Origin of the sequence: Lujinxingia sediminis (assembly GCF_004005565.1) — a bacterium.
Lineage (GTDB): Bacteria > Myxococcota_A > Bradymonadia > Bradymonadales > Bradymonadaceae > Lujinxingia > Lujinxingia sediminis.
Genome location: NZ_SADD01000007.1, coordinates 1 through 115343 on the forward strand (window position 1 = coordinate 1; position 115343 = coordinate 115343).

A 115343-nucleotide genomic window follows, 5' to 3' on the forward strand; every position below is an offset into this window, starting at 1 on the left:
TTATCGCAGGCAAATGCCGGATGTTGCGTCGCAGGATACGAAAGTGTGGGGAGAGATGGCAGAACGACGAGCGATACTCAGGTGTGTGCTGCAGACGGGACTGCGAGAAAGGCGCGTGGTTACTGCACTTCAGGCGACCCACGGTCAGTCACCGGAGTGACCCACGGTCACTTTTGTGAGTGTAACCCACGGTAATTTTATCGGGCGATATTGTTCGCACACAACACATGAAGTCCCCGACCGAGCAGCCCTGCACAGAAAGAAAAATGGCCAAACGCCACGACTGCCCACGGAACGAATACCGTTGCCGTCAAGCCAGGAACCCACATTTGCGCCCTTACTATGCACCACCGGAACATTCGCTAAGCCCAGTACGAAATTAGCGCACCGGGCCACCTGCGTACGCCGCTCTACTCCCGGGTTTACTGGACTTCATGTGACCACAGATCACTCCCTGACTCGACGCACGGTCATCTCAACAACCGACCCCGGTCATCTCAACAACCGACCCACGGTCGTCTCAACAACCGACCCACGGTCGTCTCAACAACCGACCCACGGTCATCTCAACAACCGACCCACGGTCGTCTCAACAACCGACCCACGGTCATCTCAACAACCGACCCACGGTCGTCTCAACAACCGACCCACGGTCATCTCAACACCGACCCACGGTCGTCTCAACAACCGACCCACGGTCGTCTCAACAACCGACCCACGGTCATCTCAACGACTGACCCACGGTCGTCTCAACAACCGACCCACAGTCGTCCAAAAAACGCCCCGGGGACAGAGTATTCTGGTCATTCGAAGTCCCGTCATTGCCATCGAAGTTTGGGTCAGGTCGAGCGATTGACGCTCACAATCTCCGCTACGTCCGCAGGCACTGTAGCTTGGAAGCCAACGCCAACATCATCAACTTCTGACCTCGCCAGAGTGTGCTGGTAGTTCATGGCAGGTACTGTAGCTGGGAAGCCAACGCCAACATCATCAACTGGAAGCCAACGCCAACATCATCAACTTCTGACCTCGCCAGAGTGTGCTGGTAGTTCATGCTGTGATCCCGCTGGCAGCCTTCCCTTGCTCGCTCAAAGCCTCAGCAGCGCCGTATTGCTACCACGCCTCACCCTGTTACACTTCCCACGGCCCCTGCCGGCGCCCCGGCGGGCGCACCAATCCTTACCGAACCTCAGGCACCTATGACCTCCCTCCCTCCCCAAACGCGCCCCCTCCTCGGCGTCGCGCTGCTTCTGGGAGGACTCTGCCTCGCAGCCATTCTCGTCCGAAGCCTCTGGATTCAGGGGGATCAGCCCGTCAACATGATGGAAGACGCTCCTCATCACCTGACAGGCCGCGTGCTCTCGGAGGAGGGTCAACCGCTGGAGGGGGCCACGCTCCTTGCAGGCACGCTCACAACCAAAAGCGACGAGCGCGGACACTTCAAACTCAACCGAGACATCCTCACCGCGGCAGCCCACGCCGCTGCCGATGGCACAGTCCTCATCGACGCGATACACCCGGAGTATGTGCGCGGCGGAGTGGGAGAACTCGGAGCGATGAGACTCGACCTGAGTGAGAACTCCGCACAAGACACTGAATCCATTACACTTTTCATGCACCAACCCGCACGCCTGCGCGGACGCGTCACGCTGAATGGAGCGCCGGTTGCCGACGCCTCCATCGGACTCGCCTACACGGAAGCCCGCGGACTGGGGCAGGAGCCTCTCCTTCCACACACCCTCTCCGACCTCGCCCGTACCGACAGCCAGGGCCAATTCGCCCTCAATAACCTCGCAGCCGGTCGCGTCGCTGTCACCGTGGAGACTGACCTCCCCGAGTTTCCCTACGCGGAGAGCGCCGCGCTTCGCCTGACCCCGGGTGAGGACGGCGGGGAGGTGCACATCGAGCTCCGACCCACCACCGCGCTCACAGGTGTCGTCTTCTCCGCTTCGGGTGACCCGCTCCCCGCCTCCGTTACCCTGAGCGGCACCCAGACCTCCCGTCGCGCCGCAACCTCAAGCACAGGCAGCTTCCGCTTCGACGACCTTCCCCCGGGGGACTACACCCTGAGCGCTGACGCCCCCGATCACTACCCTGATACCCTGGGGCCCTTCACCGTAGAGACGGGGACTACCGCCTCCCACGACATTGTCCTGGAGCCGGCCCGGGGGCTCTTCGGGCGAGTTGTAGGGCCTGATGGCCAGCCGCAGCCTGGCTTTGTGATCGCCTCTTCCGCCAATGACACCCGCCGCCTTCGCGTCGGTGACGACGGACTCTTCAACTGGGAGTCCGCTCCCGACATGCCGTGGACGCTTCAGGCAACTTCCTCGGCCTATGCTCCCTCGGCTCGACAAAGCACGCGCCTCGGACAGCCCCTCACCCTGGAGCTTCGCCCCGGCGGGGAGTTGGCCGGAGTCGTCGTCGACAAGCGCGGTCAGCCGATGGCCTCCTACCAGATTGCCATCGCCGCGATGGACGTCCCCCCGCCCCACCCCTATGTCCCCGGCCGTATCAACACCGAGCAGGTTGAAACCTCCACCGGGCGATTTCGCATCGGTCCCCTCGCCCCCGGCTACTACGCGCTGGTGGCCCGCGCGCCGGGGCTCGCCCCGGTTACCTCCGAGCTCTTCGAGGTTCGCCCCGGGCGCACCACCGACCACATTCGTCTGCAACTTCTGGAGGGCGCGTCCATCGCAGGAGTGGTGCGCGACCACGAGAGCAAAGAGCCCATCGCCACAGCCTCGGTTACCCTGGTCGATCCTTCCCAGCGCCTGGCACCGCGCAACGCCATTGCGAACCCCTCCGGGTACTACGGCCTTAGTGAGCTTCCCGACGGACTGGTCACCCTCTACGTACGCGCCAACGGTTATGAGCCCGAACTCGTCGCAGGCATTGAACTTAAGAGTGGTGGGACGCTTACATACGACATCGAGCTCACCCCCACCGAGAACCCCGAACCCGCGCTGGCCTTCTACGGCATCGGTGCCAGCCTTCGCAGCCAGGCCAGCGACATCGTGGTGGTCAATGTTATGCCCGGCTCTTCCTCGGCCGAAGCCGGACTTCAGCCCGGCGACCGCATCCTGGCGGTCGACGAGCTTCCCACCCACCGCCTGAGCCTGCCCGACGTCATTGCGCGTATCCGCGGCCAGGCCGACACCCCGGTCAGCTTAAGCATTGCCCGCCCCGGCGAGGGCGAGTTTGTGGTGGACATTGCCCGCCGCCGCGTGCGAGTGCAGCGCTGATTTTCGTTCGCTTTACAATGACTCGCAGTGCACGCCCGGACATTTTGCGGGCGACTTGAACGGAGCTTCCATGATTCGCCATACCCTCCCCCCCGCCCCTTGCCCGGTCTCGTTGGACGACACACCGCGCCGATGGCTGCCCACCCCGGAGGCCCTGGTCGGCGCACTGGAGAGCAACATGGAGGCCGGTGAGCCCGCCGGCCTGCGCGCGCTGGCACCGCAGATGGGTGCCCCCGAGATCGATCTGACCGTGACCCCTCTGACCGCTCGCGCCACGATGCTGGGCGCGCTCAGCGGACGCGCCTTCTACCACCACGAGCTTCGCCTGCGCCAACCGATGCCCGAGCATCTCGAACCCGAACTCACCGTCTGGCAGGCCGGCACCACCCCCGAGTGGAGCGACGGGGTGCTGGCCGAGCCCAAGTATTTTTCGTTCTTTCAAGATGCCCCCTTTCCGGCGTTTAACCCCAACCACCGGCGCAAGTGGCGCGCTCACGAACTTCTGCACGGGGCTTCGAAGTTCTTCTGGCACCCACAGATGACCCGTTTTGAGCTCTACGTAAGTGCCCGCCTCAATGAGCTTTTGCCGATCATCCACTGGTACGGCTTCGATGAGATCTTTCGTCCGCGCTGCGCAGAGCACCGTGGCAAGCTGCTCTACCGCGAGTTCTGCGCCTCCTGCGAGGCTCTGGCTCGACCCTACTGGGAGCTTGATCTGGCGTCCGAGCCCCAGCAACGCGCCTTAGGGATGGGCGCGGCCCACAACGCGCTGGAGCATCTGGAGAGTGAGTGGAGCGCCATCGTTCAGGAGATCGCCACCGGGCGACTGCACGCCACTCCCCGCGGCCGGCTTGACGCCTCCAGCGACGCGGTCGGCTACATGCGCGCCCACTGGAACCGGGTCACTGCCTGGTCGACCGGCTCCTGGGTGGAGCGCTTTCTGGTCGACGGCATCGACTACTTCAGCACCCTTGACGCTCTTCTTCTCAACGTCGGGCAGGCCACCCAGGATCTCGTCTGCGGCACTCTGGAGGTCGACGAGCCCCTCTACCGCGCCCGCCGCACCCGTCGACAACTCCAGGACATCGCCTCCCGCGTGCTCGTGGCCATGGAATGGCTCGACCCGGAAAGCGCCGAGGGAGAGCGCGCTGAAGACGCGCTTGAACCTCACCTCGATGCGTTGGCCCGGGCGTGCGACGAGCTTCTCGAAGAACCCGACGACATCGACACCTGCGTGACTCCAGCACTGGAGAGCTTTGCCGCCTGCGCAAGGGCCTTCTCGGAGGTAGCGGAGCTCTTTCCCGAACCCATCGCCGAGAGCTTTCTGGGCTTTGGCTACCGCTTTCTCGACGCCGATATCTTTGCCGAGGCCGGTTCCGCCCAGCTTGCTCAGGGCATCGAAGACGGCGCCCCCAAAACCTTTGCGATGCTCACCGACCCCCTCGACAGCGCCGTGGCCCTGACCCAGTGGCAGGGCTTCGATGAGACTGGCCGCCTTAGCGAGCGCGTTCATGGCTGGCTCAGCGCGCAACTTGGTGAGGATCACCCGCTCAGTGAGCAGGCCCGCTTTGAAGCCTTCGCCAACGCCGAGCCCCGCGCCGACCAGGAAGCCACACTCTTTGCCTCCCTTCCCGATGACCCCACCGATCTTCTGGAGGGTGGCGGCCGCCTTCGCCCCCACGCCACCTTGAGACGCTCACGATTCGCAGCCTCTCTCATCACCCACACCATCGGCCAAACGCTCCCCGAAGGCAGCGACGACACCCAACTTCCAGTGGCCGCTGCCCTCGTCGAGGGGCAACTTCGCCTGATGGCTGAATCCGACGAGATCACGCGTATCCTCGACCACCTTCAGGCTGGCGAGGAGCGTTCCTACTGGTTGACCGAGGCGCTCTGCGAGCCGCTCTACGAACTTCTCGAAAACAGCCTGGTCTGCTGGCTGCCCGAGCCGCGGCGCGCCAGCCGCTGAAAAATACCGCACACCTAAACGACCGTGGGTCGCGCGAACGCTACGTTCTATGCGGCCTATTGGCAGGTCATACCAGCACAACAAGGCGACCGTGGGTCACCTCCACTTCGACCCTGGGTCACTTTTTGCCCCCTACGATACGACTCGAAAAAATCGACCCTGGGTCACTTCGAAGGTGACCCTGGGTCACCTCAAACGCACCACAAAAATCGACCCTCGGTCATCTCAAGAGTGACCCTGGGTCGCCTCCAGCTCGACCCAGGGTCACTTTTTTGCCCCCCCGTATCCCCCCTCTTTTCGCCGCGAAAAATCGACCCAGGGTCACTTCAAAGGTGACCCTGGGTCACCTCAAACGCACCACAAAAATCGACCCACGGTCACCTCAAAGGTGACCGTGGGTCGCCTGAGATGCCGCATTTTCGCGCCCATCATACGCCCGCCTCCCCATGTCCCCCGTCCATGGAATCGCGTCCACCACGCCACTCTCCGCCCCATCGCACCTTGCCCGACGGCCCCCCCAACCTTATGCTACGGGCGGAGTTTCGGATTCCCACCGCCCACGCACCTTCCCCGGCCTTCTATGGCAAGCGACGACACGAAAAGCCCCTCCGACTTCTCCGACCTGGTTGACCAGGCCGAGAGTCTCGACCCCTTCGCCTGGGATGACCTGCAAGATCAGGTGATCGATGAAGTCGCGACCATCCCGGTGGTCTGTTTTCGCTGCGGTGAGGATGACTTCGCTATCGACGGACAGTCCGTCCGCGAAATCGTCGGCCAACTGGAGACGACACCCCTTCCCGGTGCTCCCGGGCATATCCGCGGCATCGCTGTGTTGCGTCGCCAGGTCATCGGTGTGCTCGACTTAAGCACCTTTCTGGAGTCACAGAGCGCCGGCCCGGCCCTGGCCAGTCACACACGCCGCACACTCATTGTCGACACGCCGCACTACACCGTGGGCCTGGACGTCGACGAGGTCACCGGGCTTGATGAATGGCCCGAGCATCTGCTGCGCGAAGACGCCCTGCCCACCACCATCAAAGGCAGCACGCGCCGCTACGCCATTGGAGCACACCCCCTGGGAGAGGAGCTCTGCGTGCTCCTCGATATTGAGCGCCTCCTCGACGACGCTGCGGTCCGATGAGCACTGCCTCCCTCGACGCCCTCTTCTTTCGCTGCGGCACCGCCACACTCTGCGTGGAACTGAGATTTGTCAGCAGTGTGCTCGCCCCGGAGAATGTCGCCATGACCGTGCTCGATCCACGACCTCACCTGGGAATGACCCCCACCGAGCACGGTATGGTCGGACTTCTCGACCTTCCCGGACCGCCGGTGGCCCTCTACCTGGGCACCGTGCTCGGCACCTTCCCGCTGGCGCCGCGCGACCTGCTCCCCCTTCCGGGCTGGCTGCGCGGGGCTCTTCCCCCCATCCTGCGCCCCGCCGTCACGCTCCTCGACGGTAAGGTTGTGTGGCTTCTTGATCTCGATACACTCAGCAGCGCCCCTCTCGCTCCCATCTCCGGCGAAAGGGCATATTGAGCTGCGCGCAGCTCTCTCCTACGAAGGTCTACCATGTTGCTGTGGAAAAAAGTCGGCATCTACATCGCCACCCTGACGCTGATCGGCGTGGGCGTGCTGGCGTTTCACGGCCATATCTTTACCGCCGTGCTACTCGTGTTGGCGGGCGTGGCCACCATCGCCTTCACCCGCCGGTCGCTTGCTACCTTAAGCGACATCACCGCGGTGGTGGAGTCGATCGCCGAGGGCAACCTGCGCTCAGCTCACCTTCCTGCTGATCCCCATAGCGAAGTCGGCCGACTGGCCGGCGCCACCAACCGCATGCTCGACGAGCTCAACGCCATCAGCCGCCACGCCGACGAATTGGCTGCCGGCCGTATCGGCATCATCGAACATGAGGCGATGCTCTTGCGCTCGGGCAAACTCTCCGACGTCGATCTTCCCCTGCCCCGCGGTGCGGGCAAGCTCGGCCGAAGCTTTCACAGCCTCACCAATCAGATGCGCCGTCTCACCGTGCAGGCCCGCGTGATCTCCCGCGACCAGCTCACCTCCCCGCTACTCGATGAACGCGTTCCGGGAGAGCTTGGCGAGGCCTTTGGTGCGATGGTCAAAAACCTCCGCCAGCTCTCCGAGCGTGCCCGCCAGATCGCCGACGGTGACCTCACCACCACCACCGCCGAGAGCGAAGGTGACTTGAGTTCGGCCTTTAACCAGATGGTGCTCAGTCTCAATGAGCTCGTGCGCGAGATCGTCTCCACCGCGCTTAACGTCTCCACCGCCGCAGAAGAGATCCTCGTGGTGCTCCGCGACCAGGAGCTCGCCGCCTCTCACCAGGCCAGCGGCGTCGAGGAAACCCAGCGCACCATGGAAACCCTGCTCTCCTCGGCTCGAAAGATCGCTGAGAGCGCGCAGACCGTCTTCAAATCCGCCGAAAAAACCCAGGCCAACAACCGCACCGTCGGCGAGCGCATCGGGGAGCTGAAGTCGCACACGGTGCGCATCACCGAGATTCTGGAGGTGATCAAAGCCATCGCCGACCGCTCCGACCTGCTGGCGCTCAACGCCTCCCTGGAGGGCATGCGCGCCGGTGAGGCCGGTAAGGGCTTTGCTCTGGTGGCCGCTGAGATGCGTCGACTTGCGGAAAACATCAAAGAGTCCGTCAGCGATATCAAACTTCTCGTCAGCGACATCCGCGAGTCCTCGCTGGCAAGCGTCATGGCCACCGAGGAGGGCTCGCGCCTCTCGGAGCGCACCACAGAGACCTCGTTGAAGATCTCGCTGATCACCCAGCAGCAGCAATCGGGCACCGAGCAGGTCACCCAGTCGATGGACGAGCTCTCGCACCTGATCAACCAGGGCGTCGCCGGTACCCGTCAGGTCACCACCGCCGCCCGGGAGCTGCACAACGCCTCGGAGAGTCTCCGCCATATCGTCGAGAAGTTCCGAGTCATGGAAACCGACGCCTCGTCGTCCTCCCAACGCCCCACCCGCAAGCCAACCCGAACCATCCCCGGCCGCGCAACCAGCCCGCTGCCCTCGGTCGACGCCGACGCAGATCTCTCAAACCCCGCTTCGACCGACCGATCCCGCGAGTTCTCGGCCGACCGCTCCTCAGAGCTCTCACACCCCGCTCCGGCCGACCTCTCCCGTGAGCTCCCCGCCGACCGCTCCGCCGAAGGTGACATCGCCCGCGCTCGACCGCTCCGAAAGGCCTCCCGCAACCAGATCGAGACCCCGGTGGGCTTCAACGGAAACCTCTCCGACGTCCCCACCGACCGACAGCCCCGCCGCATCGTCGAGCTCGCTGCAAAAAGCGCCCAGGAGGCACCGACCATCGAGTTCAGTGCTGCCATCGCCGAAGACGACGCCTTCTTCCAGGACCTGCTCAACGCCCGCGAAGACTCCGCCGCACACCCGAAATCTGACGCCGAGGACGGTGCCGACTCCGACCGATCCCGCGAGTTCGATACCATCGCCCGCCAGATCGCCGACGAGGACAGCGAAAGCCAGCCCGAGAGCGACGGCATCCACAACGAGAACACCTCGCCCGTCATCGGCGATGAGGAGTCGGAGCCCTCATGAGCTTTGGCGCCTTGATCGAAAAATTCCGTGCGGTGGCGCTTGAGCGCCTCGAACGCATGAACGCCCTGCTCGTCAACCTGGAGCGCTCCCCCGATGACCCGGAGGCCGTCGAGGAGATCCTGCGCGAGATCCACACCCTCAAAGGCGAAGCCAAGATGATGGGCTTTGCCGACGTCAACCTCGTCGCCCACCAGACTGAGCACCTTCTGCTCGACGAGCCCACCGGCGCCCACATCACCCAACCCGAGCGCGTCGAGCTGATCTTTGAAGGCCTCGATCTGATGCGCGCGCTCATGACCAAATCCGCCGGGAACACAACCCAGCGCCTCGACCTCTCCGGCTTTGTCGATCGCGTCAACGACCTGCGCGACGGTGCTCCCGCAAAGGTCAACCCCCACGATCCGGCCGCGCAACAGGCCGCCTCTCCTCCCGAAAAAGGCAACGAGACGCCGACCCAGGGTCACATATCACCGGCCGAAAACGCCCCCACAGCCGGCACACAACCCCTTGATTCCAAAGAGGAATCCCCCCGCAGCAACACGTCCGCACCGGCTCAGAAACCGGCCGCCGACACCGCCCTCGCCACGCCTCCTGCCCCCTCCACGCCTCCTGTGGCATCGGCGCCCCAGCCCACGCGCGCACGTATCGGCGCCGGCAACGAGCGCGAGCTGGAGTCGGGCGCGCTGCGCATCCAGACCACGACCAACCTGCGCGTCGACGTCGAAAAGCTCGAGCGCCTGGGCGAACTCGCGGGTGAGGCGTTGTTGATGAGCCGACGCGTCGGCTATCGCTTAGGGGAGCTGCACGGCATCCGTCAGGATCTGCGCGCGATGCTCTCCCTGCTTGAGGGCCAGCTGCCCAAAAGCCACACCATGGCGCTGCGCAACCTCAACCACCGTCTCGATGCCTGCGAGACGGCGCTGCGCGAGGAGAGCTACCAGGTCAACGTGCGCGCCTCCCAGATCGACGACCAGACCCGCTACATGCGCCACGTGCCCCTGGCCCAGGTCTTGAGCCACTACCCGCGGGCGGTACGCGATCTGGCACAATCCCAGGGCAAACGCGTGCGCCTGGTCGACACCTTTGGCAACGTCGAAGTCGACCGCGCCATCCTCTCCGCGCTCTCCGAGCCCCTGCTGCACCTGGTGCGCAACGCGGTGGATCACGGCCTGGAACCCCCCGAGGAACGCCAGGCTGCCGGCAAAGAACCCGAAGCCGAGATCGAACTGAGCGCCGAGTACGTCGGCGACTCCATCCGCGTCGTCCTCTCCGACGACGGGCGCGGCATCGATCCACAGATCATCCGTCAAAAGGCCATTGAACGCGGCATGCACACCGCCGAATCCGCCGCGCGCCTCTCCGACCAAGAAGCCATCGCGCTGATCTTCGAAAACGGATTCTCCACCCGCGACTCCGTCAACGATGTCAGCGGACGCGGCATCGGGATGGATGTCGTTCGCCGCCAGATTTCGCGCGTGGGCGGCTTCATCGAAATCGAGAGTGAGGTCGGCCGCGGCACCACCTTCACTCTGCACCTGCCGGTGACCACGGCGGTCAACTCCGTGCTCGTCTTCACCCTGGGCAAGCGGCAATTCGCCCTGACCGCCAAAGATGTCGAGCGGGTCATCGACGTGGGCCGCGACGATCTTCGCCGCGTCCACGGCGCGGTATGCGTGCCGGTCGGCGAGCGCCTGATCCCGCTTTTGGACTGGACCTCCCCGCTGGGGCTTGCCGAGCGCGGACAGCCCCCGGAGCGCTTCAGCGTGCTGCTGATTCGCAAGGGTGCGCGTCGCGTCGCCGTGTGGATCGACCGTGTCCTCGGCGAACGTGAAGCTATCAGCCGCCCCCTGGGCGATTTCCTGGCTGGCGTGCGCCTATGTCGCGGCGTCGCCCTGACCGACTCCGGCGATGTGGTGCCCCTGCTCAACGTCGTCGACCTGATGGAGCGCAGCGAGCACGACTCGCGCTTCGATCTTGATAAACCCCGCCGGCAGCGCTCCTTTACCGCCGTGCAGGGCACCCGAGCGCTGGATATCCGCACCATCCTGGTCGTCGAAGACAGCGAGGTCACCCGCACGCTCGTCACCTCGATCCTCCGCGCTGAGGGCTACCGCGTCCTGGAAGCCGACGACGGCCACTACGGCCTGGAGATGCTCGGCCGCCACCGCGTCGACCTGGTGCTCACCGACATCCAGATGCCCACGATGGACGGCCTGCAGCTCCTCCAGCGCATCCGCGCCTCCGAGGAGCACGCTCGCCTCCCGGTGGTCATTCTCACGACCCTGGGTGAGCCCGCCGACAAGGAGCGCGCTATGCGCCTGGGCGCGAACGGCTACCTGGTCAAACTCGATTTCCAGGAAAAAACACTCCTGGAGACCGTGCGCCGCTTCCTCTGAGCGCAAAAAGGCCGGCGCGAAGTTCGCGCCGGCCTTTACCGCATAACATACTGATATCAAACGACTTTCAGGCGAGCTCGCGCTGGCAAAGCTCCATCGCGCGCGCTACCTCGTCCGACTGCGGCGCGCGGCGCAGGTAGTCAAGCGCCTCGCCATACTCGCTCATCTCAGTGGCACTCACACCGAGAATGATCCACACCCGGTTGAGCATCTTTTCGGGCATCTGCCCCGAGGCGCGCATCTGATGGCAGACCCGGTAAGCCTCTCGCCAGTCCTCATCGGCCAGCGCCGCTTCCGCCTGCGCCAGAAGCTCCTGATGAAAATCGGAAGCAGTCGCCAGACTGCGCCCGCTGCGTCGCCCCACCAGCGACTGCCCCGTCTGCAGCATGCTCATGCAGCTCATGACCACCATCACCGCAAAGATCGCGATGAGGAAACTGCGAAAGATCAAAAAACCCACGATCGCTGCCGGAATCGCCACAAAAATGCTCACGTTGAGCGTGATGCGACGCGCGCTCTCCTCGTCCTTGAAGCGGCGCAGAATCAGGTGAAAGAGCTGTCCTCCATCAAGCGGCCACATCGGGATGAGCAGGTTCACAAGGCTCCAGGCGATGTTCACAAAGAGCAGCGCCCCCACAAAGGTCGCGCTCCAGGTCGAGGCGTAGGCGATCTGCGGGGCAAAGCTCGCCACGAGGTAGACCAATCCCCCAAAGATCAGCCCCGCGGCCGGTCCAGCGAAGACCACCCGGGCGTCCTGACCGTCGGTATCGGCCTCGCGCTCCATCATGCACAGCCCGCCAAACCCGTGCAGCAACACGCTTGGCCTCAGTCCGTAGCGCTGCGCCACCAGCGCGTGACCAAACTCATGGACAAGCAGCGAGATCGTCACCGCCACCACCCAGATCAACCCGGCGAGCATCGAGCCGCCGCTGAGCGCGGGGAAAAAGACGAGCATGGCCATGATCAGGCCGTACCACATCGAGACAGACACCTCGATGTTTCGCCAGGTGAAGATATGCAGTCCGGAACGCTCTAAGAACATCGTGCAAAGACCTCGCAAAGAGGGGGGGAGCAAGTCGGTCAAGCGGAGCGCCGGCGCGTCAATCGCGCGCCCACCCACTCCGGGCTGCCGGCAACATCGGGGGCGATCTTTCGCACCTCCACGCAGACCTCCTCGACCTGACCGTGGCGCTCCAGGACCAACCTCACGACCTCGCCGGCCAATTTCTCGACCAGAAAACGGCTGGGGCCCTGCGCAACTTCCACCACGATCTCGGCGAGGTGGCGGTAATCCAGCGTCTCAGCGAGCGCATCGGACTCAGCCGAGGAGGCGTCACGCAGGGTCACTTCCACATCGACCTCAAAGTGGCGACCGTCGCGGCGCTCCTCTTCATAAACCCCGTGCTTGCCGTCAAAGGCGATGCCGCGGGCAAAGACCTTCATCATGCCGACCTCAATCTGGTGTACGCTCCAAGACATGCGAGCGCCTGGCCTCAGGGATAAAAAAAACCGGCGGCCCTTTCGAGCCGCCGGCGAGTGTGTCGGTGTTACTTAGCTGGCCGCGGCCTCTTTACGCATGCAGCACGACTTGTACTTCTTGCCGCTACCACAGGGGCAGGGATCGTTTCGTCCGACCTGCGGCAGCTCGCGCTTGACGGTGCTTCGATCCTCTTCGGACTCGGCGCTCACACCGGGGCGGTTGAAGACGATCTTACTGGGCACCTGCGGCGCCGGAGCCTGACGCTGTTGCAGCGACTCGGGCTGCTCCACCTCGAACTTCGAGACGAACTCGACCACGTTGGTCTTGATGTTCATCATCAGGTCGACAAAGAGGTTGTAACCCTCCTTCTTATACTCCTGCTTCGGGTCTTTCTGGGCGTAACCACGCATGCCGATGCCGTCGCGAAGCTGCTCCATGGCCTGAAGGTGCTGGCGCCAGTAGCGGTCAATCGCGCGCAGGTAGCGGTTCTGGATCTGCTCTTCAAAGAGCTGACGACCGGTGACCTCGTCGACCTCCGGCTCACTCCAATCCGCGCCGTCGGCGGCTGCGGCGGCCGACTGCTGCTCGCGCTGCTGGGCGCGGCGCTCGTTGACCTTGGCGGCGACCTCATCGAGCATCGCCTCCTTGCCGCTGATCATCTCTTCGATACGCGACCAGACACGGGCCTCAATGGCATCACGACCGGTGATATCATCGAAGGAGATCTCCAGGTCGAAGACCTGTTCAAGGGCCATGGAGAGTCCGGCCAGATCCCAGTCATCGTGGCGCACCTGACGCGAGGCGTAGGTGTCGATGGTGCTCAGCGCAACCTCTTCAAAGAGATCGAGCGACATGGAGAGCAGCCCGCGGCCATCTTCGTCGTAGCCCTGCAGCACGTTGCGACGCATCGTGTAGATGGTCTTACGCTGGGTATCCATCACGTCGTCGTATTCGAGCACGTTTTTACGAATGTCGAAGTTACGGCCCTCGACCTTCTTCTGAGCGTTCTCGATGCTGCGGGTGACCATGCGGTGCTCAATGGGCACACCCTCTTCCATCTTGAGCGTGTCCATGATCTTGCCGATGCGCTCGGCACCGAAGAGACGCAGCAGGTCATCGTCAAGCGAGAGGAAGAAGCGGCTCTCCCCCGGGTCGCCCTGACGGCCGGCGCGGCCGCGAAGCTGGTTATCGATGCGGCGAGATTCGTGGCGCTCGGTGCCGATGATGAAGAGGCCGCCGTTATCGAGAACTTCCTGCTTCTCTTTGGCGCACTGCTCTTTGAAGCGGTTGAGCGCGGCCTTGTACTCCTCGCTGAAGTACTGCTCCCGCTCATTTTCCGGTGTAAATTCAGGCACATCCGGCTCACCGACCAGATCGTCGGCCATGGCATCGGGGTTACCACCGAGCAGAATATCGGTACCACGACCGGCCATGTTGGTGGCGATGGTCACCCGGCCCTTACGGCCGGCCTGAGCCACAATCTCGGCCTCACGTTCGTGGTACTTGGCGTTGAGCACCTCGTGCTTGATGCCCTTGCGGTTGAGCACCTGAGCCAGAGCCTCACTCTTCTCGACCGAGGTCGTACCGACGAGCACCGGCTGGTCGCGCTTGTTGCACTCCACGATCTGCTCGACGATCGCGTTAAACTTCTCCCGGTAGCTGCGGTAGATGACGTCTTCCTGGTCGATACGCTGGATCGGCCGGTTGGTGGGGATCACCACGCAGTCGAGCTTATAGATCTCGTGGAACTCTTCGGCCTCCGTCTCGGCGGTACCGGTCATGCCCGAGAGCTTATCGTACATGCGGAAGTAGTTCTGGAAGGTGACCGTGGCGAGCGTCTGGTTCTCGTCTTTGATCTCGACGCCTTCCTTGGCCTCAACCGCCTGGTGAAGGCCATCGGACCAGCGCCGCCCCTCCATCTTACGACCGGTGAACTCATCGACGATCTTCACCTCGCCGTCCTCCACGATGTACTGCTCACCCTTCTTATAGAGGGTGTGCGCCTGGAGGGCTTTGTTCACGTGGTGGACTGTCTCGATGTGCACCGGGTCGTAGAGGTTGTCGATCTTCAGCCGCTCCTCGACCTTCTCTACGCCGCTGTCAGTGAGCGTGGCGCTGCGGTGCTCCTCGTCGACGAGGTAGTCTTCATCGCGCTTGAGGTAGGGCACGATCTTGTTGATCTCAAAGTACATCTCGGTCGACATGTTGGCCTTACCACTGATGATCAGCGGGGTACGGGCCTCATCGATCAGAATGGAGTCGACCTCATCGACAATCGCGAAACGAAGCGGGCGCTGGACGTAATCTTCCAGGCGGAACTTCATGTTGTCGCGCAGGTAGTCGAAGCCAAACTCGTTGTTGGTGCCGTAGGTGATGTCGGCGGCGTAGGCGCGCTTGCGAGCCGCGTCGCTCATATCGCTGATGATCGTCCCGACGCTCATGCCCATGTAGCTGTAGAGCTTGCCCATCCAGGCGGCGTCACGCTGAGCCAGGTAATCGTTGACCGTGATCAGGTGGGCACCTTTGCCCTCGAGCGCGTTGAGGTAGAGCGCGAGCGTGGCGACCAGGGTTTTACCTTCACCGGTCTTCATCTCGGCGATCTTGCCCTCGTGCATGACCATCGAGCCGATCATCTGCACGTCGTAGTGACGCATGCCCAGGGCGCGCTTACCGGCCTCGCGGGTCACGGCAAAGGAGTCGAAAAGCAGATCGTCGAGCGTGGCTCCCTGCTCCAGACGCTGGCGTAAGACGCCGGTCTGGCCCTTGAGCTCATCCTCGCTCATCGCGGCGTATTTGGCCTCGAGGTTGTTGATCTGCGCGACCTTCGCTCGAGCGTCTTTGATGTAACGCTCGTTGGCCGACCCGAATAGAGATGTCAGTAGCTTCTTCATAGGAATGTGGTTCCGCTGCGCGCGCGCTGCTTTTTCAGTGGCACTTTGTCAGTCCGATGATCGGTGCATGGCATAGCAGACTATGGCCAGCACGCCAACGCCCGCGAGCGTCGCTGTGTGACTCACCGTCGGCCCCGACCTCCTGTGCCGCAACAACAGGCCGATCGCGGGGGGGTATTCCTGCTGGCGCAATGCGCACGATCAGGACGTGGGCGAGGCATGCTGGTGTGGGGAGTGTTGTGCGAAGGAGATGGCGGTTGTGGGGCGGTGATTTGCAGCAGGAGAAGGTGACCGTGGGTCGCCGAAAAGGTGACCGTGGGTCGCCGAAAAGATGACCGTGGGTCGGGGGAAAGGTGACTGTGGGTCGGTGAAACCGGTGACCCTGGGTCGCCGAAAAGTTGACCCAGGGTCGGTGAAAAGTTGACCGTGGGTCGGCGAAACCGGTGACCCTGGGTCGGCGAAACCGGTGACCCTGGGTCGCCGAAAAGGTGACCGTGGGTCGGCGAAAAGTTGACCCTGGGTCGCCGAAAAGTTGACCCAGGGTCGGCGAAACCGGTGACCCTGGGTCGCCGAAAAGTTGACCCAGGGTCGATGGAAACGTGACCCCGCGATGGAAACGTGACCCCGGGTCGCCACATGCATGCCCAAACTCGCGGCCACAATGGTCTGCGCCTGGTGCGTTTTCAGACACCTCGGGCGATCGCCAGACTTTTCCCCATTTTTTTCCACAGGCTTTTTCACAGATCGCTGTGGAAGCCTCCCGGATTGCTATTTCGGAGGGATATGCGCCCTCACCCCATCGTGCGAGCGCAACAAAAAAACCAACAAAATCAACATACTACACACCACACACAGTTCCACCGGCACATTCACACAGGTCGACCGTCGGTTAACCACAACCCTGTGGAAAAGTAGGGGGAAGGCTGTGGGAAACTCCCCCTGAAGCGGTGGAAAACTTAAGGTTGTGGGAAAGAATCCCGGCAGAATTAGCGACGATCACGCAAGCCTGGCGAAAAAGGCGCGACAACAGATCTCGGAGGGCGATGAGGGGGGCCGGTATCAGAGGAGATTTGGGACTGTCAACGGGTGATCTGGCGAGGGTGCATTGAGGGGTCGAGGGGAGGCATATAGCCGCGGTGAGGCGCAGGGAGTGCCCGTGGCGCTGGCGTGCTTCATCGGGGCGAGTGCGCTGAGCTGGTGTGTGGGCATGGCGGGTCCGCCGGTGATGGTGAGCCTGGGCGCGGCGGTGATGCTGCTGGCGGTCGCAGCGTTCTCGGGGATATTGGCCCACGGGGCCGGGGACGGTCAGCGCCTGCGCCGGCGGTGGGGCCTTAGGGTAGCGGTAGCCTGCCTCTCAGGGCTGGTGGTGCTTGGGATGAACGCCCGGGATCGACACAGCTGGGAGGCCGAGCGCGACCTTCGCGCAGCGCTCGGCGAGGAGCGGCGAGAGCTCGAGGTCCGGGTGCACATTGAGAACGGGCCGGTGCCGATGGGACAGGGCTACAGCTACGATGCTCGCCTGATAGGGAGCGACGAGCCTGAACTCAACGCGTTGATAGCGGGGCGCGAGCCAGCGCTGCGTCTCTTTTATGGGGAGGATCAGGGTCAGGCGTGTGACGTACTTCCGATGCCGGGCGATGAGGTGCGTGGATGGGCCAGAGTTGCGCGTTTTGTGCCACGCACAACCCCCTGGCAAAGTTCGGCGCGCGAGTTGATGGAGGCGCGCGGCTATCTGGCCACGGCCACCTTGCGGGAGCGCCCGGAGGTGCACGTGGCGCAGGAGATGAGTCTGTCGCTGAAACTTCGGCGCTGGCTCACCGGCCAACGCCTGGATCTGGAGCGCCGCATCGCCCTTCATCTCGATGGAGACGGGCTAGCGGTGACCTGGGCGATGCTCACGGCCAGCCGGGGGATGATCCGCCCGGAGTTTCGCGAGCCCTTTGACATGACCTCCACAAGCCACGTGCTGGCGATCTCCGGGCTGCATTTTGGCGTGATCGCCGCGTTGATTGCGCTGAGCCTTCGCCTGCTCTTCGATCGGGTTCCGCGCCTGTATTGCTACGTGCCCAGACGGCGGCTGCTTGTGCTGCCTTCGCTGCTCTTGCTGCTGGGCTATCTGGTGGCGATCGGTGCCCCTGTCTCGGCACAGCGGGCGTTCTTGATGGCTGCGCTGGTCAGCCTCTCGCTTCTGATCACGCGGCGAGTCAAGGCGACCTCGGTGTTGTGGACGGTGGGGACGCTGCTTTTGTGGGGGGCACCACGCCTGATATTCGAGATCGGCTTTCAGCTCTCGATGTCGGCCACCGCCGGAATTCTGCTTTTTCATCAGGGGCGCCCCTTGTGGTTACGGCCGCAGGCTACGATGGGCCAGCGCGAGAGCGTGTGGGTGCGGCACCGGCGATCGGTGGGACTCTTTGTGGGCGTCTCGACGGCGGCTTCCGTGGCGACCCTTCCCCCGCTCATCGCCATGAGCGGGGAGCTTCCAGTAAGCGGCTTCTGGACCAACCTGGTGGTGATCCCGGTGGTGGGATCGCTGATCTTCCCTCTGATGGTGGCCGGTGCGCTCCTCACCGGCGTGTGGCCCTGGCTGGCCGGCGTGCTCTTAAGGTGGGGCGCCGGGCTTTTTGTCGAACTCTTCAAACTTCTGGACGTGGTGGCCTACTGGCCTCTCAACGAGCTTCGCCTGGGGTATCCGGATCGCCTGGAGTGGGCGGCGATGTGGGTGGCCTGCTGGCTGGCGGTACGCGGCGGCTTACGCCTTCGTCCCTGCCTGATCGCCCTTTTGATCTGGGGCGTGGGCCTGGTCCCCGGCGCGCTCAGCGAAACGCTCCGGGGCGACGAAGCCCCTCTCAGGGTACATATGATCGACGTCGGCCAGGGCGACGCCACGCTCCTGCAACTCCCCGATGGCACCACCATGCTCATCGATGCCGGTGGCAGTCTCTCCGGCCAGGATCCGGGACTTCGAAAGGTGGCCCCCTACCTGCGCAAGCTCGGCATACGCCGACTTGATGTGCTGCTGCTCACACACGCCGATCTCGACCACTACGGGGGCCTCGATGCGCTCTTGCGCCCCTTTGCCCCCCGCGTCTTTCTGGCACGCAACAATCCCGCCCACGCCCGCACCTACCAGACGGCGCTTAAAGCCCGGGCCCTGGGAGCTCACGTTCCCCGCCTCCCCGAGCGGCTCACCTTAAGCGCCGGCGGCGCGCGCCTCACACTACTCACTCCGCCCGACTCGCTGCCCTCGGAGAACGATCGCAGCATCGTGGTGGTCGTCGACTACGCCGGAGTTGCCATCGCTCTCACCGGCGACCTGGAGGAAGCCGGGGAACGCTGGCTTCTCACCCAGGCCCACCACCTGCCACGGCCAGCTGCTGTCTACAAAGCCGGCCACCACGGCTCACGAACCTCTTCATCGCCCGCACTTCTCAACCTCCTGCAGCCCACCATCGCGCTGGTCTCCGCCGGCCGCCCCAGCCCCTTCGGTCACCCCCACCTTGAGGTGCTGGAGCGCTTTGAGGCCCGCAACATCGACGTTTTCCGCACCGATACGCACGGCAGCACCCGAATTGACGTGGAGGCCGACGGCACCATGCGCGTGATTCCGGCCCGGTGGCCGGAGGGTGAAGAGCCTTAAGGCTGCCGCACACCACACTCTGCTGACACAACGAATGGGGTTTCATCACGGGGCAGCAACGTCTGACGACCTCGAAGTGAAACCTGCTTGAGCGACGCAGACTCAAGGCCTGAACCCGACCGCAGGTCACTTGATCGCAAACATGCCTGCGAATGCGCGTCGGCTTCGAGGAGCTGTGTGCGATCGCTGCCTTCTGCGACCTCTGAGATTAAAAAATCGACCTTAAAAAATCGACCGCGGGTCAGCTGATACATCGACCGTGGGTCGCCTGACCGCCCCCTTCTAGGCGCCTCATCGCACATCAGGCCCAATCCACATGACGCGGTACGAGACGACCGTGGGTCGCCTGATAGACGACCCTGGGTCGCCTGATAGACGACCGTGGGTCACCTGATAAACGACCCTGGGTCGCCTGATAGACGACCGTGGGTCACCTGATAAACGACCCTGGGTCGCCTGATAGACGACCGTGGGTCACCTGATAGACGACCCTGGGTCGCCTGATAAACGACCCTGGGTCGCCTGATAAACGACCCTGGGTCGCCTGACACATCGACCCTGGGTCGCCTGACCGCCTGCTGATAAATCGACCCTGGGTCGCCTGACACATCGACCCTGGGTCACCTGACAAACGACCGTGGGTCACCTGACTGCCAATGTCTATGCGCCTCATCGCACATTATGACACCTCGGCTGTGCACCGCTCCCACGCAGAACCTCCCCTTTTGACTGAACGCGCAGAACCTCCCCTTTTGACTGCACGCACAGTCACCTCCCCGGCCCACCGGCAACACGAAAAATCTGCACTCCGCACCTCCAAGACGAATATTCTGCATACACCTCACTCTGCGCTCCCTGCTTTTAATGACTCAAAACGCAGAGAATGCACACATCACCCGATCTGAAGCGCCCCTTTCTCGCCGCACGGCATACCCGTTGCAAAACCCTCGCGAACCATCGCGTCGATGGCGACGCCGACCAGCATCAACGAGGAGTTTGCGATGACAGAACCTATCCACGTCGACCTGCCACTGATCCGAAAGTACGACGTCCCCGGGCCGCGCTACACCTCCTACCCCACCGCCCCGCACTTTCGCGACGACGTGCCGCCCGAGCAGGTGCTCCAGGCCATCAAAGACAACAACACACAGGCTCGGCCCCTCTCACTCTATGTTCATATCCCCTTCTGCCAGACCCTCTGCTGGTACTGCGGCTGCACCACGGTCATCGGCAAAAACGCTTCGCAAACCGAGCCCTACCTGGCCGCACTCGACGAGGAGATGCGCCGCAAGGCGCGCTGGCTTCACCCGGCGCGAAAAGTCGTGCAAATTCACTTCGGTGGCGGCACTCCAACCTTCCTCACTCCGGCACAGATCCGCTGGCTCGGAGCGCGCATCCGCACCCACTTTACCCTGGCCGAAGATGCCGAGATTGCCATCGAGGTCGATCCTCGTCGCCTCACCATCGAGCAGGTCCAGGCCCTGAAAGACGCAGGCTTTAACCGCGCCTCGCTCGGCGTGCAGGACAACAACCCCCGGGTGCAAAAAGCCATCAACCGCATTCAGCCCTTTGAGATGACCGAGCGCGTGGTCGGATGGCTTCGCGACGCCGGATTTTCGTCCATTAACGTCGACCTGATCTACGGTCTGCCCTACCAGACCACCGATACCTTTGATCAGACCTTAAGCGAAGTTCTCAGCCTCCGCCCCGACCGCTTTGCCATCTACACCTACGCGCACGTGCCCTGGATCAAGCCCGCCCAGAAGCTCCTCGAGCGCCACACTCTCCCCGGCCCCGATGAGAAGCTCGCGATGCAAAAACGCATCATCGAGCGGCTGACCTCCGAGGGCTTCCGCTACATCGGCATGGACCACTACGCGCGCCAGGATGACGAACTCACCCGCGCCTGGCAGGCCGGCACCCTGCGCCGCAACTTCCAGGGCTACTCCACCCTGGCCGGCGTCGACATCTACGGTTTCGGCATGTCCTCCATCTCCCAGATTGACGGGCTCTACCTGCAAAACCCCAGAGAGCTTCCCGACTACCTGGAGCGCATCCTCCAGGACGACTTCCCCATCCACCGTGCCTACCTCTTAAGCGATGACGACCGCATCCGCCGCGCCTGGATCATGGCTCTGATGTGCCAGGCACGCGTCGACTTTACAGACGCCTCCCGGGATCTGGGTGTCGAGGTGGCAGACTACTTTGAGCACGAACTCCGAGAACTCGCGCCCATGGCCGATGATGGCCTGGTCGAACTCGACGCCTCCGGGCTGACCGTAACCCCGCGCGGTCGCCTTCTCCTGCGCAACATCTGCATGCCCTTCGACGCCCATTTGAGCGCCGGGGCACGGCAGTATTCGCGCACGATCTGAGCGGCCTCACGCCGACCGTGGGTCGCCTCTCCTCCCGATAGCTCGCGGCGTTCAGGCGACCCACGGTCATCTTTTGAATGACCCGGGGTCATCTCTCGAGGTCCGAAAAACACCGACCCTGGGTCATCTCTCAAATGACCCACGGTCACCTCTACCCCCCGAAAACACCCGAAAAACACCGACCCTGGGTCATCTCTCAAATGACCCACGGTCACCTCTACCCCCCGAAAACACCCGAAAAACACCGACCCTGGGTCATCTCTCAAATGACCCACGGTCACCTCTACTCCCCTGAGTGCGCTTCTGAGACGACCCCGGGTCCTCTCTTCCCATGCCCCAAAATCATCTCGCCACGACATCAGACGCCCCCCGTCTGCCGCACTTATTCCACCAGCGCGAGATGCACCATGGTGGCCAGCGTCAACGTAAAGACAATCGCCCCCATGGAGATGGCAAAGGTCAGGGCCCAGCGAACAAAGCCCCTCTGCAAACCACGAAAGACAAGCACATTGAGCATGATCGCCATGCTGCCGATGCCGCCCCCAAGGCAGCCTGCGGTGGGGATCAACAGAAAGGGGATGCCGACCCAGGCCCACTCGTACCACTGCAGGGGCGGCGCGATCTCAAAAGGCTCGTTATCGATGAGCAAACGAGGAACAGGATCAAAGAGGTTACTCTTCTGAAGCTCAAAGGGCACCCACTCACCGGCATCATCGGCGACATGGTACTGCACATTCATTTCGGTGAACGTGTCTTCGTCAGCACACAATTTTGGCTTACCGATGAAGGAGCTTGTGATGACGATTCGCTTCGTCTGGAAGCGTGGATGATTGACACGAAACTTCATAAATCTCCTGCGCATGCGTGAGCGCCCAGGGACCCCTCGCGTCGTCGTTGGTATGCGTGAGCACATGCTAGCTCGTCAGGACCATCACGAAAAGACATCTGTCCTTAATCCAGGCGCGATCTCCTGAGTCACCGTCAGGACTGACAACGACCGCCGAAAAACACCGGCCCCGGGTCACCTCTCAAATGACCCACGGTCACCTCTACCCCTCATCTCAAAATGACCCACGGTCGCCTCTCGCCCTTATGGTTCGCGGCGTTCAGACGACCCACGGTCAGCTTTCGCATGACCCACGGTCACCTCTCCCTGACTGACCCACGGTCACCTCTCCCCCTCATCTCAAAATGACCCACGGTCGCCTCTCGCCCTTATGATTCGCGGCGTTCAGACGACCCACGGTCATCGTTCAAATGACCCACGGTCATCTTTCACATGACCTACGGTCACACGCTCCCCCAAAACCAGGGGAGCGCGGCACCCTACCCGGCGACACTCACCGGTGTTCCGGAGCGCTCACATAGAGCGACGTCTTCGGGGACTGGACCTGCGCCTGATAGCGTTCAAACTGAATCAACACATCGGCAATGATCTGTGCCTTCGACATCCCCATGACATCGTAGCCCTGACTGCCGTCGCTGAAGAAGGTTCGCGCTTCGTGCAGCAACTCGCCCTGCACCAGGGTGTCGACCGTGAAGGAGGGGAGGCGCCGGCTGGAGTGCTGAACGCCGTAGATAAAGTCGCGAACCTCATCGGCCGGAACGATCAGGCGAACCCCCGGCTCCTCGTCATCGTCGACAAAGCGCGCGGCGTATCCCTGACTCATAAACTCGTCGGCCAGCTCCCGCAGGGCGACGACAACGGTGTCATAGATATAGCCATCGACCTCTTTGGGGGTCGGCGTCGACAGGAGCCTGCTGAGACGGCGCTGCCAGGTGAGCCCCACCCCGGGAGTGGCCAGGGGGATGTTGCGGGTGCTCTTTTCGCTCGCCAGATCCGCGCTCATGCCTCGGTAGAGCCCCCAGCACAGCAGGATCATCACAATGGCAAAGGGCAAGGCCCCGGCGATCGTTGCGGCCTGCAGCGCGGCGAGCCCCCCGGTGTAGAGCAAGATCGCAGCGATGAGCCCGGCTAAGGCACACCAAAAGATCCGCTGCCCCTTCCAGGTGTTCGTTTCTCCGCCGGCGGCGATCGTATCGACGACCAGCGCTCCGGAGTCCGAGGAGGTCACGAAGAAAACGACGATGAGCGCCACCGCAAGGGTCGCCGTAACCGTGGAAAAGGGCAGGTATTCAAAGAACCGAAACAAACCCACGGAGACGTCTTCCAGCACCGCCCGAGAGAGCGCTCCCTGCGCTTCTGTACGATCGATGAGGATGGCGGAATTGCCAAAGACGGTCATCCACAGAAACGTGAATCCTGCCGGAATGAAGAGAATCGCAAACACGAATTCGCGAACCGTGCGCCCCCGGGACACCCGCGCCAAAAACATCCCGACAAAGGGAGACCAGGAAATCCACCAGGCCCAGTAAAAAAGCGTCCAGGAGTTGATCCACTTCCGGGGTTCATACGCATAGATATTGAGCGATTTGCGCAAAAACTGATCGAGATAAATGCCCAGATTCTGCACAAAGGCATTCATCAGATGAGACGTGGGCCCCAGGGTAAGCACAAAGATCATCAGGCTCACGGCCAGGATCAGGTTGAGCTCACTTAACCGGCGCACTCCCCGACCGAGACCGGTGACCACCGATAGCGTGGCCACCGCTGTGATCGAGGCGATCAGGGCGACCTGGACAAAAATGGATACGGGTATCCCGACCAGAACATGGAGACCGGAGTTGATCTGGAGAACGCCAAATCCCAGGGAGGTCGCGATGCCAAAGAGGGTGCCCACAATCGCAAAAATATCGACCAGATTGCCGATAGCCCCCTCGATGCGCTCTTTAAAGATCGGATAGAGCCCGGAGCGAATGGTCAGCGGGAGATTGTAGCGATAGCTAAAGTAGCCCAGCGAGAGACCGACCACCGCATAGATGGCCCAGGCGTGGATCCCCCAATGAACGAACGTGGCGGTCATCGCTTCCCGCTGCGCGGCCACCGAAAAAGGAGCAGCCTCGGGAGGCAAGGCAAAGTGGGTAAGCGGTTCGCCGACAGCAAAAAACATCAGCCCAATGCCCATCCCGGCGGCAAAGAGCATGGCCACCCAGGACAGAAAAGGAAAATCGGGCACGCTATCGTCAGGCCCCAGCTTGATCTTACCAAAACGACTCAGCCCAAGGTGGAGTACAAACACCAAAAAGAACGTGACGGAAAGGATATAAAACCAGCCAAAGCGGCTCAGGATTTCGGATTGAATGACGTTAAAGGTTCGCTCCGCTGCTTCTGGAGCGACCACACCAATGAGAAGGAACATTGCGATGAGTGCCAGGGAACCTATCGAGACCGGGCGGTTGAGGGTCAGTTTGCTCATAACGACTTTGTTACTCCGAAAAGAAAACGCCAACGCAGGGGCCAGGTCACTGTTCACGCGGGTCTGCCGAGACGACGAAGCGTCGCCGGAATGTTCTCGTAAGTCCCTTCGTCCACGTCGTCAGGCTCGCCCGCACCGCCCCAGGGCCCGAAACCTAAGGGATTATGGGGATTTATCCCAGAAGCAATGTCCGCAGCGGCGAGCCCGGCCCCTCCAGCCCCAAAACCGACCGAACTCTTCCTCCGAAGCAGCCGTCCTCCCCCATCGATCCCCGCTTGCAGGTCAGAATGGGGCCCTCTACGCTCGCCATCCCTTCCCATATCACCGGCCTCCTGCCGGACCCGGGGCTTCTCATTTCGGCGCCAACTCAATCGGCGGATCTGACGTATGCACATGCCAACCTCCCCGACCTCTTCACTCCTCACCCTCCTCACCGCGCTGACCCTCCTCACCGCCTTCGGCTGTGACTCGGGCTGCAAATCCAACTCGGGTGCCGCTAAACTCGCCAGCTACTTTCCGGCCGACACCGAAGCCGCGTTTGTCGTCCCCAACCTCGGCCAGGCGCTCCTCGCCATCGACGCCTCCCTCAACTCCGAGGCCCTCGACGTCCCCACCCGGCGCCGCCAGCAGGTCCGCCTCCAAGAACTCGCGGCCTCCTTCACCGAACACGCCTCCTTCGACCCCACCGACCCCGAGGCCTGGGCCGCCCGCGGCCTCAAGCTCAACGGCGCGCTCGTCGGCGGCGTGGTCCAGGGCGCCCCCATTCTCTGCGCCCCGGTCAGCGACGCCCCGAAATTCGACGTCTTCATGATCGACACCGTCGGCCCCGCCCTCGAGCCCTCCCCCGCCGCCGGCCACCGCGAAGAACGCGTCGCAGATCACACCATCCACGCCTATGGCGAGTCCTTCGCCTGGACGCACCGCAAAGGCTCGGCCTGCGCCACCTCCACCGCCAACCTGGCGGACCCCAACGCCGAGCGCATCCCCACCACCATCCTCGCAAACTTCCTCAAGGGACCCGGCGACGCCCCCCTCTCCAAACTCGCCGCCTACCAACATTTTGAGAAAGAAGCCCTGGCCCAAAGCCTCTTCGGACTCTTTCTCCCGGCCACCCCCGCGCTCGCCAGGAACTCCCTGTGGTCCGCCTTTGTCCCCGAGGAGGGCACCGAGGCCTTCGACGCATTTTTTAAAGAAACGACCGGCATCGGCACCGCACTGAGCATCCAAAACGACATCCTGCGCTGGCGTCTCTGGATAGGCGCCAATACGTCAGCATCTGGTGAAGCCGGCACCTCCCCCCTCTCCGTCGCCGAACACACCCTCCCCTGGGCCCGCTTCGCCACCGACGAGACCCTGCTCGCCGCCCGCACCTCGATGCGCCCCGACGACCTCTGGCGGTACAGCCGCGAAGATCTCACCGAGGAAGACCGCCGGCGCCTCGACGCCCTCTTTGAGTCGGTGCGCGAAATCACCGACTACCACCTCGACATCAAAGAAGACCTCATCGACAACCTCAGCGGCCAGCTGGGCCTTTTTGTCTACCGCAGCGACGAACCCGTCGAGGGTATTCTGGGCTTCATGACCGCCCTCAAAGAGCTGCGCGCCCTGGCCATCATCCAGTTCGTCGACGCCCAAAAACTCGAGGCGCTGCACACCCGCATGCTCCGCCTCATCAGCGAACGCCCCTTCATCAACCTCAAAGAGCGCCCCCTGCGCCAGAGCGACGGCACCGACGCCACCGACATCACCCTCGTCAAACACGCCCTCCTCCCCATCACCATCTACCGCCACGGCCAGCTCCTCATCTTCGCCACCAACGCGCTCAGCGAAAACGAAGTCGCCGCCTACCTCCGAGGCCAACGCGCCGCCCCGCCGCTCTCTGGCGAGAACTCCCCCCTGGGCGCTCCCTTCGCCTCCGCCGACCACCTCAACGCGGTGTTCGCCCGCGGCGAGGTCACGGGCTTTCTGGACCACCTCGCGGACTACCACGATTACATCCCCGGTGACGTCGAGGAGAGCTCCGCCCGCATGGATGCGCTTAAGCACGGCGCCGTGCTCGACCTGAACCTCTACCCGGCCGGCGCCGCGATCCTGGAAGTGGGGGTACGGGCGATGGGGGTGGTGGGGGGCAGTGTGGAGTTTGGGGGGGAGTAGGAGGGAGGTGATGACGAGGTGCGGTGAGCGGCGAGGAAGGGGCGTCTTCCCTCAGTCGAACGTTCAATGCCCGATTCACTTCGGGGGCTCTCGGGAAGCGCAAAAAAACAACGTGAGCATCTTTTCAGCAAAAGCGCCCCCACCCGCATAAACACTGCTCCTGGTCCTTCTCTCGGTCGGTCTTTCTGCCCGACCATCTAACGCAAAAAACAAACCCCAAAGCCTCAAAAACACAACCAAATATAGAGATTTACCATGAACAAAAAAATCGTCAACAAAACACATTACAACAGCGCCCGTACATTTTTTAAAGCACTCCAACCAGACTGCACACTATGGGGAAAAGACCTAGACCACGCAAACTCATGGATATTCCGTGGACATAAGAATGCAGATTGGTCGTTACTCCCAAGCGCACTGCGAGATGAAGACCCAAAAGCCAAATCATTTGGAATGCCCGCGGACACCCATGTCAATCAAATCAAATGCGAAATGCATGCCCTTTGGGAATTTTCATCAGATTGTGATCGCTCGGGTGTTGAAATACCTGGAGACCAGAGTTTATTACGCAGTAGCGAGTCCTTCGATAAAATCCACAAAGAAACCCTTAAAGCATCAAAAAAACCCTGGCCTTTTGGACATTGGATTGAACTTGCAACGCTAGGACAACACCATGGGCTACCTACCCGACTCCTTGACTGGACTCGATCATCTCGAGTTGCTGCATACTTTGCAGCTGAAGGCATATTAAGCGAATTCTCAAACTGCACAATAAACCCAAAAACCATTGCGAAGCTAGAAACCAAAAACATATGTGTATGGGGGTGCAGTCTTTTTATTGTCTTTAGCAATAGCGACACAGAGGGCGTACGTCTCTTTAGCGCTCCCACACACAGTAACAAATTCATCCACGCACAAGAGGGTGTTTTTCTTGTACCCCACGATGTAAACTCCCAATCAGATACGAAAGAATGGAAGCCTGAGCCGTTCGAAGAATGGCTCTCAAAAAGAGTACAAGACACTGCATCGCCAGTGCTTCACCAGTTGACCATGCCTGCAATTCATTCCTTTGAACTTCTCAACCGTCTCCGTCATGACAATATCGACCATGCTACATTATTCCCTGGGGCTTCAGGTGCTGCCGACGCCGCGTATCGTACTCGAACACTTGAACGAATTAGGAGAGATCTTCGCAAACTTCGCCCAGATATTCACTGGTCGAGCGTCCCCGACCTAGACTCAGCAGCCGCACCTCTATGAGTATCTTTCTCTTCACTATCCGCCCCCTAAACCGGTCCCCCACCCATTTTCCTCGCCCTCACCTCCCCCCAAAACCGGTCCTTGTGTGCCAACCTGTCACACTCACCTCCCCCTAAACCGGTCAATGCGTGCCAACCTGTCACACTTACCTCCCCCTAAACCGGTGAACATGTGCCATCCTGTCACACTCACCTCCCCCCCCACGCCGGTCACGGACCGATTTCGCTGAGGGTCGAAGTGCTTTTCCCAAAATCACCGACCCTCCCAGCCGACTCGCTACGCCACCGCAAGCCCCACTCCCCCTGATTAAAAAAATCGCCAGCCACGTCGTCCGGGGGCAGGAACGCGCGTGGCTGGCGAGGTGTCGTCGCTCTGGCGAGGTGTTGTCGCTCTGGCGAGGTGGTCGTGCGCGGGGGATCAGGCCATCGTCGGCTCCGGCTGCGGCTCCACCTCCCCGGCTCCGGGCTCCGCTCCCTCCACAATCTCCTCGCCGGTCTCCGGGTTGACGTCGGTCGGCGATCGGTGACGGCTGTAGGCCTGGGCGACGCGCTCCTGCTGGTCGAGGAGCGGCTCCAGGATCCGCGCACGCAGCGCGGCGCTGGACGCGTCGCCAGCGTCGAGGTGGTAGAGAATGCCGATGAGCACGCTGCAGGTGACCTCATGGAGCTGATGACGCGCAGCCCGCACCTGGTCAAAACTCACGCCGGGATCCCGGTCGCGGTCGAGCTCCGCCTTAAACTCGCCAGTCAGCCGCCGCAGACGCTCCACGGCCCGGCCGAGGCCCAGCGCGTCGACGTGTTGGGAAAAGCGCTCGTCGAGCCTGACGAGCATGGCGTCGATCTGCCCCTCCTGCACCTCGAAGGCCTGCTGAGTGATGGCGGCGACGCCCTGACCAAAGAAGGTGCGATGAAGCTCGCGGGCCATCTCCACCTCCGGAGCCCCCTCATCGCCGACCATCTGGGCCTTGATGCTGCCCTCCAGCGCGGAGAGCTGCGCATCGATCTGGTTGTCGATAAGCGCGGCCTGACCGCGGGCTTTGGTGACGTTGGCCCGGGCCGTGGACCATGACAACTCCAGGGCCAGCGTGTGCTCGGAGAGCTTGAGCGCCTGGTCGAGGCGCTCCTCCAGGCCGGGGAGCGAGGCGTCCTTGACCCGAGCGCGCATCAGGCGCAGCGCGCGGGCGTAGCGCCCCGTCGGCATGCGGCGAAGGTTCATAAAGTCTGCGTTTTCCATGTCGTTTCTCCATGCGTCGACGACAACGGCGCCCTCAAGCTGCCGCGCGTCACATCAATGAATGCCTCGCCAGCGATCTGGCAGGGCGCCCCGGACGAAACGCAGATCCCCCTACGACAATACGACATGGAGCTGACGGATCTGGTGTGCGTGAGCGTTAAGGTAGCCCGGTGAAGCGGTGGGGTGTCAAGGGGGAGGAGGGTTCGGTCAGGCTACTTTTCTGAGCCGATGCGGGGCCCCACACAGAGGCACCGTGGATGTAATTTTCGTGTATGGGGATCTTTCTCGCGCGAGAAAACTTCGTATACACGAAAACATCGTGCCAGGTGAGCGCCTGACAGGAATAAGTAGCTGCTGAACGCTCTTTTTGTTTTCGTATATGTCGCATTTTCTCACGCGAGAAAATCCCTTATATACGAAAATAACATTGCCAGCATCAGATTCAGGTTCTATTTTCGTACATGCCGCATTTTCTCCGCGAAAGATCCCCCCCCAGGGAGCCGACGATGAAAGAACTTCAGTTCCAACAGATTCTCCAAGACACCTGGTCGAACTCCCGCGATATGTACGCGCCACTACGCGTGGAAGACTTTACCTTCGAGCCAACGATAGCTGGCGAGTCCACCGCCGACGTGGTCTTCACCCTTCAATGGCGAGGAAGAACGCTCTCGTTCATGGGAGAGTTGAAGTCATCCGCGACCCCCCGCTCCATGATGCAGGCCATGGAGCGAACTCAGTATCCAGGGGGGGGCGAATCCCCGGAAACCCTACCGGCCCTGCTCCTGCCCTACCTCTCGCCGGGAATCGTCGAGCAGCTTGAGCGCGCGGACGTGAGCGCATTTGACCTCAATGGCAACTTCTTCATCCAGAGCCCGGACTTTGTCGCGATTCGCGTCGATCGGCCCAACGCCTATCCCACGTCTCGCGATATCAAGAAGATTTACACCTACAACAGCTCCATCGTCGGTCGTTTTCTGCTTCGCAAAAATCGCACCTTCGAGCAGGTGAACGAAATCTACGAGAGCATCCAGGAACTTGGCGGTGGCATCAGCCTCTCCACCCTCTCCAAGGTGCTCAAAGGCCTCGCGGACGACATCCTCATCGAGAAAGAATTCGGAGCCATCCGGGTTCTCCAGGCCCAGGAGCTGATGCAGAACCTCATAGACGGATATCGCCCCCCCCGAGTCCGTGAGGAATGGAAGCTCAAGCTGCCCGATGACATCTCCGCTCAGCGCAAAATTTTCAATATGGCGCTCGGCGAGGAGGGGTGGATGTGGAGCGGCGAAAGCTCCGCCCCCGCCTACGTTGCGACCACCTCACCCGCGCCAGGAAAGGTCTTTACCCCCAAGCATCTCTCAACGAACAACCCTTTGCAGGAGTTTGAGAGCCAACGCTTCTACAACGTCATCCTCCAGCAGACCGACGACGCCTACGTCTACTTCGATCGAAGGGACAAACTGGCCTCCCCCATCGAGTCCTGCCTGGCACTCTCTCAACTCGACAAACGAGAGCGCCAGATCGCCGGCCAGATCAAATACTCTATCCTGGAGCGCTTTGATGACCGTTTTTGACGCACTCTTTCAGCAGCTCATCGTCTTGAAACGACACCTTGATCAGGCGGCCGTTCCCTTCATTCTCGGGGGCGGCATGGGCTTGTGGTTAAGAGACACTTTTATGACCGGCCAGCGCTCTCCCCGTTACGAAAGGGTCCTTCCCTCGCGCTCCACCGAGGATCTCGACCTCTTGCTGTCGGCCGAGGTCATCATCGACCCGACTCAAATGAAGGATCTACGCGACATTCTAAAAAGCCTCGGTTTCACCGCAGTCGTGAACTACATGCAGTTCGAACACGAGCTGACCGTGGGAGGTCATCGCCAGACCGTTAAGGTGGATCTTCTCGCTTCGCCCCCGCATGAGGACCGCCTCAATGACGTTAAAATCACCGCCTTTCGAATACGGCCGAAACAAACAAAGAAGATTCACGCGTATTTGACTCGAGAAGCCGCGGGTATCCACATCTCTCCAATAACCCTCGATGTCAGCTCGGGGCTCCAGAGCACCGCTCCTGCTGAAGTCCAGATCCCTTCAAGTCTCAACTATCTGGTTTTGAAACTTCACGCCTTCAAAGACCGGCACGACATCTCCGATACAAATCCAGACGGCGGTCGCCATCACGCCCTGGATATCTTTCGCATCGTTACAGACATGCGCCAGTCGGACTGGAAGTCAGCGCAACACCACACGAGCACAGAAAAGGAGATGGAGTACCTACAAGTCGCCGCCTATCTGCAACGGCGCTTTTTTAGCAATGTGTCTGCGCTCGGTGCCGTTCGGATTCGTGAAAACCAGAGCTATCAGAACGAACGCGCTACCTTTGACACCTACTTGCCCCTGGTCCTTAACGACCTCGACGAGCTCTTTAGCGATGTCGAGAATCCTGCTGAGGACGTGTTCGCGAGATGGGGTTTGCGGCAATGAAAGCCTGAGCGTGTGTCTCTGCGTGCAACGAGCTTTTTAGTGACCCACGGTCACCTCCAAACTGACCCACGGTCACCTCTCAAACTGACCCACGGTCACCTCTCAAACTGACCTACGGTCACCTCTCAAACTGACCCACGGTCACCTCTCAGCCTCTATCTTCGCGCACTTCAGACGACCCACGGTCACCTCCACAACTGACCCACGGTCACCTCCCCCACCCCATTTTGAAACCGACTGCAGGTCTCCTCAATCCTATCCCGCACAACCCGAGCGACATCATTATTCTCATAATGCTACTCTCGCTCGTCTCGACCTACCGACCCTTTTCTCCCGGCCTGAACGTTTTGAAACAGGAGCCCCGATGCTGAAAAAAATCGCCAAAAAAGCCAACGACGCTGTCACCCGAGTCAAATTCGGCAAGCCCCCCGAGGGCCCCGGACCGGCCTCGCTGGAGGAGGCCGAGCTTGTCGGGCTTCACGGTGCCCCCCTGCCGACGGAAGCCTACCGGGGCAAGGTCGTGCTCTTCGTCAACGTCGCCAGCCGCTGCGGACTCACCCCGCAGTACGAGACGCTGGTGGCGATTCGCGAGCGCTTTCATGCCCGGGGATTTGAGATCGTGGGAGCCCCCTGCAACCAGTTTCTGGGCCAGGAGCCCGGCTCGGCCGAGGAGATCGAGAGCTTCTGCGCGGTGACCTACGGCGTGGACTTTCCGCTCCTCAACAAGCAGGAGGTCAACGGCGGCGGGCGCAGCCCCCTCTACCAGTTTCTCATCAACAGCGAGGCCGGCGGCGGCGAGAACATCAGCTGGAATTTTGAAAAATTCATCGTGGATCGGGAGGGGGAGGTGCGCTTTCGCTTCGCCCCCTCGGTCCAGCCGGACGCGCCGGAGGTGATCGCGGCGATTGAGTCGTTGCTCTGAGCCCGACGGACCGAAGCCCGCAGGTCGCGCCGCCCTGACGGCAGACCTTCAGGCGCTTCGGCCTCCCTGGACCACTCAAATCCAGGGATCACCGCCAAACCTCACATCTTGACCTGTCTCAAACACCTTCCCGCACTTGAAACACCCACATCCTGCGCTTCGACACCCCCTCCCTCCCTTAAAACAGGTGCGTCGAACACTTCGAGCCCCCCTCCCGCACCAGCGGAACAGGTGTCGTTCGCCTCGACACGCCTTCCCGCACTTGAAACACACGCGTCGTTTGCTCCGACACACCTCCTTCAGCCGGCGCATACCCCGCCGAACACTTCGACACACCTCCTTCAGCCGGCGCATACCCCGCCGAACACTTCGACACACCTCCTTCAGCCGGCGCATACCCCGCCGAACACTTCGACACAACTCCTTCAGCCGGCGCATACCCCGCCGAACACTTCGACACACCTCCTTCAGCCGGCGCATACCCCGCCGAACACTTCGACACACCTCCTTCAGCCGGCGCATACCCCATCGGGCACTTCGACACATCTCTTTCAATTCAAACGCCCGTGCCGAACACTTCGCCAGCTCTCTTTCAATTTAAAAGTGTGACGTCCAAGCGCATGAACATTGGGGCTTCGGGCATTCGATCGGTCACCGCGTTCATCTCCACCGATGACGAGAACCCGCGCCTCTGAGGTGACCCACGGTCATCTCAAATCTGACCCACGGTCGTTTTCGAGCAGCTGACCCTGGGTCGATCTGGAGCAGGTGACCCACGGTCACGTTTCACCCGCATAAACGCTCGTGCTCAGCCGACCCTCGGCCATCTCGAAGGGGACCCCGGGTCATGTTTCCGGGTCATGTTTCCAATGACCCACGGTCATCTCTCAGGTGACCCTGGGTCGATCTGGAGCAGGTGACCCACGGTCACGTTTCACCCGCATAAACGCTCGCGATCAGCTGACCCTCGGTCATCTCTCAGGTGACCCACGGTCAACTTTCAGGTGACCCACGGTCGTGATTTTCCAGCGATCTCGGGTCAACTTTCAGGTGACCCACGGTCGTGATTTTCCAGCGATCTCGAGCACGAACTCGACCTCGACCTCGACCTCAACCTCGTACTGGTTCTCGACCTCGACCTCGTACTGGTTCTCGTACTCGATCTCGGGCTCGACCTCGATCTCGCCACAACCCGCGCCCCCCCGACCGCCCATTACGAACCTCCCCACTCCGCACACCACCGGCGCCCCACAACCACCCAACCACCCAACCACCTAACCACAACACGCCCCCCACCAGACGCCCATTACGAACCTCCCCACTCCGCACACCACCGGCGCCACACAACCACACAACCACAACCCGCACACCCCCATCCTCCCACACGAACCTCCCCACAACGCAAACCCCCAACACAACCCACACGCATCCCCCCCACCACCCCCCCCCACCACGCACCTTTTGCGCCAAACCGCCCCCACACGCAAAACGTGCACCCCCACCCCCACGCCAACCCGCCACTTCCACGCTCCGACCGCCCCTCGGCGCACCCGACCGCCCCTCGGCACACCCATTGCAGACCACACGCTCGGCACCCTCCCTCCCCGCACACCGAGCTTCCATGGACTCAGCCTCCCCCCAAAACTCGCCGGTTCTGCCTCCCGACCGGCTCCGAGCTGCGCGGCGACTCTTCATCGCCAGCGCGCTGAGCTTCGTGGTGGCCGCCGCCCTCGGAGCCCTCTTCCGCTTCGGCATGCTGCGCGGCGACTTTTTCGGTCTGCAGGCCGGGGACCTTCGTCACGCGCACAGCCACCTGATGCTCATGGGCTGGGCCACCCCGGCGCTCATCGCGCTCATCACCGCCCGCGCCCCCGCGCTGGGCTTGCAGCTTCCTCTACGCGCGACCCTCTCCACCGGTTGGCTGGCGCTTGTGCTGGCTGTGCTGAGCACGCCCGCCTTTGCGCTCTACGGCTACCGCTCGGCGGCCATCGGTGAGGCCAACATCCCGATCGCTGCGGCGCTGAGCGGCGTGGCGATGCTCGTCTGGTACGCCTTTGCCGCCATCTTCCTTTTCGCCCTTCGCCGCGCCCCGAATCCCCACACGCCCAACCCGGCGCGCTCGCTGCTCACGATCGCCACCGGCGCCATGGTCGTCTCGTCGGCGGGGGCCTGGGCGCTGGCCGCGCAGATGATCACAAAGAGCGGCGACGCGTTGAGCCAGCAGCTTGCCGTGCATTTCTTCGTTGACCTCTTTGGCATCGGCTGGCTGCTGGTGGGCGCGCTGGCGCTGCTGCGCGCCGAAACCTCCGCGGCCGCATCGGCCACCGAGAGCCGAGCGCGATGGATGCTCCTCATCGGGCTGCCCCTGGTCTTTCTGGCGGGCATGCCCGCAGCCGACCTCGCTCCCCGGATTCTGCTCATCGGACACCTCGCCGCGGCGCTGAGCGCGGCCGGGTTTATGGCGCTCAGCCTGCCGCTGTGGCGCGCGCTGAAGGGCTGGCGACGGGTAGCTCTGGGCCTGGTGATGGCCAGCGCGCTGATGCTTGCGGCGATCGCGATTCCTCCGGTAGCACAGTGGGGCCAGAGCGCCGGGCTGCGACTGTTCTTTTTGCACACGGCTTTTGCCGGGGCGGTGACGCTCGCGTTGATCAGCGTCGCGGCCCGCACCTTTGGACCCTCTCGAAGTCCGGCGCCCGCAACCTTTGCGCTGGCCATCGCCCTCCTCCTGATCACGCTTCTGCCCCTGACCGGGTTGATGCCCACCGCTCTCTCCGGGCGCTGGGTGCTCGTCTCGGCCCTTGCAGGCGCGCTCGGGGCCACTATGCTGAGCGCGCTTGCCACCCTGCAGGCCCTCCTTCCTCGCACCACCCCCTCCCCAACGCCCTCCCAGGCCCCGAGGCAGCAATGAGCGCCGACGCCATCTCCCCCACCGACGCCCCACTTCGCCCCGACGCCCCACTTCGCCCCGACGCACCGGGGGCCGACGACTGCGCCCCGAGCGATATCGCGCTTAAAAGCTTCTTTCTGGGCCCCCAGGCCGAAAACGCCGAGTGGCTGCGCCAGATCATCAACCAGGTCTTCGAGAGCTACGTGCGCTGGCGCCGCGAGGTCTACCCCGACGACGGCCGCGCCATCTCGCAAAACGACCGCCAGTCCTCGGAGTTTCAGGGGCGCCGCCGCCATTTCGAACGCGAGCTCCTCGACCTGCTGGCCCGCTTCGAGTCGGAAGTCCCCAAGTACAGCCCCCGCTACATCGGGCATATGTTCTCAGAGACCTCGATGCCGGCAATGATCGGCCACGTGCTCACGCTTCTGCATAACCCCAACAACATCTCCGGCGAGTCGTCGCGGGTCGGGGTGAAACTGGAGGCGGAGGCGATTGAGGCGCTGGCGACCATGCTCGGATTTTTCAATCAGGGTGATCAAACTCGCCAGAATAGTCAGGGCAAAGCCTCGCCACGCGGGCATTTCACAAGCGGCGGCACCATCGCAAACTTTGAAGCGATGACCCGCGCGCGAAGCCGCATGCTGCGTTTTATCGCCCGCGGCGCGCAGGCCCGCGAGCGCGGCACCCTCCCGGCGCTCAGCCTCGTGGAGGCCGCGCATCTCGGATGGGCCCGCTACGACGCGTTGCGCCCCGACGCGCCCTCCGACAGTCCAGACGCCGAAAATGACCCGCTCTCGGGCGACCTGCAGGCGATGAACCCCTTTGCCCTGGCCGAACTTCTCGGCCAGCACTTTGCGCAGCCCTACCGCGGCCCGGTGCTGCTCGTCGGCGAACACAAGCATTACTCCTGGGTCAAAGGCGTGGAGCTCCTGGGCCTGGGCAAAGAGGCGTTGTGGCCGGTGCGCTTGAGCGCCGAGGGCACCCTCTGCATCGAGCATCTTGAACAACGCCTCAATGAGGCCGCCGCGGCCGGGCGCCCGGTGCTGATGGTCGTCTCGGTGGCGGGAACCACCGAGCTTGGTGCCTTCGATCCCATCGATGCGGTGCAGGATCTGCTCGATCGTCGCGCCGCCGCCCTCGGGCACCACATCTGGCACCACGTCGACGCGGCCTACGGGGGCTTCTTCGCCGCCAGCGTGGACTCCAACGAGGCCGGCTCTGCGCTGAGCGAGCCGGTCTGCCACGCGCTCAAAGCCATCGGCCGGGTCAACTCTGTGACCCTCGACCCCCATAAGCTCGGCTATGTCCCCTATGCCTCGGGCGCCTTTATCGCCCGCCAGGCCCGCGAGTACCTGGCCCACCGCATCGACGCGCCCTACCTGGTCTTTGACGAAGAGGCCCGCGACCCGGGCCCTCAAACCCTCGAAGGCTCGCGCTCGGCAGCCGGTGCCGTGGCCACCTGGCTGACTGCCCGCACGATCGGTCTGAACAACCAGGGCTACGGCCGAATCCTGCGTCGCACCCTTCAAGCTCGCCAGCGCCTGGAGGCCGCCCTGGGCGAGCTGGCGCATCCGGTGAGGATGTTGCCGGCCTCCTCCAACCTTCTGGGCTTCTGCGTGGGGGCGCCTGGCGAGTCCCTGAGCACCATCAACGCACGCAGCGAGGCGCTCTACACCCGATTTGGGCCCCAGGGCGCCGGCGACTTCTTCGTCTCCAAAACCTCGCTGGGCCTTGAGGCCTACGGCGCTCTGCTGCACCCGCTGCTCACCGACTGGGGGGTGGCGCGTGATGACGCCGACACCACCCACCTCACCGTCCTGCGCTTAAGCGTGATGAACCCCTTTATCGATGCGCGCGAGATGAAGCTCGACCTCTCCCGGGCCTTTGCACAGGCGCTGAGCGAGGCGCTTGATGCCCTCGCTAAAGAGGGCATGTTCAAAGGCGCATAACGTTTTTCCTGACTGAAAAACTCAACGAAGCTGCACCCAGCCCAGCCCGTCGGCGGCCATCGCCACGGTGAGCACCGCCAGGGTGAGGATCAGCACCTGACGCAGCGCCCCGGCCGAAACTTTTGCGCCCAGCCGTGCGCCGAGGTTTGAGCCGATCATTACACCGGCCATCGCCGGAACGGTGACGGCAACGTCGACCACCCCGGCCATCGCCAGAATCAGCGCGCTGACCGAAGCGGTCGTGCCCACCATAAAGGTGCTCGTGGCCGCTGCGGCCCGCAGCGGCACCCGCATCATCGCGCTCATCATCGGCACCTGCACCGCCCCCCCGCCAATGCCCAGCATCCCGGAGCTCAGGCCCGCCAGCCAGCTCAGCGTCACCCCGCGCTTCATGCGCTGAGGCACATAGCTCAAGGGTTTGGCGGTCGTCGGATCGTCAAACTCGGTGGCCATGCCAAAGGGATCGTGCCCGCCCGGAGGCACCACCTCCGCGCCGCGCGGTGCCGCCACCAGCGCGGCGATCACCAGCGCCAGCGTCCCGGCAAAGACCAGCTTCAAGGTCTGCACCGGCGAATACACCACGATGATGCCCCCTAAAATCGCCGCCATCGCCGTCGAGACCTGCAAGAGCAGCGCGAGCTTGATGTGCACCATCCCCCGACGCAGGTACTCCGCGCTGCCGTTGAGCGAGTTGAGCACCACACAAATCGCGCTCGCCGCAATCGCCGCCTTCAGGTCCACGCCCAGCACCAGCGAGAGCACCGGCACGATAAAGACCCCGCCGCCCAGCCCCACCATCGAGCCCAGCCCGCCGGCCAGAAACCCCGTCACAAAGATCGCCACGATGATCATCGCACCCATCACGCCCCCTTCAGCGACATCTTCAGCGGCACCGAGAGCACCACAATCACCAGCACCAGCAACGCCAGCCCCCCCTGCATCCAGCGCCTGGAACCCAGCGCCCGCCAGGCCAGGATCACCAGCCCCGCAGAGGGCCCGGCGATCAACAGCCACACCCCCAGCGTGGTGAGCACCGAGACATCCAGGCTGCGGATCCCCTCCACAAGCTGCGAAGGTGTCCATAACCCCCGGCGAATCACCCCGGTGAGCATAAACTCCAGCGCCACCCCCAGAAGCGCCATCGCCATGCCCACAAGGCTCAGCCATCGATAGAGCACGCCGACGACCAGAGAGTCGTCACGGCTCGCCATACTCACTGCCATATCCAGTCCTTGTGCTCAGAACCAGGCCTCGCCATGGTGGGCCCGACCTGCGGCAACCTGAAAGAAGGAGGCCGTCGGCGTCAACACCGCGATCCTCCTCCTTCGTCCGAACGTGTCTACAATCAGCACGGCCTCGGTCACCCATAACGACGATCACCTGCGGGGGGGAACAACGCCATGCCGAAGACGCCATGGTATCAAGACGCCGTCATCTACGAAGTTCATGTGCGCTCGTTCTTTGATAGCGACGGCGACGGCATCGGCGATCTGCGCGGGCTCACCCAGCGCCTGGACTACCTCGAAGAGCTCGGCGTCACCGCCCTGTGGCTTCTGCCCTTCTACCCCTCGCCACTCAAAGACGATGGCTACGACATCGCCAGCTACACCGAGGTGCACCCGGATTACGGGACGTTGCGCGACTTCCAAACATTCCTGCGCGAAGCCCACCGCCGGGGATTAAAGGTCATCACCGAGCTTGTGCTCAACCACACCTCCGACCAGCACCCCTGGTTTCAGCGGGCCCGCCGCGCCCCGCGCGGCTCGGTGGAGCGCGACTTCTACGTCTGGAGCGACACCCCGGATCGCTACCGCGAGGCGCGCATCATCTTCAGCGACGTCAAACACTCCAACTGGACCTACGATCCGGTGGCCGGGCAGTACTTCTGGCACCGCTTCTATGACCATCAGCCCGACTTAAACTTCGACAACCCTCAGGTGCGCAAAGCCGTCTTCGAGATCGTCGACTTCTGGATGAAGATGGGCATCGACGGGCTGCGCCTGGACGCCATCACCTACCTCTACGAGCGCGAGGGCACGACCTGCGAGGGCCTTCCCGAAACCCACGCCTTTTTGCGCGACCTGCGCGCGCACGTCGATGAGCGCTACGAAGATCGCATGCTCCTGGCCGAGGCCAACCTCTGGCCCGAAGACGCTGTGGCCTTCTTTGGCCAGGGCGACGAATGCCATATGGCCTTTCATTTCCCGCTGATGCCTCGCCTCTTTATGGCCGTGGAAATGGAAGATCGTCAGCCGATTGTCGACATCCTCGATCAGACCCCGGAGCTGCCCGAGGGCTGCCAGTGGGCGCTCTTTTTGCGCAACCACGACGAGCTCACCCTGGAGATGGTCACCGACGAGGAGCGCGACTTTATGTACCGGGCCTTTGCCCCGGAGCTGCGCATGCGGGTCAACCTGGGAATTCGCCGACGCCTCGCACCCATATTGCGCGGCGACGGGCGCAAAATTCGCCTGCTCTACGCCCTGCTGCTCTCCCTGCCCGGCACGCCCATTCTCTACTACGGCGATGAAATCGGCATGGGCGACAACTACCACCTGGGCGATCGCAACGGGGTGCGCACCCCGATGCAATGGAGCGCCGATCGCAACGGAGGCTTCTCTCGCGCCAACCCCCAGAGCCTTTTCCTGCCGGTGATCACCGATCCCGCCTACCACTACATGAGCACCAACGTGGAGACCCAGGAGAACGCCCCGGCCTCGCTTCTGCGCTGGATCAAGCGGCTGATCGCCATCCGCCAGAACAGCCCGGCGCTTAAGCGCGGGGAGCTGACGATGATGCCCTGCACCAACCACCGGGTGCTGGCGATGCGCCGTACCACCGAGGACGATGACGCGCTGCTGGTGCTCAACCTCTCGCACGCAGCGCAACACGTGCATCTGGATTTGAGCGATGCGGCCGAGCGCTGGCCTGTTGAATTATGGGGCCGCACGCAATTTCCCCCGATTCATCCGGAGCGTGCGCGCCGCTACGCCCTCTCGCTGGCGCCCTACGCGTTCTACTGGTTCAACCTCTCCAAACGCCCCCTCGATGAAGCCCAGCTGATGGAGCCCCCCGCCCCGCGCGGCCCCCTGGAGGTGCGCGATGACTGGTCGGCGATCTTTGAGGGCCGCATGCGCGCTCCTTTTCTGCGCCGCCTTACCGAATTCTTGCACCATCAGCCCTGGTTCAACCCCCGCGCCCGACGCCTCGAAACGCTGGAGATTCAAGAACGCATTCGCATGCGCTGGGAGGAAGGCCTCACGCTGATCTGCCTGCTGGAAGCCACCTTTCTCGACGGAGAAAACGAGATCTACATGCTGCCCATCGGCTTCTCCACCGATCAGCGCGCCGATCGCATCCGCGAACAATCCCCTCACGCCATCATCACCAGACTACGCCTGGAGCGCACCGGTGAATCCGGTGAGCTCTACGACGCCTCGGTCAGCCCCGGCTTTGTGAGCGCCCTACTCGGTTACATCCGCAAAAGCTGGACCCTCAACGGGATGGAGGGCAGTTTCCAGGGCCACTGGGTCGAGCACTTCCAGGACCTCACCCCGGAGCGTCTCAGCGCGCTTCCCCTCCACCTGCTCGAGATCAACCACACCCACACCTCGGTGGTCTTCGGCGAAGATCTCGTCGTCAAACTCTTCCGCCGCCTGGAGTCCGGACGCTCGGTCGATGTGGAAGTCGGCCAATTTCTACTGGAAAGCGACTTCCCTGGCGTCGCCCCGCTCACCGGCCACCTCGACTACCACCGCGGTCGATGGGAACCGACAACCCTGGCCACGGTGCACCGCTTTGTGCCCCACCGTGCCGACGGGCTGACCTGGTTTCTCGATCACGCCACCGACCACCTGCAACACCGCCGCCCCGAGGAGATTGAACCACCGGAGCTCCTTGACGGCGTGCGTGCGCAGACGCTGATTCGCCTCAATCCAGACGACTTTGATCTGGCCGACGACGACCGTGTCTTCCTCAACCAGGCTCGCCAGCTCGGCCAGCGCGCCGCCGAGCTGCACACCGCCTTGGCCAGCGGGCCGCCCGAGACCCCCTTTGAGCCCACGCTCTTCTCCACCTCCTATGAGCGCACCCGCTACCACTCCATGCGCACCCTGACTCTTCGCACCATGCGCCTGCTGCGTCGAAGGCTCAGCACGCTGGAGTCCCATCAGGCGATGGCGCGCCTGGTGCTCGACCAGGAGCCGGAGATCCTGGCCCGATTTAAAACCATGGTCGGCCGGGGCCTGGGCGGGATGCGCATCCGCATTCACGGCGACTTCCACCTCGAAGAGGTACTGCGTACCGTCGATGACTTTGTGATCATCGACCTTGAGGGCCACCCCTGGCTTCCCATTGGCGAGAGGCGCATCAAACGCACGCCCCTGCGCGACGTGGCCACCATGCTGCGCTCCTTTCACCACACCAGCATGCTCGCCTGGCAGCGTACCTGTCGCGCCGACCTCCCCCGCGACCTCGATCCAGACGAGCTCCCCGAGGCGCTTGAGATCTTCAAGGCCGCGCAGCGCTGGTACGCACTCTGCGCCAACGCCTTCTTAAGCGGCTACCTTCCCCCGGCCACCTCTGCAGGTTTTCTACCCAACACCCCCGAGGGCATCGCCGAGCTCCTCGACGTGATGCGACTTCAAAAAGCCCTGCGCCAACTTGAGCATGACCTGGAGCGTGGCAAGCCCATCGATCTCTCGCTGATCGCGGTGACCGCCCAGTTGATGGCCCGCTAACCGCCGAATCAACATCAAGCCAGCACTTCGCCCGGCTCGATCCCCATCCCCCCGACCATCCTCTAAAGCTGCGGCGAGATCGGCCCGACCTGCTGACCCACCACCGAGATCTGGGCCGGCGTCGCAAAACCTTCCCCGGGCTGCGGGCCTTCGGTGGCGCGCTCCAGAAATCGCTCGGCCCAGCGGTACACATCGCTCGTTGCGATGATCCGGCGCATCGCGCGCATCCGCGTTCGCCGGCGCGCCTCATCCATCTGCACCGCCCGCGCCATCGCATCGGCGCTCGCCACCCGATCGTAGGGGTTGACCAGCACCGCCCCCTCGCCAAGCTGCGCGGCCGCGCCGGCGAATTCGCTGAGCACCAGCGCCCCGTTCTCATCAACCTGGCAGGCGCAATACTCCTTGGCCACAAGGTTCATCCCGTCGCGCAGGGGCGTGACCAGTGCCACCACCGCCAGCCGGTAGAGCGCGGCAAGCTCCACCGGATTTACCCGGTTATAGAGGTAGCGAATCGGCTGCCAACCCGAGGTGCTAAAGCGCCCGTTGATACGTCCCACCACCCGGTCGAACTCGCGCTTGAGCGACCGATACTCACTCACATTCTCCCGGCTGGGCACCACCAGCTGAAAGAACACCACCTGCTCACGAAGATGAGGATGCCGCTCCAGCATCAACTCAAAGGCGCGCAAGCGATGGATCAACCCCTTGGTATAATCAAGTCGGTCGATGCCCAGAAACATCCGGTAGGCGCCGATCTCGTCTTGCAACGCCCTCACGCGCTCCTCCACCTCTGCGCTTGCCGCACGCTCCGAGAAGGCCTCAAAATCCATGCCGATCGGAAACGCTCCCGCCTCCACCCGCCGCCCGTCTTCGGCCACCAGCAGCGCCTGACCGCCCTCATGGCGGAGCACTCCTCCTACCCCGAAGGTCTCGGCACACCGCACAAAGTTGCGCACATCGCGCGCGGTCTGAAACCCCACCAGATCGTACGCAAGAAGCGCCCTCAGCAGCTCACGCCTCCAGGGCAACTTCGCGTAGTTCTCCATGCCCGGAAACGAAATATGCAAAAAATGCGCAAGCCGCCCCTTATGCCCCAGCTCCCTTAAGCGCTGCCCCACCTCAAAGAGCTGATAGTCATGCACCCACACCAGCCCCTCCCCCCCCACACAGCGCATCGTCGCCTCGGCAAAGCGCTGATTCACGCTGCGATACTGCTCAAAATCGGACGCCTCAAAAGAACAACGATCCGCAAACCCATGAAAGAGCGGCCAGATCACCGAGTTGGAGAACCCCTCATAATACCCCTTATACTGCGCCCTGTTCATCGTCACCGGCTCCAGCGCGTACCCCGCCCGCTCGCCGGCGCGCTGCAGCCCTTCGGCCCACCCTCGCCCGTCTTCCTCAACCACCCCGGGCCATCCCACCCAGCAGCCCCCCTGCCGCTCTAAAATAGGCTGCATCGCCGCCACCAATCCTCCGGCCCCGGGCTCCACCTTCCAGCTCCCGCCCCTCGGACGCATCACCACCGGCAGGCGATTGGACACCACCGTCAACGGCCCTAACGCTGTCATGCTCGCTCCTGGTCTCTTCCCGTTTCCTGCCATGACTTCAGCCCCCCTAAACCCTAGGCACCGCCACCTCGCGACAAGAAATCCCCCCGGCCTCGCCCTCCCTTTAACTTTCCCTTGTCAAACCATCGTGTTAGCGTCTCTCCTCTGGTCGTTCGGGACCAGTTCACGACGTAACACTGCATGAGACGCAAGGAGAACGATGATGTTGAAACGACTGCTGCTGAGCGCCCTGCTTGTCTCGGGTCTCTCTCTGACCACCATGGCCTGCTCCGGCGATAGTGATGATGACAACACCCCCGTGGTCGACGCGGGCAACGACACCGGTAACGTCGAAGAAGACACCGGCGACGTCGAAGAAGACGCCGGCGACGTCGAAGAAGACGCCAGCGACGTCGAAGAAGACGCCAGCGACGTCGAAGAAGACGCCGGCGACGTCAACGAAGGTCCCCAGACCGGCGAGCTCGAGAATCCCGAGATCACCGCCGCGAGCTGTGAAGAAATCGAAGCCACCACCTGCTTCTCCAACGGCGACTGCACCGAAAGCGAAGTCTGCTTCGATGTGAGCCGGGGCGATGGCGTGGCCTGCTGCGTGCCCGGCACCCCCGGCACCTTCGAGCCCGGGGACGACTGCTCTTCTGAAAACGGCCAGCTCGAATGCGCCTCCGGTCTCTGCCTGCAGTTCGATACCGCCGAAGGCGAAATCAGCGTCTGCTCGGCCGACTGCACCGAAGACGCCGAGTGCCCCGAAGTGCTGCCCCACTGCAACGCCTTCTTCGGCGTTTGCTCCCCGCCTCCGGCGGAGTAAGCCTCAAAGAACCTGAAGCCCCTTCCGGGGCTTCAGGTCCCGGTTTTTTGGCCAGGCTCAAAACGCCCGCTGCGCTCGCGCAGCGGGCGTTTTTTATGCGCCGTGCCCACCCCGCCCTGCACCGCTGGCGCTGGCCCCCGGCCGCCTTTCATTGTAGCGTCCCCTCCATACTCAAGCGCCTCGCCACGCCACGCTTTACGCCCGGCACTCGTGACATCTTACGTCCCCAGATCCCCCGGGCCAGCCCCCGCGCTGGCCCGGAAACCACGTCTCTCCCCCCCTTTATGACGACACCACAAACCCATATTCACACCGACAACCACCAGGCCGACAGCGATACAACCTTCGCTTCACGAAATCATGCAACAGCCACACCTATCCAATCACTCCACCAACACTCCCCCACTTACCTTTTAAAGAAAACACAAAACCGATCAAAGCACTACACCCCAAAAAAAAGGACCGCAACAACATGACAAAACATCACCACACCACCATCAAAAACACGCTCCTTTTCGCCCTCTCAACCCTTTTCCTCACAGCAGGTCTCGTGGCCTGCGGAGAGGGGGCAGACGAACCCGATCAAACCAGCAATCAGGAGGACCGTGACCCTTCCGACAACATCGATCCGGATGTCACCGGAACCTCCCGCTGTGAGCTTCTTGAACCCGATGACACCACGATTGAAGGCCCCTTTGTAGCAGAACACGGACGCGTGGACATCAAAACGGATGCGGACCTTCGCCGCTTCCAGCGCATCACTGAAGTCATTGATGGGACACTCTGGATCATTCCCCAAAACATCTCCCTTGACTGTATCGAACTTCCAAACCTCAGACGCGTGGATCGCGAGGTACAGATCGCCAGCAGTTCGCCCACAGTCAAAACGATTAACCTGCCTGTGCTTCAAAAAACGGGCATGATAACGCTCGATGAATCCGGCCACTCCGAATCTGTCATCTCCGAAGTCTATATTGAAAATCTGACTCACCTTGAAAGGCAAGGGTTCATGGGAGGCATCAAGGTCGCCGGCGCAGAAAACCTTACAACCTTCTCCGCACCTCGACTCAGCCATGCTGGCGATGTGTCTTTTACACACTCCCCCCTGCTCTCGAACATCGACGTCTCTTCCCTTAAAGAAGGGGTCACCAGCATGAGATTCGCCAGCCTCCCCTCCCTCTGTTACAGCTACGTTGCCTCCCTGGCCGAACAACTCGGCCTGAGCATCGCAGACTCTCAACAAGTCTGGGTGAGTGACGTCAAGAGCGACTGCTAAACCGCGTCGAAGCCCCCCTTCAACGCGGCACCAAACACCAAAAAAGCCGACCCCTGGGGGGTCGGCTTTTTTAGTCTGACATCGCTGCTGTATCGGCCGTTAAACCCGCAGGCATCGCTCCCCTCCTCCATCGCTCGCGGCGTCATATCCCCACACTATTCGCCCCGGCTCAACTGTGTTAGGACGCCGAAAGCACACCACAATCTCGGAATGCGGCGCTTTCGATGCCATCGACGCTGCTTCCATAAAGGCCCACGGCCTACCTGTAGCCCCTGTTTCTGACTCTCGGCCCCTCGGCCCAACCGAATACCCGGGAAGCACATCTTTGACGTTGGCGGTTTGACGCCGGCAGCCGGAACCAACCCCCACATGATGGAGGCCGAAGTGGCAACAATCATCATCGGCATCACCCTCTTTGCTCACCTCATCCTGGCCCCCATCCTTATCGCCTGGGTGGCCTTCAGCCGTACAAACGCTCGCCTCTACTGGCTTCTCGTAACGCTCTTTACGGCCTCGTTTCTCGCCACGATGCACGTCGCCGGTGCCGGCTGGAGCTGGTTCGGCTTGTTCTGGCGCTGGCTCTTCCTGGCGCTCTTTGTACTCGCTATCGGACGCTTTCTGCGAAAGCGCTGGAGCCAGCTTCCCTGGCTTCCCCCCAAAAAAGTCAAACCCTGGCTGGCCACCCTGCTCGTCGGACTACTCGCCGTCTACTTTCTGACCTCGATCCCCTACCTGGTCTCGGCCGGCTCCCACGACGGTCGCACCACCGAGCTGACCTGGCCTCTTCCCGACGGCGACTTCTTTATCATGCACGGCGGCGGCAATGAGGCCGTCAACCACCACTACAACGTCCCGGCCCAGCGCTACGGCCTCGACATCGTGCAGCTCAATGACTACGGCGTTCGCGCCCGGGGCCTCCTGCCCCCAACACTCGACGCCTACGCCATCTACCGCACCCCCGTGCTGGCTCCCTGCGACGGCGAGGTGCTCGCTGCGCGCAATGACCTCCCTGACCAGAAACCGATGGAGATGGACCCCGACAATCTCCTGGGCAACCACCTCACCATCCACTGCCACGACCTCACCATCGTGCTGGCCCACCTGCTGGAGGGCACCCTGCGCGTCGACGTCGGTGACCACGTCCGCGCCGGCCAATCCATCGCCGAGGTCGGAAACACCGGCAACACCTCCGAGCCCCACCTCCACATCCACGCCGTCGAGGGCCGCGTCACCGACCACGATGAACTGGCGTTTAAGGGCAAGGGCCGGTCGATGACCTTCAGCGGCCGCTTTTTGCAGCGAAACGATCGTGTGGACGTCCGCTGACGCCTTTGCGGGGCTCTCCCCCGGCCAGCGCGTCACCCTTCCATCGCATCGCGTTGCCGCCCTCCTCGCCAGCCCCGCACCGACCACCTGCGCATTGACGCTCGCTGCCGACACACCTACCGTGACCCCATTCCAAACGTGAACGTTCATCGGGAGCGCTACCGCGACCGCTCCCGATCGACGAGGTGGGCACCACGCACGGTGTGCTCGGCCGTAGAGCCCTCGCTGAGTGTGAGATGTACGACGCTGTGAGCAGGGGGCTTTCGAGCCATGGGGGGTGCTCGATTGCTTCAGTCGCGACTCAACCGGTTTCTTAAAGAGAGACCTGCAGCGATGGAGATTCCTATGTTCGAAACCAACGGCGACACGCTCAACCTCTACAAGCAGGGCATCGGCAGCATGCTCTTCTGTCTCGACGACCTCGGCCCCAAAGCCGCCGCACGCAGCTTTGATGCCCTCATCGACCGCATCAACACCAGCCGCAACCTCTGCGAACACGCCCGCAAGCTCGACTACGACTGGCAGCAATCCAAACTCAGCGGCCCGGCCAAACGCAACGAAGCGATGAAGACCGACGTCAAGATCGACCGCACCCTGGGCCAGATCTTCACGATCGCGCAGACCTTCGCCACCGGCGAGACCGACTCCCCCCAACGCGCCGCCGGCCAGCGCATCACGCAGTCGGTCTTTCGCAAGGGCGTCTTTCCCATCACCGCCCTCAAATACGAGGACCAGCACGCCTCCGTCCACGAGCTCAGCCACCGCCTCCAAAACGAGCTGGCCGGCGACATCGACACCCTGGGTCTCTCCGGCATGGTCGCCAACCTGGTCGAGTTCAACGACCTCTTCGGCCAGCAACTCTCGGTCCACGACAACGTCCTGACCTTCGACATGGTGCAGGCTGCCCGCCAGGAGGCCGAGGAGAGCTTCGCCCGGGTCGTGCTGCTGGCCCTGGCGCTGACGATGGACGATCTGGCGGCTCGCTCCGAGCTTTTGTCGGCGGTGCGGGATCAGCAGGAGCGTACGGCACGGTACCGCCGTCGCCGCTCCACTATGCCGGTGGTTGATGCCGAAACCGGCGAAATCATCGACGCAGAAGAAGGCGACGATTCGGGCACTCTGGCCGATGTCAACGCCGGCGCTCCGATCGGTGGGCACTCGCCAGCGCTCAGCGAATGAACCCCTTCAGACCTTGAGGGCCAGGGTCATCCGGATGGCCTTGTTAGCCCCTCGGCGTTTGCGTCATTCCTCTAAGGGATGGCGTGAGCGTCGAGGGGCTTTTTTTCGTCTCATGGCGTGGCGAGCCGCGGGTCGACCCACGCCCTAAGGGTAGGTCGATAGCTCGGCGCGCTTTGCGAAAGGCGCGCTAAGGGTAGGTCGATAGCTCGGCGCGCTCTACAAGCGGCGGCGCAAGCCTCCTCCCAACCCAATGCGGCGAGCATCGAGGCGCGACGCGAGCCTTCCCCCAACCCACAGCGGCGAGGGTCGAGGCGCAGCGCAAAGCCTCGAAGGTGGGTCGAGCGTGGGGGTCGAGGCCCGGCGCAAAGGCTCGAAGGTGGGTCGAGCGTGGGGGTCGAGGCCCGGCGCAAGGCTTCGACGGTGGGTTGAGCGTGTGGGTTCGAAGAGACTTGCAGGGTTGGGAGAAGGGTCAGGCGCGGCGGTCGAATGCTGGCGGGGGGGTTCAGTCTACGCATCAGCATTAGAAGACTCAGCCCTTGTCTTGATTAGGGACTCTCGTCACTCACAGCTTCCGCACCTTTCGCTTCGCTCAAAACCTGCTCTGATTCGTCGACCAACTCGACTGAGGTCAGCTGGCTTTGCACCTCTTCAAGCCGTTCAAGAATCACTCTCCCTGCCAACCAGGTTGCCTTGCCATGTCGGCTACGGGCCTTCTCCACGGAGGCCACAAGCGCATCGATCAACGGGCGTTCAGCACATAGCCTCTTCAGCTCATCAGGCAGTCTTGACTCGTAGCGGGCTTTAAGAACGCCGACCACGCTCAATCGGTCTCCGAGCGATAATAACTCAAAGGCACTAACAAACTGACTCTGTTCAAGACTCGCCAACACAGGCACGTCCGCGTACTCCCCCTTTGACCGTGCACGCGTAAGGTTTTCATACAACCATTGACTGTCGTGCAAGTTAGCCACAACTTTCAACTTGGCACATTCAACCAGGAGGTCCTGTTGTTGTTTTTCGAAGCACTCCACAGCAAAGCGATGAATCTCTTGAAACTCGTCGCTTTCCCAGGCATCAAATTGCCTATTTTTATACATAGACCCGATCAAACCACCTGCATAGCGGTCAGCATCGGGACCCAACACCAACCCCCTTCTTCCTTTAAGCTCAGAAACATACGCCTTAGCCTCTCGAACAACACGTTTCACATCATAATCCGGATGCCCGGTCAAAGCCAGATCAACCTTTACACCAAAGATATGCAAAAGAACCCCTAGACGATGCTCTCCATAATGAGCCAGCTCATCATCCACAAACCTCATAGCATCGTCATATTCACTATCATCCAACTCCCAAACATGGATCAACCTCTCCCACGGCTCTCGCCTTCCCCTATATGGCACAACAAAAGACTCAAAACCATCTTTAAGCTCATCGGACGGCACAAAGGAAAACGCAAAGAACTTTCCCCACGTTATGGGGAGCAAACCAACTGGCGTTGTCCAATGGATAAACGCTTTATACTTAGGAACTGCCTGCACAGCGGCTCTGAGCAATTCCTCACCAAATTCCTCTATATCTCGTTGAGAGTAGGGCTCAGACTCTTTTCCAGATTGCATCGCTACCCGAAGCATCGCACTGCGAAATCGAGGAACATCCTTCACGCTCAAACACCCCGACTTCACCTCATGAAGCATGATCGTCAACTCCTCTATCACCACCTTCAAAAAGAGATATTCGGGACTGTCCTCTCCACATACTTCAAAAGCCCCGACCACGTCTTTTGGAAAGAGCATCAGCAAGCGCTGAAACTCTTCAAACGTGCTTCGAAGATGGCGTAAGTTCTCCGTACCTGACGCCTGATGAATTTGAACAATCATTTCCAGAAAAGGAGAAACTACAGGTTCAACACCCGGCTTCATATCTCTCAAAAAAGATTTAACAGCGCTGTCAACATCTGGCTGAAGGTGAAAACCTTTACCAACCAACTTCTCCTTCACGAGCTGATAACGCCTTTGCTTTCCATCTCCACCACCTTCGACTCCGACCAACGTTCGAATCTCATCTTCATTGGCGAGAATAACAACTTTACACCCATGATGCTCGACGAAGCTATTAATATAGCCGAGAACGACATCCAGACTCATCGAACATCGCTCAAGGTCATCAAATATCAAGATATGACCTTTGACTTCGGAGAGCCATCCGCTCACCGCATCGGCCACGCCTTTCGCTTGCAGGCTGGTGGTGACACTTGACTTATCTTCATGACTTAAGGGAGCGCGATAGGCAAACCTCATCGCATCTTTTCCCAAAAGAGCGAAAATCCGCGCGGGTTTCGAGGCCAAAACAGGATGCATCTGCGCAAAAAACTGATCCTGGATATCGGAAACTTTGGCGACACCATAAAGACTCACATAAAGGATCTGAGCATCGTCGAACGTCCCTTCCCAATGCTCCTTTAGACGATTAACAAAAAAAGTCTTTCCCACTCCCCATTTCCCATGAATCAAGACTGCATAACGAGCATCAACATCTGAATCAAAGTAATATTCAAGGTAGTTTTCGATATGCGTATTCAGACCCATTTCCACCGCTCTCTCTTGTTTTATAAAAACCAAAGACTCGCAACTCCCAAACGGCACACACTTTCCCCAAAAAGAACAGCCCACAAACGCCATACCCAACTCCAAAAAAGATGCTACCAAATCATACCCTCCCCCTGCGTCATGGGACTTACCTTCAACCTCAAAAACTGTCAAAACCACACCAAAAACATAAAATGTACGCCCACACAGATTCAACATCTCCTAAAATACGAAGGCACCGACAGAGCCCGGACGCCAATTTTATACGGATGGTGCTCTACGTCCAATGTGGCCGAGTTACCGAAGCCCTCCAATCACATCCATACGCCTTCAATCTCCCCACACCGCCCACTTCTAGTGCACCGCCTGCTTCCAGTTTAAGGACGTGCGGCGAATATAAAAAAACGGTCCCTTCAACGCTAATTAAAGGGACCGCCCTTTCGACCGTTCTCAACGTATGATGATACGCGAATCACTCGTCCGCCGCTCGCTCAGGAAAGGCCACAGGCGACTCGGGTTTTGACACCGGTGGCGTGGACCTTGGTCTAGGCTGATGCCGTTCGCCATGACAATGCCGCACACCTTGTTCCTGACCCCATTTCTCGCAATTTGTCCGACACATATGACACCCGTCAGAAGCGGTCCGTCCAGGGTGAGCCTCCGCCAAATTCGAGCATCCAATGATAATTACGAACGTCCCAAGACACGCGATCCACAGGCTCTTCATTTTCCATCCCTTCACTAAACGACACTACGTTTCTGTGCCTCTTAGCCCTCGCGCCGAACGGTCAACTTTTGGGACACGAGACACTCAGTATTTTTGTCTTTCAAGTCCCTGATCGGCGTTTGGCTCGCGCCTCGGCCACATCAAGGCGCACCTTATGACCATGCTCTTCCAACAAATAAACCAGGTTTGCTCCGTCGATCAGCGAGATCGGCTTTCCATTGGCAAAGCTTCGAGTATCTCGCCCGAAATGCGCAGTCGTCACCAGGAGGCCTTTGGTGGCGCCCTCGGAAATCATCGTGCCGTAGAGGTCTCGGACTGCCGAAACCGGCACCACATTGGTGTAGCGCTTGGCCTGAATGACGAACTTTCCGCCGCGAATTGGGTCCGGATCAAACGCTATCGCGTCGACTCCTCCATCGTTGCTGGCTTGCGTCACCTTTACTTCGGTGTCTGCACCCGAGAACATTTCGCTAAAGAGCTCCCGAACCAGGTGCTCAAACTGCTCCCAGGGCATCTCGGCCAGATTGCTCTTGCTATTATACTCGGCCAAAACCTCTTTGGATTCGACAAAGCGATTGTCCGCCCGGTTCAGCTGCATGATGGGCTTTACAGGCGCGAGCTGAGAAAGGGGGCCAGCCACGACCCCCTTGAGTTGTCTCAAACATTCTGCCGGGTCGACGCGCTCGAGCTGAATCGCCTCAAATGCACTCCGTTCTGTCGAAACCGAGATCACGCAGGACGTCTCATCGTGACCGGTCGCCTTATTGAGCGCAGTCACCCAACCATTAACAACCACCGCCTGAATATGCGGTGTGTATAGCGACTCGAACACCTCATGAATCGTGCGAAGGATCGTCTGCTGAACGACAGTCTCGTAGAGCGCGTCGTGATCCTTCTTCTTCATCTTAATTTCTTTTTGCTCCTTTCTGCTCGCGATGAACTTGTAGCCTTCCACATCCGAAATCTCATCCTGAGACGGCAGTGTGAGGTCGATGACTATAGTCTCCGACGGCTGATCGTAGGTAGCCTCATGAGCGACATAGTACCCCTCAGGGTACTCGCTTCTCTCAAAGACCTCCCGCAAATACTCGATAATGGCTTTGGGATGGCCGGCTTCAAACTGAGTCTTAAACGCCATGATCGATTCATTTCGACGACGTTGCTCGCGCAGAAAATTCGCCGCACTCACTTCATGAGCACGTTGTGCTACCGCGAGTCGCGCCCGATAGTCCTCCCGTGCACGCGCGAGATTTTGCTGCATCCCCTCACATGTCGCCGCATAACTTTGCTCGAGCTCCTCCGTCCGCTGGAGTCTGTTCCTCTTCATTTGAGGCAGAAGCCACTCCCAAAACGACGCCTTTGGAAGCTCTGGAAAAGGCGGCTTTTCAGGCGCTGCAGGGAGCGATTCAGGAAATGCAAAGGGTGGAGGGGGCTGCCGATCCACCAAGGCCTGCCAGTCGATTCGATCATCGATTGTTAGCGTGGCGTGCAAAATGCCTCGAAGACGACGTATCAAGACCTTGGCCTCTTCATCGGCGACTTCACACGCCGCCGCAGCACGTTTTTTGTCGTCTTTTTCGGCTTGAATGACTCGTTTCTTAATTTCCTCGGCGGCCCACTTTTCCAACTGGTCTTCACATTTTTGCCGAACTGCGCCGTACTCTTTACCTTTTATAACGCGTTCTTTTCCCAAAAAATCGTTCCGTATGGACGCCTCATACATGGGTGCATTGCGACGATTCCCTGCCGGCGTCCTCCACTCTTCGTGAATTCTAACCGAGTAATTGCGCCCTTGAACTGCCCGTCGAATCGCGGCTTGATCGACCATCTCCAACCTCGTTTGGTACGTTGGCCCCCAGATCTCTCCAGGGACAACGGGATAATGAAAAAAAACCTTGCGGCCTTAAACAAATGGGTTTCGGTGCATCAGGTCCCACGACCTAGCGGACAATTCGAGATCCCTCGCTAGCCCCCGAATTGCGTCATTTTCTTCGATGAACCAAAACGGCTACACACCATGACGGTATGTCGTTCCAAAATATACCAAGACCGTTACCTCGCATTCTTTACGTGCTGCATCTCGTGATTCACTTGGCAAATCCGAGAGCCTATCAGTTTCGCAGATGGCTTGTAACATTATTTATCATTTCGCTTGGTGCAGTGGCAATCGTTGCCTGAACTATCTCGACGCGTTCTTCGGTTGGACTCGTAGCGGTCAGCTACCGCTCTTTCCCCATCCCCCCTTTTCTTCTCCGCGACCAAGCCACAAACCCAAACCCACCCCCTCTTGAAATACCCCTCCCCTGGCCCCCTGTTACATCTGTGTGTATTCTCACCATCACCTGTTACACCCTACCGCCCGCACTTCACCTCCCATCCTACCCGGAGGCCCGATGTCCACCGCCCCCCTCATCGAAGATATTCTCAACGTCGAGCCCGATGAGACCATGGAGGCCCATATTCTTCAGGGCTTTCATTACCGCACCATCGAGGCTCTCCAGAACTACCTCAACCTCAGCCAGGTCGAGATGGCGAAGGCCCTGGGCGTGAGCCGCCAGACGCTGATCCGCAACCTCAAGGCCAAAAAGCATCATCTCTCCTCCCAGCTCTCCGACCAGCTCTACCGGGTGGCCCGCATCACGCGCCGCGCCATTGAGGTGTTGGGGGAGCGGGACGCCGCGGCGAGCTGGCTCAAATGTGAGAACGCGGCACTGGGCGGTCGTCCTCCTATTCATCTTTTAAAAACCGACGCCGGCGCCGAGAAGGTCGCCGAGCTCCTCGGCCGCATCGAGTTCGGGGTCTACAGCTGATGATGCGCGCCTTTCGCCTCACCGATCAGAAATGGGCCGCCACCGCCTTTGATGGCGAAGGCGCCCGACGCTTTGGCGGCCGCTGGAACCACCGGGGCTCGGCGGTGGCCTACACCTCCGAGAGCCTCGCGCTGGCCACCCTGGAGCAGCTTGTGCACGTCCCGGCCGGCATCCCGCTCGCGGGACGCGTGGCCATCCGGGTCGACATCCCCCTTGAGCTCGCCATCCGCACCATCCTTCCCGACGAGCTGCCCGAAGGCTGGCGACGCGTCGACGGGTTGCGGGCGCTGAAGACGATGGGCTCCGAGTGGATCTTGAGCCAGGAGAGCGCGGTCTTGCGCGTGCCTTCGGTCATCATCCCCTCCGAATTTAACCTTCTTTTCAACCCCTCCCATCCCGATCTTGCCCGCCTTACGTTCCACCCGCCCGAGCCCTACGCCTTTGATCCACGTCTCCTGAGCGCCCCCTCCGGCTGAGCCCGACCGGCTCCACTCTCCAGTTGAAATCCCCTCCCCGGGTGATATGGTCTCGCGCATCCGCAACGACCTTTGCACATCCCACGCCCCACCCCGGGAGAAGTCATGCTCTTTACCCTACGCCCGACCTGCGTCGGACGCACCGCGACTCTCATCTGCCTGACCACCCTGCTCGGCGCCTGCGCCTCCACCACCAACCAGCGCGCCAGCGGCCAGACCGCCGCCCTCGATCTCCCCGACGCCAACAAGGTCCGTGAGCTGGCCTCCGCACCCGCGCCCGACGTCGACATCTCCGAGATCGCCGGCCCCATCGCCGTCGAACGCTGGGAGCTCGTCGCACCGCTTCCCACCACCATCGGCCACGCCCCCCTCACCTCCTCCAAAAGCTGGGAGCAGGGCTTCGCTGCGCTCGTCAACGACACCGACAACACCGTGCGCTCCGAAGCCTCCGCCTGTGTGGCCCGCCAGTACGGCCACTACTACGCCGAGAACGAGCGTTGGCCCGACCAGGAGCTCCGGACCTTCATCGCAGCGCGCTGCGGCTGGGTCGGCGGCGACTTCGCCACCACCGGTTTGCGCATCACCGACAACCGCTCCCTCGACCAGATCGCCGCGCAGTTCAGCGACCACATGACCAGCTTCCTGGAGAGCTCCCGCAAAGCCATCGACGGACCGATGGACGCCGCCCTCAACATTGAGCGCATTGGCGATGCCACCATCGCCACCATGGTCGCCGCGGAGCGCACCGTCACGCTCAAGCCTCGCCCCATCACCTTTGATGAGCGCGGCACCATCGAAGGACGTGTGGAAGGCCCCCGCTACAACCACGTTCAAGCCTACATCGGCGAAGGCTCCCTGAGCGCCCGGGTGTGCGAACGCGACCCGGCCGCGCGCTTCCCCAACTTCCGCTTCCACTGCGGCGGCGACTCCCAGACCGAACCCCAGGGCCGCGCCTACGTCGAGCTTACCCTCGACGTGCGCGACCAGCTCTTCTCGGAGCTTGGCGGCACCACCCTCCTGGTGAGCGACCCGTCCGACCTGCGCTACGTCAGCGCCACCGCCGCCGTCCCCACCACCTCCGAAGGCACCACCTCCACCGAGCGACTCGCCGCACAAATCAACGCCTTCCGCGAACGCTCCAAACTCACCCCCGTGGCCTTCTCTCAACCCCAGTCAAAAACCCTCGGCGAGCTCCTGCCGCATATGCTGGCTGCCCACAACGACGATGATGAGGACCTGTTCTCCCGCTTAACGCTGGCCGCCATCGCCGGCTGGGACATCGGCTCGCCCATCCTCTCCGGCGACTTCACCATGCGCGTGACCGCCCACAACGATCCGGTCCGCACGATGGCCACCCTGCTCACCAGCCCCTCGGCCCGCCACATGCTCTTCAACGCTGATCTGAGCCACATCGCCATGGCCTCCTCTCAGGAAAACGGCGCGACCAGCCTCCTGCTCTCTGGCTACAAGCGTGTCCCCGGGCTCACTGGCGAACAACTCGTCGAGCGCGCGCTCAACACCCTTAACACCGCCCGCGAAGCCGCAGGAAACCGCCCCGTCATCGACTCCGGAAACTACCAGCAGGCCGCAACTCTGCTCTCCGGCGCCGTCGCCCAGGGCAAGGGCACCCCGACCGAAGCCACCGACCGCATCACCCGCGCGATGAGCCGCAACCTCGAAACCGAAGTCCTCTGGTGGACGCTTGCCACCGACAACCTCGAAGACTTCTCCATCCCCGATGCGCTCATCACCGCCCGCGCCCTGCGCGCCACCGTCTTCGCTGCGCCCTACCAGCACCCCGACGACCCCTGGAGCATCTACCGCGTCGTCATCATGTACGCCAAAGGCGACATCCGCTGATCCCTCGGCGGCGCGCTCGTCAGGCCCGACGAGCGCGTCGCTCTCACGCGCTGTAGTACTGGACGTTCACTATGAAGTTCCCCGCCGCTCTCCCCTCGCCACGCCACCGGGCCCTCCTCCTCGCCGCCATCCTCCTCGCGGCCGCCTGCGCTACCCCTGAGCCCAGCAGCCGCATGGGCGAGGCCCCCTCACTGGACCTTCCCTCCCGAGAGAAGATCCAGGAGATCGTCGCCTCGCCCGCCCCCTCCCTCTCCCTCGAAGAGCTCGTCGGCCCTCAGCCCGCAGAGCGCTGGAACCTGGTCGCCCCGCTTCCCGACACCCTCGGCCACGTCCCCCGCCAGAACCTCGAAGTCTGGGAGCAGGCCTTCGCCCAAAAGGTCGACAGCCTCGACAACACCGCCCGCTCCGAGGCCAGCCACTGCGTCGCGCGCCAGACCGCCCATTACGTCGTCGCCAACAACCGCTGGCCCGACGACGAGCTTGAGACCTACATCGGCGCGCGCTGCGGCTGGATCGGCCCCGGTCACAGACTCAGCGTCAAATACCTGGACGGCAACACCCCCCTCGACCAGGTCGAAAGCGCCCTCCATGACGCTCACTTCAACTTCATTGAAGAGCACCGTGACCGGTACACCGGCCTTGTCGACTTCGGCATGCACGTCGAGCGCATCGGCCAACACGTTGCCGTCATGATGAGCGCCGGCCGACGCACCATGACCGTCACACCGCGCCCCATCACCTTCGACGAGCAGGGCACCCTGGAAGGCCGCGTCCTCGACGAACGCTACGACTACGTCCGCGCCTACATCACCGTCGGCAACCTCGGCTCCCGCCGCTGCGAACGCGATCAGGCCGTGCGCTACCCCGACTTCCGCTTCCACTGCGGCGGCGACTCCCCCACCGAACCCCGCGGCCGCGCCTACGTCGAGTTCGCCCTCTCCCTGAGCGACCTGCCCTGGAGAGACCTGGGCACCATGGCTCTCTTTCTCACCGACCTCGATGATCCCCGCTACGTCAGCGCCACCGTCGCTGTCCCCGACGTGCGCGACGCCTCCGACGCCCTCTCCCGACTCACCGCCCAGCTCAACCGCATCCGCACGCTCTCCGGCATGCAACCCGTCGTCCTCTCCGAAGCCCAGTCCCAAACCATCGGCAAAGTCTTCCCCCACCTTATTGAAGCCCAACAAGACCGCGACACCGCCGCAGCCGAGCTCTACCAGGGCGCCGTCACCGCCGGGTGGGACATCGGTGAGCCTATCCTGTACGGAGAACTCTCCATCCGACATCACCCGACCAACAACCCGGCCAAAGCCATGGCCCTCATCCTCACCAGCCCCACCGCCCGAGATATGCTCTTCGATCCTCGCCTCAGCCACCTCGCCCTGGCCGCGATTCAAAGAGATGCCTCCACAAGCCTGCTCATCGCCGGCTACAACCGCGTCCCCGACCTCTCCGAAGATGAGCTCGTCGCCCGCGCCCTCAACACCATCAACACCGCACGCGACGCCGCCGGTAACCGCCCCATCTTCGACTCCGGCAACTACCAGCGCGCCGCCGTCCTCCTCTCCGGTGCCATCGCCCGAGGTCAGGTCACCCCCGCCCGCGCCACCGAGCGCGTCGTCGACGCCATGGTTCGAAACCTCGACTCAAGCGTGGTCTGGTGGACCCTGACCGCCCGCGACCTCGACGACTTCCACGTCCCCGACAGGCTCGTCAACGCGCGCCTCCTTCGCGCCGCCGTCATCGCCGCCCCCTACCGCCACCCCGCCGACCCCTGGTCCATCTACCGTGTCATCATCATCTACGCCGAAGATGACATACGCTAAATCGCCCTCACGCCATCCCCCGGACAAAAACAGCCCCGCTTGACTCAAGCGGGGCTGCTGCTGACACCTTCCTCGATCGTTGCCTTCGTAGCCTTACTGAGGCGCGGTGATCACGATCTCGGTCGTCACCGAATCATGCAGCGACGAAATCTCCAGACTATGCGTTCCCGCCGAAAGCTCCTGCTCGCCCGGCCCCGTGGGCAGCGTCGCCTGAATCTGAACGCCCTGACCCGGAGCAATCGGCGTAGTCGCCTCCTCGCCCTGCGGCCGAATGTCCAGCGCGCCCACGGCCCCACCTTCCATCGTGATCTGCCCGGTGAGCTCGATAATCCCTTCGGCATCTCCCGTATTCATCCCCACAACCACAACCTTCAGCGACTCGCCCTCAACAACAGTCAGCGTGCTCGCTTCAGTATCAATGCTCAGCTCAAAGAACGCGCTGGCTTCGTCAATAATCACCTCACTGACCTCGACACCGGCGGTCACCGTCGTCTCACCCAGCGTGACTTCCGCGCTGTAGCTGCCGGCATCACCCGCAGCGGTGGTCCAGCTAAAGCTCCCGGCCTCGGTGCTTCCGGCCGCCACAGCAATCTCTGCCGTATCCGTAAAATCACCCAGGCTGAACGTCACCGTCGCCGTGCCGTCGGCGTCGCCCGTATTCTCGACGTTAAAGGCCACTTCCACAGCCTGCCCCTCGTCGACGCTGAGCGTGCTACCCGCCGTATTCAGCTCAAGCGTAAAACTCGCGGCGGCGTTGGGAGTCTCGTCTCCCGTGGTGTCGTCGGCGCTTTCGCCGCAGGCCATCACAGAGAAAGCCATCGAAATCATCAGCACTAAGGCCAGAAGGGTGCTCTTCCGTATCATCATCATATCCGACATCTCCTCTTCACGTAGCGCAATTGCGCTCACAAACCACGGGCAGCACTCCGACGCGCAACCTCTTCATCCATGAGCAATGATAGATTGTTGTGGGTTAGCAAGAAGCGCACGAACTCGCAAGACCACCACGCCCCCCCATAGCGACCTCCATCACCGAAGGTTGAGCCTGCCTCAAATCACGCTACCATCCCCCCTCACGTCACACCTCCCCCCTCCTCCCCGGCCCCCTCCCCATGACCTGGTGGCTCGAAGCACTCCTCGCAGCTTCTCCCATCGCCCTCATCCTCGTGGCGATGCTCCTCTTTAAACGCTCCGCGGCCACCGCCGGCGCCTTCGGACTGCTCCTCACACTCGCACTCACATTCCTCCACTTCGGCTTCCCTTCCCTCTCCGGTGTTGACGCTCCTCTCACCATCGGCCTGGCTGGCTCCCTGGCAGAAGCCTCTTTCACCGCCGCCTCCATCCTCTGGATCATCTTTGGAGCGCTGTGCATCCACCGCCTCCAACTCCACTCCGGCGCCATCGACGCCCTCCGCGCACACCTGGGCCGCCTCACCGACGATCCCCGGCTGATGGCCATCCTCATCGCCTGGTTCTTCGCCCTCTTTCTCGAAGGCGCCGCCGGCTTCGGCACACCCGCAGCCCTGACCGCACCCTTTCTCGTCGCCTTCGGCTTCCCCGCCGTCCACGCCGTCGCCATCACCCTGATAGGCTACGCCGTCGGCGTCTCTTTCGGTGCCCTCGGCACCCCCATCATGGTCCAACTCGCCAGCACTGACGTCGCCCCCCTCAACCTGGGTCGGGTCACCTCCGATCTGAGCGTTCCGGTTGGCGCACTCCTCCTCGCGCTGATGCTCTGGCAGGCCCATCGATGCGCCGCCTCAATGCCCTCGCACAGAACCAGTCCACGCTCCATCGCCAGCTGGTACGCACTCGCCGCCTGCGGATGCCTTCTCCCCATGGCGCTTATCGCGCGTCACCTCGGCCCGGAACTCCCCACCCTGGGCGGTGCCGTGGTTGGTGCCTCCCTCTTCATCATCGCCCTCAAACTCCGGAGACATTCCGACTCCGACACGCCACAACCTCTCCCCGAAGGCGACGCCCCTCAGCCCTCCACCATGCCACTCTACAAGGCCGCATCCCCCTACCTTATCGTCATCCTACTGGTCCTGCTCACCCGTCAGGTCGCCCCCCTCAACACGCTACTGCGCTCCCTCGACCTCTCCTGGCAACTCTTCGACCACTTCCAGGCCCACGTCGAACCCCTCTTTCACCCTGGCACCATCCTCCTGCTCGCCTTCCTGACCGCCTCCCGCATTCAGGCAACCTCATGGCGAGCCACCGCCCGCGCTGCCATCACCGCCCTGCACATGATCCTCCCCATCACACTCGCCCTCCTCGCCATGCTGAGCATCTCCCGGCTCATGGTACACGCCCACATGGTCGATGCACTCGCCGAAGCCGCCGCCCACACCGGCGCTACCTGGCCTCTCCTCGCCCCCCTCGTCGGTGCCCTGGGCACCTTCGTCACCGGCTCCGCCACCGCCTCCAATATCCTCTTCACCGACTTCCAACTCGCCGCAGCCAATCACCTCGGCCTCGACCCCCTCCGCCTCATCGGCGCTCAAGGCGCTGGCGCTGCCATCGGCAACACCATCGCCCCCCACAGCATCATCGCCGGCTGCGCTACCGTTGGCATCTCCGGCCACGAAGCCGACGTCCTCAAACGCACCCTCCTCCCCGCCCTCCTCGCCCTGATCCTCGCCGGACTCCTCGTCAAAATACTCGCTGGCTAACTCCCCCCCCTCGCCAAAACTGCACCTACCCTCCCCTCACATAACATTCCAATATGCAATTCTCGCCAGCAAGAACTGCACTTTGGCCTCCCTAACATCACTTCTCGCCAGCTAGATCCGCTACTCGGATGCCCGAGTTACCATTCTCGCCAGCTAGATCCACAACTCGGATGCCCGAGTTACCATTCTCGCCAGCTAGATCCACAACTCGGATGCCCGAGTTACCATTCTCGCCAGCTAGATCCACAACTCGGATGCCCGAGTTACCATTCTCGCCAGCTAGATCCACAACTCCACACGTTGACCTGGCGTTCTCGCTACCGAGATCCGCGACTCCACACGTTGACCTCTCATTCTCCCTTCCGCCACGTCACCTGCATCGATGGTTTGGCGTGCAGCGACGATGTAAGAGACTGCCTCGGCGACCGAGGCGCCTTCCCCTCCTCCCCCCGACATACTCCGCTTCCCTCCCTCCCCGGCTCTCCCATGACCTCCGAATTCACCACCCCGCAGCGCATCCCCGGCCTGCGTCACACCACCACCGAGGATTACCTCACCCGCATGGCCAACTTGCAGGCCTACATCACCGACCACCTCGACGACGACCTCGCTCCCGACACGCTCGCCAGGGTCGCAGCGATGTCCAAACACCACTTCCACCGGGTGTTTCGGGGCATGTTCGGTGAATCGGTTGCCGAGCACCTGCGCCGCCTGCGCCTGGAACGCGCGGCCATCCAGGTGCGGCGCAGCGAGCGCCCCCTGCTTCGCATCGCCGTCGACGCCGGCTACGGCTCCCATGAGGCCTTCACCCGCGCCTTCAAGAGCCACTTCGACCTCACCCCCTCCCAGCTTCGCGAAGCGCTGCCCCCGCACTACGACCGCCGCCTGAGCTCCGAGCTCCGACCGACCCTGCCCGAGGCCCCCCTCGATGTCGAGCTACGCCACCGACCCGCCTCACCAATAATCATGCTACGCCACTGGGGCCCCTACCTTGAGATCGGGCCGGCCTTTGATCGCCTCCTGGCCTGGGCGCTGGAGCGCGGCCTCGACCCCGAGGCCATCGAGCTTTGCGGCGCCTACCACGACGATCCCGAGATCACCGCCGCCGAACAGCTGCGCTCCGACGCCTGCGTGGTGCATCGTGGCCACTTGCAGGGCACCGGGGAGTACGTCGCCTCGGAGCTTCCGGGGGGGACCTTCGCGGTGGTGTTGCATCGTGGGCCCTACGAAACGCTTTATAAAACCTACCTGCGCCTGATCGGCCACTGGCTCCCCTCCAGCGGCTACGAACCCGTCGCCGAACCGCTCATCGAGCGCTACCTAAACCACCCCGCCCACACCCCACCCGAAGACCTTTTGACCGAAGTCTGGGCGCGCCTCCAACCCACCTCCGCCCACCTCTAAGCCCCCACCCTCAGGGCGCCCCCCCTCACTCGCCCCGGGCCCCCGAAGCTACGAGGTCTTATGCCCCCTCCTCCAGGCCGATCTGCAGCTCCACCTGCGGGACCTCCCCCCCGAAGCGGTAGATCTCCAGGTCGACCTCGTAGCTGCGCCGGTCGCGATCCTCCCAGCGCTCCCAGACCTCGGTCCACCCCGCCCACACCGCCTGGGGCGTCACGTCGAGCAAGGTCGCACTGGCCCAGGTCTGCGCCGGAACCTGCACCCGGCGCATCCCCCCGGGCACCTCCCGCTCGGCGTCGCACGCCACCGCCAACACCATCGTGTAGGGCGCCTGCCAGTCGCCAGCGTAGTCGGTGTACACCGCATAGATCGTGCTCACATCACCTAGCTCCGCGAGCAGATTCTCCGCCATCACCCGCTCCCAGAACGCCGGAATATCCTCCCAGGCGGTGGCGTGACTGCTGCGAATCTCCAGGCCAATCAGGGTGCGGGCGCTCTCTTCTTTTCGACAGAATTCAAGGCTCATGATGTCTCCTCGTAGACAGGGGTTGTATGTCGCTCCCAGGCGGCGACGATACCCACCCTATCCCGCCCCCCTCGCCACGCGTTTGATAGCCCGTGCTATCTTCTGCAGCTCGAAGCCCCCCTGCCCCACCTCCCTGCACTCGCCCTTCTAACGCACAACGATCATCGTTCGGCTGACCCGGCAGGCATGCCGGACGGCATGAATTCCATGCCCGGAATGCAACCGAAGGCTCTCGTCGAGGCTCTCATCCTCGGCGGCCCATGGCCCGCACGGTGCGCTTTCCTATCTCGGACTGCCTTGCGCAACCCGCTGCAGGGCATCGGCTTCGAGGGCTGCCCCAACAAGCGCCTCGGGCAGAACGCAATCGCTCCTGACGCCTCACACGAGGGCTGGAGCAGCACCATTTTGAAATGAAAAAGCCCGCAGCGCGTACGCGCTGCGGGCTTTTTCTCAATCTCTACCGCTAACTTACCCCGCCACACCCAGTTCCACTCGCCCCAGCCCCTCCACCTCCAGGGTCACCTGGTCGCCGGGCTTGAGCGCCACCGCTTTGGTCGCCCCTCCCGCAAGCACCACCTGCCCCTTCTTCAGCCCCTCACCACGCGCGTTGAGCATCTTAATCAGCGCGGCAAGCGAGCGCGCCGGATGCTCCAGAATCGCCGCCGAGGAGCCCGTCTCCACCACCTGACCGTTGACGCTCATCACCATCCCCAGGTTCCCCAGCTCCAGGGTCGCCGGATGGGCGAGCTTCGTCCCCAGCACATAACCCGTCGACGAGGCGTTATCGGCCACGACATCGATCAGCGTGAACTTAAAGTCTTTGTAGCGGCTATCGATGATCTCCAGCGCGCCACACACCCCGCTCACCGCCCGCAGCGCCTCCTGAGGCGTCGGCGTCCCGCTGATATCTTCGCCCATCACAAACGCGATCTCCGGCTCGACCCGCGGATGGCAGTAGTCGCCATGCGCAATCATCGCCCCGTCGGAAAGCGTCATGGAGCTCGTCAGATGCCCGTAAATCGGCTCGTGCACCCCCATCTGCTCCATCTTCGCCCGGCTGGTCAGCCCCATCTTCATGCCCACCGGCGTCTCCCCCCGCTCAAAGCGCCGGGCCATCGAGGCGCGCTGGATCGTATACGCCTCCTCCAGCGTCAGCTCCGGGAGCTCCGCGGTGAGCATCGTAAGCGGGGTGGTCGTGCGGGCGGCCTCATCGACCTTTGCGGCCAACGCTTCAATCGTCTCTTCACTAAGCGCCATAACGTCTTCCTGCTCATGGGAAAAAGGACAATGCGACTACGTCGAAGGGCCAGATTTCAATGCCATGGCCACGTCCAGAATCATATCTTCCTGACCGCCGACCATGCCTCGCCGGCCCAGCTCCACCAGAATATCGCGCGGGTCCACGCCAAAGCGCTCGGCGGCTCGCTCGGTATGGAGCAAAAACGAGGAGTACACCCCGGCATACCCCAGCATCAGGGCGTTACCATCGGTCTGCACCGGTCGACGCTGCAAGGGCCGCACGACCTGGTCGGCGCAGTCGATCAGCGGATAGAGCTCAAGCCCCGTCTCGATGCCCATGCGCTCGCACACCGCGATCAAGACCTCCAGCGGGCAGTTGCCGGCGCCGGCGCCCATGCCCGCCACCGAGCCATCGACGCGGTCAGCCCCGGCCTCGATCGCCACGATCGTATTGGCCACGCCCAGCCCCAGGTTGTTGTGGTTATGAAAGCCCACCTGGCAGTCCAGCGCGTCGCGCAGCGCCCCGACCTTCTCGCGGCTCTCCTCCATCAGGAGCGCACCGGCCGAATCCGTCACGTACACACAATGCGCCCCGTAGCTCTCCATGAGCCGGGCCTGACGGACCAGCTCGGCGGTCGGCGTCATATGCGCCATCATCAAGAACCCCACCGTGTCGAGCCCCAGCCTGCGCCCGTGCTCAATATGCTGGCGCGCCACATCCGCCTCAGTGCAATGCGTCGCCACGCGAATGGTGTCCACCCCCATCGCTTTGGCCTCATCGATATCGGCGCGCGTGCCAATCCCCGGCAACAGGAGCGCCGCCAACCTCGCGTGCTTGAGCTCCGCGCGCACCGCCTCGATGTACTCGCGCTCGCTATGGGCCGAAAACCCGTAGTTGAACGAGTTCCCCTGCAACCCGTCGCCGTGACTGACCTCCACAATATCGACCCTGGCCTCGTCGAGCTTGCGGGCGATCGCCACCATCTGCGCCACCGAATACTGGTGGCCCAGCGCGTGCATCCCATCGCGAAGGGTGCAGTCGTTCACAAGGATCTTTTTCGACGAAGTAGAAGTCGTCATAACGAGTCTCCAGACCTGATCGCGAAGGTTTTTAGCTAACGAGAAGCTCGCCCATCTTCAACGCGGCGGCCGTCATGATGTCGAGGTTCCCGGCGTAGGCCGGCAGAAAGTCGCCGGCCCCCTCCACCTCCAGAAGCACCGTGGTATGCACACCGGTCTTCGGCGCCTCCCCCGGAACCCGCAGCGGATGGGCCTCATCGAAGATTTCAAAGATCGGCTCGCGCACCAGGCGATAGCCCGGCACATAGGCAGCAACCTTCACCACAACCTCCTCCACCGCCGTGCGAATGGCCTCGGTATCGGCCAGCTCCGAGAACACATGCACGGTATCGCGCATGATCAGAGGCGGCTCCGCCGGGTTCAAAATGATGATCGCCTTGCCCTTCGCCGCCCCGCCCACCTCTTCAATCGCCCGCGAGGTGGTCACCGTAAACTCATCGATATTGGCGCGGGTCCCCGGACCGGCCGAGCGGCTCGCGATCGCCGCCACAATCTCGGCGTAGGCGACCTTTGCGACCTGACTCACCGCCCACACCACAGGAATCGTCGCCTGCCCCCCGCAGGTCACCATATTCACGTTCGGCGCCTCGCGATGCTCCTCCAGGTTGCAGACCGGCACCACATAGGGCCCGAGCGCCGCCGGCGTCATATCCACCACCCGCTTTCCGGCGGCCTGCAAGAGCTCGGCATGTTTTGCGTGCGCATAGGCGCTGGTCGCATCAAAAACCAGCTCAACCTCCCCAAAGCAGGCGTCTTCCATCAGCCCCTCAATCCCCCGATGCGTCGTCGCCACACCCAGCTCACCGGCGCGCCTTAAGCCCTCCGATGCCTCATCGATGCCCACGAGCATCGCCAGCTCCAGCACCTCGGAGCGCTGCACCTTCATCATCAGGTCCGTGCCGATATTGCCCGACCCCAGAATCGCCACCTTCACCTTGCTCATAGGCTCACTCCCCAAAACGCACCGTCACTCGCCCCAGCCCCGAAATCTCCGCTTCGACAAAATCACCCTCGGCCACATCACACACCGGCCCCAGCGCCCCGCTCAGAACCACCTGACCTGCCTTCAACCCCTGTCCGAACTCCCCGAGCTTGTTAGCCAACCACGCCACCGCGTTGACGGGATGCCCCAGACACGCCGCCCCCGCCCCGGTCGACACCACCCGACCATTCTTGCGCATCGCCATCCCGCACAGGCGCAGGTCCACGTCTTCGATCTTGCGCGGCCGACCGCCCAGCACAAAGAGTCCGCTCGATGCGTTATCGGCAATCGTATCTTCGTAGGTGATCTTCCAGTCGGCGATGCGCGAGTCGATAATCTCGATCGCCGCCATCACATACTCCGTGGCGTGCACCACCTGCGCGGCCGTAACCCCCGGACCACTCAGATCGGACCCGAGCACAAAAGCCACCTCCGCCTCCGCCCGCGGCTGCAAGAGCGTCGAGGTCGACGCCACCATCGAGTCGTTCACCACCATATCGCTCAACAAAAGCCCGAAGTCGGGCTCACTGACCTTCAGCCAGCTCTGAATCGCCTCGCTGGTAAGCCCGACTTTATGCCCCACAAGGCGCGCGGGGCGAGCCCCGTTAAGCCCGTGACGAAGCTCCCGCCAGCGTCCCACCAGTGCCTGAATCGCGTAGGCTTCCTGCACGCTCAGCCCTTCAAAGCTCTGACTCAAGGGCGCACAGGGCGTCGTGCCAGACTGGGCATCCCAGAGCACTTGCGCGGCGCGCTCCACGCGCTCCGGATCAACAGGGGTCATGCGAACTCCAGCGGGTCTATGCGAGGTTTTCATCATGAGAACAGCCACCGCGAGCGCTACGCTCCGACGTCTGCCTCTGCCCTTCAGGCCAGCGCCACCATCACCCAGTACGCCGCCCCCATCAAGAGCGCCGGCAACGCCAACTTCCAACTCGCGCGCGCCATCAGTCCGCCCAGCACCACGGTGCCCAGCCCCAGCGGCATGCTCATATAAGGAATCGGAAGCCCCAGCGCTGCGGTCAGCGGCGACTCAAAAAAGATCTCCAGCCCCAGCGTCGCCAGCGCGATCACCCCGGCGGCAACCCCCATCAACGCCAGCGTGCCGTTGGCATACGAACCAAAGAGCTTCTGCAACTTCGGCCGCTCCCCCTCCGGCAGCGGTCGGGGACGAGGGGGCATCGGAAACTTGAACATCACACGCTCTCACACGCCGGGGGCTAAGCACTTCAACTTCTTAGAAAAAGCGGCCACACACCACCGCTCGCAACCTCTCCGGCCTAAACGAAAAAGCGGTTGCTGTAAAACTCCGCCATCCGCTTAAAGGTGATGGCCCCAAACGCGTTGACCGCAAAACCCGCTACCACACACGCCTTAAAGAAACGCGTCAGCGGCCGCCGTCCCACCGCCAGCAGCACGATCAAATACGCCGTAAAATCCAGGCTGAAGCGATACCCGAACTGCTCGTAGCCCGTGTTCTGATAAAGAAAGCCCGGGATCGCGATCGCCGCCACCGTCGCCCACAACGCCCGGTGCAAAAAGCGCTCTCTCGCATCGCGCCGCTCCCTGGGCCACAACAGGTAGGCAAAGGCCGGCGTCGTCAACAGAAGGCTCATCCCATGCCGGCTCACCACAACAAAGGGGTAGCTCGTCTGCAGCTCCGGCATCAGCGTAAAGGCCGCCGAGAGGTTTTTACCCAGAAAATGCCAGTGGAAGAGCCCGTACTCCACAATCCGCCCGATACGCCCCTCGGCCAGATAGCGGTGCCCGAACTCCGTAAACGACTCAAAGCGCATGGAGTTCATAAGGAGCAGGCTCAACCCCACCACCAGACACGGGATGCAGAAAAGCACGAGCTTCTTGAACTGCTCCTTATACTGCGCCGGAACCACCAACCGCCCCCCGGGGAAGGCGACCATTAAAAAGAAAAAGATCGCCGAGAACACAAGCGGCGTGCGCGTCGCAAAGCCCAGCGCCAGACACACCCCCGCCAGAAAAGGCCGCCGGGCGTGCAGCCCGAAGTAGATGTAGCCCAGCGTAAACGTGATTCCGACCACCAGCGCCGTAAACCACACCTGCCCCAGCACCGCGCACCACAGATGCACCGTCCCGAAGCCGAAGAGCGCGGTGAGCCAGAGGTTATCGCTGCGACTGCGCTCGGTGACGCCCGTCGTCGAAAGACGCTCCAGCAACAAAAACATCAAAAGCACATTGAGCGCCGCGAACACGATGGTGAAGAGCACATCGTTGGTCTCCCACCCCCAGATGGCCACCAGCGGCATCATCAAAAAGCCCGGCCCCGGCGGAAAGGAGACAAAGTAGCGCTGCGTCTGCTCCGCCCCCCGCATCTCCCCACGCGGAATCTCCATCACCTCCCCGCTCAGCAGTTTAAACTCCCCATGCTGCGCTCGCCCCGCCCAGTTCCCCTTCACCACCTCTCCGCTGCGCAGCGTAATCTCTCGGTAGCTCGCCCAATCATTGCGATGGTGCGGCTCCCGATCGAGCTCGAACGCCACCAACCCTTCGCGCTCCGCGGCGGCTTCATCGCTGAAGGTCGCCGCAATCATCTGGTTGTAGGTATGCGCCAGATACACAAAGTGGTTGTCCGGACTCGGACCTTTGAGGCGGTTGCCGCTAAACGCAGCAAAGACGGCAAGCGAGAGCAAGAAGATCCCCACCATCCACTGCCAGCTGACGCGGCGAGTGCTCTGGGGGGAGGAGGTCATCTCGGAGTGGGGCGTTGAAGTCGGCTGGGAGGTCATCGGTCGTCTACCACGCAATCATCGTACGTTGAGCATCAGCCGGTGTTTGTCCGGCAGGAGAGCGCGCGGACCATACACCTGCTCGCCAGTGCCAAACAATGCCCGCACGTCCGCTCCCATCCCACGCGGGCCACGCGCTACTACCGCTGCAGTTGCATTGTGCCCGCCGCTTCGTTTTAGTAGGTGACTATCTCGTTTTGAACGCTCTGCTACGCTGTGAGCAGAAGTTGACGCTGGTGGATGCGAGATTGAGAGTGACGCGGGCTGCGTTGCTCTCAATGCAGCAGACACAGCGTCAACGATAGCTCACGGCGTGATACTGGAACGCCCCTTTTTCGCCAGGGATCCGACGGTGTTACGCCCCTACGCTACCCCTTTTGTCGCCATGCTACTGGTCTCGCTGCTCACCTCGAGCTGTGCCAGCGTCGAGCCGGACTGGAACATCGACCCCGATGCGTCCTCACCAGACGTCGACGCGCCCGACAGCGACCAGCCCGACATGGGCCTCCCCGATGTCGACCCGGCCGACGCTGGCGATGACGCCGACGTCGCGCCAGAAGACGACGCCGACACCACCGAGCCCCCGCCGCCCTGCGACGACCTCTGCGGCCCCAACGAACAATGCCGCGACGATGTCTGCGTCGACCTCTGCGTGGAAGCCGGCTTTGCCTGCGGCGAGCATGCGCTGGCGGGTCAGGCGGTGAGCTGCGGCACCTGCGAGCTGGGCGCCTGTCAGGAAGGACAATGTGTCGACGTCTGCGGGGAGGTCGGCGCCGAATGCGGCGACCTCTACATCGACGGCACCCTTTACAGCTGCGCGAGCTGCGCTGGCGCCGAGCGCTGCGCGCCAAACAACCTCTGCGTTGCAAATCAACTCAACGTCGACCTCACCGCTGGCGCCGAACACACCTGCGCGCTTCGCCCCAACGGCCAGGTCCGCTGCTGGGGACGTGGCGACAACGGTCAGCTCGGCAACCGCGCCTACTCCGGAAGCAATTTCCCCACCGCCTCCTTCAACATCGACGGCGCCCTTCAGGTCAGCGCCGGCAACTTCCACACCTGCGCGCTGATGGGCGACAACCGCGCGCGCTGCTGGGGACTCAACGCCCAGGGACAACTCGGCACCGGTAACACCAGCAACGCCAACCAGCCCATGGCCGTCTCAAACCTTGTCGACGTCACGCACATCTCCGCGGGGGGCAACCACACCTGCGCACGCACCTCCCCGGGCCTTGTCCGCTGCTGGGGTTTCAACGCCCAGGGACAACTCGGTGGCGGCAACCTCACCTCCACCCTCTCGAAGATCGCTGTGCAGAACCAGGGTGGCGGCAACTTCGACCAGGTCGTCGACATCAGCCTGGGCAACAACCACTCCTGCGCGCTGCGAACCTCTGGCGAGGTCTGGTGCTGGGGGCTCAATGACAAGAGCCAGCTCGGTGTGAGCGGCACCCAGGGCGCCACCACCCCCAGACAGGTCTTCAACCTCCCGGCCACTCGGCGCATCAGCGCGGGCTACGATCACACCTGCGCGCTGACCCTCGACGGCGACGTCTACTGCTGGGGTCGCAACGACCGCGGCCAACTCGGTCGCGGCAGCACAGGGTTGGCAGGGCTTGCCCAACGCGTCCACCTCCCCGCCGACGCCGTCGACGTGGCCGCGGGCTGGCTTCACACCTGCGCGGCGCTGGTCAATGGCACCACCCACTGCTGGGGTGCCAACGAACGTGGCCAACTCAGCAAACCCTCCCCACCGCGAGAAACCCCCACTGCGGCCGATGAAACGAGTCCAGTTCTCGTGCCCGAACTTACGGATGTCTACCGCGTGGCCGCAGGCCGCTACCATAGCTGCGCGCTGACGATCTCCGGCGACGCCTTCTGCTGGGGTGCGGCCGAAAACGGCCAGCTCGGCGACGGCACCCAGGGCGACACCAACAACGAACATGTCACCCCGGTGCAAGTAGCGCCTTAAGCCCGTTGCGGCTACGATGCCCCCCGCGTGCGCTCTCTGCGCACGCCCGATGCTCCTCTGACGTTGATGCACTACCCGGATTTATGATGGACGCCTCCCTCCTCTCCACCCTCGCCCTTCGCGGTGCCGCCTCACTTATTCTGACCTCGCTGCTCCTGGCCTGCTCCGGCGAGGGCGACACCGCCGACTCGGTCGATCTTTCCGACACGACGATCGAGGACGCCTCCGAAGACACCGGACCCGACGCCGAGCCCGACCTCGGCAGTGGGCCCGACGTTGTCGCCGGACCACCCAACATCGACATCAGTCCCATCGCCATCGCGTTTGAAGACGTGCGTCTCGACGACGAAGCCAGCGCCATCGTCACCATCCGCAACACCGGCGAAAGCCCGCTCATCGTCACTCGCCTGACCATTGAGCACTTCCAGCTCCCGGGCACCACGCCTCAATTTCGCCCCGGCGACGGCTGGACCGACAGCTTTGAGCTTGCGCCCAACACCTACCGCGACGTGACCATCCGCTGGGTGCCAACCCTCTACACCGGCATCGGCGGCCGACTCATCATCGGCAGCGACGACCCGGACACCCCCGAAGTCATCATCCCCATCCAGTCCACCTCGGCCTACGCCCAGGCCGAGGCACCGCGCTACATCAACTTCGGCTCGGTCAGCGTCGGTGAGACGGCCACCCGCGAGATCACCGTCTACAACCGAGGCTTTGACCCGCTCAACATCACCGCGCTCACCTCCACCGGCAACGAGGAGTTCGCCTCCCAGTTCAGCGCCCGCGCGCTGGAGCCGCAGCTCCCCGCCTTCTTGCAGCGCAACGACAAGATCGATCTTGAGCTGAGCTTCTCCCCCACCACCGAGGAGCTCGCCAGCGGTCAACTCACCATCGCTTCCAACCTCCCCGACGGCCCCGACATCATCGTGGAGCTTCAGGGCAACGGCCCCGCCCCCTGCATCCGCACCAGCGGCGACCTCGACTTCGGCGAGCTTCTCCCCGGCGCCGAGACCAGCGACGACCTCATTGTGCTCAATTGCAGCCGCGACCGCTCCCTGACCATCCACACGCTCGAACTCACCAACGACGGCGGCGGCGTCTTCAGCCTCCCCGCCCTGCCCACCCTCCCCCTGGTGCTGGGCATTGCTCAGACCGAGACCATCGCCGTCGACGCCAACCTCAACGTCGAGCAGGAGGCCCTGGGGCAGCTCACCCTTACCACCAACGACCCCACCCAGGGTGAGATCGTCTTGCAACTTCGGGCGCGACCCCTTGACGACCCCATCGAATAAACCTTTGATTCCAAAGGCATTTCAGACACTCTTGAGAGCCCGCGCGAAGCGCGGGCTCTCATTGCTCTGCCCTCCTGGCAATCCTCCCTGACGCTTCGCCCCCCCTTCCTCTATACTCCCACCGGCCCTCCCCCTCCCACCTTGCCGCAGGCCCAGCCATGCCCCTCCCCACTCCCCGCACGCACCTCGCCAGCATCCTCTTCCTCGCCACATTCTGCGCCTGCTCCGCCCCCGACCCCGAAGCCCCTCTGGTCGTCGAGGAGGAGATTCCCCTCTACGACTTCGACGACGCCGCTCCCTGGTACCCCTGCCCCGACACCGCCTCCTTCGACGAACGCGTGGTGGAAGTCGTCGCCATGGACCGCGTCCACCAGTATTTCGGCGACGAAGACCGTCGTACGGTCGAATCCCCCGTCACCTTCCCCGAAGGCGACTGGTCACAGGTGGGGCTAAAACTGGAGCTGGCCTGCCCGGAGGGCATGGTCTGCGATCACTGGGACCGCACCGCAAGCCTGGAGCTCATCACCAACCCCGACGCCGCCCCCGAAGATCAAACGCGGGTGGAAGTCGCCCGCCACATCACCCCCTACCGCCGCGGCATGTGCCAGTACATCGACCTGACCCCCATGGCCGGCTTGCTAAGGGGCGAACGCGCGCTGCGCTCCTTCATCGACACCTGGGTCGGCCCCGGCCATGAGCAGGGCGAAGGCTGGGAGGTCAGCGCGACCTTCTATTTAACGCCGGGTTACCCGGAGGCCGCCGACGAGGTCATCAACCTCATCGCGCGCCGCCCCATCACGGTTGGCGAGGTCGAGCCCGACCAGAACGTCGCCTCCCAGCTTCCCGAGCTGAGCTTCACACTTCCCGAGAGCTTCCGCCGGGTGGAAGCCCACCTCACCACCACCGGCCACAGCTTTGGCAACACGCGTAACTGCGCGGAGTTCTGCGAGATGCGCCACGATCTTCTCCTCAACAACGACGCCCTCCTCTCTGTGAACCCCTGGCGCAGCGACTGCGCATTGAATCCCGTCTCTCCCCAGGCCGGCACCTGGGAGTATCCTCGCAACGGCTGGTGCCCGGGCGCCGTCTCCGTGGGCGAACGCATCAACCTCACCGACGCCGTGCAACCCGGCGAAAACACGCTCGCCCTCGACATCCTGCTTGCCGACGGAACGGAGTACGACAACACCTCCCCGGTCGACCTCCTCCCCTCGACCCAGGTCGCGCTCAAACTCTACGTGTGGCGCTGATCGTCGGCCCCAAAAAACGACCCTGGGTCATCCCCCAGAATGACCCAGGGTCGCCCGAAGTCGATGTTCTATGCGCCTGAGACGGCCATGACCCTCGCGCGACAGCACACCCCGCACGTGGCTACCAACGCCTCCCGAAATCATGACCCTCGGTCGTCTAAAAGATGATCCTCGCTCACCGAAAACCCGCGGCCGAGTTGGTGACCGGGTAACGCTCATGCAATGGCTAAAAACGGGCAAAGAGATGACCCTGGGTCATCCCCCAGGATGACCCAGGGTCGCCCGAAGTCGATGTTCTATGCGCCTGAGACGGCCATGACCCTCGCGCGACAGCACACCCCGCACGTGGCACCAACGCCTCCCGAAATCATGACCCTCGGTCGTCTAAAAGATGACCGAGGGTCATACGAAATCCTCGCAGACGCCACGGGTTCGGCAATCCTCTAGGTGAATCGCCTCCCCTCCCTAACTTTAGTGTGAGGCCCCATTCGCCCTGCCACCCGCTTCCGCCAGCGCCGAGGCCGCCGCATGACAGACTATCGGATCAGTGTAACGCCCTCCCCGACCACGATCGCCCGCGCACTCCGAGGTTTGAGTTACCCGGTGGATCGCGACGCGATGCTGCAACACGTCACCGACGCCTACGCTGGCGAGTTAATCCTCTCGGCACTCAATGGCATGCCCGACAGGATCTTTAACGATCTCGACGATCTTCTGCACGCCTACCGTTTTGAACGCGACCGCCCCGAAGACCTCGGCACACCCGCAGCGGCCCCCTGAATCTGCACGCTCCGCTGGCCTCAGCGCCTCCGGGTGCGACATTTCGTCTTCTTGTCAAAACCTACTCGAAAGGGGGAGATGTCCCGCATCGTACCTGCTGCAGGCGCGAGCCACACAGACATCCATGCACCTCCCCCCTGATCACCGAGTTGAGCTATGCCCCTGAACACCTCCCCGCTGACCCGCACTCTTCTACTGCCGACCCTCCTCTTGCTCATCGCCGGCTGCGGCAGCGCCGAAGACGACGCCACCACGCAACCTCTCACCCTCAACTTCGCAGCGCAGGTCGGCCAGGAGGCGTTTGCCTGTGGTCAGACCTACGAGGGCCTGGGCAGCACCCAGACAACGTTTGAGCCCTTCGACTTCCGCGTCTTCATCAGCGAGATCGAGCTGCGCGACGACGGGGGCCAGTGGCAGCCTCTCAACCTCGATCAGGACGGCATCTGGCAGCACCAAAACCTCGCCCTCCTCGACTTCGAAGACGCCACGGGCCGCTGCCAGAACGGCAGCGCCGAGACCCGCGACATCGTCACCGGAACGCTGCCCGAAGGCACCTACGACGCCCTTCGCTTCACCATCGGCGTGCCCTTTGAGCTCAACCACATCGACGCGGCCACCGCTCCCAGCCCTCTCAACACCACCGCGATGTTCTGGAGCTGGCTGGGAGGCTACAAGTTCATGCGCATCGAAGGTGCCACCACCGGGCTCGACACCGGCTGGCAATTCCACCTGGGGAGCACCGGCTGCGAACCGGCTGAAGGCGGCGGTGCCACCTCCTGCGCCAACCCCAACCGCGCCCGGGTCGAGCTGAGCGACGTCGATTTCGACGCCGACACCCTCATCTTCGACCTTGCCGAGCTTGTCGCCGGTGCCAACCTCGACCAGCACCAGGAAAGCACGCCCTCCGGCTGCATGTCCGGCCCCACCGACAGCGACTGCCAGCCGATCTTCTCCGCGCTCAACCTTCCTCACAGCGAGCAAAGCCCCGAGCCTCGCCAGGTCGTGCGCATCCAGGCTCGCTGAAACCCGCACCACAAGCCAACATCCTCAACGCCGAGCCCTCCTGTGATTCACGCGCTACGCCTCACTCCCGCCCTCCTCATGCTGCTGGCCAGCGCACTCACAGCTCCGCTCGGCTGCTCGGAGGCCACCTCCCCGGAGGTGGCCTCCCCCCCCATCCCCTCCTACTTTCCCACCCCGCGCATCCCCACTGAAAACCCCTGGAGCGCCGAAAAAGCCGAGCTCGGCCGCGCCCTCTTCTACGACACGCGCCTCTCAGGCAACGGCACCCAGTCCTGCGCCAGCTGCCACCCTCAGTCCCGCGCCTTTGTCGACGTCCTCCCCCGCGCCGTGGGCTCCACTGGCGAAGAGCACCCTCGCCGCAGCATGACCCTGACCAACGTCGCCTGGAACCAGACCTACAACTGGGCCAACCCCCTGGTCACCACCCTCGAAACCCAGGCGCTGACCCCGCTCTTTGGCGAGCACCCCGTCGAGCTCGGCATGGCCGGCCGCGAAGACGAGCTCATCGCGCGCCTTCAGCAAGAGCCCTTCTACGGCGAACGCTTCGCCGCCGCCTTCCCCGACGCCGAAGAGCCCATCACCGTCACCCACATCACCTACGCGCTGGCAAGCTTCCAGCGCACGCTCATCTCGGGCTCCAGCGCCTACGATCGCTTCATGTACGAGGGGGACGCTACCGACTTTTCGGAATCGGCCCGCCGCGGCATGAGCCTCTTCTTCTCCGAGCGCCTGGAGTGCTTTCACTGCCACGGCGGCTTCAACTTCTCCGACGCCATCGACCACGATGGCCTCACCACCTCCTCGGCCCCCTTCCACGTCACCGGGCTCTACAATATCGACGGTCAGGGCGCCTACCCCGCTCCCAACACCGGCGTACACGAAGTCACCGGCCGTCCCGAAGACATGGGCCGCTTCAAAGCCCCCACGCTTCGCAACATCGCGGTGCGCGCGCCCTACATGCACGACGGCAGCGTCGCCGACCTCGACGCCGTCATCGACCACTACGCCGCCGGCGGCCGCACCATCCCCGACGGCCCCAACGCCGGCGTCGGCTACCTCAACCCCAACTTAAGCCTCTTCGTCCCCGGATTTCTCATCACCGACGAGGAGCGCGAAGATCTCAAAGCCTTCTTGCACAGCCTCACCGACCACGACTTCCTCACCGACCCCGCGCTCGGCCCCCCGGCCGACCTTCCTCCCTTTGAGCCGCAGGTTGGCGAGTGAGATGAAAGTGGGAGCTGCACACCTTCGCCTCAACCCTTAGCGCGGAGCTCGCCATAAAAAGCACCGCTCTGAGCCTGCTCCCCTCCCAGGCCCGGGCCTGCTCTCTGCATAGCGCCTCGCCACCCATGCACCTCCAGAGCACCGAAATAATGCCCCCGATCGAGGGCCCCCCCGATGCGAGTGCTGAGCCCGAAGCATCCGCCAACTCGACCATCCGAGAGACCGACGAGGCCCGCATAGATACTGGCGATGGCAGCACTTCCGAAGCTCTCAAGCGTCGCACTACCCTCCCTGAGAAGCCCTGGCGCGCCGGCGACAACCTGCGCTGGGGCTCAGCGCCCAGACTCGCTCTCTACGCTTTGGCGACGACACCCGGGGGGGCCGAGCTCAGCGAGCGCGCGCTACTCGTCGACGCCCACCTCGACTTGCCAAATGCCATCGGCGTAGGCTCAAGCCTCCCCATCGCACGTCGCGCACTCCGGCTCCCCAACGGCGGCAACCAACGCCTCGCCGGCGTACAACGCTCCCCTACCCTTCGCCTCGTTCCGGCCGCTACCCTGCAGACCGTCGCTGGACTCGCCATCACCCTGGCTCTGCCCCTGCGCCACGAGTGGGCCACCCGCACCGCCGGCAACACCCTGCCCCTGACCGGCGGCACCCTCCTGAGCATTGAGCCCCGCCTGCGCTGGTCCCTCACCGACCGACTTCACCTTCTGGGCGGCGTCAGTCTCCCGGCGATACAGGCGCTACGAGGCGACGCACGCGAAGGCGTAAGCGCATTTGCAGCGGTGCAGTTTTTGCCTTTGTTTTGAGCACGACATCCCACTGTTCACCATGACTTACAAGGTTTGTCACCCTCATCCTCGGAGACACTCCGATCAGGATATGATAGGCACATACATCAAAGTCTTTATGCCCGAGCTCGTCACTGCTCAAGGATGCTGATGCGCACCTACCTATTTTGCCTGAGCCTTATGCTCGCGGCCTGCAACCCCAAACCCGACTCACCGACGTCGGTGGTGAGCCCTGAGGCGAACTCACCCACGCACCTTTCACCTCCCTCCGAGCGGAGCGAAACGATGAAAGAAAACGCAGCCCCAATCCCGAAAACGCCCGTCGAGCCATCGCACTTCGTATTTGTCGCCAGCCCGCAAAATGCGCAGATGCTCGATTGTCCGAATTGGGAGAGTCCTGAGGCCCCCCACCGCCGCCGTTCCCGGCCAATGAACGACACAACCGACTCTCCCACACGACACGAGGTGAGTTTCACCGACGTCATCGCGATCCAGAACCCCTCCGGTGTCGAGGCAACACCGCACCATACCCACCCCATTGAGGAAGTCACCGCCACAGCGGCACGCGTCGCGTTCGCGCTCTCACCGCTCACCTTCACGAATCAGCCATCTTTGACTCACGACGCATTCGGTACCGATCTGTGCAAACAACTCAATGAGCTCTTCAGCGCACCCTACGTCGTCCTTCATGCGTACCCGGTCTACGTCGATCGTGGGAACTCAGCTGAAGATCCCTGGCGCGATAGCTGGGAGAGTCTCGGGACCGACCCCTCCTGCCAGAGCCGCGCATTCTCCGACCAGGAGGCGGCGCTCGCGTATGCGCGTTCGCTCATATCGGCGACCGAGTAGAACAAGAGCGCAAAGCCCACATAAGCCCTTGATCTCATTCGAAAACCAGACTTCTCAAAGAACCACCACGCCCAAACCACAGTGGTTCTTTGAATCAGGGAGTGTGGTGCTACTCGCCAACCCCTTACCCTTCCAACCCCATCACTCCCTCCGAAAAAACGCGCCCCTTAACGCCCCCTCGCCAGATCTCCACATCCCGCAAATCCCCCGACCGCACCCGAAACACATCCAGATGCTGCCACGCGGGCTCCCGCTGCCCCATCAACAGCCGCTCATTGCGTACCCGATGCTTCTTCCAGGTCTTCGCCGCCCATAAAATGATCGACTCGCGGCTCATAAACCCCCGCGCCAGACTCTCCACATTGCCGTTGCACACCACCTCTCCCGTCACCCCGCGCCGCAGCGTGCGCACCACGATCTGCGACATCACCTGCCTGAACGGAAGGTCGAGCCACACCACCGCCTCCGCGCGCCCCCACACCACATCCCGCACCACTGAGTAGTTCCCATCCGCCACCCAGCGCTCCCCGGCCGTGGCCGCTGCAACGTCCTCACAAAACACATCCCACGGCCGCTCCTGCCACCCCGGCAACCAATGCAACCGGTCGAGCTCCACGTGGCGATTACTTGTCTGCCACGCCAGCCGGTTGGCCAGCGTCGACTTCCCCGATCCCGAAGTCCCCACCACCACATAACGATCGTAGGGGGTGCCGTCTGCGCGGTAGAGTGTTTCAAACGTCATGATTCATATCCGAACATCAAAGGTGTGAAGCCCACGTCCTCTCTCTACGCCGAGCACCACCTCAACGCCAACGCATCTTGTACACACCACAAAATCAAACCTCTTGACCTCACTGCGCCAACACACCTTATGTCCCACAACGAGTTCCAGCGCTGACCCCGGTTCACCCTTATGCTACTCTTCGGCCTATTCAACCGGTGATGTTAATTTGAAATGACGCGCGTACGCCGCACTCATGTCCTGAGCCCTCGATGTTTGCCAGACCTCCTATCTTCAGTTTGCACCTCGTCATCTGGACCGCCACCCTGGCGCTCTGCCTCACCTTTGCCAGCACCACCTTCGCCGAAGACTCCGAAGACACGTCAGCCCCCACCTGCGCCGACGATGAGATCTTCGATTCCGTGCTCGGAGACTGCCGCTACACCTTCAGCATTCACTACACGTCACTGGACACGCTACCGGCCATGATCGAGGCCTGCGAAGAACGCGAGTCGATGCTCGCCTGCGCCTCATGGAGCGTGTGGGCCTGGCGCCGTGGCGGCTGGGAAAAAGTCTCGGAGCGAGCCGGTCAACTTTGCGAAGAGCGCTGCAACGCGGGCGACCCGGCCGGATGCGGCTGCCTGGCCCACCTGGTTGGCACCGGATCAGCTGGTTTTGAACGTGACCGCCAACGGGGCAGCGACCTCGCTCAGCAAAGCTGTGCAGGAGGCGTAGGGTGGGGCTGCAACATGGCCCGCACTCTGCACAACGACACCGTCAGCTCGGACCGTGAACGACGTGTCGAAGACGCGCTACGCACCTACGAGCGTGGCTGTTTGCTCGGCGACCCCTCCAGCTGCGCCAACCTCGGTTTTTTTGCGGGGCACACGACCCGGGGAGGAGACACGCTGACCGAACACATCGCCCGCACTTACTTTCAAGAAGGGTGTGAGAAGCACATTGGATGGGCCTGCGGCGTTTACGGTGAAATGCTCTACCTCGGCATGGGGGGTGACACCGACGTTGAGGAAGGGATTGCCTTTAACAGACGTGGCTGTGCGTTTGGCGACCCCATGAGTTGTAAACGTCTGGGCGACCTCTATCTGGGCTCAACGGAGTTGTCGTTACCATCTGATTACCAGCTTGCGTTGGAGTACTTCGGCTATGCCTGCGATTCGCGGGACGCCCGCGCCTGTCATTTGTGGGCCACAATCGCTGATCTCGCATTTCCTGATCTCGAGCCCCCCACACGACTGGAGGAGGCCTATAAAATCGCCTGCTTCCGAGGTCGCTCCGAATCTTGTGTCGCGCTGAGCAACCTCTATCTATCCGCACGCAAAGACTGGCCCGCTCAACCCGACGCGGCACGCAGCACCCTGGAGCGCAGCTGCCGCCGGCACGCAGATGATTCCTGCGTGGCATATGGTCACCTCGTGGAACAGGGCATCGGTGGCGAAGTCAACCTGAACGTCGCACTCGAAGCCTACGAGCGCGCCTGTCAGAACGGCGAGCCAAAAGGATGTCAGTGGGCCGGCGCATTAGTGATGCACGAAGAACCTGAACGCGCCTTCGAGATCTTCACCGAAGGATGCGATCGTGGCGTTGGAAACAGCTGCAACTGGTTGGCGCTTTGGCTGGAAACCCACGCCTCGCCAGAAGACCAACGCTACATCCTCGGTTTACACCAACGCGCCTGCGACCTTGATGAACCCCGCGGCTGCTTCGACCTCGCACTCATCTATGAAACCGGCCGCAGCGAGTTCGAGGCCAATCCACCTCTCGCCATGAAACACATGGCGGGGGCTTGCCGACTCAACGATCCCATCGCCTGCGTGCATTTGGGGCGATACCTGTTAGACGGCGTCAACAATAACCTCTCATGGGACGAGCGTGCCGTCCCGCTCCTGACTTCGATATGCGTGAACGCCCTCCCCCACCGACGAGATATGCACCGCGCCTCGACCCTTTCCTGCCGCTGGCTCGCCCAGAGCCACGCCGACCGTGGCCTTCACTCCCAGGCGCTCGATATTGCCCAACGAGGCTGCGACCTGCGCGACGCTGATAGCTGCGCTCTGGCTGCAGAACTTCTCAAAGCCGAGAACTTCGAGCCCGTCACACGCCACGACGCCACAACCTACGAGGCAAAAGCCTGCGACTACGGCGACCTCTCCTACTGCTCGGATGTCACCGACGCCCAAACCGAATAGCCAACTGCTCCCCTCGCAATCCGAGCGTTCCCGATGACGCTCCTTACTCCGGTGGCTTTGCTCGCCAGCACACTCGGCCTTCTCACCGCCTGCTCCCCCCACTCCGACCGAACCTCCCGCCCCTTCCGAAACGCCTTCCCCCCCGCCCCCGAAGACCTCACCCTCCCCACGCCCCAACCTCCCCCTCCCATCACCAACCCCGGCGAAGATCGCATCACTCCTGCCCCGACCCCACCCATACTGCCCCCTTTTCTGACCACGAATCGACCCCAACCACCGTACTGCCCCCTTTCCTGACCACGAATCGACCCCGACCGCCGTACAGACCCTTTTCCTGGCCACGAATCGCCCCCACACCGCCGGCGCCGCCCTTTCTGGACCGGGGACGCCTCCAGCGTTGTCCTGCCGGTCGGCCCCCGACCGCATCCAGGGCAACGTCTGACAAGGAGCAGGGATGAAGCTGTAGCTTTAGCTACCGCGAATCCCTGACGACGCCTCCAGCGTTGTCCTGGGGCGGTCGGCCCCCTATACTCCGGCCGACGTCGCCCTAACGACCGGCTGGCCTCTTTTTCTTGTGTATGCCAGCCCCTGAACCTGGAGCCTGCCATGGCTTTGCGCAATGTATTTCTGACCACGCTTATCGCTGCGCTCACGCTGCCTGCCCTTGCCAGCGCGCAGTACGTCGATCCCAACGACAGCGTTCGTTTTGAGTCGGACCTCTCCGATGATGAGTTCATGCTCACCGCCCGCGCCCGCGCGGTGGCCGTGCCCGGATTCTTACTCGGGCTTTTCTTCGACGAGCATCCCACCCACTGGTCCGAGGGCAACCGCAACTTGAGCTACGGCGCGGAGTTTGTGTGGCGCAAAGACCGCCGCTACGAGCTGAGCGCGGCCTTTGATTACGCCGACCTCTCCATGCCGGAGGCCTTCTGGCAGGAGTCCGGCGACACCGCCCAGCAGGCCGAGTGGACGGAGCTCGATATGCAGGTGGCCTCGGTGGTCTTTTCGGCCTACTGGTACTGGGATGTGCAGGAGTGGTTCTCGCCATTTGTCGGCGGCGGCATCGGCCCGGGCATTATCCTGGGCGACATCGTGCGCTACCAGCCTCGCCGCAACTCCCCCTGCTACAACAACCTCGGTGGGGGCGCCGGCGAGTCCTTTACCCCGCCGGAATGCCTCACGGCCGATGGAGAGCCCGACCCCAACGCAATCGACTTTGATAACCCCGAGATCGAAGATCGCGTGCCCCCGGTGGTGCCCATCATCAACATCAGCGGTGGCATGCGCTTTAACCTGGGCCCGCACGCCGTACTCAAACTCGAAGCCGGTTTCTACACCTACGTCTTCGCCGGACTCTCGCTGGGCGGACAGTGGTAAGCCTTTGATTTCATTTAGATACTTAACATCCACCCTTTCACGCCCCTAAGCACTTAAGGAGTGTTGCATGAACAAGGTCTACGAATCAGCAAGCGCGGCGATCTTCGACATCGAAGACGGCCAGACGCTCATGAGCGGGGGCTTTGGCCTCTGCGGTAACCCGGAGAACCTCATTCGGGCCCTGGCCGAGCGCGGCACCGGCGATCTCACCGTGATCAGCAACAACTGCGGCACCGACCACTACGGTCTGGGGATCCTGCTGCAGAACCGCCAGATCAAAAAAATGATCTCGAGCTACGTCGGTGAGAACAAGAACTTCGAGCAGCAGTTCTTAAGTGGCGAGCTTGAGGTCGAGCTCAACCCCCAGGGCACGTTGGCGGAGCGCATTCGCGCCGGCGGCGCGGGCATCCCCGCCTTCTTCACCCCCACCGGCTACGGCACCGTGGTCGCGGACGGCAAAGAGACCCGCGAGTTCGACGGCCGCCATTATGTGCTGGAGACCGCGCTCACCGCCGACTTCGCCTTTGTGAAAGCCTGGAAGGGCGACACCCAGGGTAATCTCATCTTCAAAGCCACCGCCCGCAACTTCAACCCGATGATGGCCGCCGCCGGGCGCATCACCATCGCCGAAGTTGAAGAGCTGGTGGAGCCCGGCGAGCTCGACCCCGACCAGATTCACACCCCCGGGGTCTTTGTGCAGCGTATTATTAAGGGCGAGAGCTACGAGAAGTGGATCGAGCAGCGCACCACGCGCCCGCGTCCCGAATAAGGCGCGCCTCCTCGAACCGGCTTTTCCACCCATCTTTCTACGATCTTTACGAGGTCAACGATGAGCTTAACCCGCGAACAACTCGCCATGCGCGCAAGCCAGGAGCTCGAAGACGGCTCCTACGTCAACCTGGGCATCGGCATCCCCACCCTGGTGGCCAACTACATCCCCGAGGGCGTCAACGTCGTTCTGCAGAGCGAAAACGGCCTGATGGGCATCGGCCCCTTCCCCTATGAAGGCGACGAAGATCCGGATCTGATCAACGCCGGCAAGCAGACCATCACCACCGTGCCCGGCTCGGCCTTTTTCGACAGCGCCGAGAGCTTTGCCATGATCCGAGGCGGCCACATCGACGTGACCATCCTGGGCGCGATGCAGGTCAATGAGCGCGGCGACCTGGCCAACTGGATGATTCCCGGCAAGATGGTCAAAGGTATGGGCGGCGCGATGGATCTTGTCAGCGGTGCCAAACGCGTCGTCGTACTCATGACGCACACCGCCCGCGACGGCTCCCCCAAACTTCTGGCCGAATGCGATCTTCCTCTGACCGGCGTGGGCTGTGTCGACCGCATCATCACCGATCTTGCCGTCTTCGATGTGGAAGGCGACCACCTGGTGCTGCGCGAGCTGGCCGAGGGCGTGACCCTCGACGAGGTCAAAGAGAAGACCCAGGCCCGCTTCGAGGTCGCCGACGACCTCAAGACCATCAGCCTGAGCTAAGCCCCCTGCATCACCGCCGCCTGCCGCGCGCCAGCCACCGCTCCTCGTAGCGGACCAGCAGCGCAGCAGGCGGCGTCGTTTCACCTCCTTCATCCTCCCTGCACCTCCCCTCCCCACGGACACCCCTGTTTATGAGCACTGAGATCGAAGCGGGCGCGCTGATTGAGTTTTCCACCGGCAACGACCACCGCTTGGGCGTGGTCACCGGCACCCTGGGCAAAAAGAAGCTCATCGTCTTGAGTGAGGGCGGCGACGAGATGCGCCCGGCCCGCAGCGATGTGACCTTCGAGCTGGGACGCGCCCCGGCCGACGACGCCCACCGCGCCGGCCAGAGGCTCAAGAGCACCGCCGAGGCGCTCGCTGAGCTCAAGACCGAGGTCGACGTGGCCATGCTCTGGGAGTTCGCCGGGGAGTTCGATGAGGCCCAGGGCCCCGGCGCGCTGGCCGAGCTGATGTTTGCCGAAAACAGCCCCAACCACCGCCTGGCACTGGTACGCGCGCTGCGCGAAGACTCGCTCTACTTCAAAGCAAAGCGCGATGGCACCTATGAGGCCCGGGACGCCTCCCAGGTCGCGCAGCTCCGCGAACAAGTGGAGGCCGAGGCCCGCAAAGAGGCCGAGCGTGCGTTGGTCTTCGACAAGTTGGCCGAAGTCCTCAAAGCCCCCGAAGACGACCGCCCGGCGATGATGCAGGAAGCCATGCGCATCGATCCTCTGCGCGACACGATCTTCTTGCTGCAAGACTTTGCCGCCCACGGCGAAGACTTCACCCACCGCGCCCGCGCCGATGAGGCTCTCGATGAGCTGGCCAAAGCCGCCGGCCGCGGACTCGCCGGCTACAGCCACCTCAAGGCCTTTACGCTGATGCGCGACCTCGGCCTTTGGGATGAGCATTACAATCTGGCGCTGCATCGTTTCCGCATCGACGAGGCGCTCCCCGAAGCGGTGGTTACCGAGGCGCAGCGCCTTGCCGACACCCCCTTTGAACCCGAGAGCTGGCGCGTCGATCTGAGCGATCGCTTCAGTCTGACCATCGACGATGCCTCCACCCGCGACATCGATGACGCCCTGGCCATCAATTCCACCGAAGATGGCGGCTGGGAGCTCGACGTGCACATCGCCGACCCATCCGCGATTGTGCCCCCGGACTCGCTGCTCGACGTTGAGGCGCGCCGCCGCGCCACCTCGGTCTACTTGCCCACCGGCGCCATTCCGATGTTCCCCCTCCAGCTCAGCGAAGATCGCATGAGCCTTGTCGAAGGAGAGCTTCGCCCGGCCATCACCACCCGGGTGATCTTCAACGCCGAGCTCGCGATCGTCGACACACAGGTCATCCCCTCGCTTGTGCGCGTCAAACGTCGTCTCACCTACGACGAGGCCGACGCACTGCTCGCCGGCGAGGGCAATGACCATGTCAGCCAGGTGCTCACGAACCTTCAGCATATCGCCAGTGAGCGCTACGCCTGGCGCGCCGACCAGGGCGCCACCAACTTCGAGATCCCCGAAGCCAAGATCAGCGTCGACACCCGGGCCGAGCCTCCCGAGGTTCAGATCGAAACGCTCCCCTCGGACTCCCCCTCCCGCCAGCTGGTGAGCGAGCTGATGGTCCTCTGCAACGAGCAGATCGGGCGTTTTTGCGAGCGCAACGAGATCCCGACCATCTACCGCATCCAGGAGTCGCCCGATCTTCCCCTGGACGACGACGAGATCCTGAGCGTTCCCGAGGGGCTCCCACGCACCTTCGCCACCCTGCGGCGCATGAAACGAGGCGACCTCTCCACCCGCCCCGACAGCCACTTTGGCCTGGGACTGCATACCTACGTGCAGGCATCGAGCCCGATCCGTCGCTACTCCGATCTGATCTGCCAGCGCCAGCTCAAAGCCCACCTCTCCGGCGAGCCACTGCCTTATAACGCCGAGGAGATGCTCCAGGTGCTGGCGGCGGTCGAGAGCTCGATTCGCGAAGCCTCCCTGGCCGAGCGCGAGACCAAACGCTACTGGCTTTTCGAACACCTCAAAGCCACACGCGGACAGGTCATGCACGCTATCGTGTTGGAAATAAAAGACGAACGGGCCGGACGAGCTTCTGTCTTTATGGAGGAGTGTGCTTACAGATCCAATTGTAGCCTGAAGCAGAAGGCCGCCGTCGGCGATCGCATCGAGGTCGTCGCCGATCGGGTGGACGCACGTAGCGATCGACTCTCGCTTCGCCAGCACATCCCCCCCGTCGACACTCAGGAGGTAAGCGCCGACTGAGCGTTACGCCTGCGGCACACTGCTTTTTCACCGCGCGAGGTCCAGCAGTCATCGCGTCCTACCATCGTCTCCTACGGAGGTTCGACCATGACGTATCAAAACAGCTACGAGCTGGAGCTCGACGTGGGCTTCGCCCTGCTCGAACAACTCGAAGGCCCGCAGGGCGCAGCGCGCTACCGTTCCACTCCCGACGAGGACGCCTTCACATCCCTGATGCTCACCGGCGTCTACGGTGGCGACATTGACCCGGATCGTTCCCAGGAGTTCTGGGTCTACAACATCGTGCTGCCCGAAGATCTGGACGAGCTTGATGAGGATCTAAAGTCGGTGCTCCGCGAGGAACTCGACAGCCTCTTTGAGGGCTGGGTCTTCGATGAGCGTCGCGGCAAAGTCTACATCCTGGCCGATGGCGAGTCGGCCACCCTCTCCTGAGCGCTACGCACTTGAACGCCGCCGCTTCTGCCCGCGTGGGCGCTGGCGGCGGCGCATTCTTTACGGGTGAAAAAAACTCGGCGATGGGTTAGGGTTGTTCCAACATGGTTTCCACTTGAGCTGACGCCTGTGCACCGGTGCGTCAGCCACCAACCGCGGCATGCTCGACGTTCATGGCCATTCTCACTGAAGGAACCGAAGTCGCCGGACGTTTTGTCATCGCCGAGAGAATCGGTGAGGGCGGCATGGGCGCGGTCTACCGCGCGCTGCAGACCTCGCTTGATCGCGAGGTCGCGCTCAAAGTCCTGCACTCCGATGCGGCCTTTACTCCGCGTGCGCGCCGCCGCTTTGGTCGAGAGGCCCGGGCGGTCGCCCGGCTTAACCACCCGCACATCGCCAGCGTGTTTGACTTCGGCACCGACAACGATGACCAGACCTTATGGCTGGCCATGGAGTTGGTCGACGGCCACGGGCTCTCGCCACTCAAACGCGAACCCATCGACATCCTGCGCATCGTCTCGCTCAGCGATCAGATCTTAAGCGCTCTGAGCGCCGCTCACGCCCGCGGCATCATCCACCGCGACCTTAAGCCCTCCAATATCCTGGTGACCCGCGATGACGCCGGTCGCGAGATCATCAAGCTGGTCGACTTCGGCCTGGCCGCCACCCGCTCCGGTGACGACAGCAGCCTGGGCCTGGCCGGCGCCCCGGGCGGCCTCGATGATGAAGACAGCGAGGCTGGCGCCGGAAAACGCGTCATCCTGGGCACCCCGCGCTACATGGCTCCCGAGCTCTTCCGCCGCCAGCCGGTCGAGCCCCGCGTCGATCTTTACGCGCTGGGAATCATCCTCTTTGAGATCTTCTCGGGCATGCCGCCCTACCCCGGCGATGAGCCCCGCGAGGTGATGCGCGGCCACCTGCGCGCGCCCATCCCCCGGCTGCGCTCGCGCGAAGGCGACCTCCCCGCAGAGCTTGAACGCGCCATTTACCGACTGCTCGCCAAAAACCCCGCCGAGCGCTACCAGACCGCCGCCGAGGTGCGTGACGCCCTGCAGGCGGTCATCAACGAGTTCAGCTACGTGCCCTGGATGGTCACCGGCCCGAGGCTCGGGGATCCGGGCCTGGGCGCCCACCCCGGCAACCTCTCCCACGCCGGTTTTTTAAGTGGCTACGGGGGCCAGACCATCCCCCCCTCTCATCTGCTCGCCGGAGACACCTCCCACCACGGCCCCGGAGGCGTGCCCCAGGCCCCGCTCGTCGGCCGCGAGCGCGAGCGACGTCTCATTGAGCGCCAGGTCCGCCAGACCGTGAGCGTCGGCCAGGGCGGCGTCCTCTTTCTGGAAGGCGAAGCCGGCATCGGCAAAAGCCGCCTGCTCGAGTGGGCCCGCGTACGCATCGAAGAAGCCGGCGTGATGCGCGTCGCTTCCGGCTCCCACGCCCGGGGCAACACCAACTTCGGCGGCATGCGTCAGATCCTGCAAACCATTCTGCAGACCACTGACATCCACGTCGACAACCTCGCCGAACACCTCGCAGCCCGCCTGGGCCCCTGGGGCTTCTCGGCCGAAGAAGCCGACCTCTGCCTGCAGTTGATGAGCCCCGGCGGCGAGAGCGCCATCTTCGAAGAACGCGACTCCGGCGAGCGCCGCCTCTCGGTCCAGGAGCGCGTCTTCGCCATGATCGAACGCGTACTGCGTGAAGCCGGCAAAGAGAAACCCTGGCTCATCGTCCTCGAAGATCTCCATTACAGCGGCGATGAGACCTTTGCCTTTTTGCAGCACCTCGCAGTCGGCATGCACCTCGATCCGATGCCTGTACTCATCGTCGCCACCCTGCGCGCCGAAGAGGTCGACCAGATCCCCGAGATGCGCTACGCGCTTGAGCGTCTGGAGCGCCTGGGACCTGAAAACGTCCTGCGCATCCCGCTCACCCACCTCGACCCCTCCGACGCCAGCTCCCTGGTGCTCAAGATCGCTCCGGTCGATGACGCTCTGGCCCGCCAGATCGCCCGCCGCGCCAGCGGCAACCCCCTGCACATCACGCAAATTCTGGGCTACCTCCAGGAGAGCGGCAAACTGCAATGGGAGAGCGGCGAGTGGAAGTTGGCCCCCGGCGTTGACATCCAGCATGAGCTCCCCGAAGAGCTCGCCGAATTGATGCGCTACCGCCTCAATCGCCTGGCCAATCGCAGCGAAGACGCCGAAGCCACCCGCGCCATCCTCGACCGCGCCGCAATCCTGGGTTCCGGCTTCGACTACGCCCTGCTTCGCGCCTTCCTCGGCGCCGAAGACAACGCCCCCTGGCTCGACCGCCTCGATGAAGTCCTCGAAGCGCTCGTCGAACAGGGATTTTTGCGCGAAGTCGGTAAAGGCGGACGCGACGTCCTCGAATTTGCCCACGTGGTCATGCGCGACGTCCTTCTCAAAGAAATGGAAGGGCGCCGAAGCCTGCGACACCTCCACCGCCTGGCCGCCGCAGCCAAAAAGACCTACTACGGCAAGCGCGCCCGCGAGCGCGCCATGGAGCTCGTCGACCACTATCGCCATGCCCGCGAGCCCTCCGGCGTCTACGCCTTTACCGTCAAGGCGGCCCGTGCCGCCGCCGAAGGCGCCGACCTCAAACGCGCCATGGCCCTCTACCGCGACGCCAAGCAACTCGCCGACACCGATCAGGTCTCCATTGAGAGTCCGCTCATCCAGGACGTCTCCGGGGTCTTAAGCTCCGAAGAGGTCGCCCTGGAAGTCGCCCACCTGGAGCGCCGCGTCGGTGAGTACGACTCCGCCCGCGAGCACTACAGGCGCCTGCTCGGCGAGCAGAGCCCCGCCGTCGCCCTCTGGGCCCGCTGGGGCCTCGGCGAGCTCAGCCGCCTGCAGGGCGACCTCGATGACGCTCGCACCTGGTTTGAAGCTGCGCGCCGCGAGGTTAAAGACATCTGGCAAACCCTGCGCACCCGCGACATTCGCCAGACCCTGCAGGTGGTCGACACCTACGCCCTCTTCGGCCTGGGCCGTCTGGCTCACGCCCAGGGACTTCTGCCCGAAGCCCAGCGTCTTCTTGAAGACGGCCTGGAGCGCGCCCAGAAGATCCAACATCGCGTACTCGAAGCCTCCATGCTCCGCCTGCTCACCGACGTCTTCTGGCGCCAGGGCAACGCGCGTCGTGCCGAGGTCTTCTTCCGCCGCGCTGCCATCCTCGAAGAGAGCCTGGGTGATGTCGAGGCAATCTCCTTTGGTCAGCGCCTGGCCGCCGACTTCCTTCGTGAGGTCGGCCAGCCCAAAAAAGCACTCGACCTGGCCGCCCGCGCCCTGGAGCAGACTGAGAGCCTCGGTCAGCGCCATGACGCTGCTTACTGCCAGCTCACCCTGGGCAAACTCGCCTACTCTCGCGCCGACTTCAAAGCGGCAGCCAAACACCTGCGCCATGCCCACACCACCTTTGAAGCCATGCGCGACCGCCACGGCATCGCCCACTGCAACCGGGCCCTGGCCATGCTCGCCTTCGCCGTGGATCGTCACCGCGAAACGCACACCCTGATCACCGAAGCGATGGAAGGCTACCGCGCGTTAAGCGATCGCCACGGCCTGACCTGTGCTCGCCTGATACTCGGACGCCTGGAACTTGCCGTCGATAAGCCGGAGCGCGCGCTCAAGACACTCACCGACGCCGTGCAGCACTTCGACCGCATCGGCGAGCGACGTCTGGTGAGCTGCGCGCGCGCCTTCTACGCCCTGGGACTGCTGCGCAACGGGGTCCATGGCGAGGCCATGCTCGTCGTCGATCAGCTCCTCAATGACGCCCCCGAGCTTGCCCTGGCCGAAGAGAGCTTCGCTGACGCTTTTGACAAAATCGCTGCCCTCATCGAAGATGAGCGCCCCGATCTGGCCGCGCGCCTGCGCGAGCTCGCCACCGAGACCTCCCAACGCCTGGGACGACCGGTCGCCGCAACGGTCTAACGCCACCCCTTGATCCTCGCCATGATGTTGCCCCCTCGTCTCCGAACTTAACGGCGGCGTTTCCTTTTGTTTTGACCTGAGAGCACCCCCGATGAATCAGGATCAGCTCGAACACAAGCTCATCCCCTACGTGCTCACCACCGCGCGTAACCTCCCCTTCCTCGACCTGGAGGTCGACATCGGTCGCCCCCTCGAGGTGCTCCGTGTCGAAGACGATCAAAATGGCGAATTTTGCTCGATCCTTAACCGCTCCAACCAGGAGGCTTTTGGCGGGCCCGACTCCATGGGCATGCCCCTGTGGGTGATGCTCGACTGCGCCATCCTCCCCTCGGCCGTCATCGGCTTCATGCTGCCCCGCGCCGACACCCCACCCTCCATCCTCGAAAAGCTCGACATCGACGATGACTACGAGGGCTTTGTCCCCATCTCCGAATACTGCGCCTGCCCCACCGTCGAGGCCGACTGCGTGAGCGGCTTCTCGCTGCACAGCCACCTGATGGGCCAGGGCATCGCCACTCGTACCAAAGCACTGGCACTGGCCATCTATAAAGCACGCTTCCAGGTCGGTGTGACCCAGTTCTACAACCCGGCCATCCGCGTGCATGTCCGTTTCGGCGCGATGGAGATGACCATTCACCGCCCCAGCGTGCACACCTACCCCGAAGACAGCTTCGTCTACCGCCTGGAGCTGCCCTCGCGCGAGGTACTCATCAACATGGCTCGCGGCGATGATGTCTTCGGACAGAGCAACATCCCCGAAGGCGTGCGCTGGGAATTCGATCCCAACAACGAGATGATGCAGGGACGCCTCTCGCGCCATCTTCAGGAGGGCGGCCGCGCCTGGCTGATCCCGCCGGGCTGGCGCGCCAGCGATGACGGCTGTGAGCTTCACATGGTCCTGGACGCTTAATGGCCACCAGCTACGAACTTAAGCAACACGTCGAAACCCTCCTCGATGACGAGCGCGGCACCATCTTCAAAGAGGCGCCCCACCGCGTCGCGCTCGTCTACCCATCGCCCTACCGCGTCGGCATGAGCTCGCTGGGCTTTCAGACGATCTACCGCGTGCTCAATCAGCGCGATGATATCGTCTGCGAGCGTAGCTTCTTGCCTGACGATCCCGACCTCTACCGACAGTCCAACACTCCGCTCTTCACCTACGAGTCTGAGACACCGGTGGGCGACTGCGACGTCATCGCCTTCTCGCTCTCTTATGAGCTCGAACTCATCGGCATCATGACCTGCCTGGAGCTCGCCGCCATCCCGCTTCGCGCGGAAGACCGCGGCGAGAACTGGCCGCTTGTGATCATCGGCGGCCCCATCACCTTCTCCAACCCCCTGCCGGCCGGTCCCTTTGCCGATGTCATTGTGATGGGCGAGGGCGAAGAGCTCATCAACGTGCTCATCGACTGGTGGAAGGATTATGACGATCGCGAGCGCTACCTGCGCGATGTCGCGATGCTCCCGGGCGTCTACGTGCCCTCGATCCACGGGGAGACCTTCCGCACCGTCGCCCAGGCCCGCGACACCTGCCTGCCTGCCTACAGCCCCATCATCACCCCGCATACCGAGCTCAGCTCCATGCACCTTGTCGAAAACGGACGAGGCTGCCACCGCGGCTGCTCCTTCTGCGTGATGCGCCGCACCACCAACGGCGGCATGCGCGCCGTCGCCCCCGAGCGTGTGCTCGCGACCGTCCCCGACTACGCCACCCGCGTGGGTCTTGTGGGAGCCGCAACAAGCGACCACCCCAAGATTCTTGATATTTTACGCGCACTTGTCGACTCCGGCCGCGAAGTTGGCCTCTCCAGCCTGCGCGCCGATCGCCTCGGTGACGAGTTCGTGGGCCTGCTCGCAAAAGGCGGCGCTCGCACCCTCACTGTGGCCAGCGACGGCTCCAGCCAGCGCATGCGCGATTTTGCCAAAAAGCATATCAAAGAGAAGCACCTTCGCCGCTGCGCCGAGCTGGTGCGCGACCACAACATGAAGCTGCTCAAGCTCTACATGGTCATCGGCTACCCCGGCGAAACCCTCGACGATATGGATGAGATGATCGACTTCATGCTCGAGCTCTCATCGATCTGCAAAGTCGCCCTGGGCATGAGCCCGCTGGTCGCCAAAAAGAACACCCCCCTCGACGGCTCACCCTTTGAGGATCACAAGAGCCTGGAGACCAAGATCAAACACGTGCACAAAAAGCTCGGCCGTAAGGTCGACATCCGGGCCACCTCGGTGCGCTGGTCCTGGATCGAGCACGCGATCTCTCAGGGAGGCTTCGACATGGCCGACGCCGCCCAGGCCGCCTACACCAACGGCGCGGGCTACAGTGCCTGGAAGCGCGCTATCCGCGACCATAAAAAAGGGGCGCCCCCGCTGCGCGTCCCGGAAAGCGAGCGGCTGCAACCCGGTGCCATCCTCCCCGAAGAGCTCGCCAGCATCTAAGCGTCCAGGAGCTACTCGCAGCTTCCCGCCTGATGCGCCTGCAACGCGATGCGCACCCGGCCAATCGGTGCCAGAAAGGCCATCTCCACCGGCAACGCACGCTCCGAGAGCTCCATCCAGATCGCTCCCAGCTCTTCCGCCCCCTCTCCCGAGGGCCGCGCAGCCTGATCGACGCCGTGGCTTAAGTGTGTCCGCTGCAACACAAAGCGCTGCGCCCGCACCGACCCCACCGGCGTCCAGCGCTCCTCCACCTCGGCCGGAATCGCGTCCAGGTACACCAGCTTCCAGCCGTCCCACACCACAAAACGTTGCCGAGCCTCCAGCGACTCGCCACGCCCCACCCGCTCCCTCAACGCCAGCATCCAGCTCAACAGGTCGTGTCCGCGTCCCGGCAACAGCGCCTGCTCGCGCCGCGTCACCCCCCGAAACTCCCACTCGGTGCGCACCCGGGGCTCCCCGCCAAAATGGCTTCGGTAGCGGCGCGGCACCCCATCCTCCTCGATGAACGTCTGCGCCCGCACCGCCCCCTCACCCACGCGCACGACCGTATCCAGCTGCACCCGAAAGGGATGCACCTGACTGGCCATCCCCCGGCTCCTGGCAAAAAGCCTCCCCTGCACCTGCGCCTCACGCTCGCAACCGACCTCCAGCGCTAGATCCGCCAGATGCGCCGGCCCGTAGCTCACCCGGTAGCGCGCCCGCTCTCCCGGCTCCGCCGCCTCGGCAATGCCACCGGGCAACGCCCACAGCGCCACCAGCGCCAACGCTGCGATCACCGCCCCCCGCCTTGCTCTCATCCACGTTATCGAGCGCAACTTCAGCCTCAATGCTCCAAAAAAAAGCGGGCAAGCCCGCGAGAAACTCGCCGCTTGCCCGCTTGTACTTCGACGCAGACGTTGCTCAGTTCTTCAACGCCGCCAGCGTATCGGCCGAGTCAGCGCCGGCATCCGCCGCCACCGTGTTGCAGTAGACGCGGGTCTGGGAGAACGTTGCCAGCCTGATGTCAAAAAGCATCCGGCTCTCCAACACGCCCGCCCCGTTAGGGCAGGTCGCCTCCAGGTTCACCGGACTGTTTACGGGAAAAAGCCCCAGGATGTGAATACGAAGCTCTTCCGCATCCGGCGTCACCTTCGACGGATTGTAATCCGGCGAGGTCACGATGCGATTGTGGTAACACCCCATAGCGGGGAGGGCGAGTGCAGCGACAAGCGCAAGCATAACAAAACGTGCCATGATACTACCTCCTCGATGGTGGGTTAGATGAAGTCCGACTTGAACTCGCTCTGCACGACTTCGCCGGTGTCCCCATCGACGACCTCATGTCCGACGACGGCATCGTCTTCATCGAGGTAGAAGTTGTGCGCGGTACCCGACGCGCAGGTCACCCGCACCGTATTCGGCGTGTAAATTGAGATCGTCACGCAGCTGATGCACATATTCCCAAACGTGTGCACCGTCTCCACGCTCTTCACAGGCCCGTTGCAGAGCTCGTGAGCTACCACAGGACGATCGTTTCCATCGACCAGACCGTAAATAAAGAAGGTCCGCGACTCTTCCATCATGCGACCGTCGGCCTGACGGCTGGGGTAATCAAAGGTGTTACTAATACACCCGGTGGAGCCGACGAGCAAAAGCGCCAGCATCGCCACCATCATCAGAACATGTCGGTTCATGGTGCCCTCATTTCAACGTGGACAACAGATCGAGCAGGCTCGATCCAACTTCAACATCATAAAAAGACGCCGCGTCGGTCCCTGGACCTGAAGCAAGACGCCTTCGACTCCCAAACACTGCAGACTTACAGGCCGTGTGGATAACATGCTGGTGATCAGAGTGTCAAACCATGGGTAGCTCGCCCCATGCTCCCTCCCCACATGCAAACGCGCCCCCCCTTTGCAGGGTGGGGCGCGTTTGCGTGTCACAGGCAGCATCGAGAGGCATCCCCCTCGAAGGTGCCAGCGCTTAGTCGACCAGCGTGATCACCGCGCAGCCCGCACGCGCGCCGGCGGCGCCGGTGGGCTGGCTGACCAGATCATCTTCGCCGACGTGCACGATCAGCGCCTGACCGGCCACGTTGTTCATGCCTTCGCTCAGGCTGATCATCGTGTCGACAAAGCTGAACTCCGCCACGCCTTCTTCGTTGGCGGTGATGTTGCCAAAGTCGCCGGCATGGCGAGCAGTATGCTCGCTGGCCGGCCCACCATGCTCGTGCGAGGCCGGGTTGAAGTGACCACCGGCCGAGGTGAAGTCGGGCGCCTCACACACCGTGTTCTCATGCACATGGAAGCCGTGAAGCCCCGGGGTCAAACCGCTGACCATGCCCGAGACCTGCACGCCACCACCGGCGACCTCTTTGAACATCACCTGACCGATCTCTTCGCCTTCGCCATTGATCACACGAGCGGTGGCCTCAAGCAGCTCGGCCTCATCGGCTGCAGGCGTTTCCGCCATCGCGCCATGATCGTCGCCCTCGGCGTGCTCCATCTCGCCAGCCTCCGCGCTCTCCTCGGCGGCGGTCTGCTCGCTCACGCTCTCATCTTCAGTGGGCTGCGAAGAGCTGCACGCCGCGCTCGCAAACACACCGGCGCTCAGAAGGCTCATCATCAAAAGTCGCATCGTCTTCATACTTACCTCTCCAGGTCATGGGTACTTCGATGGTTCATCATCAACGATTGCGGGCGGCCATGTAGTTAAACGCCCACAGACATAAAGCAAGTTATACGATCGCGGGCTCGCCTCACTTCGCGAGTTCGTTCTCGATCCACGCCATCACCACGCCAGGTCCGTCGATGCCGTCGAGACGGCTCATCTCCTGAATGCCGGTGGGGCTCGTGACGTTGACCTCGGTAAGACGCTCGCCAATCAGATCAAGCCCCACAAAATAGAGCCCGTCGCGCTTGAGTCGCGGTCCGACCGCCTCGCAGATCTCGCGCTCCCGCGCGCTGAGAGACGTCTTCTCCACCCGACCTCCCACATGAATGTTGCTGCGATGCTCCTGTTCCAGCGGCACGCGCAAAATGGCTCCCAGGGGCTCCCCGTCGAGCATGATCACGCGCTTATCGCCCTGGCGCGCCGCCGGCAAATACTCCTGCACCATCACCCGTTTCGTGCCCCCGGCGGTGGAGACCTCGATCATCGCGTTGAGGTTGCGATCCTCGGTGCCGATCACAAAGATCCCCGAGCCGCCGTGCCCATCCAGAGGTTTGAGCACTGCGCGCCCGCCCACCTCCTCGGCAAAGCTCTTAATCGCCTCGGCGTGGCTCGACACCAGAGTTTTGGGCGTATGCGCGCTGAAATGCAGCGCGTAGAGCTTCTCGTTGGCGTCGCGAAGCCCGCGCGGGCGGTTGAGCACCAGCGTGCCCCGCTCCTCGGCCAACTCCAGAAGCATCACCTCATAGAGGTACGTGTCATCAAAGGGCGGGTCTTTGCGCATCCACACCACATCGACCTCATCGAGCGAGACGTGGCGCGCCTCCCCGAAGCTCACCGCGTTGCCCGGTTCCTGGCGAAGCTCCACCGGTTGAATCGTGGCAAAAGCCTCATCGCCACGCGCCTCCAGCGACTCCGGGCGCACATAAAAGACCTCGTGGCCGCGGGCCTGAGCGCCCAGCATCAACGCAAAGGTCGTGTCCGCAAAGACGTTGACCTGGCTCAAAGGGTCCATCACATAGGCGATCTTCATAGATCCTCGTAGTTGCGCATCGGGCCCCCGCTCCGGGGGGCGCCTCAGAAGTCGGGGCGTTGCTCGCCCCTCAGTTGACCATCGCTCGGCGCTGCAAAGGCGTCGGCGTTTTGCGTAAGACGCCGCAGGGCGCTCTCGGGTAACACAAAGATCGCCGGGCTCGAAGCCAGACGCGCATACCGCCCACCACTCAGATCCTCAACCGAAGCGCCCAGATAAAGAACGTCTTCGCGATCAGCCGCGCTCACCCGCACCGAGCTTCGCTCTCCCGGGGTCAGGCCGGCCCGATACTCATCCACATCCTCCACCCAGCGCTCGGCGCGAAGCGCCCCCAGCCAGCTGGCCATCGCCGACGCCTCATCCTGGTCGACCTCCACCCCGACGGGGCGAGCCATCGTCCACACGCCCTCCTCGCCTTTGACCAGGCGCACGCGATCGTCGCCCGCGAGCTCAATGCTCGTCATCGCGTCGGAGGCAATCGGCATCACCGCCCGATCTTTCACGTCGAGCATCCGCGTCAGAAGCGCTGTCCGCGCGCTGCTGGCTACTTCAAAGACCTGCCCATCACCCGCGCGGCGAACATAGAGTTTTGCCTGGTCGCCTTCTCCCTGGCGCACCACAGCGAGCTCCACCCTCTTCGAGCCCGTCTCCAGCGTCACGGTGACCGCCGGCGCGTCGAAGTCCAGCTCCTCCAGCTGCGCGTCGCCCTCATCCACAAAGTCGCGTGCGTTAAGCCGCGAGAGCGTGTTCACAACACGACCCACGGTCGCCGCATCCAGCGCCATCTCGACCTGCGGGCTGGCCAGCATCCAACGGGTCTCACTGCTATCCGCTGCCGGCTCGATCTTCAGAAGATGGCCGTCGGCATGGGACCACTGCACCGAACGCAGCGCCTCATCGCCCAGAGAGACGATGCTGCGCGAGCGAAGATCGTCGACCGGGCGGCGCACAAGATCGCCGAGCGACGTATGGAAAAGGCGATAAACCCGCTCGTCACCCTCCGCCAGCACGAAGGTACTGTGGGTACCGTCCTTCATCATGAGCACGGTATCCCCGACCCTCAATCGCGTCGTCGGACTGCTCTTACCCGCCTCAAAGATCGCGACCTTAACGACTTCGTCATCAGATAGTCCGAAGGTGCGATCCTCGCTCATCTCAAAACGAAGATCATCGGACTTGAGCGTCTGACCAAACGCCCGCTCAACCTCATCGCCAGCCTGCCGGCTCAGCGGTGCTTCCACTGGCGAGGTCAGCCACCAGCCGCTCGCCCGCGACTCCAGCACCACGCGTTCGTCTCCGGGCCGCTCCCACTCCAGACGCCCCAGGGTCGAGGGCGCCTCCAGCACCAGCGCCGCGTCCATCTGGCTGGGCGGCGCGTCGCGCGTCACGAAAAACGCCCCCACCAGGAGCGCCAGCACGCCGGCAGCGATCCACACATGTTTCTGTACCATCATCGACCTCCCTTACTTTCCGGAGCTCATCCACTGACTCAGAGCCTCTTTGCGACGCCGACGCCGCCCCATCATGTAGATCCCAAGGAGCGCAAAGAAGCAGGGCACAATCACGATGTTGGCAAACTGAATCGAGCGCTGCTGCTCCCGGCTCACCTCCCCGATGAGCCTGGGCATCGCCTTGCCGCGAATCTCCGAGAGCGCGCTGTCCTGGACCAGCCACTCCACCGAGCTCAAAAAGAACTGCGCCCCCAGCCCGGCCAGGCGCTCATCGAAACCCGTCTCGCGTTGCGGCCCTAAGAAGTCGCCACTTCCCACCACCAGCACGCGCCCCGCCTGCGTCTCACTCACAAGATCCGACTCAGAGCGTCCCTGCGGCAGCGGGTTATCCGAATAATAACTCGGCAGCTCCCCCTGCGCGGTAGCCGCCACCACAAAAGGCCCGGGCTCCTCGCTGGCCGCGGGCTCCATAAAGGTTTCATAGCTCATATCGCCAGGCGGCGAAGGCAGCCGCGTGGAGCCGGGGGAGGTGCGCAGCACGTCATGAAACTCAAGCCCGTCTTTGCCGCGCAAGGCCTCGTCGACCACAAGACTTGAAGGCACCGGAAGCGCCATCGTCGAGAAGCCGCGCATAAAGGGCAGGCTCGTATCGATGTCGGTGATCGAAAAGCTCCCCGGGTGGCTCACCCGCGCCAGCCCCTGAGGCGTGGCCACAAGACTGAACGAGAGCGCGCGCTCCCGGTCGATCACCGTGTCGGCGCGTAGCGTGATGCCGTAATGCGAAAAAAGCTCAATGAGGTTTGATTCAAAGCGCTTCCGCATCGTGGGCAGCTGACCTGCAAACTGCGGATTCTGCTGCAGCTGCTGCATCAGCTGACGCTGCAGCGCCTCATCAACCACCGAGCTGCTCTGGAACCACCCCACGCTGCCCCCCCGCTGCAAAAACTGATCGATGGCAAAGAGCGCCTCCTCGCTCACATCCCCCTGCACATTGAGCAGCACCAGCGCATGCACATCCTCGGGCAAAAGCTCGCCACCGCTCAGGTCGTAGGTCGTGGCCTCAATGAGGCTGCCGTAAAGTTGCGAAAACACCTGCTCCAGGCTCTGCACAAAGCCCGGCTGCGCCACCGGCCCGCCCGCCCCGCTGGCAAAGGCCACGCGCCGAGGTTCGGGCCGCTGCAGGTTCAGCAGGGCCTTGGTGAACTCATACTCGAAGTTATCGAGCTCGGGCTGGCCGGTGGTCTGAAGATCGCGAATCACCTCGCTCTGATCGCCTTTGATAAAGGCCACGCCCTTATAAATGGCGCGCAGCGACATCTCCGACTCGCTCTGCTGGCCAATCGCCACCTGCTCGATCCCAAAGCCTGCGGCGGCCTCCTCACTCTCCGCGCTGTCTTCGGGCGCGATGATCTTAAAGGAGAGCTGCCCGCCGCTTGCGGCCTCATACTCCGAGAGCAGATCGGCAACATCCTGACTCAAGTTATGAAAAGGGGCCGGAAGATCCGGCGAGATAAACGCGCGCACCTCCACCGGCTCGTCGAGGTCTTCGACGGCGGCGAGGCTGGGTTCACTCAGGGTGTAGATCTGATTCTCGGTCAGATCGATCCGCCAGAAGGTCTGACTCATAAGGGCATTGGCTGCCACGGCGATCAGCACCAACAGCACGCCCATCACCACCGCGTTGGCTCCACGCACCGCACGTCGGCGCTGGCCCGGGGTATTGGATTTGGATTCACGCATCGTATCGCTCCTCACACGTCTCAAAGTCGCTTAAAAAGCAGTCCTCACCACACTCACCAGCGCTGCTCACCAGCGACGGGCGCCCACGCTCAGCGTGGCCACGCCCAGGCTCACCGCCATCAGCGAGAGGTAGTAAAAGACGTCGCGCGCATCGACGACCCCGCGGGCGATGTTCTCAAAGTGGTAGCTCGTCGAGAGGTACTCCGCTGTGTGCGCCCCGACGCCGGAGGCCTGCCCCACAAGCTGATCGATGAGGTAGAGAAAAAAGCAGATCGAAAAGGCCACGAGAATCGCCACGACCTGGTCGCGCGTAAAACTCGACGCCATCAGACCCACCGCCGCATAACTCCCGCCCAGAAGCATCAGGCCGATGTAGCCCGCGGCCACCGCGCCCCAGTCCAGATCCCCGAGCATCGAGAGGGTCAGCGGGTAGACCAGCGTCATCAAAAAGACCACGCCCAGCAGGACCACCGCCGCCAGGAACTTGCCGACCACGATCTGAAGATCGCTCACCGGCATCGTCATCAAAAGCTCCAGGGTGCCCGAGCGTTTCTCACTGGCCAGAAGCCCCATCGTGATCGCCGGCGCAAAGAACGCCAGAAAGAGCGGCGCCTGCGAGAAAAAGCCGCGCAGAGACACCACGCTAATCTCCTGAAAGAAGTTCAGCCAGAAGAGCGCCCCGGTGATGACCAGAAACAAAATCACCACAATATAGGCCACCACCGAGTTAAAATACGTTCCCAGCTCTCGCCGGGTCACCATCCAGATCTTATCCACGGGAGACCTCCTCCGACTCCGATGTTTCGTCCATGGCCGCCGCCTCGTCGACCATGCTCTCAGCACCCTCCGACGGGCTCGCGTTGAGGTTTTCGGACGAAGCCTCAACCGGCGCATCGCCTTGCTGCGCAACGACATCCTCGCCACCGGACGACATCACCGACGTGTCTGCTACCGAGACCTCGACGCGTGCGCCCTCCTCGGTCTCGCCACCGGTGTAGAGCCTGAAAATCGCTTCAAGAGTGGGCTCGGCTTCGCGCAGGCTCAAAAGCTCGCGGGCCACGCCGGGCTCTCCGGCCAGAAGCGCGCGCCGGGTGGCGGCCTTGTCGAGGGTTTTCAGCCGGTAGGTAGAGCTTCCCGGCCGGCCGCCCACCTCCGAGACCCCCTCGACGCCGGCAAGGTTTGAGAGCCAGGCGTTGAGCGCATCGCTGGCCTCCCCCTCATAGCTGACCACAAGACCCGGCTCAGCTTTCGCCACCCGCACCTCAAGCTCGTGCAGCGAGCCGTCGGCCACGATCTTCCCGCGGTTGATGATGATGATGCGATCGCAGACCGCGGTCACTTCCTGCAGGATGTGCGTGGAGAAGATGATCGTTTTCTCTTTGCCGATCGTCTTAATCACGTCGCGGATCTCGATGATCTGATTGGGATCGAGGCCGGTGGTAGGCTCGTCGAGCACGATCACATCGGGCTCATGGATGATCGCCTGCGCCAGCCCCACCCGCTGGCGGTAACCCTTGGAGAGCTCGCTGATGGTGCGCCCCATCACCTGCTCCAGGCCGGTGAGCTCAGCCACCGCGCGGATGCGCTCCTGACGGCGGGCCCTGGCAACCCCTCGCAACTCCGCGACAAAACGCAGGTAATCAAAGACGATCATCTCGTCATAAAGAGGCACATTTTCGGGAAGATACCCCACCCGCCGGCGCACCTCGGCTGAGTCCTTCTGCACATCGAAGCCGGCCACACGCGCGCTGCCGCCTGTGGCCGACATAAAGCAGGTCAGGATCTTCATCGTGGTCGTCTTTCCGGCACCGTTTGGCCCCAGAAACCCTACGATCTCCCCGGGTTTAATCGAGAAGCTGATGCCATCCAGCGCTTCAAAGTCGCCGTAGCGCTTGTGCAGGTTCTCCACCACGATACTCTCGGCGCTGGCGGCGCCGCTCGTCGAGCTCGTCTCCATCATCATCCTCAATACTTACAGGTCCATGAAACGATCGCGTTCGTCGATGTTTTTTCAGGGCGCCCGCCTTGCCCCGGACGCCGATTGGCGCGACATTTTGCCGCGCGCTGGAGGTGTGCAGGCCGCGTAATTTCGACACCGCACTTTTTTATTCCAGACGCTCATCCCTACCCTGACCCTACTACGCCGTGAGGCAAAGTTGACACCACGTCTGCTGCATGGAGAGCACCCTGAGCTGCGTTGCAAATCCTCGACGGTGCAAAAGCATCGCCTGCGTTTTGCGCCTTGCTCAGGTCACTCTCAATCTCGCATCCCAAGGCGTCAACATGGCCTCGCGACGTTATAGAGCCCGCCTATGCCGATCCCCACCCTCTTTGAACCTCGCGATCTTCGCGAAAAGCCCCGCGATGAAGCGCAGCTGCACGCACTTCTCGACGAGCTCAAGACCACCACCGCCGCGCTCCGACCGTTGCTGGCCGCCGAGCCCACCACCGAGAACACAGCCCACCTGGGCCGCGCGCTTCAGAAGTTGAGTGAGGCCCTGCGCCTTGCCGATTGCTTCGACGAGGCTCGCGCGGCCAAACGCGAAGCCATCGCCATCTGGCAAAAACTCGGACGCGCGAAGGCCGGATTTTTATGCCGGATGAAACTGGCGATGATCGACCATCAGGCCGGTGAGTTTGAACGGGCCGCCGCCGCGCTCGAAGCGCTGGAAGATGAGCTTGATCAGGGCTTTGCTATCTACACCGACTTTTTGGCCGAGGCCCGCGCGCGCTGCTACCACGCGCTGGGCCGACGCGATGCGGCGATCGCCCAGATCCAGCGCGCGCTCAAGGTGCGCATAGCGCGCGGCAACTCCCGCCACATCGAGGACACCCGCCATATCGAGGCGATCATCACCGCCGGCGGATGAAACCCGCGCGCTTACCCGTTACTGTCGCCGCATCGCCCTGTGACGACGCCCGCACCTTGCACCCACCGCACCTCCCCTGATTGAGCCGTACCATGTCTGAACATAAAGGCCCCGTCTCCCGCACCAAACGCTTCGCGCGTCTGGCCACGATGACCGCGAAAGTGGCCACAAACTACACCCGCGAGCGGGTGACCTCGGTGTTTCGCGACGAAGAGGCCACCGAGCAGGCCCGCCAGACGGCGAACCTCGCCAATGGCGAGCTCATCGCCAAAACGCTGGGCGAACTTAAAGGCGCGGTGATGAAGATCGGCCAGATGGCCTCTGCCGGCTCCGATCTTCTGCCCAGAGAGCTCTCCGAGCCTTTAAAAGCGCTGCAAAAAGATGCCCCGCCGATGCCCTACGAGGTTATCGCCGAGCAGATCGAGCGCGAGCTGGGCCAACCTCCCGAACTTCTCTTCAAGAGCTTTGAGCAGGAGCCCTTTGCCTCGGCCTCCATCGGCCAGGTGCATCGCGCGATCACCGACGACGGTCGCGACGTCGTGGTCAAAGTCCAGTACCCTGGCGTCGATGAGGCCTGCGACTCCGACTTAAAGCAGCTCAAATTTGTGCTGAAGATGAGCGGCATCAACCGCAACCACCGACGCTCCTTCGACGCCCTCTTTGAAGAGATCCGCGACCGCCTCCACGAAGAGCTCGACTACTGCAATGAGGCCGACAACGTGCGCCTCTTCGCCGAGCTTCATAAAGACGACGACTACATCGTGGTGCCCGAGGTCGTTGGCGAGCGCAGCGCTCAGCGCGTGCTCACCCTGACCTTTGAGGGCGGCGACCGCCTCGAAGAGCTCGCGACCTACCCGCAGGACGTTCGCGATCAGATTGGCGAGCGACTCTACCGGATGTCGCTCTCGCAGATCTTCCGCCACCGCGCGGTGCACGCCGACCCCAACCCGGGGAACTACGCCTTTCGACCCGACGGCACGATCGTGCTCTACGACTTCGGCTGCGTAAAACACGTCTCCGAGGAGGTCGCCCGCGACTTTGCCGACATCATCGCCGCCGGCATGAACGAAGATTACGACGCGATGGAAGACGCCATGGTGCGCATCGGCGCCCGCCAGGTCGACGGCCCCCCGGTCCCGCGAGATTTCTACGTGGCCTGGCGCGAAGACATGATGACCCCCTGCGTGAGCGAAGCGATCTACGACTTCGCCAACGCCGATCTGCACGAGCGCGCCCCAAAACGTCTGCGCGCGTCGATCAAATACATCAACAGCTTCCAACTCCCGGCGCAGATCGCGTATCTCAACCGCGTGGTCGGTGGCTATTACGACCACCTGCGCACCTTCACCCCGCGGGTGCCCTGGCGCGATCTGGTGGCCGATTATGTCTTTGAAGTCTCGTCGCTGGAGCGAAAGACAGCCTGGTGAGGCGGCCGATCCATCGATGTCAGAAACGAGGCGCTCCGGCGCCTCTTTTTTTGTGCTCGCGTAACGCTGCCTGATCGCGCGTGTCGCCCGAAAATGACGCACCCTCAACCCGACCCACGGTCGTTTATGACGCGCGTCAAAACGACCGTGGGTCAGGTTACGACACCCTAAACCTCCGCATAAACACAGGCGATCGACACCATCGACGCCTGGAAACTTACGCAACGCAACAAAACGCATGCGCAAACCCTTGACCTGGTTGGTCAACCAACTTAGCCTTCGATCATAAAATTGGTTGGCCAACCAACTCACAGCGGACCGCTCATGTTTGAACGCACCGACATCGACCACCTCCCCCGCCATCGCCGCCTCCTGCTGCTGGCGGCGCTCTACATGGCCCAGGGACTGCCCTTCGGGCTCTTCGTGCAGGCGCTTCCGGTGATCCTGCGCCAGCAGGGCGTCTCGCTGGAGGCGATCGGGCTGAGTTCTCTGCTGGCGCTGCCCTGGGCGCTGAAGTTTCTCTGGGCCCCCTGGCTGGACCGCGCCCCCGCCTTCGGGGGGCTTCGCGCCGCCGTGCCCCGACGCCTGGGCTGGCTGTGGCCCCTGCACCTGCTGGCGGCCGCGGCGCTGCTGGGGCTCTCCACCCTCGATCCCACCACCGAGCTCCGGCTGCTCCTTAGCGGGGTCTTTCTCATCAACCTCCTGAACGCCTCCCAGGACATCGTCACCGACGGCCTGGCCGTCGACCTGCTCCCCCCCTCGGAGCGGGGCCCGGGAAACGGCCTTCAGGTCGGCGCCTACCGCCTGGGCATGATCGTCGGCGGCGCGCTGGTGCTGGTGCTCATCGAGGCCGCCGGCTGGAGCACCGGGCTGCGACTCGCCACGCTCCTGTTGCTGTTGACGCTCTCACCCCTGCTCTTCGTCCGCGAGCTGCCCTCCCCGACGCGCCAGAACGCGCCAGTTCGGACATCGCCCTCCACCGAAGACACCCCGGCACACCTGGGCGTGCTGCTCGACTTCTTACGTCGCCCCGGCGCGCTGAGCGCACTTTTGGCGATTGCCCTCTACAAGCTCGGCGACGCCCTGGCCGCCGGCATGCTCAGGCCCTGGCTCGTCGACCAGGGCCTGAGCACCGGTGACCTGGGCAAACTCCTGGGAGGCTTCGGCTTTGGCGCCGGTCTGCTCGGCGCCGCGCTCGGAGCCTTTGCCGCCTACCGCCTCACCCGCCACCGCGCCCTGCTTCTGGGGGCGCTTGTGCAGGCCACAGGTGTCGCCCTCTACGTGCCCCTGGCCCGGATCGCAGCCGCCGGCACCCTGAGCCCGGGCGGGTCGCTGGCGACCGCCGTGGTCATCGACCACCTCACCGGAGGCGTGGCCACCGTCGTGCTCTTTACCTGCATGATGGACGCCTGCCGCCCCCGCCACGCCGGCGCCGATTACACCCTGATGGCCAGCGTCGTGGTGATCGCCACCGGCGCCGCACAAGCCTTTAGCGGGCTAAGCGCAGCCCACCTCGGCTACCCCTCTCATTTTGCCCTCGCCAGCCTCTGCGCGGCCCTAGGAGGCCTTGCAGCGGTCATATTGCTTCGCTCCCATCCTTTTCTAAGCACCGGGCCCGTCAACGCGCCCGAAGCCCCTCCCACACCGAGGCTCCCATGACCCGTGTCGCCCTCTACGCCGGTACCTTCGACCCGCCCACTCTGGGGCATCACTCCGTGATCACACGCGCGGCGCGCCTGGTCGATCGTCTCATCGTCGTGATCGCCATCAACCCCCTCAAAACCCCGCTCTTCTCGCTGGAGACTCGCCAGGAGATGCTTCGCGAGCTTGTGCGCGCCACGACCGCCCCACCCGACGCCTCCATACACCGCGCCAGCTCCACCATTGAGGTCACCACCACCGACGCGCTGGTCATCGACCTGGCTCGCCAGATCGACGCCGAGACCCTCTGGCTGGTGCGCGGCGCACGCACCCCCTGTGATTTTATCGAGGAGTGCCGCCTGGCCGATCTCAACCGCCAGCTCTGCCCCGGTCTGGAAACGCTTATCCTCCCCTCCCCCCCGGCCCTCTCCGAAGTCAGCTCCACCCGCGTGCGCGAACTTTTAGATCAGGTGAATCAAGGTCAGGCCCATCCACGACCTCCGACGCACCCCGGCTGCGTGATCGACCTCGCTGACACCTTGACCGACGCCCCCTCAAACGCCACCCTCAGCCTTCATCAGCTCTGCCACCCGAGCACCCTGCGCCTGATCGAGCGCCATCAGCGCCAGCGCCACGCAACCTTCAGCCCCGAGCCCCGCCCCGACCATGGCCCATAAGTCCACCGAAGAGCGCCGCGCCCAGATCACCCTCGCCATGCTGCGCGTCATGGCACGCCAGGGCTACGCCCGCGCCACAATCAACCGCATCGCCGAAGAGGCCGATCTGACCCCGGGGCTGATCCACTATCACTTCAAAGGAAAGCGGGCGATTTTGCTGGGCACCCTGGAGCTCCTTGCCACACGCCAACTTCAGGCGCTGGAGCGGAGCATCGCCGCAGCCTCCGATCCGGTCGACGCCCTCGATCGCGCGCTGAAGCTCTTCCTTGCGCGCGGTGCCTCCGAAGACCGCGAGGCCGTCGCCGCCTGGCTCGCCATCGGCGCTGAGGCCCGCCGCGAACCCGAGATCGCCGAAGCCTTCCGCGACGCGCTCACCCGCATCACGCGCCCCCTCATTGAGGTCATTGAGGCAGGCGTCGCCCGGAACCTCTTCGCCCTCACCGAGCCCCTCACCCCCTCGGGCGCCGCTGCCGCCATCGTGGCCCAGGTACAGGGCTACTTCGCGCTCGCTGGCGCCGCCCCCGAGCTCGTTCCCGAGGGAAGCGCCCAGCACGCCGCGCGTCAGATGCTCATCGGCCTGCTCACCCCTCACCCCACCTGAATCACCTCGCCCTGCCGCGCAAAACGAAGCTCCTCGATCTCCAGCCCCAACAGATCGTCGGGGTAATGCACCACCAGCATCTTCTCGCGCACCTCGGCCGGCAGCTCCATCAGCTTGTAGAGCGGCGTATGCGCCGGCCCCAGGCTCGTCTCGTGCAAGATCACATCGCAGTCTTTGAGCCAGTCGATCAACCCCTCATCGAAGGCCGTGTCGCAGGAGTACCCCAGGGTCACATCCCCGTCGCTGATGCGCAGCGCCGTAGTAGGCAGATGGTGAATCGTGAGCCGCGTCTCCACATCAAAAGGCCCCACCGCGCTCGGCGCCTCGGCCACGAGCTCGCAGAGATCAAAGTAGGTCTCGGGCCCGTAGTTCACGTACGCGCTGCCGTCCCACATCACCCCCAACGAGACCGCGAGGCGACGCTCCCAGAGATCCTTTAGGACCGCCTCGCTCGCGTGCAGCGGCAGCACACCCCCGCGCACAAAACGCCGGTAGGCCGCGACCATCTCCAGCCCGTTGACGTGGTCGCCGTGGAGATGGGTGAGGATCATCGCGCTGATCCCGTCGACATCCAGATACTCCCCATCTGCACCTTTCGGCGGCGCAAAGCGGTTCTCGGCCAGCGCACGGCGGTAGAGATCGGGGCAATCGACCGCCAACACGAAGTCGTCGCGACGCAAGAGAAAGTTGGTGCCAAAATGCCGGGTAGAGAACGCGTCGCCCACCCCGTTGATACATAGCTCAAAAGCCATCTCATCCCTCTCGGATCATCATCAAACCACCACCTCTCGGGCAGCGCCCTCACGCGCGAAACAATCGACACAGGGGCCACACAAAACCACCATAAACCCTTGAAACCATTCAACTTCCCACCAACCCAAGACAGGCCCTGCGTAAAAAAAACCGGCCTTCCGGCCGGTTTTTTTCAATCATTCTATATCGCGTTGTTCTGCCTCATCTCGCCAGACCGACTCAGCGCAGACTGATCTCAAAACGATCGGCGGTCGTGAAGAAAAAGTCCGTCTCATCGAGCCCTTCGAGCTGAACGGGCTGGTGACGCACCCGACGCACGACCATCTCCAGGGTGCCGGCCTCTTGCCAGAGGGGCGAAAGCGAGGCCTGCGGCACGCTGAAGGCGCCGTCATCGCCGGTCCGGCACTGCACGCGCAGGCGATCGGGACCGTAGCCGGCGCTGATGTCGATGTACACATCGGTCTGGGAGGGGTTGGCGGCGACATCCCATACAAGCTCCACGGGGCGCTCCCCGTCGACGCTGGCACCGGCCTGATCGCGCAGCTCCTGGCCGTTAAGCCCCACGAGCACCATGGGATCGGGCGCCTGCAGGGTGACGTCAAACGCCCCGGCCAGCGGACCTCCGGGGGCGACGAAACGGTAGATGGCGCCGGGGAAGTAGTCGAGCAACTCGGCGTCGCTCTCCCAGCTGTACTCACTGCCGTAGACCACGCCGTAGAAGGCATTGAGAAGATCGGGAAGACGCCGGGGCGGAAGGCTCGCATCAGTCACCGGGGCCTCCACCGCGATCGCCCCCACATCGAGAAGATGCAGCGAGGCGGCCTCACCGCTGATCGGCACGCGGCTCACATCGATCTGCTCGCAGCTCCCCGAGCGCAATCCACGCACCGGTCGCCACATCTCCAGGGCGTCGAGCGCCGGGCCCACGGCCACGCCGCGCGCGTCCATAAAGTGGGCCTGCACTGCCACGCCCTCGCTCTCCCAGGCGCGCGGGTAGAGGAACTCGGCGGTCAACGCCCCGTAGCGCACCTCTTCGGTGAAGTGATCTTCGACCGGAGCGCCGATCTCAGCGCCCGGCTCCTCATCGGAGCAGCCCACCAACAGAAAGAGCGCCAGCGCACTGGCGGCGATGTGTCGACTCGTTGTCATGCGCAAAAAGTCCTTTTCGTACAACGTCTCGTAGCTTCGCCAACCCTAACATGAGCCCGGCCGAGGTCAAGACCGCCGGGCTCGATGGCATATCCGCTTCGGGAGGCTGGCGCCCACCGCAAAGGCTGCGCTAAAGTTCAGACGCCATGCGCCCCGGCGCGATTCAACCCCGCTTCCCCTTCCCCTCCCCAAAGAGCCTTATGAGCACCTCCTTTGAAGGCACCCAGAGCTACATCGCCAGCCCCGAGCTTCGTCAGGTCGTCGATATCGCCTCCGCCCTGCAAAAGCCCCTGTTGATCCGCGGTGAGCCCGGCACCGGTAAAACCCTTCTGGCCTACGCCGTGGCCGAAGCCCTGGGGCTGAACCTGGTGCGCTGGCACGTCAAATCGACCACCCGCGCTCAGGACGGCCTCTACCACTACGACACCGTGCAACGCCTCAACGATTCGAGATTCGGAGAGGGCGATGTCAGCGATATTGAACACTACATTCGCCCCGGCGCGCTGGGACAGGCCTTTGAGAGCGAGGAGCGCACCGTGGTGCTCATCGACGAAATCGATAAGGCCGATGTCGAATTCCCCAACGACCTTCTCCATGAGCTCGATCAGATGCGCTTTACGATCAGCGAGACCGGCCGCGAAGTTGTAGCGCGCCATCGCCCGCTGATCATCATCACCTCCAACGCCGAGAAAGAGCTGCCCGACGCCTTTCTGCGCCGCTGTATCTTCCATTACATCGACTTCCCCAACCCGGCGCTGATGCGCTCCATTGTTGAAGTTCATCACCCCGGGCTCGATCGCCAACTGCTGGAGGCCTGCCTCAAGAAGTTTTACTGGCTGCGCGACCAACCCCAGCTGCGAAAGCGCCCCTCCACAAGCGAGCTCGTCGACTGGATCGGCGCGATGCTGCGCGCCGGACTCAGCGCCGATGTCCTCGACGATGAGATCCCCTTTCTTGGCGTGCTTTTGAAAAAAGAAGCCGACCTGACGCGTTTCACCCGGGGCCGCTGAGCGCCCGCGCCTGCCTGCTCGCCCGCCATCAGCAACGACTTCCCACTCGCCACACGATCGCGATGTTCATCGACTTCTTCTTTCTGCTGCGCCGCGCCGGGGTGCCGGTCTCCACCACCGAGTTTCTGGCCCTCTGCCAGGGACTCAACGCCGGGCTGGCCCGCGAGAGCCTCCACGGCTTCTATGTGCTGGCGCGCGCCACGCTGATCAAGCGCGCCGAGCATTTTGACCTCTACGATCAGGTCTTTGCGGCCTATTTCAACGATCGCCCCTTCCAGACCGAGCGCACCAGCAGCGAACTTCATGACGATCTGCTGGCCTGGCTCGACCAGGCCGCCGACCTCCCGGTGCCCTCCGCCGAGGAGCTGGCCCGGCTGGAGCGTATGAACCTCGACGAGCTTCGCCAGGCCTTCGAAGATCGCCTGGCCGAGCAGGACGAGCGCCACGACGGCGGCAACCGCTGGATCGGCACCGGCGGCACAAGCCCTTTTGGGCATTCTGGCCATCACCCGGCAGGCATTCGCGTGGGCGGCGCAAGCCAGAACCGCTCGGCGGTGCAGGTCGCCACCGAGCGACGGTTTCGAAACCTGCGCACCGACCTGGTGCTCGACACCCGCCAGATCAGCCTGGCGCTGCGCAAACTCCGCGACCTGGCGCGCGAGGGTCGCGCCGACGAGCTCGACCTCGACGCCACCATTGAGGCCACCGGGAAAAACGCCGGCGACATCGAACTGGTCTTTCGCCCTCCGCGTCACAATCGCCTCAAGCTGCTGCTTTTAATGGACGTCGGCGGCTCGATGACGCCGCACACCCACCTCACGAGCCTGCTCTTCTCGGCGGCCAACCGCGCGCACCACTTTCAGGCTTTTAAGGCGTTCTACTTCCACAACTGTTTCTACGAGACGCTCTACACCGACATGGAGCGCCGCCAGGGCACACCCACCGCCGAAGTTCTGGCAGCGGTCGACGATTCCTGGCGTTGCGTGGTCGTGGGCGATGCGGCCATGGCCCCCACCGAGCTCACCGCTCCCGGCGGGGCGATCGATTATTACCACTTCAACGAAGAATCAGGCTGGACCTGGCTCAATCGCCTGGCCGAGCGGGTGCCCCGCACCGCCTGGATCAACCCCGACGATCCACGCTGGTGGGGAAGCTACACCACCCGCCAGATTGGCCGTCTCTTCGAGATGTTCCCGCTCACGCTGGAAGGGCTCGATCAGGCCATTTCGACCATTCGTTGATCCTCCAGCGATCAACGAAGGGCCAGGGACTGCGTCAATAGCGCAGCACAAGCCCGGCGCTCTGCTCCACGGCACTGGCCCAGCGCCGAAACGCCTCGTAGTCCTCGGGCATCACCCGCTGGCGCGGCAGCGCCACCTCGGCCTCCACCCGTAGCTCCCCACCCTCCAGCCAGCTTCGACGCCTGTAGCTGCCGTACGCACCCTCCAGGTTGAGATCGGTCGCGCGCAACGTGGCCTCATTGAGGTTGGCCCCATCGGGCAGGCGCAGGCGAAGATCGTAGGTCTGATAGCGCTCATACCCCACGCGCATCGGCAGCGCGCGTCGGTCGCGAGAGGCGTAAACACTGGCGAGCTCTTCGCGAAAGAGCGTGGTATCGATGCGCCAGGTGGCGTCGACCTGCCGCGCAAAATCCTCGCGGCTCAGCGTGATCTTCAACCGAAGGGGAGCATCGACCTCCGAGGCATTTTGCACCTCGTACGCATCCACCCGGGCACCGCTGAAAAGCTCCTGGGCTATCGCATCGACATAACGATCGCGATCGGCCTCATCGCTCCTGGCCCGCAACGCCCCGCGCACCCGCACCGCCCTCATGCCCCCGTAGGTGTAGGTCGCCTCCGCACGCAGGGTGCCCTCCGGGTCGATCGCGCCCTCAACGGCGATGGCACGCGCCGGCAGGCGACCGTCATCCCCCTCAACGCGTACCTCTTCGTACTCGGTGCAGCTCACACAGAGCGCCGGCTGGCCCTGCACATCGCCGTCGACCGCTCCGAACATCGCATCGGGGCCGGCCGCCTCCAGCCACACCACAGCCTCACTCTCGGGGAACACGACCCGCAGAAGTGGGCGCCGGTAGCGGCCAAAGTCACCCACCGGATGGCGAGCATCGGGCTGCTCCTGGCCCCGCGCCAGATACAACTCGGCGTCGACCCCCATCCGCCGGTAGAGCGTGCGCAGCACCACCAGGGGGCTGCCTCGCCACAGTTGCACGGCGTGATTCGCGTCAGTGGTCAGCGCCAGCGGGCTGGGCTGCGCGAAGGCTTCAGACACCTGATAAAAGATCTCGCGCACCTCGACATCGGAGGCCTTCTGCCCGGCGCGTAGCGGGCGTCCCAGCCAGCGCGCGCCCTGCTCTTCAAGCGCCGGCCCCACACGATCGCTGGCCATCATCGCGTTGACCACGTAGCGGCGGTCCGACTCGATCGCCCCGCCCTCCACGCCCACGTGGTACTCCTGCACCCAGGGCAGAAACTCCTCACTCGACACACTGAGGGGCTCCGGGGTGGGACGTCGCTGGTCGGTGGCCACAAAGCGCACGCCCTTGATCCCGCCGATCTTCACCGGCTCAGGGCCAGGTGCGCCGTTGGCCGAGATAAACCCGAGATCGTCGGTGCCCAGGAGCACGTACTCGCTGTGGCGCGTGGAGATGTCCGCCATCCGAAAGAAAAAGCGCATGCCCTCGATATGGGTGCGAAACGTCCCGGGCCCGGCATGCTGCAGGTAGGCGACCTCGATCATATCGCCCGGCTCCAGCCCGGGCATGCTCAGCGTGCCCTTGCCGGCGACCTCCTCGGGCACCCGCACCGCCCCCGACGCTTTGATCGTGCGCACGAGCACCTGACGCGCCCCGCGCGGAAGCTCCACCTCGGCGTAGCGGTCGATCGCCCCGCGGGTCATCAGGCGCACGACGGTATGGGTCAACGTCCAGCTCGATCCGTCCGGGAAGTATCGGCGCGCAGCGTAATCGAGCACGTAATAAGCCTCATCAAGCGCCATGGCACCGGCCTCGGCCCCGCGCTCTGAGCCAACATCGAGGCCCTCATCGGCCGGAGCAACCGGCGCGCGGGCAAACTCCGCGCGCGCCGCGACAAGCCCGTCGGGCATCGCCTCCTGCAGGGGCAGGCTCCCGTCGATCTCGTGAATCATCCAGTCCACGCGGGCCGTCGAGCCGTAGCGCTCGCGATCCCTGGCGAGCGCCGCGCGCGCCTCCTCGTTGCGCCCCAGGCTTAAGAGCAGGTCGGCCTCAGCCAGCCACAGGCGCGTCTCCCAGGGCTGCACGCGGCGAGCGTTGGTCACGACGCTGAGCGCCCGCTCGGAGTCGTTGATGCCGCGTAGAAAACGGGCGAGTTCCACCTGGCGGGCGACCTCCAGCGGCCGGCGAGCGGCCTGACGCTCAACCCAGGCCAGGCGCTCCTCAAACGCCTCGCCGCGCGCCTGAACCCACGCGCCATAAAGCGCGGGGCAGGCCTCCCACCCCTCGGAGATCTGCGAGGGATGTGGCGCATAGGAGCGCAGCGCATAGAGATCCTGCAGGCTGGAGGCACCTTCACAGTCGGAGGGGGCCACCTCGATGACCTCGCGCCAGGCTTCCTCGGCCACCGCGCGCACGCCCTGGCCGGCCACGTAGGCAGCCCACGCCTTGAGCGGGCCGATATCGCGCAGGTTCCCCTGCGCATCGACGGCCTGATCACGTGCGGCCTCCAAGACCCGGCGGCGCTCCTCATCGCTTCCGCCGCGGCGCAACCTCTGCTCCAGGGCCACAAGCACGCTTAAGAGCTGCGGTCGGAGCGTGTGGGCGCGGCGCACCGCCATCAACGCCTGGGCCTCGCGCAGATCGCCGGGAAGATCCCACCGCGTGAGCACCTGTTCGGCCTTCAAAAGCTCGGCGGGCGCCGGTAACACGCCGTCAAAACGCGCCTCCAGCTCACGTACGATCGCCTCAAACGCCTGCGGCTGATGTGCTTCCAACGCGCTGGCGGCCGCCCACCATAGCCCGGAGACACCGGCCTGCTCCGGCATCGTCGCCACCCCGCGAAGTGGCTCCACCTCCCAGCTTCGCTGCACCTGCCCCATCACCTCGACCGGCCCCACCTCCGGCCGCTCCCGCACCGGCGGCGTCTCCACAAAACGCACACGCTCCTCCCCCCACACTGCCCCGGCAGCAGGCACCACGCGCAGATCGAGCCTGTCGCGGTAGCCCGCCTCATAGGCCAGCTTCACCAGCACCCGATGCATGCCGGGCTCAAGGCGCAGCCGACGCACGTAGCGCCCCGCCTCATAGTCCTCTTCGCGATGCTCCAGCACCTCCGTTGTGCCGACCCAGACTTTCGTGGCGGCCGAGAAGTCCCCAAAAATGGCCACCTCCTGCGCCTCTGCTCCGGAGACCTGGAGCGTTGCCTCCAGGTAATACACGCCGCTCTCCCCCAGTCCCAACCCCTGGCCCGGACGCTCCAGAGCCACGCGCCGCGTGGGCTGCCAGTTGGCCGGTGAGGGCCGAGCGATCTGGGGACTGCGGTACTGATCGCCGAGCCAGCCGCCCTCTTCCGGCGAATAGGCTTTGTCGAAATCCAGAAGCCGCCAGGGCGACATCAGCGGGCTGACGCGCCACTGAAGCGGCACCCCGGCCGC

Annotated in this window: 84 protein-coding genes (1 of these 84 running past the window's edge); 50 read left to right on the plus strand and 34 right to left on the minus strand. The window is 63.1% G+C overall.

The genetic code is table 11. The annotated features are described in order from the left end of the window. Window positions 1-1199 precede the first annotated feature (1199 nt). The 6 genes from EA187_RS12730 (at window position 1200) to EA187_RS12755 (ending at window position 11204) form a co-directional block, all read left to right on the plus strand. On the plus strand, window positions 1200-3242 hold the full coding sequence (locus EA187_RS12730) for a carboxypeptidase regulatory-like domain-containing protein (RefSeq protein ID WP_127780495.1): 2043 nt from the start codon (window positions 1200-1202) through the stop codon (window positions 3240-3242). A 70-nt stretch (window positions 3243-3312) separates the two neighbouring features. Continuing rightward, window positions 3313-5211, plus strand: coding sequence for a DUF1905 domain-containing protein (locus EA187_RS12735; protein WP_127780496.1), 1899 nt, complete (start codon window positions 3313-3315; stop codon window positions 5209-5211). A 580-nt stretch (window positions 5212-5791) separates the two neighbouring features. Continuing rightward, a complete protein-coding gene (locus EA187_RS12740; RefSeq protein ID WP_115605273.1) occupies window positions 5792-6352 on the plus strand; it encodes a chemotaxis protein CheW in 561 nt (186 codons plus the stop codon). Beyond that, window positions 6349-6747 (plus strand): CheW domain-containing protein, encoded by a 399-nt coding sequence (locus tag EA187_RS12745; RefSeq protein WP_115605274.1) that lies wholly within the window; start codon window positions 6349-6351, stop codon window positions 6745-6747. The genes EA187_RS12740 and EA187_RS12745 overlap by 4 nt, the downstream gene beginning before the upstream one ends. Before the next feature lie 33 nt (window positions 6748-6780). Further along, entirely contained in the window at window positions 6781-8808 is a 2028-nt protein-coding gene (locus EA187_RS12750) for a methyl-accepting chemotaxis protein (RefSeq protein ID WP_127780497.1), read from the plus strand. Beyond that, a complete protein-coding gene (locus EA187_RS12755) occupies window positions 8805-11204 on the plus strand; it encodes a hybrid sensor histidine kinase/response regulator (RefSeq protein WP_127780498.1) in 2400 nt (799 codons plus the stop codon). Before EA187_RS12750 ends, EA187_RS12755 begins: the two co-directional genes overlap by 4 nt. 67 nt (window positions 11205-11271) lie before the next feature. Here EA187_RS12755 and EA187_RS12760 read toward each other — a convergent pair whose 3' ends face one another. From EA187_RS12760 to secA, 3 genes are all read right to left on the minus strand, one after another. Then, on the minus strand, window positions 11272-12246 hold the full coding sequence (locus EA187_RS12760; RefSeq protein ID WP_115605279.1) for a site-2 protease family protein: 975 nt from the start codon (window positions 12244-12246) through the stop codon (window positions 11272-11274). Between the two features lie 38 nt (window positions 12247-12284). After that, a complete protein-coding gene (gene folB / locus EA187_RS12765; protein WP_115605281.1) occupies window positions 12285-12683 on the minus strand; it encodes a dihydroneopterin aldolase in 399 nt (132 codons plus the stop codon). Between the two features lie 72 nt (window positions 12684-12755). Beyond that, window positions 12756-15575, minus strand: coding sequence for a preprotein translocase subunit SecA (secA, locus tag EA187_RS12770; protein WP_115605283.1), 2820 nt, complete (start codon window positions 15573-15575; stop codon window positions 12756-12758). A 1156-nt stretch (window positions 15576-16731) separates the two neighbouring features. On the opposite strand from secA, the gene EA187_RS12775 reads away from it, so the two are divergent. Further along, window positions 16732-19215, plus strand: coding sequence for a DNA internalization-related competence protein ComEC/Rec2 (locus EA187_RS12775; protein ID WP_127780499.1), 2484 nt, complete (start codon window positions 16732-16734; stop codon window positions 19213-19215). 1001 nt (window positions 19216-20216) lie between these two features. Continuing rightward, window positions 20217-21590: an oxygen-independent coproporphyrinogen III oxidase gene (hemN, locus tag EA187_RS12780; protein ID WP_206524313.1), complete on the plus strand. Its 1374-nt coding sequence runs from the start codon at window positions 20217-20219 to the stop codon at window positions 21588-21590. A 382-nt stretch (window positions 21591-21972) separates the two neighbouring features. On the opposite strand, the gene EA187_RS12785 is transcribed toward hemN, so the two are convergent. Together EA187_RS12785 and EA187_RS12790 are read right to left on the minus strand one after the other, a co-directional pair. Further along, a complete protein-coding gene (locus tag EA187_RS12785) occupies window positions 21973-22437 on the minus strand; it encodes a hypothetical protein (RefSeq protein WP_115605287.1) in 465 nt (154 codons plus the stop codon). Between the two features lie 493 nt (window positions 22438-22930). Beyond that, the gene (locus EA187_RS12790; RefSeq protein ID WP_127780500.1) at window positions 22931-24907 is read right to left on the minus strand and encodes a BCCT family transporter; all 1977 of its coding nucleotides are present in this window, start codon (window positions 24905-24907) and stop codon (window positions 22931-22933) included. A gap of 387 nt (window positions 24908-25294) precedes the next feature. Between EA187_RS12790 and EA187_RS12795 the strand changes: the two genes are divergently transcribed. Both EA187_RS12795 and EA187_RS12800 read left to right on the plus strand, forming a co-directional pair. Then, entirely contained in the window at window positions 25295-27061 is a 1767-nt protein-coding gene (locus EA187_RS12795; RefSeq protein WP_127780501.1) for a hypothetical protein, read from the plus strand. Between the two features lie 255 nt (window positions 27062-27316). Then, window positions 27317-28321: an FRG domain-containing protein gene (locus EA187_RS12800; protein WP_115605293.1), complete on the plus strand. Its 1005-nt coding sequence runs from the start codon at window positions 27317-27319 to the stop codon at window positions 28319-28321. Between the two features lie 417 nt (window positions 28322-28738). Here the strand turns inward: EA187_RS12800 and EA187_RS12805 are convergent, their stop codons facing one another. Beyond that, the gene (locus tag EA187_RS12805) at window positions 28739-29554 is read right to left on the minus strand and encodes a hypothetical protein (protein ID WP_127780502.1); all 816 of its coding nucleotides are present in this window, start codon (window positions 29552-29554) and stop codon (window positions 28739-28741) included. Between the two features lie 506 nt (window positions 29555-30060). On the opposite strand from EA187_RS12805, the gene EA187_RS12810 reads away from it, so the two are divergent. The 3 genes from EA187_RS12810 to EA187_RS12820 all read left to right on the plus strand — a co-directional run bounded on the left by EA187_RS12810 (window position 30061) and on the right by EA187_RS12820 (window position 32954). Further along, entirely contained in the window at window positions 30061-31125 is a 1065-nt protein-coding gene (locus EA187_RS12810; protein ID WP_127780503.1) for a hypothetical protein, read from the plus strand. Beyond that, complete coding sequence (locus EA187_RS12815; RefSeq protein WP_127780504.1) at window positions 31112-32032, plus strand: hypothetical protein; 921 nt, start codon at window positions 31112-31114, stop codon at window positions 32030-32032. Before EA187_RS12810 ends, EA187_RS12815 begins: the two co-directional genes overlap by 14 nt. Before the next feature lie 364 nt (window positions 32033-32396). Beyond that, window positions 32397-32954, plus strand: a complete 558-nt coding sequence (locus tag EA187_RS12820) for a glutathione peroxidase (RefSeq protein ID WP_115605303.1) — start codon at window positions 32397-32399, stop codon at window positions 32952-32954. A 1046-nt stretch (window positions 32955-34000) separates the two neighbouring features. On the opposite strand, the gene EA187_RS20430 is transcribed toward EA187_RS12820, so the two are convergent. Beyond that, window positions 34001-34168 carry a hypothetical protein gene (locus tag EA187_RS20430; protein WP_164856247.1) on the minus strand — a complete coding sequence of 56 codons (168 nt, stop codon included), beginning with the start codon at window positions 34166-34168 and terminating at the stop codon, window positions 34001-34003. A 407-nt stretch (window positions 34169-34575) separates the two neighbouring features. Here EA187_RS20430 and EA187_RS12825 point away from each other — a divergent pair, with 407 nt between their 5' ends. After that, complete coding sequence (locus EA187_RS12825; RefSeq protein WP_127780505.1) at window positions 34576-35862, plus strand: hypothetical protein; 1287 nt, start codon at window positions 34576-34578, stop codon at window positions 35860-35862. Continuing rightward, the gene (locus EA187_RS12830) at window positions 35859-37790 is read left to right on the plus strand and encodes a pyridoxal phosphate-dependent decarboxylase family protein (protein ID WP_127780506.1); all 1932 of its coding nucleotides are present in this window, start codon (window positions 35859-35861) and stop codon (window positions 37788-37790) included. Before EA187_RS12825 ends, EA187_RS12830 begins: the two co-directional genes overlap by 4 nt. Before the next feature lie 21 nt (window positions 37791-37811). Here the strand turns inward: EA187_RS12830 and EA187_RS12835 are convergent, their stop codons facing one another. Together EA187_RS12835 and EA187_RS12840 are read right to left on the minus strand one after the other, a co-directional pair. After that, window positions 37812-38651 (minus strand): sulfite exporter TauE/SafE family protein, encoded by an 840-nt coding sequence (locus EA187_RS12835; RefSeq protein WP_127780507.1) that lies wholly within the window; start codon window positions 38649-38651, stop codon window positions 37812-37814. Further along, window positions 38651-39013, minus strand: a complete 363-nt coding sequence (locus EA187_RS12840; RefSeq protein ID WP_115605311.1) for a DUF1634 domain-containing protein — start codon at window positions 39011-39013, stop codon at window positions 38651-38653. Before EA187_RS12840 ends, EA187_RS12835 begins: the two co-directional genes overlap by 1 nt. 177 nt (window positions 39014-39190) lie before the next feature. On the opposite strand from EA187_RS12840, the gene treS reads away from it, so the two are divergent. Next, complete coding sequence (treS, locus tag EA187_RS12845) at window positions 39191-42529, plus strand: maltose alpha-D-glucosyltransferase (RefSeq protein WP_127780508.1); 3339 nt, start codon at window positions 39191-39193, stop codon at window positions 42527-42529. A 62-nt stretch (window positions 42530-42591) separates the two neighbouring features. Here treS and EA187_RS12850 read toward each other — a convergent pair whose 3' ends face one another. Further along, on the minus strand, window positions 42592-44100 hold the full coding sequence (locus tag EA187_RS12850; RefSeq protein ID WP_164856248.1) for an alpha,alpha-trehalose-phosphate synthase (UDP-forming): 1509 nt from the start codon (window positions 44098-44100) through the stop codon (window positions 42592-42594). A gap of 202 nt (window positions 44101-44302) precedes the next feature. On the opposite strand from EA187_RS12850, the gene EA187_RS12855 reads away from it, so the two are divergent. The 4 genes from EA187_RS12855 to EA187_RS12870 all read left to right on the plus strand — a co-directional run bounded on the left by EA187_RS12855 (window position 44303) and on the right by EA187_RS12870 (window position 48686). Next, window positions 44303-44905: a hypothetical protein gene (locus tag EA187_RS12855; RefSeq protein ID WP_127780509.1), complete on the plus strand. Its 603-nt coding sequence runs from the start codon at window positions 44303-44305 to the stop codon at window positions 44903-44905. A gap of 472 nt (window positions 44906-45377) precedes the next feature. Continuing rightward, window positions 45378-46181, plus strand: coding sequence for a hypothetical protein (locus EA187_RS12860; protein ID WP_127780510.1), 804 nt, complete (start codon window positions 45378-45380; stop codon window positions 46179-46181). A gap of 384 nt (window positions 46182-46565) precedes the next feature. Continuing rightward, entirely contained in the window at window positions 46566-47507 is a 942-nt protein-coding gene (locus EA187_RS12865; RefSeq protein WP_164856249.1) for a M23 family metallopeptidase, read from the plus strand. 345 nt (window positions 47508-47852) lie between these two features. Next, window positions 47853-48686, plus strand: coding sequence for a DUF6261 family protein (locus tag EA187_RS12870; protein WP_127780512.1), 834 nt, complete (start codon window positions 47853-47855; stop codon window positions 48684-48686). Window positions 48687-49231: 545 nt separating this feature from the next. Here the strand turns inward: EA187_RS12870 and EA187_RS12875 are convergent. The 3 genes from EA187_RS12875 to EA187_RS12885 all read right to left on the minus strand — a co-directional run bounded on the left by EA187_RS12875 (window position 49232) and on the right by EA187_RS12885 (window position 53829). Next, complete coding sequence (locus EA187_RS12875; RefSeq protein WP_127780513.1) at window positions 49232-51493, minus strand: P-loop NTPase fold protein; 2262 nt, start codon at window positions 51491-51493, stop codon at window positions 49232-49234. Between the two features lie 253 nt (window positions 51494-51746). Next, window positions 51747-52001 carry a YHYH domain-containing protein gene (locus EA187_RS21080; RefSeq protein WP_127780514.1) on the minus strand — a complete coding sequence of 85 codons (255 nt, stop codon included), beginning with the start codon at window positions 51999-52001 and terminating at the stop codon, window positions 51747-51749. Between the two features lie 100 nt (window positions 52002-52101). Then, on the minus strand, window positions 52102-53829 hold the full coding sequence (locus EA187_RS12885) for a restriction endonuclease (RefSeq protein WP_127780515.1): 1728 nt from the start codon (window positions 53827-53829) through the stop codon (window positions 52102-52104). Between the two features lie 565 nt (window positions 53830-54394). Here EA187_RS12885 and parS point away from each other — a divergent pair. From parS to EA187_RS12905, 4 genes are all read left to right on the plus strand, one after another. Further along, on the plus strand, window positions 54395-54811 hold the full coding sequence (gene parS / locus EA187_RS12890) for a type II RES/Xre toxin-antitoxin system antitoxin (protein ID WP_127780516.1): 417 nt from the start codon (window positions 54395-54397) through the stop codon (window positions 54809-54811). Further along, the gene (locus EA187_RS12895) at window positions 54811-55287 is read left to right on the plus strand and encodes an RES family NAD+ phosphorylase (protein ID WP_127780517.1); all 477 of its coding nucleotides are present in this window, start codon (window positions 54811-54813) and stop codon (window positions 55285-55287) included. Before parS ends, EA187_RS12895 begins: the two co-directional genes overlap by 1 nt. A 105-nt stretch (window positions 55288-55392) precedes the next feature. Beyond that, window positions 55393-57147 carry a hypothetical protein gene (locus EA187_RS12900; protein ID WP_127780518.1) on the plus strand — a complete coding sequence of 585 codons (1755 nt, stop codon included), beginning with the start codon at window positions 55393-55395 and terminating at the stop codon, window positions 57145-57147. Window positions 57148-57218: 71 nt separating this feature from the next. Then, window positions 57219-58973 (plus strand): hypothetical protein, encoded by a 1755-nt coding sequence (locus tag EA187_RS12905; RefSeq protein ID WP_127780519.1) that lies wholly within the window; start codon window positions 57219-57221, stop codon window positions 58971-58973. A gap of 93 nt (window positions 58974-59066) precedes the next feature. On the opposite strand, the gene EA187_RS12910 is transcribed toward EA187_RS12905, so the two are convergent. Then, window positions 59067-59843 (minus strand): CARDB domain-containing protein, encoded by a 777-nt coding sequence (locus tag EA187_RS12910; protein ID WP_127780520.1) that lies wholly within the window; start codon window positions 59841-59843, stop codon window positions 59067-59069. Window positions 59844-60085: 242 nt separating this feature from the next. On the opposite strand from EA187_RS12910, the gene EA187_RS12915 reads away from it, so the two are divergent. Together EA187_RS12915 and EA187_RS12920 are read left to right on the plus strand one after the other, a co-directional pair. Then, window positions 60086-61648 (plus strand): L-lactate permease, encoded by a 1563-nt coding sequence (locus EA187_RS12915; protein ID WP_127780521.1) that lies wholly within the window; start codon window positions 60086-60088, stop codon window positions 61646-61648. A gap of 486 nt (window positions 61649-62134) precedes the next feature. After that, window positions 62135-63052, plus strand: a complete 918-nt coding sequence (locus EA187_RS12920; protein ID WP_115605331.1) for an AraC family transcriptional regulator — start codon at window positions 62135-62137, stop codon at window positions 63050-63052. A 58-nt stretch (window positions 63053-63110) separates the two neighbouring features. Here EA187_RS12920 and EA187_RS12925 read toward each other — a convergent pair whose 3' ends face one another. The 7 genes from EA187_RS12925 to EA187_RS12955 form a co-directional block, all read right to left on the minus strand. Then, on the minus strand, window positions 63111-63575 hold the full coding sequence (locus EA187_RS12925) for a GyrI-like domain-containing protein (RefSeq protein ID WP_127780522.1): 465 nt from the start codon (window positions 63573-63575) through the stop codon (window positions 63111-63113). A gap of 468 nt (window positions 63576-64043) precedes the next feature. Next, entirely contained in the window at window positions 64044-64832 is a 789-nt protein-coding gene (locus EA187_RS12930; protein ID WP_127780523.1) for a 2-keto-4-pentenoate hydratase, read from the minus strand. A gap of 36 nt (window positions 64833-64868) precedes the next feature. Continuing rightward, window positions 64869-65894 carry a 4-hydroxy-2-oxovalerate aldolase gene (gene dmpG, locus EA187_RS12935; protein WP_115605339.1) on the minus strand — a complete coding sequence of 342 codons (1026 nt, stop codon included), beginning with the start codon at window positions 65892-65894 and terminating at the stop codon, window positions 64869-64871. Window positions 65895-65925: 31 nt separating this feature from the next. After that, window positions 65926-66837, minus strand: a complete 912-nt coding sequence (locus tag EA187_RS12940; protein WP_115605341.1) for an acetaldehyde dehydrogenase (acetylating) — start codon at window positions 66835-66837, stop codon at window positions 65926-65928. 4 nt (window positions 66838-66841) lie between these two features. Beyond that, complete coding sequence (locus EA187_RS12945; protein WP_115605343.1) at window positions 66842-67657, minus strand: 2-keto-4-pentenoate hydratase; 816 nt, start codon at window positions 67655-67657, stop codon at window positions 66842-66844. Between the two features lie 83 nt (window positions 67658-67740). Then, the gene (locus EA187_RS12950) at window positions 67741-68070 is read right to left on the minus strand and encodes a hypothetical protein (RefSeq protein WP_115605345.1); all 330 of its coding nucleotides are present in this window, start codon (window positions 68068-68070) and stop codon (window positions 67741-67743) included. A gap of 83 nt (window positions 68071-68153) precedes the next feature. Next, window positions 68154-69599 carry a hypothetical protein gene (locus tag EA187_RS12955; RefSeq protein WP_164856250.1) on the minus strand — a complete coding sequence of 482 codons (1446 nt, stop codon included), beginning with the start codon at window positions 69597-69599 and terminating at the stop codon, window positions 68154-68156. Window positions 69600-69987: 388 nt separating this feature from the next. On the opposite strand from EA187_RS12955, the gene EA187_RS12960 reads away from it, so the two are divergent. The 8 genes from EA187_RS12960 to EA187_RS12995 all read left to right on the plus strand — a co-directional run bounded on the left by EA187_RS12960 (window position 69988) and on the right by EA187_RS12995 (window position 78819). Beyond that, window positions 69988-71604 (plus strand): RCC1 domain-containing protein, encoded by a 1617-nt coding sequence (locus EA187_RS12960; protein ID WP_115605359.1) that lies wholly within the window; start codon window positions 69988-69990, stop codon window positions 71602-71604. A gap of 86 nt (window positions 71605-71690) precedes the next feature. Next, window positions 71691-72899: a choice-of-anchor D domain-containing protein gene (locus EA187_RS12965; protein WP_127780525.1), complete on the plus strand. Its 1209-nt coding sequence runs from the start codon at window positions 71691-71693 to the stop codon at window positions 72897-72899. Between the two features lie 158 nt (window positions 72900-73057). Then, entirely contained in the window at window positions 73058-74149 is a 1092-nt protein-coding gene (locus EA187_RS20980; RefSeq protein ID WP_127780526.1) for a peptide-N-glycosidase F-related protein, read from the plus strand. A gap of 528 nt (window positions 74150-74677) precedes the next feature. After that, window positions 74678-74929 carry a DUF2795 domain-containing protein gene (locus EA187_RS12975; protein ID WP_127780527.1) on the plus strand — a complete coding sequence of 84 codons (252 nt, stop codon included), beginning with the start codon at window positions 74678-74680 and terminating at the stop codon, window positions 74927-74929. Window positions 74930-75085: 156 nt separating this feature from the next. Beyond that, on the plus strand, window positions 75086-75952 hold the full coding sequence (locus EA187_RS12980; RefSeq protein ID WP_127780528.1) for an MbnP family copper-binding protein: 867 nt from the start codon (window positions 75086-75088) through the stop codon (window positions 75950-75952). A gap of 42 nt (window positions 75953-75994) precedes the next feature. After that, window positions 75995-77176 carry a methanobactin export MATE transporter MbnM gene (locus tag EA187_RS12985; RefSeq protein ID WP_206524314.1) on the plus strand — a complete coding sequence of 394 codons (1182 nt, stop codon included), beginning with the start codon at window positions 75995-75997 and terminating at the stop codon, window positions 77174-77176. A gap of 149 nt (window positions 77177-77325) precedes the next feature. Next, a complete protein-coding gene (locus tag EA187_RS12990) occupies window positions 77326-77988 on the plus strand; it encodes a hypothetical protein (RefSeq protein ID WP_127780529.1) in 663 nt (220 codons plus the stop codon). A gap of 126 nt (window positions 77989-78114) precedes the next feature. Continuing rightward, on the plus strand, window positions 78115-78819 hold the full coding sequence (locus EA187_RS12995) for a hypothetical protein (RefSeq protein WP_127780530.1): 705 nt from the start codon (window positions 78115-78117) through the stop codon (window positions 78817-78819). 124 nt (window positions 78820-78943) lie between these two features. Here EA187_RS12995 and EA187_RS13000 read toward each other — a convergent pair whose 3' ends face one another. Next, complete coding sequence (locus EA187_RS13000; RefSeq protein ID WP_127780531.1) at window positions 78944-79561, minus strand: P-loop NTPase family protein; 618 nt, start codon at window positions 79559-79561, stop codon at window positions 78944-78946. Between the two features lie 251 nt (window positions 79562-79812). On the opposite strand from EA187_RS13000, the gene EA187_RS13005 reads away from it, so the two are divergent. From EA187_RS13005 to EA187_RS13045, 9 genes are all read left to right on the plus strand, one after another. Beyond that, window positions 79813-81747 carry a tetratricopeptide repeat protein gene (locus EA187_RS13005; protein WP_127780532.1) on the plus strand — a complete coding sequence of 645 codons (1935 nt, stop codon included), beginning with the start codon at window positions 79813-79815 and terminating at the stop codon, window positions 81745-81747. Between the two features lie 606 nt (window positions 81748-82353). Continuing rightward, window positions 82354-83124 (plus strand): hypothetical protein, encoded by a 771-nt coding sequence (locus EA187_RS13010; RefSeq protein ID WP_127780533.1) that lies wholly within the window; start codon window positions 82354-82356, stop codon window positions 83122-83124. Between the two features lie 67 nt (window positions 83125-83191). Then, window positions 83192-83893, plus strand: a complete 702-nt coding sequence (locus tag EA187_RS13015; RefSeq protein WP_115605384.1) for a CoA transferase subunit A — start codon at window positions 83192-83194, stop codon at window positions 83891-83893. Window positions 83894-83953: 60 nt separating this feature from the next. After that, window positions 83954-84613 (plus strand): CoA transferase subunit B, encoded by a 660-nt coding sequence (locus EA187_RS13020; RefSeq protein WP_115605386.1) that lies wholly within the window; start codon window positions 83954-83956, stop codon window positions 84611-84613. Window positions 84614-84744: 131 nt separating this feature from the next. Then, complete coding sequence (locus EA187_RS13025) at window positions 84745-86868, plus strand: ribonuclease catalytic domain-containing protein (RefSeq protein WP_127780534.1); 2124 nt, start codon at window positions 84745-84747, stop codon at window positions 86866-86868. An 87-nt stretch (window positions 86869-86955) separates the two neighbouring features. After that, entirely contained in the window at window positions 86956-87300 is a 345-nt protein-coding gene (locus tag EA187_RS13030; protein WP_127780535.1) for a hypothetical protein, read from the plus strand. A 173-nt stretch (window positions 87301-87473) separates the two neighbouring features. Further along, on the plus strand, window positions 87474-91253 hold the full coding sequence (locus tag EA187_RS13035) for a serine/threonine-protein kinase (protein ID WP_127780536.1): 3780 nt from the start codon (window positions 87474-87476) through the stop codon (window positions 91251-91253). A gap of 91 nt (window positions 91254-91344) precedes the next feature. Next, complete coding sequence (locus EA187_RS13040) at window positions 91345-92163, plus strand: hypothetical protein (protein WP_115605394.1); 819 nt, start codon at window positions 91345-91347, stop codon at window positions 92161-92163. After that, the gene (locus EA187_RS13045; protein ID WP_206524322.1) at window positions 92163-93695 is read left to right on the plus strand and encodes a radical SAM protein; all 1533 of its coding nucleotides are present in this window, start codon (window positions 92163-92165) and stop codon (window positions 93693-93695) included. Before EA187_RS13040 ends, EA187_RS13045 begins: the two co-directional genes overlap by 1 nt. 11 nt (window positions 93696-93706) lie before the next feature. Here EA187_RS13045 and EA187_RS13050 read toward each other — a convergent pair whose 3' ends face one another. The 9 genes from EA187_RS13050 to EA187_RS13090 all read right to left on the minus strand — a co-directional run bounded on the left by EA187_RS13050 (window position 93707) and on the right by EA187_RS13090 (window position 102528). After that, the gene (locus tag EA187_RS13050) at window positions 93707-94492 is read right to left on the minus strand and encodes a DUF3108 domain-containing protein (RefSeq protein WP_127780537.1); all 786 of its coding nucleotides are present in this window, start codon (window positions 94490-94492) and stop codon (window positions 93707-93709) included. A gap of 103 nt (window positions 94493-94595) precedes the next feature. After that, a complete protein-coding gene (locus EA187_RS13055; protein ID WP_127780538.1) occupies window positions 94596-94928 on the minus strand; it encodes a hypothetical protein in 333 nt (110 codons plus the stop codon). Window positions 94929-94951: 23 nt separating this feature from the next. Beyond that, window positions 94952-95368 carry a Bor/Iss family lipoprotein gene (locus tag EA187_RS13060; protein ID WP_115605400.1) on the minus strand — a complete coding sequence of 139 codons (417 nt, stop codon included), beginning with the start codon at window positions 95366-95368 and terminating at the stop codon, window positions 94952-94954. 289 nt (window positions 95369-95657) lie between these two features. Beyond that, the gene (locus tag EA187_RS13065) at window positions 95658-96320 is read right to left on the minus strand and encodes a superoxide dismutase family protein (protein ID WP_127780539.1); all 663 of its coding nucleotides are present in this window, start codon (window positions 96318-96320) and stop codon (window positions 95658-95660) included. 112 nt (window positions 96321-96432) lie between these two features. Continuing rightward, window positions 96433-97377, minus strand: coding sequence for a glutathione synthase (gene gshB / locus EA187_RS13070; protein WP_115605404.1), 945 nt, complete (start codon window positions 97375-97377; stop codon window positions 96433-96435). A 44-nt stretch (window positions 97378-97421) separates the two neighbouring features. Then, a complete protein-coding gene (locus EA187_RS13075; RefSeq protein ID WP_164856251.1) occupies window positions 97422-98828 on the minus strand; it encodes a DUF4340 domain-containing protein in 1407 nt (468 codons plus the stop codon). A 12-nt stretch (window positions 98829-98840) separates the two neighbouring features. Beyond that, window positions 98841-100568 (minus strand): GldG family protein, encoded by a 1728-nt coding sequence (locus EA187_RS13080; RefSeq protein WP_127780541.1) that lies wholly within the window; start codon window positions 100566-100568, stop codon window positions 98841-98843. 66 nt (window positions 100569-100634) lie between these two features. After that, window positions 100635-101345, minus strand: a complete 711-nt coding sequence (locus tag EA187_RS13085) for an ABC transporter permease (protein WP_164856252.1) — start codon at window positions 101343-101345, stop codon at window positions 100635-100637. After that, on the minus strand, window positions 101338-102528 hold the full coding sequence (locus tag EA187_RS13090) for an ATP-binding cassette domain-containing protein (RefSeq protein WP_206524329.1): 1191 nt from the start codon (window positions 102526-102528) through the stop codon (window positions 101338-101340). Before EA187_RS13090 ends, EA187_RS13085 begins: the two co-directional genes overlap by 8 nt. Window positions 102529-102880: 352 nt before the next feature. On the opposite strand from EA187_RS13090, the gene EA187_RS13095 reads away from it, so the two are divergent. The 5 genes from EA187_RS13095 to EA187_RS13115 all read left to right on the plus strand — a co-directional run bounded on the left by EA187_RS13095 (window position 102881) and on the right by EA187_RS13115 (window position 107784). Then, window positions 102881-103438, plus strand: a complete 558-nt coding sequence (locus EA187_RS13095; RefSeq protein ID WP_127780543.1) for a hypothetical protein — start codon at window positions 102881-102883, stop codon at window positions 103436-103438. Between the two features lie 92 nt (window positions 103439-103530). Continuing rightward, entirely contained in the window at window positions 103531-104865 is a 1335-nt protein-coding gene (locus EA187_RS13100) for an ABC1 kinase family protein (protein ID WP_127780544.1), read from the plus strand. A gap of 324 nt (window positions 104866-105189) precedes the next feature. Then, window positions 105190-106524 carry an MFS transporter gene (locus EA187_RS13105; RefSeq protein ID WP_127780545.1) on the plus strand — a complete coding sequence of 445 codons (1335 nt, stop codon included), beginning with the start codon at window positions 105190-105192 and terminating at the stop codon, window positions 106522-106524. Continuing rightward, window positions 106521-107183, plus strand: coding sequence for a pantetheine-phosphate adenylyltransferase (coaD, locus tag EA187_RS13110; RefSeq protein WP_127780546.1), 663 nt, complete (start codon window positions 106521-106523; stop codon window positions 107181-107183). The genes EA187_RS13105 and coaD overlap by 4 nt, the downstream gene beginning before the upstream one ends. Next, the gene (locus EA187_RS13115; protein WP_127780547.1) at window positions 107173-107784 is read left to right on the plus strand and encodes a TetR/AcrR family transcriptional regulator; all 612 of its coding nucleotides are present in this window, start codon (window positions 107173-107175) and stop codon (window positions 107782-107784) included. Before coaD ends, EA187_RS13115 begins: the two co-directional genes overlap by 11 nt. On the opposite strand, the gene EA187_RS13120 is transcribed toward EA187_RS13115, so the two are convergent. Together EA187_RS13120 and EA187_RS13125 are read right to left on the minus strand one after the other, a co-directional pair. Further along, window positions 107772-108536 (minus strand): MBL fold metallo-hydrolase, encoded by a 765-nt coding sequence (locus EA187_RS13120; protein WP_127780548.1) that lies wholly within the window; start codon window positions 108534-108536, stop codon window positions 107772-107774. The genes EA187_RS13115 and EA187_RS13120 overlap by 13 nt on opposite strands. A gap of 220 nt (window positions 108537-108756) precedes the next feature. Next, entirely contained in the window at window positions 108757-109686 is a 930-nt protein-coding gene (locus EA187_RS13125) for a hypothetical protein (protein ID WP_127780549.1), read from the minus strand. A gap of 200 nt (window positions 109687-109886) precedes the next feature. Here EA187_RS13125 and EA187_RS13130 point away from each other — a divergent pair, with 200 nt between their 5' ends. Next, on the plus strand, window positions 109887-110696 hold the full coding sequence (locus EA187_RS13130; RefSeq protein WP_115605427.1) for an AAA family ATPase: 810 nt from the start codon (window positions 109887-109889) through the stop codon (window positions 110694-110696). Between the two features lie 62 nt (window positions 110697-110758). Beyond that, window positions 110759-111937, plus strand: a complete 1179-nt coding sequence (locus EA187_RS13135; protein WP_127780550.1) for a vWA domain-containing protein — start codon at window positions 110759-110761, stop codon at window positions 111935-111937. 34 nt (window positions 111938-111971) lie between these two features. On the opposite strand, the gene EA187_RS13140 is transcribed toward EA187_RS13135, so the two are convergent. After that, window positions 111972-115343, minus strand: partial view of a DUF3858 domain-containing protein gene (locus EA187_RS13140; RefSeq protein WP_127780551.1) — the 3' portion only. Its footprint extends 495 nt past the window's final position; 3372 of the gene's 3867 nt are visible here — the last part of the coding sequence; its start codon lies off the right edge, out of view — the gene reads right to left on this strand; the stop codon is at window positions 111972-111974.

What these genes read in the sequence shown, in the direction of transcription:
- EA187_RS12730 (WP_127780495.1), top strand. Translation starts at nt 1,200, where the DNA reads ATGACCTCCCTCCCTCCCCAAACGCGCCCCCTCCTCGGCGTCGCGCTG.
- EA187_RS12735 (WP_127780496.1), top strand. Translation starts at nt 3,313, where the DNA reads ATGATTCGCCATACCCTCCCCCCCGCCCCTTGCCCGGTCTCGTTGGAC.
- EA187_RS12740 (WP_115605273.1), top strand. Translation starts at nt 5,792, where the DNA reads ATGGCAAGCGACGACACGAAAAGCCCCTCCGACTTCTCCGACCTGGTT.
- EA187_RS12745 (WP_115605274.1), top strand. Translation starts at nt 6,349, where the DNA reads ATGAGCACTGCCTCCCTCGACGCCCTCTTCTTTCGCTGCGGCACCGCC.
- EA187_RS12750 (WP_127780497.1), top strand. Translation starts at nt 6,781, where the DNA reads ATGTTGCTGTGGAAAAAAGTCGGCATCTACATCGCCACCCTGACGCTG.
- EA187_RS12755 (WP_127780498.1), top strand. Translation starts at nt 8,805, where the DNA reads ATGAGCTTTGGCGCCTTGATCGAAAAATTCCGTGCGGTGGCGCTTGAG.
- EA187_RS12760 (WP_115605279.1), bottom strand. Translation starts at nt 12,246, where the DNA reads ATGTTCTTAGAGCGTTCCGGACTGCATATCTTCACCTGGCGAAACATC.
- folB (WP_115605281.1), bottom strand. Translation starts at nt 12,683, where the DNA reads ATGTCTTGGAGCGTACACCAGATTGAGGTCGGCATGATGAAGGTCTTT.
- secA (WP_115605283.1), bottom strand. Translation starts at nt 15,575, where the DNA reads ATGAAGAAGCTACTGACATCTCTATTCGGGTCGGCCAACGAGCGTTAC.
- hemN (WP_206524313.1), top strand. Translation starts at nt 20,217, where the DNA reads ATGACAGAACCTATCCACGTCGACCTGCCACTGATCCGAAAGTACGAC.
- EA187_RS12785 (WP_115605287.1), bottom strand. Translation starts at nt 22,437, where the DNA reads ATGAAGTTTCGTGTCAATCATCCACGCTTCCAGACGAAGCGAATCGTC.
- EA187_RS12790 (WP_127780500.1), bottom strand. Translation starts at nt 24,907, where the DNA reads ATGAGCAAACTGACCCTCAACCGCCCGGTCTCGATAGGTTCCCTGGCA.
- EA187_RS12795 (WP_127780501.1), top strand. Translation starts at nt 25,295, where the DNA reads ATGCACATGCCAACCTCCCCGACCTCTTCACTCCTCACCCTCCTCACC.
- EA187_RS12800 (WP_115605293.1), top strand. Translation starts at nt 27,317, where the DNA reads ATGAACAAAAAAATCGTCAACAAAACACATTACAACAGCGCCCGTACA.
- EA187_RS12805 (WP_127780502.1), bottom strand. Translation starts at nt 29,554, where the DNA reads ATGGAAAACGCAGACTTTATGAACCTTCGCCGCATGCCGACGGGGCGC.
- EA187_RS12810 (WP_127780503.1), top strand. Translation starts at nt 30,061, where the DNA reads ATGAAAGAACTTCAGTTCCAACAGATTCTCCAAGACACCTGGTCGAAC.
- EA187_RS12815 (WP_127780504.1), top strand. Translation starts at nt 31,112, where the DNA reads ATGACCGTTTTTGACGCACTCTTTCAGCAGCTCATCGTCTTGAAACGA.
- EA187_RS12820 (WP_115605303.1), top strand. Translation starts at nt 32,397, where the DNA reads ATGCTGAAAAAAATCGCCAAAAAAGCCAACGACGCTGTCACCCGAGTC.
- EA187_RS20430 (WP_164856247.1), bottom strand. Translation starts at nt 34,168, where the DNA reads ATGGGCGGTCGGGGGGGCGCGGGTTGTGGCGAGATCGAGGTCGAGCCC.
- EA187_RS12825 (WP_127780505.1), top strand. Translation starts at nt 34,576, where the DNA reads ATGGACTCAGCCTCCCCCCAAAACTCGCCGGTTCTGCCTCCCGACCGG.
- EA187_RS12830 (WP_127780506.1), top strand. Translation starts at nt 35,859, where the DNA reads ATGAGCGCCGACGCCATCTCCCCCACCGACGCCCCACTTCGCCCCGAC.
- EA187_RS12835 (WP_127780507.1), bottom strand. Translation starts at nt 38,651, where the DNA reads ATGGGTGCGATGATCATCGTGGCGATCTTTGTGACGGGGTTTCTGGCC.
- EA187_RS12840 (WP_115605311.1), bottom strand. Translation starts at nt 39,013, where the DNA reads ATGGCAGTGAGTATGGCGAGCCGTGACGACTCTCTGGTCGTCGGCGTG.
- treS (WP_127780508.1), top strand. Translation starts at nt 39,191, where the DNA reads ATGCCGAAGACGCCATGGTATCAAGACGCCGTCATCTACGAAGTTCAT.
- EA187_RS12850 (WP_164856248.1), bottom strand. Translation starts at nt 44,100, where the DNA reads ATGACAGCGTTAGGGCCGTTGACGGTGGTGTCCAATCGCCTGCCGGTG.
- EA187_RS12855 (WP_127780509.1), top strand. Translation starts at nt 44,303, where the DNA reads ATGTTGAAACGACTGCTGCTGAGCGCCCTGCTTGTCTCGGGTCTCTCT.
- EA187_RS12860 (WP_127780510.1), top strand. Translation starts at nt 45,378, where the DNA reads ATGACAAAACATCACCACACCACCATCAAAAACACGCTCCTTTTCGCC.
- EA187_RS12870 (WP_127780512.1), top strand. Translation starts at nt 47,853, where the DNA reads ATGTTCGAAACCAACGGCGACACGCTCAACCTCTACAAGCAGGGCATC.
- EA187_RS12875 (WP_127780513.1), bottom strand. Translation starts at nt 51,493, where the DNA reads ATGTTGAATCTGTGTGGGCGTACATTTTATGTTTTTGGTGTGGTTTTG.
- EA187_RS21080 (WP_127780514.1), bottom strand. Translation starts at nt 52,001, where the DNA reads ATGAAGAGCCTGTGGATCGCGTGTCTTGGGACGTTCGTAATTATCATT.
- EA187_RS12885 (WP_127780515.1), bottom strand. Translation starts at nt 53,829, where the DNA reads ATGGTCGATCAAGCCGCGATTCGACGGGCAGTTCAAGGGCGCAATTAC.
- parS (WP_127780516.1), top strand. Translation starts at nt 54,395, where the DNA reads ATGTCCACCGCCCCCCTCATCGAAGATATTCTCAACGTCGAGCCCGAT.
- EA187_RS12895 (WP_127780517.1), top strand. Translation starts at nt 54,811, where the DNA reads ATGATGCGCGCCTTTCGCCTCACCGATCAGAAATGGGCCGCCACCGCC.
- EA187_RS12900 (WP_127780518.1), top strand. Translation starts at nt 55,393, where the DNA reads ATGCTCTTTACCCTACGCCCGACCTGCGTCGGACGCACCGCGACTCTC.
- EA187_RS12905 (WP_127780519.1), top strand. Translation starts at nt 57,219, where the DNA reads ATGAAGTTCCCCGCCGCTCTCCCCTCGCCACGCCACCGGGCCCTCCTC.
- EA187_RS12910 (WP_127780520.1), bottom strand. Translation starts at nt 59,843, where the DNA reads ATGATGATGATACGGAAGAGCACCCTTCTGGCCTTAGTGCTGATGATT.
- EA187_RS12915 (WP_127780521.1), top strand. Translation starts at nt 60,086, where the DNA reads ATGACCTGGTGGCTCGAAGCACTCCTCGCAGCTTCTCCCATCGCCCTC.
- EA187_RS12920 (WP_115605331.1), top strand. Translation starts at nt 62,135, where the DNA reads ATGACCTCCGAATTCACCACCCCGCAGCGCATCCCCGGCCTGCGTCAC.
- EA187_RS12925 (WP_127780522.1), bottom strand. Translation starts at nt 63,575, where the DNA reads ATGAGCCTTGAATTCTGTCGAAAAGAAGAGAGCGCCCGCACCCTGATT.
- EA187_RS12930 (WP_127780523.1), bottom strand. Translation starts at nt 64,832, where the DNA reads ATGGCGCTTAGTGAAGAGACGATTGAAGCGTTGGCCGCAAAGGTCGAT.
- dmpG (WP_115605339.1), bottom strand. Translation starts at nt 65,894, where the DNA reads ATGACGACTTCTACTTCGTCGAAAAAGATCCTTGTGAACGACTGCACC.
- EA187_RS12940 (WP_115605341.1), bottom strand. Translation starts at nt 66,837, where the DNA reads ATGAGCAAGGTGAAGGTGGCGATTCTGGGGTCGGGCAATATCGGCACG.
- EA187_RS12945 (WP_115605343.1), bottom strand. Translation starts at nt 67,657, where the DNA reads ATGACCCCTGTTGATCCGGAGCGCGTGGAGCGCGCCGCGCAAGTGCTC.
- EA187_RS12950 (WP_115605345.1), bottom strand. Translation starts at nt 68,070, where the DNA reads ATGTTCAAGTTTCCGATGCCCCCTCGTCCCCGACCGCTGCCGGAGGGG.
- EA187_RS12955 (WP_164856250.1), bottom strand. Translation starts at nt 69,599, where the DNA reads ATGACCTCCTCCCCCCAGAGCACTCGCCGCGTCAGCTGGCAGTGGATG.
- EA187_RS12965 (WP_127780525.1), top strand. Translation starts at nt 71,691, where the DNA reads ATGGACGCCTCCCTCCTCTCCACCCTCGCCCTTCGCGGTGCCGCCTCA.
- EA187_RS20980 (WP_127780526.1), top strand. Translation starts at nt 73,058, where the DNA reads ATGCCCCTCCCCACTCCCCGCACGCACCTCGCCAGCATCCTCTTCCTC.
- EA187_RS12975 (WP_127780527.1), top strand. Translation starts at nt 74,678, where the DNA reads ATGACAGACTATCGGATCAGTGTAACGCCCTCCCCGACCACGATCGCC.
- EA187_RS12980 (WP_127780528.1), top strand. Translation starts at nt 75,086, where the DNA reads ATGCCCCTGAACACCTCCCCGCTGACCCGCACTCTTCTACTGCCGACC.
- EA187_RS12990 (WP_127780529.1), top strand. Translation starts at nt 77,326, where the DNA reads ATGCCCCCGATCGAGGGCCCCCCCGATGCGAGTGCTGAGCCCGAAGCA.
- EA187_RS12995 (WP_127780530.1), top strand. Translation starts at nt 78,115, where the DNA reads ATGCTGATGCGCACCTACCTATTTTGCCTGAGCCTTATGCTCGCGGCC.
- EA187_RS13000 (WP_127780531.1), bottom strand. Translation starts at nt 79,561, where the DNA reads ATGACGTTTGAAACACTCTACCGCGCAGACGGCACCCCCTACGATCGT.
- EA187_RS13005 (WP_127780532.1), top strand. Translation starts at nt 79,813, where the DNA reads ATGTTTGCCAGACCTCCTATCTTCAGTTTGCACCTCGTCATCTGGACC.
- EA187_RS13010 (WP_127780533.1), top strand. Translation starts at nt 82,354, where the DNA reads ATGGCTTTGCGCAATGTATTTCTGACCACGCTTATCGCTGCGCTCACG.
- EA187_RS13015 (WP_115605384.1), top strand. Translation starts at nt 83,192, where the DNA reads ATGAACAAGGTCTACGAATCAGCAAGCGCGGCGATCTTCGACATCGAA.
- EA187_RS13020 (WP_115605386.1), top strand. Translation starts at nt 83,954, where the DNA reads ATGAGCTTAACCCGCGAACAACTCGCCATGCGCGCAAGCCAGGAGCTC.
- EA187_RS13025 (WP_127780534.1), top strand. Translation starts at nt 84,745, where the DNA reads ATGAGCACTGAGATCGAAGCGGGCGCGCTGATTGAGTTTTCCACCGGC.
- EA187_RS13030 (WP_127780535.1), top strand. Translation starts at nt 86,956, where the DNA reads ATGACGTATCAAAACAGCTACGAGCTGGAGCTCGACGTGGGCTTCGCC.
- EA187_RS13035 (WP_127780536.1), top strand. Translation starts at nt 87,474, where the DNA reads ATGGCCATTCTCACTGAAGGAACCGAAGTCGCCGGACGTTTTGTCATC.
- EA187_RS13040 (WP_115605394.1), top strand. Translation starts at nt 91,345, where the DNA reads ATGAATCAGGATCAGCTCGAACACAAGCTCATCCCCTACGTGCTCACC.
- EA187_RS13045 (WP_206524322.1), top strand. Translation starts at nt 92,163, where the DNA reads ATGGCCACCAGCTACGAACTTAAGCAACACGTCGAAACCCTCCTCGAT.
- EA187_RS13050 (WP_127780537.1), bottom strand. Translation starts at nt 94,492, where the DNA reads ATGAGAGCAAGGCGGGGGGCGGTGATCGCAGCGTTGGCGCTGGTGGCG.
- EA187_RS13055 (WP_127780538.1), bottom strand. Translation starts at nt 94,928, where the DNA reads ATGGCACGTTTTGTTATGCTTGCGCTTGTCGCTGCACTCGCCCTCCCC.
- EA187_RS13060 (WP_115605400.1), bottom strand. Translation starts at nt 95,368, where the DNA reads ATGAACCGACATGTTCTGATGATGGTGGCGATGCTGGCGCTTTTGCTC.
- EA187_RS13065 (WP_127780539.1), bottom strand. Translation starts at nt 96,320, where the DNA reads ATGAAGACGATGCGACTTTTGATGATGAGCCTTCTGAGCGCCGGTGTG.
- gshB (WP_115605404.1), bottom strand. Translation starts at nt 97,377, where the DNA reads ATGAAGATCGCCTATGTGATGGACCCTTTGAGCCAGGTCAACGTCTTT.
- EA187_RS13075 (WP_164856251.1), bottom strand. Translation starts at nt 98,828, where the DNA reads ATGGTACAGAAACATGTGTGGATCGCTGCCGGCGTGCTGGCGCTCCTG.
- EA187_RS13080 (WP_127780541.1), bottom strand. Translation starts at nt 100,568, where the DNA reads ATGCGTGAATCCAAATCCAATACCCCGGGCCAGCGCCGACGTGCGGTG.
- EA187_RS13090 (WP_206524329.1), bottom strand. Translation starts at nt 102,528, where the DNA reads ATGATGGAGACGAGCTCGACGAGCGGCGCCGCCAGCGCCGAGAGTATC.
- EA187_RS13095 (WP_127780543.1), top strand. Translation starts at nt 102,881, where the DNA reads ATGCCGATCCCCACCCTCTTTGAACCTCGCGATCTTCGCGAAAAGCCC.
- EA187_RS13100 (WP_127780544.1), top strand. Translation starts at nt 103,531, where the DNA reads ATGTCTGAACATAAAGGCCCCGTCTCCCGCACCAAACGCTTCGCGCGT.
- EA187_RS13105 (WP_127780545.1), top strand. Translation starts at nt 105,190, where the DNA reads ATGTTTGAACGCACCGACATCGACCACCTCCCCCGCCATCGCCGCCTC.
- coaD (WP_127780546.1), top strand. Translation starts at nt 106,521, where the DNA reads ATGACCCGTGTCGCCCTCTACGCCGGTACCTTCGACCCGCCCACTCTG.
- EA187_RS13115 (WP_127780547.1), top strand. Translation starts at nt 107,173, where the DNA reads ATGGCCCATAAGTCCACCGAAGAGCGCCGCGCCCAGATCACCCTCGCC.
- EA187_RS13120 (WP_127780548.1), bottom strand. Translation starts at nt 108,536, where the DNA reads ATGGCTTTTGAGCTATGTATCAACGGGGTGGGCGACGCGTTCTCTACC.
- EA187_RS13125 (WP_127780549.1), bottom strand. Translation starts at nt 109,686, where the DNA reads ATGACAACGAGTCGACACATCGCCGCCAGTGCGCTGGCGCTCTTTCTG.
- EA187_RS13130 (WP_115605427.1), top strand. Translation starts at nt 109,887, where the DNA reads ATGAGCACCTCCTTTGAAGGCACCCAGAGCTACATCGCCAGCCCCGAG.
- EA187_RS13135 (WP_127780550.1), top strand. Translation starts at nt 110,759, where the DNA reads ATGTTCATCGACTTCTTCTTTCTGCTGCGCCGCGCCGGGGTGCCGGTC.